Origin of the sequence: Shewanella zhuhaiensis (assembly GCF_022484835.1) — a bacterium.
Taxonomy (GTDB): Bacteria; Pseudomonadota; Gammaproteobacteria; order Enterobacterales; family Shewanellaceae; genus Shewanella; species Shewanella khirikhana.
Genome location: NZ_JAKUDL010000011.1, coordinates 1 through 89,547, shown reverse-complemented (window position 1 = coordinate 89,547; position 89,547 = coordinate 1). Strand labels below are relative to the sequence as shown.

Sequence of the window (89,547 nt, the reverse complement as noted above, 5' to 3'; positions counted from 1 at the left end):
CACAACCCGCTACGCTTAGCGCCGCTTGCCGTGTCAGTGGATGCGCATTATAGGGACCCCAAACTTTTGCGCAAGGGGTGTTTTTAAGTTTTTTTGTTTTTTTACCTCGTTTGCGGGAAAAACGACCTGACCTGCCGATTTTACGGCCTTATAATGCGAAAAAACCGTCATTTTGTGAGATTTTTATGTCAAAGGCTCTGAGATCCTATAAAGGAATGGCCCCCAAATTGGGCGCAAATGTGTATATAGATGAAGCCTGTGTGCTGGTTGGCGATATTGAGCTTGGTGATGATGCCAGCGTTTGGCCCATGGTAGCCGCCCGTGGTGATGTGAACCATATCCGTATAGGTAAAAGAAGCAGCATCCAAGACGGCACCTGTTTACACGTCACCCGGAAGACCCCTGCCAAGCCCGACGGACATCCACTGATTATTGGTGATGACGTAACCGTAGGCCACAAAGCCATGCTGCATGGCTGCACCGTGGGCAACCGGGTGTTGATTGGTATGGGCGCGATTGTTTTGGACGGTGCCCATGTGAGTGATGATGTGATTTTGGGCGCAGGCTCTTTGGTGCCCCCCGGCAAGGTATTGGAGAGTGGTTACTTATATGTGGGCAGCCCGGTGAAACAAGCCAGGCCGCTGACCGAAGCTGAACTTAAGTTCCTGCCCCAGTCAGCGCAAAACTACGTGCTGCTGAAAGATGAGTATCTGCAGGAGCAGTCTCCCGCTTAAAGCTCTATCCGGCCCCACTCATCGAAGGCATCTTCTTCGATGAGTGATTCGGCCAGCTCTTCCACTTCAAAACGCACGCTTTCAAGCAAAGCTGCTGCGTTGGTCACAGTCACTTCTTCTCCGCTCATGGCGGCGAGACTCTCAAATGGCAGGATACATTCAATACGCATGCCCTGTTGATGGGCCACCAGCATCAACTGCTGCTTTTTGCCATCGATGGAAATCGCATCGGCAAAGATAATGCTCTGATTCATTTTACACTCCTGAGATAAGACTCTGCCGCAAAGTTTGCAGCACCGGCGCAGTATTGGGTCTCACCTTGCGCCATAGATAAAAGCTTTCCGCCGCCTGCCCCACCAACATGCCCAAACCATCGATACAGTCTTTGGCCCCCAAAGAGCGGGCCCATTCATTAAACACGGTGGCGTTGGCGCCATACATCATGTCATAACACACGGTTTGATTGTCGATGGCGCTGGCATTCAGTGCAGGCAAGTCACCATTAAGACTCGCCGAGGTTGAGTTGATAATGACATCGAAGGGGCTGCGGATATTGTTACCTTCAACGACTTCGATATTGGCCTCTGGACATAATGCAGCCAATGCTTCGGCTTTGCTCAAGGTACGGTTACTGATGGTCAGCCTGGCACCGGCACGAATAAGCGGCAGCAAGGCGCCGCGTGCTGCACCACCAGCGCCCACCAGGAGCACCCGCTTAGCATTTAACTCCACACCATGTCTTATGAGGTCGGCCACCAGCCCAATGCCATCAGTATTATCACCCCGAAGTCGCCCGTCCGGCAGCTTTATCAGTGTATTGACCGCACCGGCAATGCGGGCATCATCACTGAGCTCATCACTAAGGGCAAAGGCCTGCTCTTTAAAGGGCACTGTAACGTTCGCCCCTCGGCCCCCTGTCGCCATAAAGGTTGTCACGGCTTCGCCAAAGCCATCCAGAGGCGCCAGTATCGCCTCATAACTGAGGGTCTGCCCGGTTTCTTTGGCAAACATGGCATGAATTTGCGGCGACTTACTGTGGCTGATGGGGTTGCCAAATACGGCGTATCTGTCTGTCATGGATAACAAATCGGCTATAGGGGTTGGCTTCAGTCTACCCTTGCCCTTTTGGTTACGGCAATGGCGCCGTGCAGAGGAATTTTCAGGCGCACCACAAAATACAGTGCTGATGTATACTGCCGGGCAGTTATTGCCAGACATAAACCGTATTTACTGAGTAGCAAGATGAACTGGATAAAGAAGATATTCCGCCAACAGCCTCAGGATGACAGAGATCCGAATCAGTCCAACGCTTACGACATGATAGGCGGCGACAAAACCATTCGCGCCATTGCAAAACAGTTTTACGCCCGTATGCAGCAAGGTGAAGACACCCAAAAACTGCTGGCGATGCACCCGGGGCCAATCGAGCAATCAGAACAGAAGCTGTATGAGTTCTTAAGCGGCTGGCTCGGCGGACCTCAGCTGTTTCAGCAAAAGTATGGCCATCCGGCCCTGCGGGCAAGACACATGCCCTTCGCCATTGATGAGCAAATGCGCGATCAGTGGCTGCTGTGCATGCAGCATGCGCTGGAACAGGAAGTGGCAAATGAGCAACACCGCAAGGTGATCTACCAGGCTATTGCCACCCTGGCAGACCACATGCGTAACCAATAAGCCAACATTAACGCTAATTGGTTACTATTATGAATCAATTAGCCAGCCAGTCCTGGGGCTTGAGGAAGCGCTCGTACAGCTCCGCCTCAGGGGTTCCGGCTTCAGGACTGTAAGCATACTGCCAACGAACCAGCGGCGGCATCGACATCAGAATCGATTCGGTGCGGCCACCGGTTTGCAACCCAAACAGAGTGCCACGGTCGTACACCAGATTAAATTCCACATAGCGGCCGCGACGATAAAGCAGAAAATCCCGCTCACGTTCGCCGTAAGCCGTGTCTTTACGACGCTCAACAATCGGCGCATAGGTCTTGAGGAAACCTTTACCCACCGCCTGCATGTAGTCAAAGCACTTATCAAATTCCCAATGGTTAAGATCGTCGAAGAACAGACCGCCAACACCACGGGTTTCACCACGGTGTGGCAGGAAGAAGTACTTATCGCACCACTCTTTGTACTTGGGATACACATCATCGCCGAAAGGCTCACACAGATCTTTGGCGCTTTGGTGCCACTCTTTCACGTCCGACTCAAACGGATAGTAAGGCGTTAAATCGAAACCGCCACCAAACCACCACACGGGGTCAGCACCATCTTTACGGGCAATAAAAAAGCGTACGTTGGCATGGGTAGTTGGGATATAGGGGTTTTTGGGGTGGATAACCAAGGAAACCCCCATCGCCTCAAAGCTGCGGCCAGCAAGTTCAGGCCGGTGCGCCGTAGCCGATGCAGGCATGGAGGCGCCCATCACATGGGAGAAGTTTACCCCGGCCTGCTCAAACACAGCACCATCGGTCAGCACCCGGCTGATCCCACCGCCGCCTTCGTCGCGCTGCCAGCTGTCGGTGGCAAAGCTTGCTTTACCATCCAGCCCTTCCAGGCCAGCGCAGATGTTTGCCTGCAGCTGCATTAAAAACGCTTTTACCTCATCGGCGTTGGGAAGTCCCATGCTGTGTTCCTTCTTATCCTTGTCTGAAAATATGGCCGGTTTGAATATCGATAATGGTGGATGGTTGCCCGGATTGCCCCAACTCACCCAGTACCACGGCATCGATTTTATCGCCAAGCTGAGTTTGCACTTCATCCAGCGTCAGCGCTGGCGGCTCACCTGCCAGATTGGCACTGGTGGACACCAAGGGCTTTTGGCAGGCATCACACATGGCACGCGCGCCTTCATGGGCGGTCACCCGCACGGCTATGGTATCAAAGATACCTCTGAGCATACGTGATACCCCGGCTCTGGCCGGAATCACAAAGGTGAACGGGCCGGGCCACTTGTCGAAAGCGGCCTGTAACTGACCCTCAGTCACGCGGCTTAAATCGATATAGGGTTTCAGCTGGTCGAAGCCGCTGGCAATCAGAATCAGCCCCTTTTCCCACGGGCGCTGCTTTACTGCCAACAGCTTTTCGATGGCTGCATCATTATCCGGATCGCAACCCAAACCATATACCGCCTCGGTGGGATAGGCCACCACACCGCCACTTTCGATGATGCCACTGACTTCGGAGGGATTTACCTGCAACATTAAGATCATCTCAAAGATTCATAAGTTCGCACCAATGCCACCCCAACATTTGGCAGGGCGCTCATTATAGCGACAAGGCGGACAAGCTTAAAGAAATGTGCCCCGGGTCACAGAGGCCGTTTGTATTTGCACGGCTTATTGGGGCATTCGAGACGGCTACCGCTGGCGCCTTTTCGCTGTACCAGCAGAGCAAAGCCACAATCCGGGCAAGCTTCAGCCACAGGCGGAAAGTTGACCAAAAACTTGCACTTGGGGTAGCAGGAACAGGCATAAAAGCCTTTGCCGTAGCGGTTGGTTCTGTGCTCCATCACACCGGTTTTGCATACCGGACAGGCCACAGCCTCTTCCGGCGGGGCCTGATCAGGCTTTTCGATGTGATGGCACTCAGGGTATTGGGTGCAACCGATAAAAATACCGAAACGACCTGATTTGACCGCCAGTTCATGACCACATTCAGGGCACTCTGAGCCCTCAATTACCTGAGTTTCGATGGATTCGTGCTGCACCAGCGGCCGGGTGTATTGGCAATTTGGATAGTTGTTGCAGCCAACAAAGCTGCCATGTTTGCTGTGACGCACCGACAGCTCGCTGCCGCATTCGGGGCAGAGCTCAAACTCACGCTCCAGGGCGTGCTCGTGGGCACTGAACAGGCTGTGATCTATCTTGGACATGGCGACCTCTACTGCAAACTGCCGCTATTTTAGCAATTGGCTGGCCTGGCCGAAAGCCAGCAAAGTCGAATAACCCAGCTCCATACATGAAACCAGGTAAACCTTGCCTTAGCCAGGGCGCCGGCACCGAGCGATGGTGTCCACCAGAGCACACAGAATGGTGAGAGGTGAAAACTTACAAGGGCGATGTTATATTGTATCCAAAATAGCAATAGAGACTTAACGTGAACTCCAAATCCCTCGCCCTCTGCCTGATGCTGGCCATAGCAGGCTGCGCTCAAACGCCCACATCAAACATTGCGTTGACCGATACGCTTACGCCCAGGCTTGCCAACATTGAGCATACACTGACAGCCGATGATGAACTCTACAGCAAGACCAACTTCAACCTGGCGCTGGCACTGCTGCAAAGGCCAGAAACAGACCATGAACAGCTACTCGTTTACCTGCGTGCCTACAGTTATTTCGGTGACCTGGATGTGATGGATGCCAAGCAGGCCTCACGCCTTGCCGTAATTCTGGCGCAACTGGCGCAGGCAGCCCCTGCCAACACCCAAGAACAAGTCGCCGTAGTGGGCTATCGATTCCTCGCCGATAAAAGCCGCGGCGCTGAGATTGCGCCTTTTATTGATCTGCTGGCGTCGCAGCTAAAGCAATTAGCAGCACAACCTGCATCACTCGAGCGGGACTATGCCCTGTGGGAAACCCTGAGAGCTTATGGCTTTTTACTGTTTGAAAGCCGCAAGTACCCGGATAGCAGCCTGGCCAAAACTATGCTCGCCTCAGATGCAAGCACAGTGCTGCTGAACTTTGCCGGCAGCGACGCCGCCATCAGTGGCGCGGATGACTGGCCGCGAATGAATGCCTACTGGGCACTGGCACTCTATCGTCTGGCACTGCCAGCGAGCGACGATGCTGAATCCACGCCCGCGGAGCACAAACTGGATGAAGCGGTGAAACACATTGCCGCAGCCGATGCCAAAATTCGCGGCGAAGCGGCCAAAACTGCCTATACCCTGGGTTACCACGTCAACCGCTTTGCCGGCAAAGAAGCCTGCGAGCAGGATGAACTCTGCGAGATCCCGGAGCTGACCCAGGTACTGCCCCAGCGCCATGAGTGTTCAGACAGCCTGTATATCCTGTCTCAGGATTTGACCGACGCGGAATTTGCCGAAAGCTGCACCCGACTGATTTCTCAGGAAGACAGTTTCCATGCATTGCTGCAGACCGGCCGTGTAGCGACCGCCAACGACTTCAATCAGGCGCTGCAGGTCGTCGCTTTTAAAAACTGGAGCCAATACAACGCTTACGGACAACTGCTGTTTGATATAGGTACAGACAACGGCGGCATGTATATCGAAGGCACACCCTCCAAACCCGGTAATCAGGCCAGCTTTTTCGCCTTCCGCCAATGGTGGATTGCGCCCGAATTTGCTATCTGGAACCTGAACCACGAATACGTGCATTACCTCGATGGCCGTTTTGTAAAATACGGCGGTTTTGGCCACTTCCCGGGCAAAATGGTGTGGTGGGCAGAGGGGCTGGCGGAATATGTCTCCAAAAGCAATGACAACCCAGACGCCATCAAGCTTGCGCGGGAAAAACGGGCTGAAGCGCCCAGCCTGGCGGATATCTTCGCAACCGAGTACAAGGATGGCTTGGACAGGACCTACCGCTGGAGTTATCTCGCTATCCGCTATCTGGCAGAGCAGCGTCCAGCCGCGTTGGTAGAGTTGTCGCGCCTGTTAAAGACCGACTATTTTGAAGGCTATGATGCCTTGCTAAGCCAACTGGCCAGCGAAGAGCAAAGCGGTTTTGAAACCTGGTTGGATGGGCAAATAGCCCAAGCTGAAGCCCAGCCAAAAGATGCACCAACTCTGCCCCGCAAGCTTAACCGCTATGCCTATCGCGACTACTTAACGCCAGCGCATCTTCTGCCCAAGGGTAAAACCAGCGTGCATTTCCATTTCTAAATCCGTTTTAGGTAACGCATGGCTTTGCTGAAGCAATTCACGCCAAAGGCGCAATGAAAAAAGGAGACCTAGGGTCTCCTTTCTTTTATACAGCTCTTTACGCAGCGCTTTTAGACAACTCTTTTACGGAAGAAGTCTTGGCTCAGGAATGCAATCGGCCCGGCTGCTCGTCGAACATCATGTTTTCCATTTGGTTGTAGGCCATCTCCTGCCCGGGCGCATTAAACAGCACCATCATGACCACCCATTTGAGGTCATCCAGAGTCAGGCTGGATTCATCCAGATCCATTACTCTGTCTATCACCATTTCACGGGCTTCGACGTTGAGCACTTTAATTTGTTCCAAAAACAGCAGGAAGCCACGGCATTCAACATCCAGACGTTCCAGCTCTTCCGGCGTATAGACACGGAAAGAGTGCTGTTCGTGACTGCACAGATAAGGCTGTTCACTGTCGCGCAAGTCGGCCAGATGCTCGAGCCAATTCAGCGCCTTGATAATTTCCGACTGCCGGAAACCTGCCAGAACCAATTCTTTTTTCAGCTGGTCTTCGTCCACCAGCATATCCACTTCCAGGTCATTCTGAACATAGTTCTCGAATAGGTACATGAGGATGTCAAACATGGCTAATTCCTCCTGATTCTGACGTAACCACCGGGTACTGCAGCAACCCAACCTTGTAACTCCAACTCAAGTATTTGTTCCAGCACAAGATCTATCGGTTTACCACTATGTTCCACCAACCTGTCTAAGGGTGTGGTCTCATATTCTACACTAGCCAAGAGCTCTGGGTATGGCAACTCCTGACCTATTTCAGCCTGGATATGGGGGCGTTGGGGCAACATATCAAGCTGACAACGCAACATGGCGTCTAGTTCCTCCACTATATCGGCCGCCTCACACACAAGTTTTGCCCCCTGACGCAATAAATCGTGGCAGCCCTGATGACGCTCATCGAGAATATTACCGGGCACCGCAAACACCTCACGGCCCTCCTCCATTGCCAATCGGGCACTGATCAAAGAACCACTCTTGCGGGCGGCCTCTACCACCACAGTGCCCAGCGCCATTCCGGCGACAATCCGATTGCGCTTGGGGAAATTGCCGGCAAACACACCAACATCCGGCCATAACTCGCTGACAACACAGCCCTTGGTTTGCATGTCCTGATACAGCCCCAGATGCTTTTTGGGGTACACCTGCTCGATACCTGTGCCCAGGATCCCATGGGTTACCCCGCCAACACTCAAACAGCCCTGATGACAGGCGCCATCGATACCGGCGGCGAGCCCACTGACTACAGCCAGACCGCGACTGGCAAGATCCGCCGCTAACTTGCGGGCCGTCTGCAGTCCGGTGTAACTGGCAGCCCTGCTACCCACCATGGCGACAGCCGGAACGAGCAACGCCTGCGGCTGACCTTTCACAAACAACAAGGGAGGGGGATCGGAGATATTCTTAAGGAGCGGTGGATAGCAATCGCTGTCCGGACATAAAAGATGATGAAGTTCTGAGGTTTCCTGCCACTGGAGCGCAAGGTCAACCTTACGATAATCAATAGTTAAACCGGACCGCAGAGAGGGCGGCAAAGGCAGTGAGCCACTATCGCTTTCAAGCCTTTGCCTTAACTCATCCACATCCATGTGTTCGAGTAACTGTCGGATCCGGGCAGGTCCAAGCCCGGAAACCGCACCGACAATCAGCCAGTCAACCAGCGTCTGACTGATTTACTCCCCCTTAATCGAAGGCATAGAGAGTTTGTCATCCATACGAACCGGACGGCTGTTCACCATAATCAGGCCCATACTGACTTTATCAAACACCTTGAATACCATCAGATTACCGTGATAAACGTCAGGCAGCTTGATGGCATCATCACTGCCAAACTTGGCCATCAGGTCGCCATAGGCGTTACGATCTATGGTGGGCACAGGGGTGCCATCTCCGTTGATCACCACGGTTTCACCATCACGATGAATGGCGAACACATCACCGGGCTCAACGCCATCGTTCTGACCTTTGCTGATATAGACCACATCCAGCTTACCGGCTTCACGAATTTCATCTTCAGTGCCAAGCACATAGGCATCCTGCACATCGGCAGGTTTAGGCATAAAGTAGGCCGACAGCATCGAATCTTCTTCGATAGGCAACACGCGGTAACCGGCTTTGGTTTCGCGTAAATTGGTCAGCAACTGCACCTTGGAGATCTCACCGGACTCAACTACCCGGCCACTGGCGGTTAAAATCACTTCCTGACCAAGCACCTCATCGGTGGCCTTGTCAGAGAAAGTCCGACCCGCGTTATAAGCGGCGACTTTCATGCCTTTGGGCAACTGCGCCTGCACATAAATAATGTCACTCTCGGTATGATGGCGAGAGGGGCTTTCACCACCCAGAATCAGCGGCTGCTGAGCAAACCATTCCGCGTCGACCACACGGTTTTGGCTCAAATAAGGCTGAATAAGCTCCAGACTCACAGCAGGAATGGCGCCGCCCTTGGGCATCACCCGACCTTCTGGGCTCTTACGCACCTGTGGCTTTACTACCAGCCGGGGTTGGCCGTCAATAAATACCAGAGTCAGACGATCACCGGGATAAATCAGGTGGGGGTTGGCGATTTGCGGGTTGGCATTCCACAGAGTGGGCCAACGCCAGGGGTCGTTAAGAAACTGGCCGGAGATATCCCACAGGGTGTCTCCTTTCTCTACGACATAGGTGTCCGGATGGCCTGGCTTAAGAGTCAGGGTATCAGCCAATGCAAACGAACTGGTTACCGACATTAACGCGACTAGAATTAACCGTTTCATGGGTGCATCCATGTTGTTTGGCTCGTTAGGCGAGCTTTTACTGTTATTGATTGTCGCTACGGATTAAAATTGACCCAATAGCAAAGTCAGTATAACCAACTGGCACGGATTTGACAGACTTGTTAAGAGTTTAAGTATGCCCTTACTGAAAGTATTACGCTTCCCCGATGAGAGATTGAGAACTGTTGCCCGGCCGGTAACCGAATTTACTCCTGAACTTCAGACCCAAATCGACAATATGTTCGAGACCATGTACGAAGAAAAGGGAATTGGTCTGGCGGCCACTCAGGTAGATTTTCATCAGCGTCTTATCGTGATGGATCTTCAGGATGATATTGAGCGCCCTAATGTGTTCATTAACCCTGAAATTGTGGCCAGAAGTGGCGATTTTTGTAATGAAGAAGGCTGCCTTTCGGTACCCGGCGTTTACGCCAAAGTGGATCGCGCCGAATTTGTAACCGTTAAGGCTCTGGATCGCCATGGCAAAGAATTTACCGTTGAAGCTGACGGTTTGTTCGCTATCTGTCTGCAGCACGAAATGGATCACCTTATGGGCAAGCTGTTTGTCGACTATCTGTCGCCACTCAAGCGCCAGCGTATCCGTCAAAAGCTGGAAAAAGCCGCTCGTCACGAAAAATAAGATTCAGGTAACGTTTTGAAGCCACTGAAAATCATCTTTGCCGGTACGCCGGATTTTGCAGCGCGCCATCTGCAGGCGCTGCTGGGTTCAGACCATGAGGTCATTGCCGTTTACACCCAACCCGACCGTCCCGCCGGACGGGGGCAAAAACTCACACCTAGCCCGGTGAAGTCACTGGCGCTTGAGCACCAGATCCCTGTTTATCAGCCTAAATCTCTTCGCAAAGAAGAAGCGCAGCAGGAACTGGCGGCCCTCGGTGCCGATATCATGGTGGTGGTGGCTTACGGCCTGATCCTGCCAAAGGTGGTGCTGGATACTCCGCGCCTCGGCTGCATCAACGTGCACGGCTCGATTCTGCCGCGCTGGCGCGGTGCGGCGCCCATCCAACGCGCCCTGTGGGCCGGTGACACTGAAACCGGCGTCACCATCATGCAAATGGATGTCGGCCTGGATACCGGCGATATGCTGCTCAAAACCCGTCTGCCCATCGAAGATGATGACACCTCTGCCAGCCTGTATGAAAAACTGGCAGAGCAAGGCCCTGAAGCTCTGCTGGAAGCCCTTGCCGCCCTCAGTGAAGGCCGCCTGAGCGCCGAAAAGCAGGATGAAGCCCAGGCCAACTATGCCGAGAAGCTCAGCAAGGAAGAGGCCCGCCTCGATTTTGCCAAGCCTGCCAAAAATCTGTGGCAGGAAGTACGCGCCTTTAACCCCTGGCCGGTGAGCTATTTCGAGCACCAGGGTCAGACCATCAAAGTATGGCAGACAAGTGTGCTGGCCGAATCCAGCGCCAAAACGCCCGGCACCATAGTTGCCGCCGGCAAACAAGGCATAGATATCGCGACCACCGATGGCGTGCTGCGTATTCACAAAATGCAGCTGCCCGGCAAAAAACCAATGGACGTGGCCGATATCCTCAATAGCCGCGGCGACTGGTTTACTCCCGGCACCCTGCTGGCAAGCCCTGAGGCAAGCGAGTAATGAATATCCGAGCCCTCGCCGCCAAGGCGATTTTCGATGTGCTCGAGCGCGGCGTGTCGCTCTCGGTCGCCCTGCCCGCCCAGCAGCAACTGCTGCGTGATGGTAAAGACAAGGCACTGCTGGCTGAGATTTGCTACGGTGTCATGCGCCAGCTGCCCCAGCTCGACAAACTGGTCAGTGGCTACATGCAAAAGCCCCTCAAGGGCAAACAGCGCGTTATCCACCAGCTGCTGTTGGTTGGTGTTTATCAGCTGTATTTCACCCGGGTGCCGGCCCATGCCGCCATTTCCGAAACCGCCGAAGGATGCCGCGCCCTCAAGTTTGAAAACCTGGTCAAGGTGGTCAACGGAGTACTGCGCAACATTCAGCGTCAGGTGCCGCCGCTGGATGAGTCCAACGACACCTTAAAATACAACTTCCCCGGCTGGATAATCCGCCGCCTTAAAGACGCCTACCCTGAAACCTGGGAAGACATCATTGAGGCGTCACATCAGCGCCCACCCATGTGGCTTAGAAACAATCGCCGCCACCAGAGCCGCGATGCCTATTTGCAGGCGCTTGCCGATGCAGAAATAAGTGCCGTTGCGGGTCAGGGCGAAGATGCCATCTGCCTCGAATTTGCCACCGACGTTGCCCGCCTGCCGCATTTTGCCGATGGCGCGAGTTCGGTACAGGACGGCGCAGCCCAGTGGGCCGCCAGTCTGCTGGCACCTCAAAACGGCGAGCTGGTATTGGATGCCTGCGCCGCCCCCGGCGGAAAAAGCTGCCACCTGCTGGAGCTGGCCGATATCGAGCTGGTCGCTGTGGACTTCGACGAAAAGCGTCTCGAGCGGGTGTCGCAAAACCTCGAGCGTCTCAAGCTCAATGCCAAAGTTATCCACGGCGATGCCGGCGATATCGGCAGTTGGTGGCAGGGCGACAAGTTTGACCGCATCCTGCTGGATGCGCCCTGCTCTGCAACCGGGGTGATCCGTCGCCACCCAGACATCAAATGGCTCAGACAAAACAACGACATTGCCGAGCTTGCCAAACTTCAGCAGCAAATTCTCGACAACTGCTGGCAGTGGCTCAAGCCTGGTGGCACACTGCTGTACGCAACCTGTTCCATTTTGCCTGAAGAAAACCGTGAGCAGATCAAGGCCTTCCTCGAACGCACCGCAGATGCGACCCTGGAAGCCCTGCCCAATCAGGCAAACAATAATGATATCGGCTGGCAAATCCTGCCGGGACAGGACGACATGGACGGGTTTTATTACGCCCGCCTGAAAAAAGCGCTGGTTTAGGGACTAGGCAAAACGCCATGAAAATTATCATCTTGGGCGCAGGTCAAGTCGGGGGAACCCTGGCAGAAAACCTGGTAGGCGAAAACAACGACATCACCATTGTCGACTCCGACAAAAACAAGCTGCGCAGCCTGCAGGACAAATATGACCTGCGGGTGGTGGTGGGCCACGGTGCCCACCCGGATGTACTGCGCGAGGCCGGTGCCGAAGATGCCGATATGCTGATTGCCGTGACCAACAGCGACGAGTGCAATATGTCGGCCTGTCAGATTGCCTACACCCTGTTTGGTACTCCCACCAAGATTGCCCGTATCCGCTCTGAGCAGTACCTGCACATGCAGGAGCGTCTGTTCATCGACAGCGAAACCAAAAACTCCGACAACCGTACCCGCGGCGGCTTCGTGATTGACGAACTGATTGCCCCCGAGCAGCTGGTCACCTCCTACATTCAGCGACTGGTGGAATACCCAGGCGCCCTGCAGGTGCTGGAGTTTGCCGATGGCAAGCTGAGCCTGGTGGCGGTACGCGCCTACTACGGCGGCCCACTGGTTGGCAACGCACTGGCGGCGCTGCGTGAGCACATGCCCAATATTGATACCCGGGTGGCGGCCATTTTCCGTCAGGGTCGCCCCATCATGCCCCGCGGCACCACCATTATTGAAGCCGACGACGAAGTCTTCTTCGTGGCCGACAGCCGCCACATCCGCGCCGTGATGAGTGAGATGCAAAAGCTCGACAACAGCTACCGCAACATCATGATAGCCGGCGGCGGCAACATTGGTCTGGGTCTGGCGAAAAAGCTCGAGCGCAGCCATTCGGTGAAGTTGATCGAACACAGGGCCGAGCGCGCCGAGGCGCTGTCGGAAAAACTGGAAAACACCACGGTATTCTGCGGTGATGCCTCGGATCAGGAGTTGTTGCTCGAAGAGCACATCGACCAGACCGACGTGTTTATTGCGGTGACCAACGACGATGAAGCCAACATCATGTCGGCACTGCTGGCCAAGCGCATGGGCGCCAAAAAGGTGATGGTGCTTATTCAGCGCGAAGCCTATGTGGATATCGTTCAGGAAGCCAATATCGATATCGCCATCTCGCCGCAGCAGGCCACCATTTCAGCGCTGCTGACCCACATTCGTCAGGGCGATATCTGCAACGTGTACTCACTGCGCCGCGGCGCCGCCGAGGCCATTGAAGCCATCGCCCACGGCGACCCCAGCACCTCAAAGGTGGTGGGCAAACAAATCGGCGAAATCCGTCTGCCACCCGGCACCACCATAGGTGCCATAGTGCGCAACGACGAGGTACTGATGGCCCACGACAAAACGGTGATCGAGCAAGGCGACCACGTCATCCTCTTCCTGGTAAACAAGAAGTTTATCGGCGAGGTGGAGAAACTGTTCCAACCCAGCGCCTTCTTCTTCTGATAACCCAGAAACCGAGCCAGCCATGCTGAATTTCAGGCCCCTGCTCTTTATCCTCGGCACCTTCCTGTCGATGCTGGCAGGGTTCATGCTCATCCCGCTGCTGTTCGCCCTGGTGCATGGGGATGAAACTTCCGGCGCCTTTATGATTTCGGCCATGGTGACCGGGGTGGCGGCCAGTTTCTGCATCAGCGGCGGCAAACAAAAACACATCAAGCTCAATATCCGCGACATGTTTTTGCTGACCAGCATCACCTGGTTTGTCGTCAGCCTGTTCGCGGCACTGCCCTTTACCCTCTACCACGGCATCAACTACACAGATGCCTTTTTCGAGACCATGTCCGGCATCACCACCACGGGCTCCACCGTGTTGTCGGGGCTCGACAATATGGACCGCAGTATCCTTATCTGGCGCTCGCTGTTGCAGTGGCTCGGGGGTATCGGCTTTATCGTGATGGCGGTGGCAGTGCTGCCGTTCCTCAACGTGGGTGGCATGCGGCTGTTTCGCACCGAATCGTCAGACTGGAGCGACAAGGCCACACCCCGCACTCAGGACATGGCCAAGCACCTGTTCCAAATCTACATACTGCTGACCATACTTTGCGGTGTGGGCTACCACATGGCGGGCATGGACTGGTTTGAAGCCATTAACCACGCCATGACCACCCTCTCCACCGGCGGCTATTCCACGTCCGATGAATCCATGGCGCACTTCAGCCCCGGCGCCCACTGGGTCGGCACCGCCTTTATGCTGGCGGGTGGTCTGCCGCTGCTGCTGTTTGTACAGATGATCCGTGGCCGCACCCTCAAGGTATGGAACGATGCCCAGGTGAAGGGCTTCTTAGTGTTGGTCGGTGCCGTGAGTGTGGCTCTGGCGGTATGGCTTGCACCTGTAAAAGAGCTTGCGTTTATCGATGCTCTGCGCCTGACCTGCTTTAACGTGGTGTCCGTGGTTACCACCACAGGTTATGGCCTCACCGACTACGGCGCCTGGGGTCCACTGGCCAACGTGGCCTTTTTGTTTTTGATGTTTGTCGGCGCCTGCTCAGGCTCTACATCGGGCGGGATTAAGATCTTCCGCTTTCAAATCGCCTTCGCCATCATGCGCGAGCAATTAAAGCAGCAAATCCACCCGGCGGGCATCTTCCGGGAACGCTACAACAATCGCCCTATCAGCGAAGACATCATTCGCTCCCTGGTCACCTTCATTCTGCTGTTTGTAGGCGTAACTGTCGCACTGGCGGTGTTTCTGGTGTCAGTGGGGGTCGACCCCATGTCGAGCCTGACCGGCGCCATCACGGCGGTGACCAACGTGGGGCCAGGGCTTGGGCCTGTGATTGGCCCGGCGGGTAACTTTGCCGGTCTGCCCGACAGCGCCAAATGGGCGCTGTCGCTGGGCATGTTACTTGGACGACTGGAGATCCTCACAGTGGCTGTGCTGTTCCATCCCAAGTTCTGGCAATACTGACGGCAATCGGTTTTGGAATTGCCTCGTTCAGGCTGATTCAGTCGGCTTGCGCCAACGTCAGCAAATGCTCCGCGTACTTGTCCACATCCTGCCAGTCGGTGTAGTCGATAACCGCCTTGGGGTCTGTCGGGCCGTTGGTCATCTTCATAATCAGCCGGATCATCAGGGCGTCGTACCAGGGCCAGGACGGGTAGTCCACCTTACCGGCAATGATTTTTAAATCCCGTGGCTGCCAGGGCGACAGGCTCAGAAACTTCTGCAGATACTTGTTGTTTTCCAGCACCCGTTTCTCGGGATTGCGGGCCACTACGTTGATGCAATAGAAGCTCGACGGTCTTGACGCCAGCGCGGCCTGATAGCGGTTAACCAGTTCAAACACCGACTTATGGTAACTGCCGTACAGCACACAGGCGCCCAGCGCCACCACATCGAAGCGCTGCCAGTCTGGCTCGGCGGCCAGTGCCTCGGCCACCGACATCAGGGTACACTCATGGCCCAGCGCGTTCAGCCTGGTGGCCATGGCTTCAGATATCTTGCGGGTATGGCCGCCACGGGAAAAATAAATGAGCAGGATCTGACGCTTGGCTGATTGAGACATGCTGGGCTCCGCAAACTATGGACACTTCATTGTGACAACCACGACGGCAACTGTCCTGCCTTGAGGTCACAAACGGACATCATAAATGCGCAATTGCCACCGATGTCACAGTTATGAATGGGGAAATTGCCTTGGACGCCTCAGTCAATTAGAATCATCTAATCAAATGTTCCACTCAGGTTAACGGACAGAGGTTACAGATGCCACAGACTATTGATGTAAACGCCATGGTCGGCAACGCCGAAACCGCCGCCAAATGGCTGAAGGCCATCGCCAACCCCTATCGGTTGATGATCCTCTGTCTGCTGCTGGATAACGAGCTCAGCGTCACTGAGCTCAATGAAATTGTACCCCTGAGCCAATCAGCACTGTCTCAGCACCTGGCGGTGCTTAGGGCGGAAGATTTGGTGGATACCCGTAAAAGCTCGCAGCTGGTGTACTACAAGCTCAAAAACGAGCAGGTCACCGACATCATTTCTATCCTGCACAAACGCTATTGCAGCGTGTAACGCAGGCGCTCACGGCTTGCGGGCGGCAAAGGCATCGCCAAAGCCGTCAACCTTATCCCAATCGGTAAACTCAAAGGTGCCCTTCACATCGGTGGGGCCCTTGGTGATCCACATGATGAAACGGATCATGCTGCGGTCGAACAGGCCATAGCGGGGATAATCAATCTTACCGGCAAACACTCCCAGCTGCTGTGGCTGCCACTTGGACAGCTGCAAAAACTTCTGCATATAAGGGTTGGTTTGCGGAGTATTCTTCTCGCTTTTGCGCGCCACCACATTCACGGTGAAAAAGCCGTTTATCTTGCTGGCAAGAATCTCGGCATTCGCAGCGGCAAATTCAAACAGTGCCGGTCTGTGCTTGCCATACCTGATACTCGCACCAACCAGCACCTTGTCTGCCTCTGCCAGCAGCGGCGCTGCAGTGCCAATTTCTGCCAGGGTGACAGTCTCACCCGCCGCTTCGCAGCGCGCCTTGATACGCTCGCAAATACGTAAGGTTTGGCCATCGACGGTGGAGTAAAGGATCAGGGTCTTCATTATCAGGTCTTCCAGAAGGTAGGCGTAAAGAGTACCAGCAGGGTAAAGATTTCCAGTCGGCCGAACAGCATGGCCACTACCAGCACCCACTTGGCGCCATCGCCGATACTGGCATAGTTGCTGGCCACTTCACCCAAACCCGGGCCCAGGTTGTTCAAACAGGCGGCGGTGGCACTGAAGGCGGTAATATCGTCCAGCCCCATGGCCATCAAAATCAGCATACAAATCACGAACACCAGCGCGTAGGCCGAAAAGAAGCCCCACACCGCATCCACGACCCGGTCAGGCAGCGCAGTATTACCGATACGAATGGAAAACATCGCCCGCGGATGGATAAGCCGCTTCAGCTCACGACTGCCCTGCAGCAACAGCAGCAGTACCCGGATCACCTTGATACCACCGGCGGTTGAACCGCCGCAGCCGCCGATAAAGCTCGAGAAAATAAGCAGCATCGGCAAAAACAGCGGCCACAGGTGGAAGCTCTCGGTACCAAAGCCCGCAGTGGTCGAAATCGACACCGCCTGGAACAGCGCATAGTCCAGGGTTTCTTCGGCAGAATCGTAGATGCCGGAGTGCAGCAAGGTGGCAAAACAGATAGCGGTCAGCAGCAGTTGGATCACTATCAGGATTTTGAATTCGGTATCCTTGAAATACACCTTGAGATTAATGCCACGGCGACTGAACGCGGCAAAGTGGACACTGAAGTTCACCGCCGCAATCAGCAGAAACACCACACAAATCATGTTGATCATCGGGCTGTCGAAGTAGCCCATACTGGCGTCATGGGTCGAGAAGCCGCCGATGGCGATGGTGGAAAACGAGTGGCAAATGGCATCGAACACCGACATACCGGCGGCCCAGTAGGCCAGCGCACAGGCGGTGGTCAGCAGCAGATAGATGTACCAGAGCGCCTTGGCGGTTTCGGCAATCCGCGGCGTCATCTTGCTGTCTTTTACCGGCCCCGGGATCTCGGCGCGGTACAGCTGCATGCCCCCGATGCCCAGCACCGGCAGAATGGCCACCGCCAATACGATGATCCCCATCCCCCCGAGCCACTGCAACAGATGGCGGTAGAACAGAATCGCTTTGGGCAGGCTGTCGAGCCCCACAATAACGGTTGCCCCCGTGGTGGTCAGCGCCGAGAACGACTCAAAGAAGGAGTCGGTCCAGCTCAAATCGGGGGTGGAAGAGAAGATAAACGGCAAGGCACCTATGGAGCCCAGTACGGTCCAGAACAGCACCACAATCAGGAAGCCCTCACGGGTGCGCAGCTCGGATTTGTGCTGGCGGTTGGGATACCAGAACAGAAATCCCAAAATAAGGCTCACCACAAACGCCTGAATAAAAGCAGTACCGCCACCATCTTTATAGTAGATGGCAACCAGCGCCGGTGGCAGCATGGTGATGGAAAAGAGCCCCATCAGCAGGCCGGTGATCCTTATTATTGTTCTGTATTGCATGGAGCTGCTTTTGGCATTCCCTTGTTGTGGGGCACTTTTTCGTTGTTCGAGGAATTGTCGCACAATTCCTTCGCGCTGACACTCATTCGAATTCGTCGAATTTGAGGACGATTTGTCCCTGAGTAAGCGTCGCCAGATCCCGGTTCAAATCCGCCAGATTCGCTTTGGGTAATTGCAGTTGCAGCGTGACCTTGCCGCCAAAATCCCGCTCGAGAATATCGCCGCCGTGTTTGCCCAGCAGATACTCGATATCCGCAAGCTGCCCATAGTCGCAGCAAAGACGGGAAGGATATTTAAGCTCCCGCAGCTGGGTCGGCAAATCAGGCAGTGCCTTTTTGATACCCGAGGTATAAGCCCGAACCAGACCGCCCACCCCTAGTTTGGTGCCGCCGTAATAACGCACCACCACGGCACAAACCTCTCCCAACCCTGAGCCTTGCAGGGTGGCCAGCATAGGCCGACCGGCACTGCCGGAAGGCTCGCCATCGTCGCTGGAACCTATGGCAACGCTGTTATCCGGCGCCGCCGCAACATAGGCCCAGCAGTAATGACTTGCACCCGGGTAGCGGCTTTTCACGTCAGTAAGCACTGACTTCAAATCGGTTTCACTGCTGCAATGACTCAGAACCGTGATAAAGCGGCTGGCCTTGATCTCTTCTTCAAACACCAGCTCGCCCGCCGGAATGGGGTACTTCTCTGCCACTATCAGTTAAGTCCCAGATCCCGGGTCATGTTCTCGTTGCGTTCCTGATGCACAATCACATTATCCTCAATGCGAATGCCACCGAAGGGGCGCAGGGTGTCGACCATGTCCCAATTCACCAGGGCGCTGCGGCCATCATTTTTCAGGGCCGCCTGCAAAGAGTCGATGATGTAAAAACCGGGCTCAATGGTCAGCACATGTCTTGGTGCCAGCACCCTGGTACAACGCAAAAACGGATGTTCGGCGGGCGCTGCCAGATGAGTGCCACGCTCGTCGTTGGCAAACCCGGCCACATCATGCACCTGCAGCCCCAGCATATGGCCAAGACCATGGGGAAAAAATGCCGAGGTAACGCCCTGCTCGACCAGTGCGTCCTTATCGCCGGAGGCAATGTGCATTTCCAGCATCAGGGCCGCCAATTTGTCGTGGGTCGCCAGGTGCAGCTCGGTAAAGCGCATGCCGGGGCGGATAAGCTCCACCAGTTCCCGTTGTAGCTTGTCCATGGCCTTGATTAAGTCGTCAAACGCGTTCTTTTCAAACGCATAGGTACGGGTAATGTCGGAGGCATAGCCGTGGAAAGAGGCACCGGCATCAATCAAAAACGACAGACGCTGCGCCGGATTGCTGTGCTCAAGCGCGGTGTAATGCAATATAGCGGCGTTCTGATTGAGGGCGATAATATTGCCGTAGGGCACATCGTTCTCGCCCTGACCTATGGCCGACAGATACTGCTGCTGGATCTCAAACTCACTGGCGCCTTTGTAAAAGGCTTCCCGCGCGGCATTGTGACCAATCACCGCAATGCGGTTGGCTTCACGCATACACTCAAGCTCGTAGTCGGTCTTGAAGCTGCGATGCCAGTGCAGATAGTTCATCACCCCATCGGGGTTACGGCTCTTGAAGCCAAGTACATCGGCCACGTCCAGGTGCTCGCCAATGTAGGCCCAGCCATCGAGGTTTTTCGGCAGCAGGTCGGCCACTTTTTCGGCCTTGGTCAGCAGCTTGATATCAAAATGCTCGGTCCAGAAACTCTCGGGCACATCACTCACCTTGTGCCAAAAATCCTCGGGGCGATAAAACACCAGCACCGGCTTTTCCTGACCGTTGGTGAGAATCCAGCAGTTGGGATTATCCAGCACCGGCAACCAGGCCTTGAAGTGGGGATTCACCTTGAAGGGATAGTTAATGTCATCGAGAAACTGGCGACGATACTGGCCCGAATGAATGGCCAGTCCCTGCAGCTGCTCGCGGGCCAGTACATCGGCTACCCGGCGGGTTTGTTCCTGAATATGGTTGACGTACAGCGGGGCCAAATTTTCCATCATGTTCCATCCTCTGTGCTCATTACGCCAACCGACGGAAATTTGAAAAATCATATCCCAAACACCGTCTTGGCGAACTATTCTGTTTGCTGTGCAGTGTATCACAAAGGGTAAAAATCCTCCTCGCCGCCAAACAATTAAACGATCGTTTTAATTGGGTGTTGTAATTTTTGTTTTTTGGACGCACACTGGCAAACAAATGGTCAAATGATGGCCGCTATTGCTGTGAAAAAGGAGAGTCCGTCGCCAGATGGATTCCTGACCAAAAAGGAAAGCAAGCACATGATCTACCAAAGCCCTACAATCCAGGTCGAATTGACCGGTGACAAGATTGCCCGGCTGTGTTTTAACGCACCCGGCTCGGTCAACAAGTTCGATCGTGAAACCCTCGCCGCCCTCGACGCTGCTCTTGACGCCATCAAGGCCTCCGACGCCAAAGCTGCCCTGCTGACCTCAGGCAAAGATACCTTTATCGTTGGCGCCGACATCACCGAATTCCTCGCCCTGTTTGCCGAAGAAGATGCCAAGCTGCAAGCATGGCTCGAGCAGGCCAATGTGGTGTTCAACAAGCTCGAAGACTTGCCTTTCCCCACTGCCTCAGCCATCAAGGGCTTTGCCCTGGGCGGCGGCTGCGAAACCATTCTGGCCACTGACTTCCGTGTCGCCGATACCACAGCCAAAATTGGTCTGCCCGAGACCAAACTCGGAATCATCCCTGGCTTCGGCGGCACAGTGCGCCTGCCTCGCATCATAGGTGCCGATAACGCGCTGGAATGGATCACCACCGGCAAAGATCAGCGTCCTGAAGACGCCCTGAAAGTTGGCGCCATCGACGCAGTCACAGCGCCGGATGCTCTGGAAGCCGCAGCGACCCAAATGCTGAAAGATGCCATCGATGGCAAGCTCGACTGGCAAGCGCGCCGCGCCCGTAAGCAGTCGCCGCTGACGCTGCCAAAGCTCGAAGCCATGATGTCGTTCACCACAGCCAAAGGCATGGTCTACGCCGTGGCCGGTAAGCACTACCCAGCACCAATGGCCGCCGTGAGTGTGGTTGAAAAGGCTGCCGGCATGAGCCGCGCCGACGCGCTGCAGGTTGAACATCAGGCCTTTATTCAGCTGGCTAAGACCGATGTTGCCACCGCGCTGATTGGTATCTTCCTTAACGACCAGGTTGTAAAAGGCAAAGCCAAGAAGGCAGGCAAGCTCGCCAAAAACGTGAACCAGGCTGCCGTACTCGGCGCCGGTATCATGGGTGGCGGTATTGCCTATCAGAGTGCCAGCAAGGGCACGCCGATTGTGATGAAAGACATCAACCAGGCCGCGCTGGATCTGGGTCTGAACGAAGCCGCCAAACTGCTTACCGCTCAGGTATCCCGTGGTCGCTCCACGCCCGAGAAAATGGCCAAGGTGCTGAACAACATCACCCCTGCGCTGGACTACGCCCCCATTAAAGACGCCGCCGTGGTAGTTGAAGCCGTGGTGGAAAATCCGAAAGTGAAATCCGCGGTACTGGCCGAGGTAGAAGGTCTGGTGGCTGACGATGCCATCATCGCCTCCAACACCTCTACCATCTCCATCGATTTCCTCGCCAAGAGCCTGAAGAACCCTGCGCGCTTCTGCGGCATGCACTTCTTTAATCCGGTACACAAGATGCCACTGGTGGAAGTGATCCGCGGTAAAGACACCAGCGAAGAAACCGTTGCTACTGTCGTTGCTTACGCCAGCAAGATGGGCAAAACCCCAATCGTGGTGAACGACTGCCCCGGCTTCTTTGTAAACCGCGTGCTGTTCCCCTACTTTGCCGGCTTCAACGGTCTGCTGGCCGACGGTGGCGACTTCGCGGCCATCGACAAAGTAATGGAAAAGCAATTCGGCTGGCCAATGGGCCCAGCCTACCTGCTTGACGTAGTAGGCCTGGACACCGGCCACCACGCTCAGGCAGTGATGGCCGAAGGCTTCCCTGACCGCATGGGCAAGTCCGGCAAAGACGCTATTGATGTAATGTACGAAGCCGGTCGCCTGGGCCAGAAAAATGGCAGAGGTTTCTATCAGTACAGCATCGATAAGCGCGGCAAGCCGAAGAAAGATGTGGACCCGGCTTCCTACGCCATGCTGGCCGAAGCCTTTGGTGAGCAGAAAGCCTTTGATGCCGATGAGATCATCGCCCGCACCATGATCCCCATGATCATCGAAACCGTTCGTTGTCTCGAAGAAGGCATTATCGCCAGCCCGGCCGAAGCCGATATGGGTCTGGTATATGGCCTTGGCTTCCCTCCATTCCGCGGCGGCGTGTTCCGCTATCTGGATACCATGGGCGTAGCCAACTTCGTGGCACTGGCCGATAAATATGCCCATCTGGGCGGCCTGTATCAGGTCACAGACGCCATGCGCGCCCTCGCGAGCAGCAATGGCAGCTACTATCCAAAGGCCTGATTAGGGAAGGAACATCAAAATGAAACAAGCCGTTATCGTAGATTGCATCCGTACCCCCATGGGCCGCTCCAAGGGTGGTGTATTCCGTAATGTTCGCGCCGAGACCTTGTCTGCCGAGCTGATGAAAGCCCTGCTGCTGCGCAACCCAGGCCTGGATCCAAACAGCATCGAAGACGTGATTTGGGGCTGCGTGCAGCAAACCCTGGAACAGGGCTTTAACATTGCCCGTAACGCCTCGCTGCTGGCCGGCATCCCCAAGACTGCCGGTGCCGTTACCGTTAACCGTCTGTGTGGCTCTTCCATGGAAGCCCTACATCAGGCCTCCCGTGCCATCATGACCGGCATGGGCGACACCTTTATCATCGGCGGGGTTGAGCACATGGGCCACGTGCCGATGAACCATGGTGTTGACTTCCATCCAGGTCTCGCTGCCAATGTGGCCAAGGCCTCAGGCATGATGGGTCTGACCGCCGAGATGCTGGGCAAGCTGCATGGCATCAGCCGTGAAATGCAGGACCAGTTTGCCGTGCGTTCACACCAACGCGCCCACGCCGCAACCCTCGAAGGTCGCTTCGCCAAAGAGATTTATGCCATCGAAGGCCACGACGCCAACGGCGGCCTGATCAAAGTCGATTACGACGAAGTAATCCGCCCCGAGACGTCTCTGGAGTCACTGGCCAGCCTGCGCCCCGTGTTCGACCCAGCCAACGGCACAGTAACCGCCGGTACTTCTTCTGCTCTGTCTGACGGCGCTGCCGCCATGCTGGTGATGGAAGAAGAAAAAGCCCGCGCCCTCGGTCTGCCAATCCGCGCCCGCGTGCGCTCCATGGCTGTTGCCGGTTGCGATGCCGCCATCATGGGTTATGGTCCAGTGCCTGCCACCCAAAAAGCATTGGCCCGTGCCGGTCTCAGCATACAGGACATGGATGTGATTGAGCTGAACGAAGCCTTTGCCGCTCAGTCTCTGCCTTGCGTAAAAGACCTTGGTCTGATGGACGTAATGGAAGATAAGGTGAACCTCAACGGCGGTGCTATCGCCCTGGGCCACCCGCTGGGCTGCTCCGGTGCCCGTATCTCCACCACCCTGATCAACCTGATGGAACACAAGGATGCCACCCTCGGCTTGGCGACCATGTGTATCGGTCTGGGTCAGGGCATTGCGACTGTGTTTGAGCGCGTGTAACCCGCACTTTTGCTAACAAAAAGCCGACCATTGGGTCGGCTTTTTTTATGTTTCACGTGAAACCTCGCTTTTCAGCTAACTCAGGTTTTGAAGCTGCCGCTGATGGCTTTTAAGTCCAGCGCCAACTCACTCAGCTGCACCGATGCTACTGCGGTCTGCTCCGAACTGGCGGCATTCACCGAGGCCGCGTCGCTTATCACCGCCAGACTCTGGCCTATCTCCTCCGCCGCTAGCGTTTGCTGCCCTGCCGCTGTGGCAATCTGCTCAGCGTTGGCGGCTATGGACTCAATCTCAATATGCGTATTGCGAATCGCCTCGGCGGTAGACTCGGCACTGCTGACAGTCTGCTTCAGGTGCTCGGTGCTTTGGGCCATCACGCCAACCGCGTTTTGGGTGCCTTGCTGCAATAACTCAATCATCTGCTCAATATCCTGAGTAGACTGGGCCGTTTTCTGCGCCAGCTGCCGCACTTCATCGGCTACAACCGCAAAACCTCGGCCCTGCTCACCGGCCCTCGCCGCCTCAATAGCGGCATTCAGCGCCAGCAGATTGGTCTGGTCGGCGATACCGCGAATGACTTCCAACACCTTACTGATACTCTGGCTTTGGGATTCGGCATTGCGGATAACATTGGTCGCCTCAGTTATCGCCGACGCCAGGCCATTAATGGTGCCTATGTTGCTGCGCACCTGTTGATCGGCGATTTGCGACAACCCATAGGCCGCCTGGGTTGAATCTGCGACCTGACGGGCGTTATTGGCAACCTCGGCAATAGTGGCGCTCATCTCGTGAATCGAAGCCGATACCCGCTCGATGTTGGATTGTTGCTGGAACAGGCTTTGATTGGTCTCTTCGCTGGCAACCCTTGTTTGCTCAGAGGCCGCCGAAAGCTGTGCGGTAATACCGACCATCCGCGACACAATATCGCGCAAGTTGTGCGACATGGTTTCCATGGCGAGGTAAACACCTGTCTTTTTACCCTGGCAAAAATCGATAGCCAAATCCCCTTTGGCAACCCGCTCAGATATATGCTGCATTACCGCCGGTTCCCCCCCCAAAGGACGCAAAACTGAGCGCAGGATCAGCACCGCAAATCCGAGCACCACCAACACAGAAATCCCCAAAGCTATCCACAGGCTATTTTTAATAGCCACAACAGATTCCAGCGCTTCTGCCTCATCGATTTCCACAATCATTGCCCAGCGAATTTTGCCGCTGAGATCAGGCGAAAGCGGCTTGTAGGCTGAGAGCACCTGATTGCCATTGTAATCGACGATAATTTCCATGCCTTCTGCCCCACTCAGAGCCGTTGTCGAGGCCTTGGTATTCACGCCATTAGCTTCTACGGTACCGGCGAAGCTCGCCCTTACAGAACGGCCGTGAGAGTCCAGGAAGGAGTCAGAACGCATGCGGTAGTCATTGCCCACCAGATAACTTTCGCCGGAATCACCCATACCGGCTCTTTGCATCATTAAATGGTTTATCTTATCGATGGAAAGCTGCAGTGCGGCCACGGCGACCAGCTTACCGTTAAGCCAGACAGGAGCGCCGATAAAGGCGGCAGGCTCGCCCCGACTTGGTGCATAGGGTGCGAAGTCCACCATTTCAGCCTGCTGGCTGGCTATCACCCGCTGAAACAGGCTGGCCAGATTTGATTCCTGAAACGGCCCCGACACCAAATTGGTACCATAATCAGCTTCCCTAGCTTGGGTGTAGACCAGCGTGCCCTGCGGGTCGATTACAAATACGTCGTAATAACCATATTCGGCAGCCATCTTGTCGAAGTATTCATGATGAGTGTGGGCAGTGGCTTTAAGAGACGCACCATTGCCGTAGCTCAGCATGTCCGATACTGCCGTTGATAACATGGCGAGATCGGCGCGGGTGTCATTGAAGTAATCTTCAATCTGGCTTTGTTTGAGTTGTTGAACTGCCAAAAGCTTGTTGAAGGCTTGCTCGGTCATGGCTGACTCGGCAAGACGTTGCACAACAAATCCGGTTACTAACAGCGGAACCAGACCTATCGCCAACAGCCCATACCATAAGGTTTTCTTGAAGGAGAGCATTTGCATAAGGTATTGATGATAATGGTTATTATTCCGGCGCACCCTAGCACACCGCTTGAGTCTGACAACGAATATTCTGCTATGCCTTATACAAAGTACTGCTTTGGGCTAATTTTTAGGCGGAATCCTTCGTTAAGCAGCGAAATTTTAGACATTATCCCTTAAGCCGAAATGAAAGTTTTGGAAGGTTCCAAACTGATGTTCCACGTGAAACATCCAAGCCCACATTTTATGGCTCGCTGACTTGGTGATTCAGTGACCGTGGAGTAACATTAGCGTCGACTGTTACACCCTGAGAATGAGCCAATGACTGATATTTTCACCACTGCTAACAAAGAACTGGATGCCCTCGGATTACGCTGCCCCGAGCCAGTGATGATGGTGCGTAAAACGGTGCGCCATATGGCTGATGGTGAAACCTTGCTGATCATCGCCGATGACCCGGCGACCACCCGCGATATTCCCAGCTTCTGCGAGTTTATGGATCACACCCTGGTAGCCAGTGATACTTCAGTGACTCCTTACCGCTACCTCATCAAAAAAGGGCTCTAGTCGAGCCCTGAAGATTATTATTTGAAACAGAAATGAGGTTTTCCTGATCTGCGATTTGTGAGATAACAAGCTGTTCCAACCAGCCTTGGGCATTCATTTTTTGCCCGGCGTTATCTCAATAACTATAACGATTAGGAAACCCGAATGTTCAAGACCCGTCTGCACCCCAGCATGATTGCGGTGGCTTTGGCGTTTACGCCAGCCGCTTTTGCCAATGACGAAGCCGAAACCTGGCAAGTCAATGCGCCCCAAAATGCCCCTCTCGAAAAAGTCAACGTGGATGTCAACGAAGGCACCTGGATGAACCTGAGCCTGAGCCCGGATGGCAAATACATAGTGTTCGACCTCTTAGGCGACATCTATCGCATCCCCGCCAAAGGTGGAGAGGCCGAAGTACTGGCCAGCGGCATCGCCTGGCAAATGCAGCCGGTTTATAGTCCGGATGGCAAATATATCGCGTTCACTTCAGATCAGGATGGCGGCGATAATCTGTGGGTAATGGATGCCGATGGCAAAAATGCCCGCGCCGTCACCAAAGAAACCTTCCGGCTGATCAACAGCCCGGCCTGGAGCCCTGACTCTCAATACCTTGTCGGTCGCAAACACTTTACCGCCAGCCGTAGTTTGGGAGCCGGTGAAGTCTGGCTGTACCACATCACAGGTGGCGACGGTGTGAAGCTCACCGAACGTCCAAACGATCAAAAGGACCTGGGCGAACCCGCCTACTCACCGGATGGCCGCTATATCTACTTCAGTCAGGATGCGACCCCGGGTAAAACCTTCCACTACTCCAAAGACTCAGTGAAAGGTATCTACAAGATTAAACGCTATGACACCCAAACCGGCGATATCGAAGTACTGATTGAAGGCACCGGCGGTGCCATTCGTCCAACACCAAGCCCAGATGGCAAAAAGCTGGCATTTATCCGCCGTGATGGTTTCCAGTCCACTCTCTACTTATTGGATTTAGAGTCCGGTGAGAAGCGTAAGCTTTACGGTGAACTGGACCGCGACATGCAGGAAACCTGGGCGATTCATGGTGTGTACCCCACCATGGCCTGGGATAAAGACAGTGAAGATCTGCTGTTTTGGGCCAAGGGCAAAATCCAGCGACTCAATGTTGCCAACAACAAGGTCACAGAAATACCGTTCCATGTAAAAACCCAGATGGATATACAGCCTTCGGTGCGATTCACCCAAAATCTGGATCAGGACAAGTTTGATGTGAAAATGCTGCGTATGGCGCAGGTATCACCCGACGGTAAACAGGTAGTGTATGAAGCCCTTGGCAAACTCTGGCTGAAGTCATTACCGGATGGCAAAGTCAGCCGCCTAACCAAACTTGCCGACGAAGTTGCAGAGCTGTATCCAACATGGTCCCGTGATGGCAAGCAATTGGCCTTCACCACATGGAACGACAAAGACCAGGGTACGGTTCAGGTTATCAGCCTGAGTGGTCGCAAGCTCACCAAGATTAGTGAGCACCCAGGCAAATACGTCGAGCCGGTATTTTCACCCAAGGGTGATACTCTGGTGTACCGCAAAGCCAGTGGTGGCTACATTACCCCTCCTACCTGGTCGAATGATCCAGGGCTTTATAAGGCCGACATCAAATCCAGGAAGAATACGCGCATCAGTGCCATGGGTTTCCAACCTCAGTTTGGCGCCGATAACGAGCGGGTTTACTTTATGGAAAGTGGCGAGACGCCGCAGTTTTCCTCCATCAACATGAATGGGTTCGAGAAGCGAACTCACTACACCAGCAAACATGCGACCGAGTTCCGCATTTCTCCCGATGGTGAGCAACTGGCCTTTGCCGAGCGCTTCAAGGTTTTTGTTACCCCCTTCGCCAAGCATGGTGAGACCATTGAAATTGGTCCCAAGGCCAGCAACCTGCCAGTGACGCAACTCAGTGTTCGTGCCGGTGAAAGCCTGAGCTGGAACAGCAAGAGCAACCAGCTTTATTGGACCCTTGGTCCAGAGCTGTATCAAATGCCGGTTGATGCCAGCTACGCAAAAGTCGAAGACAAAGACGCCAAGGTTGAACCTAAGATCACCCAGATCGGCTTTGAGAAGCAGGCAGATGTTCCACGTGGAACCATTGCCTTTGTTGGCGGCAAGGTGATTACCATGGAAAACGACCAGGTAATCGACAATGGTGTGGTGATAGTAACAGATAACAAAATTTCAGCTGTAGGCAGTAAAGACGCAGTAACCATTCCTGCATCGGCGGAAGTTATCGATATCAGTGGCAAGACGATTATGCCAGGCCTGTTCGATGCCCACGCCCATGGTTCTCAGGGTGAAGACGAAATTATTCCGCAGCAGAATTGGAACCTGTATGCAGGCCTGTCGCTGGGTGTAACCAGCATCCATGACCCATCAAACGACACCACCGAAATCTTTGCCGCATCTGAGCAGCAAAAGGCAGGTAAGATCGTGGGCCCAAGGATCTTCTCAACCGGTACCATTCTGTACGGTGCCAACCTGCCCGGCTACACCAGCCACATCGACTCGGTTGACGATGCCAAGTTCCACCTCGAACGCCTGAAAAAAGTTGGTGCATTCAGCGTGAAAAGCTACAACCAGCCGCGCCGTAACCAGCGCCAACAGGTGATAGCGGCTGCGCGGGAGCTGGAAATGATGGTAGTGCCCGAAGGCGGCAGCTTGCTGCAGCACAACCTCACCATGATTGCCGATGGACACACTACCATAGAGCATTCGCTGCCGGCTGGTGCCATCTACAACGACATCAAGCAGTTCTGGAGCCAAACCAAGGTTGCCTACACACCTACTCTGGTAGTGGCCTATGGAGGTATCTCCGGTGAGAACTATTGGTACGACAAGACCGAGGTATGGGCTCACCCCCGTCTGTCCAAGTACGTACCGAGCGACCTGCTGGAAGCGCGCTCCATGCGTCGCCCTACCGCACCGGACGAGCATTACAATCACTTCAATGTGGCTCGCGTAGCCAAAGAAGTGAATGATTTGGGCATAGTGCCAAACATTGGTGCCCACGGTCAGCGCGAAGGCTTGGCAGCCCATTGGGAAATGTGGATGTTCGCCCAGGGTGGCATGAGCAATATGGATGTGTTGAAAACAGCCACCATCAATCCTGCCAAAACCTTCGCCATGGATCATCAGCTGGGTTCAATCAAGGCAGGCAAACTCGCCGACCTTATCGTTATTGATGGAGACCCGCTGGCCGATATCCGAGTGACCGACAAGGTCACCCATACTATGGTCAACGGTAAGCTGTTTGACGCCGAAACCATGAACCAACTCAATGGTGACAAGCGCAAACGCCAGCCCTTCTTCTTCGAGAAAATCTGACATTAGCGCCTAAAGAAAACGTCTGAACAAAAAAGGTGTTCCACGTGGAACACCTTTTTTATTACCGGAAATCAGCCAGCAGGTTGTGGCGCCAAACATTCTTACTGAGGGTAACAATTACTGAGGGTAACAATTACTGAGGGTAACAATTACTGAGGGTAACAATTACTGAGGGTAACAATTACCGAGGGTAACAATTACTGCGGGTAACAATGGCAATCTGTGGTGTGGTCATTGACCATGCCGACCGCCTGCATAAAGGCATAGCAAATGGTGGGGCCGACAAAGTTAAAGCCGAGCTTCTTGAGCGCCTTGGACATAGCTTCCGATTCCGCCGTCTGGGCGGGCACCTCAGAGATGGACGCAAACCGATTGACCTTGGGTACACCACCAACAAAACTCCACAAAAACGCGGAGAAGTCATTCCCGGCATCTACGTAATCAAGATAGGCTCGGGCGTTGCGGATAATGGAGTTCACCTTGGCACGGTTACGGACTATACCCGGGTTTTGCAGCAGCTCTTCAACCTTGGCTTCATCAAAGCGAGCTATGATAGCGGGTTCAAAATCGGCGAAGGCGGCCTCGTAACTGGCCTGCTTTCTGAGGATAGTAATCCAGGACAATCCGGCCTGCTGACCATCGAGGCAAAGCTTGGCAAACAGCTCTTTGGCATCGTAAACCGGCCTGCCCCATACCTCATCGTGATACTGCTGGTACTGCGCATCATCGCTGACCCAAGCGCATCTCACTTTGTTATCTGCCATTCAAAGTCCCTATTTAGCCGTAAATTCGCTCAAAAATAGCCTACATAAGCACAGATCTACAAGGTATAATCGAACCCATTTTCTATTTTCAGCTGACAGCAGTAGACATGACGACGAAATACGACGTAAAGACATTCCAGGGCTTTATCTTGACCCTGCAGGATTACTGGGCTCAGCAAGGCTGTGCCATTGTCCAACCACTGGATATGGAAGTCGGTGCCGGCACCTTCCACCCTCAGACCTTCCTGCGCGCCCTCGGCCCTGAGCCAATGAGCAGCGCCTATGTGCAGCCTTCACGCCGCCCAACCGATGGTCGCTACGGTGAAAACCCGAACCGCTTGCAACACTACTACCAGTTCCAGGTCGTATTGAAGCCATCCCCTGACAACATTCAGGAACTCTACTTGGGCTCGCTGCAAGCCCTGGGCATCGACACCCAAATCCACGACATTCGCTTCGTAGAAGACAACTGGGAATCGCCAACACTGGGCGCCTGGGGTCTGGGCTGGGAAGTGTGGCTCAACGGCATGGAAGTGACTCAGTTCACCTACTTCCAGCAAGTGGGCGGTATCGAATGTAGCCCAGTGACCGGTGAAATCACCTATGGTCTGGAGCGTCTGGCGATGTACATCCAGGGCGTAGACAGCGTTTACGATCTGGTCTGGACCGATGGCCCTATGGGTCGCATCACCTATGGCGATGTGTTCCACCAGAACGAAGTAGAACAGTCTACCTATAACTTTGAGCACGCCGATGTGGACTTCCTGTTCGGCATGTTCGACCAATGCGAAAAAGCCTGTCAGCATTTGTTGTCATTGGAAACTCCTCTGCCTCTGCCCGCTTACGAGCAAGTCATGAAGGCCTCACACGCGTTCAACCTGCTGGATGCCCGTCACGCTATCTCTGTGACCGAGCGTCAGCGCTACATTCTGCGTGTGCGCACCATGGCCAAGGCAGTTGCCGAAGCCTACTACAAGGCCCGCGAAGCCCTCGGCTTCCCGATGTGCAAATAAGAGGAAGATTAAATGAAATTCGAAAACCTGCTCATCGAAATCGGTACCGAAGAGCTGCCACCGAAGGCGCTGCGCACCCTGGCCGAATCCTTTCAGGCCAACTTCAGCGAAGAGCTGACCAAGGCCGAACTGCCATTTGAATCTATCGAATGGTATGCCGCCCCACGTCGTCTGGCCCTGTACGTTAAGGGTCTGGCTACCTCTCAGGAAGACAAAGTCGTTGAAAAGCGCGGTCCTGCCGTGCAGTCCGCTTTCGATGCCGAGGGTAACCCAACCAAGGCCGCCGAAGGCTGGGCCCGTGGTAACGGTATAACCGTAGCCGAAGCCGAGCGTCTGGCCACTGACAAAGGCGAATGGCTGGTTTATCGTGCCAATGTCGCCGGTGAGCCCACTGCGGCTCTGGTGCCTGCTATGACCCAGCGCGCGCTCGACAAGCTGCCTATCCCCAAGCCAATGCGCTGGGGCAGCAACAGCACTCAGTTTATCCGCCCAGTACACACAGTTACCCTGCTGCTTGGCAGCGAACTGATTGCCGGTGAAGTGCTGGGTATCCAGTCTGACCGCGTTATCCGTGGCCACCGCTTTATGGGTGAGTCCAGCTTCAGCCTGGATCATGCCGACAACTATCTGGCCGCTCTGAAAAAGCGCGGTAAAGTTATCGCCGACTATCAGGCCCGTAAAGCCCTGATCAAGCTTGATGCCGAAAAGGCCGCTGCCGAGATTGGTGGCAACGCCGACATCGAAGAAAGCCTGCTGGAAGAAGTGGCTTCACTGGTTGAGTGGCCGGTGGTACTCACCGCCCACTTCGAAGACAAGTTCCTGGCTGTGCCTGCTGAAGCACTGGTGTACACCATGAAGGGCGACCAGAAGTACTTCCCGGTATTCTCAAACGAGGGCAAACTGCTGCCAAACTTCATCTTTGTGGCCAATATTGAGTCCAAAGATCCGTCGCAAATCATTGCCGGTAACGAGAAGGTAGTTCGTCCACGTTTGGCCGACGCCGAGTTCTTCTTCAATACCGACAAAAAACACACCCTTGCAAGCCGTCTTGCGAGCCTTGAAACCGTAGTATTCCAGAAGCAACTGGGCACCCTGAAAGACCGCGCCGAGCGCATCTCTGCACTTGCTGGCTTTATCGCGGGTCAGATTGGCGCTAGCAGCGAAGAAGCTGCCCGTGCAGGTTTGCTGTCAAAGTGCGACCTGATGACCAACATGGTGATGGAATTCACCGACACCCAGGGCACCATGGGCATGCACTATGCGCGCCTCGACGGTGAAGCCGAAGCCGTTGCTGTGGCACTGGAAGAGCAATACAAGCCCAAGTTCAGTGGCGACAGCGTGCCAAGCGCCGGTGTTTCCTGCGCCGTGGCTCTGGCCGAGAAGCTCGACACCCTGTCTGGCATCTTCGGTATCGGTCAGGCGCCAAAAGGCGCTGCAGACCCGTTCGCACTGCGCCGCGCCGCCATTGGTGTGCTGCGTATCATAGTTGAGAACAAGCTGCCGCTGGATCTGGTTGATTTGATTGCCAAAGCTGTCGAACTGCACGGCGCCAACCTCAGCAATGCCCAGGCTGCTGATGAAGTGCTTGAGTTCCTGATGGCCCGCTTCCGCGCCTGGTATCAGGACAAAGGCATCAGTACCGACGTTATCCTCGCAGTACTGGCCCGTCGTCCAACCCGCCCTGCGGATTTTGATGACCGGATCCTGGCGGTAAGCCACTTCCGCACCCTGGAGCAAGCCGCTGCACTGGCCACCGCCAACAAGCGTGTGTCCAACATTCTGGCCAAGGTAGAAGGTGAACTGCCAAACAGCATCAGTGCTGCACTGCTGAGTGAAGCCGCTGAAAAGGCACTGGCCGCCAAGCTTGCCGAAGTGACGCCAGTGATTGCCCCGCTGTTTGCTGCCGGTAACTACCAACAGGCTCTGACCGAACTGGCTGCCCTGCGCGAGAGCGTCGATCAGTTCTTCGAAGACGTGATGGTCATGGCCGACGACCAGGCGCTTCGTAACAACCGTCTGGCACTGCTTGGTAACCTGCGCGACCAGTTCCTGCACGTAGCCGACATTTCTCTGCTTCAGTAATGCTGCAGTAGCGATGCCTGTCATAAAAAAACGCGCCTCAGGGCGCGTTTTTTATTACCAGAGTTGCTGACACCCTGCTTTTGCTAAACCTCAACTTGCCAGCTGCAACAGTTTTTCGTGCAGGTCATCGAAGGTTTCTCTGTCCATGCCGATTCGCTCCAGCAAAGTAACAAGCTGAGCCTCATCAATACGCTCGGCCTGCCACAGCATGGAACATTCGCTTATATGGTTTGCAGTCCAAATGGCTTTGGGCAAAGGATCTGTGGGCATATTGTGTGGATTGGCCAGCGCCGCCAGAGAGCGGGCAAACAAAGGTGGTAGCTGCCAGCTTCTCACCAGCACAGCACTGAGCAGCAGTGACTTTGAGGTCATTACCTGACGAAACAGCCAGGACCTGGGCTGTTCACCGGCCTCAGCCTTGGTGAATGCATCAATAAGCATCTGAAATATAGCGATTTTACCAACATCATGTAGTAAGCCGAGCATAAAGGCGGTGTCCTGCTCTTCGCGGGTCAGTTCCGATGCCAGATAGGCCACCTGTAATGAGTGACGCCAGACCTCAGAGCCAAAGCGCCGGTAGTAAATTGGTTTTATTTCAATCACTTCACGCACGCGCACGCTGGTAACAAATCGTCGAAGCTGTTCGCGCCCCAGGGCCACCACGGCCTGCTGTAAACTGGTGATATCCTTGCTGCTGCGTCTGAAGGCGGGAGAATTACAGAGTTTCAGCACTTCGGCGCTGAGCACTGGGTCACGCTTGATGTACTTAAGCACCTCGTCGGTGTCTACCTCAGGATCGGCCAGTTGTTTGTCGAGCTCAATGATATCGTGCGGCAGCTTCAAAACCTTATCGGCAATCACACTGGGCTGAGCCAATGCCTGTTCGACATTGGCTATCACCTCCTTTTCGAGGTTGTTGGCTATCCCCCCAGTGTCTTTGCCCCCGGTAAACAGCAAGCTGTAGAACAGTGCGGTAACGTCCACTGTTGGGCTATGGGCCTCCTCCCTGGCCGGCTGTGCCACCACGGCCGCCGAACTGCGCACCTGCGCTCTGGCCACCGCTTCGGCGGTTTTTGCAGCCAGACCTTCACCACTTAAACTGCGTGGTCGCTCGACGATGGTGTTGTCCCTGATATTAAAGAGCTTATTAAAAAGCCGCATAAAAAACTGCCCCTGACTTAAATCGCTGAGATTGTCACGTTGCCCACAGAACCGGGCTGAAAAAACATTTGGCAGGCATCTATCAATACTAGGCGCTGAGCCCAAATTTGCCAGTTAACCCAAGGCCTTCCTGCCCAGCCATTCAAATTTGATACACACCTTAATCGCGGCTTAATAAATGGCGAAAATACCAACATTTTCGCAGCAATTCATTGACATGACAGAGGCCATTTTTTAGGGTCGAATGATACCTGTTAATCGGCAAAAACATCATGCCCAATCAGCCATTTCCGGACATTGCCTTACTGGGTGAACATCACCTGCTACTAACACTGGCAAACACCGGCTGTACCGCCTCAACACTTGCCAATCAGGCAAAGATTTGGGCGTTGGCACAGGAGTGTCGCAGCAAGGGCGGGCTGACCGATATAACCCCCGGCATGAACAATCTCACCCTGTGCCTGGAGGCCAATCAGGACCCCAATAGCTGGCAGCAATGGCTGCAGAATATTTGGCCCCGTCTGCCGGTTGAAATTCCGGATGGGCGCCTGCATCGGGTACCCGTGCGTTACGGCAATGACCATGGCCCAGACCTGGAAGCCGTGGCCCGCTTCCACCACACATCCGCCGAAGAGATTATCCGCGCCCACTGCGCTACTGAGTATCGGGTAATGTTTTTAGGGTTTCTGCCGGGTTTTGCCTATTTGTCCGGGCTGCCAAGCCAGTTGCACACACCCAGGCTGAATGTGCCACGACAACAGGTGCCCGCCGGCAGCGTAGGCATTGGCGGTGCCCAAACCGGTATCTACCCCTGTCAGGCTCCAGGCGGCTGGCAACTGATAGGTCGGACTGAATTGCCGCTATTTGATGCCAAACAGGAGCCTCCGTGCCGTTTTGCACCGGGTGACCGGATCCAGTTTGTCAGGGAGGTTTCCTGATCATGTTGGAAGTGCTGCAGGCAGGTATTCAAACCACGGTGCAGGATCTCGGCCGCAGCGGCGTTGCCCATCTGGGCCTGCCCCGCAGTGGCGCGCTGGACCGTCAGGCTCTGCTGCTCGCCAACCGGTTGCTGGGGAATCCGGATAACACTGCTGGCCTCGAGTTTGCTTTGGGTCAGTCGAGTCTTAGATTTAACCGCGATGCCTGGATTGCGCTCACCGGTGCCGACTTCGATGCCCGAATCGATGCCAAGCCGGTCTGGAGCGGCTGGCGCAGCCTGATTAAAGCCGGGCAGACACTTAGCCTGCGCGGCCCCAAGGCGGGCATGCGAGCCTATTTGTCGGTGGACGGCGGTATTCAGGTGCCCCTGTTTATGGGCTCAGCCAGCACGGATTTATCCAGCGGCCTGGGCGGCCTTGAAGGGCGAGCACTGAGGTCCGGCGACCGACTTGAGCTTGGGCCAGAACGGTCGCTGAAGCATCAGGTAGGCGCTATGCAAAGCCCCTGGGACAATCAGATAAGGGTGCTGCCAGGGCCGCAATATCCCCTGCTCGCCGAAACCTCAATACTCACAGAGTCGATGTGGCAATTACAGCCAAGCAGCAATCGTATGGGTGCCAGATTGACGGGGCCAACGCTGCGCCTGAGGGCACCGCTGGAGATGGCCTCCCAGGGCGTGTTCCCCGGGGTTATCCAACTGCCTCCATCGGGACAACCCATAGTGCTGTTAAACGATGCGCAAACCACCGGTGGTTATCCAATTGTGGCCACAGTGATTGAGGCCGATCTGTGGAAACTCGCCCAGGCTCGGCCAGGGCAATCACTGCAATTTGTGTTGGTCGACCGCGCCGAGGCGCTGGCCGCTTGCGAGCGTTGGAAACAGTATTTTTATCGCCTCGGCCGCGCCCTGGGCAGCGGAGAAGCCCATGTCTAATCTTCAGTTAAACGCCGATGTAGGCGAAGGCTATCCTTTTGATGCCGAGATTCTCGCACTGGTGGATGCCGCCAACATTGCCAGTGGTGGCCACGCCGGCGACTCAGACAGCATGCGCGCCACGGTAAAGCTTGCCGTGGCAAACGGCTGCCTGATTGGCGCCCATCCGTCATTCCCCGATAAAGCCAACTTTGGCCGCTTGCCGATGAACATGGATGCCACCGAGCTGACCACCAGCCTTATCGCCCAAATCCAGGCCCTGAAGCAGATTTGCGATGATGAAGGCGCGGTAATGTTTCACGTGAAACCCCATGGTGCTCTCTACAATCAGGCCGCTTTCGATAAAGAGTTGGCCACATGCCTTATCGAGGCGATACAGGCCGTCGACTCCGGGCTGGTATTAATGGGGTTGGCGGCGAGCCCGCTGCTGCAATGGGCCCGTGAAGCTGGCCTTAAGGTGCAGGCGGAGGCCTTTGCTGACCGCCGCTACGAGGCCGACGCTACCCTGGTGTCGCGGCAAAAACCGGGGGCCGTAATCCACAACCAAGCCGAAGCGCTGGCGCAGGTGCAGGCGTTAATGTCGGGCAAGCTCGCCAGTATCGATGGCACCCCACTCAGGCTAAGGGCCGACACCCTGTGCCTGCACGGTGACAATCCCGAGGCGTTGCAGTTTGCCCGCCGCATACGGGCATTACTGGAGGCGAGCCATGCTGAATGAGCTGCTCGCCCTCAACTACTGGCCGCTGATCGGCATACCCGTGGTGGTGCTGGGCTTCGCCTTGAGATTCAACCCCTTGCTGGTTGTTACCCTTGCGGGGCTTATTACCGGCTGGGCCGTTGGCATGGATGCCGCGACTTTGCTGGAGACCTTTGGCGAGAAGTTTCTCTCCAGCCGCCAGCTGGCGTCTTTTCTGCTGATCCTGCCGGTGATAGCCCTGCTGGAGCGGCACGGCCTCAGGGAGCGTGCCAAGGGCTGGATTGCCACCATCAAAAGCGCCACCACGGCGCGCATTTTGTCGCTCTACTTTGTGGTGCGCGAAGCCAGTGCCGCGCTGGGGCTGTTAAGCCTTGGCGGCCATGCCCAAACGGTGAGACCGCTGCTGGCCCCCATGGCCGAAGCCGCCGCCATCAATGCCTACGGGCCACTGCCCAAACCCATTCGCGACAAAATCGCTGCCCACGCCGCAGCCTGTGACAATGTGGCCATGTTCTTTGGTGAAGACATCTTTATCGCTTTCGGCGCCGTGCTGCTCATGGATGCCTTCCTCAAAGAAAATGGCATCCACGGCATCGAACCTTTGCACATAGGCCTGTGGGCAATTCCCACCGCCGTCGCGGCGCTGATTATTCATCTGTTCCGGCTCTCAAGGCTGGAAGCCGGCATTCGCCGCGATATAGCCCAATGGCAAGCGAAAGAAGACGCCAATCAGCAGGAGGCCGAAGCATGAGCCTTATCAGTATCGACGATATCTATCTGCTGATTGGGCTGGTGGTGGCCATTTTGGTGATACTGACCCTGAAAGACAAACAACATCCTAAACGGCTGACCACAGCCCTGTTTTGGGGTCTGTTTGGCAGCCTGTTCCTGTTTGGCGATCTGGCGGTAGATACCCTGGGCGCCAAACTGGCGCACCAGATTGCCGGCGCCATGGTGATTGGTATCGCCGTACTGGCGGGAATGGGCTGGGTCAGCCTAGGCAGCTATCAGGAAACCAGCCAGGCGCAGAAAGCGGCCAGCGCCGAGCGTCTGGGTAATCGCATCTTTTTGCCGGCACTGCTTATCCCCCTGCTTACGGTAGCGGCTACCCTGCTGCTTGCGGGAGTCAGCGTCGGTGATGTTCTCCTGCTCGACCCCAAACATCAAACCCTGGCGGCACTGGCGCTGGCATGCGGCATCGCCCTGCTGGTGGGCTGGCGTCTGACCGGCGACAACCCGCTCAAGGCGGTGGCCGAGTCGCGCCGGTTGGTAGACAGCATCGGCTGGGCCGCGATTCTGCCACAAATGTTGGCTATGCTTGGTGGAGTGTTTGTCGTGGCGCAAACCGGCGACAGCATCAAGGCGCTGGTCAGTTTGTTTGTAGACCCCAATAATCGCTTTGGACTGGTGGTTATTTACTGTGTGGGCATGGCGCTGTTTACCATGATCATGGGCAATGCCTTTGCCGCCTTCCCGGTGATGACCGCCGGTATCGCCCTGCCGTTTTTGATTGAGGGTCAAGGCGCCAGCCCGGCGCCCCTGATGGCCATTGGCATGTACTCGGGTTATTGTGGCACCCTGATGACGCCCATGGCGGCCAACTTCAACATAGTGCCGGCAGCGCTGCTTGATTTGGACGACAAGTATCAGGTCATTAAGGTGCAGATCCCCACGGCGCTGGCGCTGCTGACAACCAACATATTGCTGATGTATTTCATCGTTTTTGACTGAGTGAGCCCATTATGAAACCCGTGCCACTGATTTTGCTCACCGGATTTGAACCCTTTGGCGGCGAGGTAATTAACCCATCCTGGGAGGCAGTAAAAAACCTCGATGGCGAGCTAATCTGCCGCCACAGGATCAAGGCCATCAAACTGCCCTGCGTGTTTCACGATGCGCTCAGCCAGCTAACCGAGGCCATCGATTACCACCAGCCAGCGCTGGTGCTCTGTGTTGGCCAGGCTAGCGGACGCAGTGAGCTGACCCTTGAGCGTATTGGCATCAATATCGACGATGCCAGAATTGCCGATAATCGCGGCCAGCAACCCATCGATGAACCCGTGATAGCCGATGGTCCGGCGGCCTACTTTGCCACCCTGCCCATCAAGGCCATGGTGCGCGACCTGCGCGAAGCCGGGATACCTGCGGCCGTGTCCAACACCGCCGGCACCTTTGTCTGCAACCATGTGCTCTATGGCATGCTGCATCAGTTGAGCCAAACCCCTGAATGCCGCGGCGGCTTTTTGCATATTCCGCTGGCACCCGAACAAGCCTCAGGGCTGCCGGGCACGCCATCAATGGCGCTGGAAACCGTTATCCACGGCCTGCGACTGATGCTGGCCACAGCCGTAACAACAGCCACCGACATCCACGAGAGCGCCGGGCTGACCCACTGATGGCCTTCAACGATACCTTCCGTTTGAGCTGCCACGCAGTGATCACCAATGATGGAGGTAAGGTGCTACTGCTCAAAGCGAACTACGGCAACTATCAATGGGGGCTTCCAGGCGGCGCACTGGAGCCCGGCGAAACCATACATCAGGCTCTGATACGCGAATGCCTTGAAGAACTGGGGCAAGTGGTGGAAATCCAATGTCTCACTGGCGTGTATTTTCACTCGGCTTATAACTCACAGGCCTTCATCTTTCGCGCCCACTTAGCTCAGCCCAACATAGTGCTTAGCACCGAACACGACGAGTACGGCTTCTTTGAAATAGAGAGCCTCTCAACCGTGCAGCAGCGCCGCGTACGCGAATGTCTAGACTTTAATGGCCAGGTTCAAAGCGCCGCATTTTAAGCACCAGCGTGGTTACGCTCCCTTGCGATGCTGAGGTGCAATTTCTTAAATGAACGCATCGAATCATGAGTCATCCAAACATTGGTGAAATTATTCCTTCAATTAACAAGCCATTGCGAGCGGTGGCTAAATTCTGTCCAATGAAACATAAAAAAGGGAAAGCACAGCTTTCCCTTTTGACTCATTCATCCCCTGAGGCTTATGTGCCTTACAGCCGTAGCTGTTCACTGCGGGAGCGGCGCTTGCCGTCGGCACCTATCGCCCGCGCCTCGACGTTTTTCCCACTGACAGCTACGGGTGCGGTCCATGGTTGCCAGTCGCCACCATCGAGCCGATATTCCAGCCTGGTGCCCGGGTAAGGGTGATTCAGGTGTAATTGCGCCGGGGCCGCATTCACGCCCGGTTCAATTTTAATACCCGGCAGCGCGATGCGATAGAAAATACCCGCCTTCTCCAGCTTGGCGAACTCACGCTGACCAAGGGCATTGGCGAAGCCTTGCCAATCACGACTTCTTGCCTGCTGACGAGCCTTGTCAAAGTAGCTGGTTTCACGGCTGAAATGACGGCCGCTTTGATACTCAAGCTCCCAATCCGCTTTGCGCCAGGCGCGTTCGGCCAGCGCCAGCATCCGCGGGTAAACCATGTATTCCGCCATGGCATCGCTGCGGATCATCTCGCTCCATAGCTGGCCTTGCAGCCCCGCCGCCTTTTTGCCCGGCAACAAGGGCTCTTTATCATCGGCGCGATAGACCTGGCCGCGAACGTCGGTCCAGAACTCTGCATGGGCAGGCAGATTGTCCGGCATAAAGCTGAACACCTTAAAACTGTCCAGCGCCCGGGTCGCCCAGTGGTTACCGGTTTCCTCCGGGTGGCTCACATAGGGGAAGTCGAAGTAAGTAACCTGCGGGGTGGAAATCACCACCTGCCAGCCCAAATTCATCTGCCGGTGAGCGACCTGATGCCCCTCTTCTGCCAGCAGGCTCCAGGCATTGGATTGGACCTCGCGCGGCATCAGCTCGGGGCGGGTTTCTCCCATGCCATCGTTCCAGCCGGCCACCTGGATATTGCGCTTGGCCAGCATGGCGCTCACCTTCTCAATAAAGTAACCATTGAGGCTGTGGATTTGCGGCTCTTTTGCTCTTAGCGCCTGACAGGCCGGTGACTCAACCCAGGCTCCGGCAGTTTCATCGGCGCCGATATGATACAGCGACAGAGGTACGCCCTCGGCGCTGTGCATGGCCGCAATCTCATCCACCACCTTGCCAACAAAACGGTAAGTCGACTCAAGACACACATTCAAGGTGTTGTCCCTGTAGTACTGAATCGATTGGTATTGGGTGGTATCGGTAAATTCGGTCAGCAGATACTCGCTGGCCTCAGCGTCCTTTGCCGATGCCATCAGGCGCCGATAACGGGCCTCCATGGCCTGAATCGCCGCCCGTGAATGCCCCGGCATATCCAGCGAGGGAATGAGCTGGATATGGTGCGCGGTGGCCAGGCGCAGCAGGCGCCGATAATCAGCCACACTCAGGTAACCATCCACCTGTGACGAGCCGCTGATGCCACTGCCAAGCTGGGGCAGCAAACAGCGGTTTTCATCCAAATCGAAACAGCGGCGACCGCCTATTTCAGTGAGCTCCGGCAGCCCGGGGATCTCCAGCCGCCAGCCTTCATCATCGGCCAAATGCAGATGCAGTTTGTTGAGCTTGTAAGCGCCCATCTGCACTATCAAACGCTCAAGAAACGCCAGCGAGTGGAAGTTACGCGCCAAATCCACGTGCATGCCGCGAAAGGCGTAGCGCGGGCTGTCGTTAATACTTACCAATGGCAGTTTGCCTTCTGCAGGTGCAATCAAACCCGCCAGGCTTTGCAGGCCATAAAAGAGCCCGGCCTCACCGTCGCCTTCAAGGCGAATACCCGAGGCCTCGATATCGAGCCGATAGCCCTCAGGACTTACAGGCCTGGCACTATCAGCTGCCATGAGGGACACCACCAGCGGCACGCCGGTTGGCGATGGTTTAAACCCCAGCGACGCCAGCCGCGACAGCGCTGCGTCCATGGCGGCTGACATCCGGGCTGCCTCATCGGCGCTGGCGGCCTCAAGCTTGAGCCTAAAGCCGCTGGCGATGGCAATGCCTTCCCCCGAATGAGCCTTCATCTGCACCGGCATAGGGATAAGCGCAGGCGTTTGTGATGCTAAAGCCTGCTCGCCATCAAGGCTCGCCAGCCCAGCGTAATAGTCATACAACCACTCGCCGTCAGCCAGCGGGGTCTTGTCGCGTTCATCAAGCAGAAATTGGGCGGCAGAATCAAACGGCGCCAGATACGGCTGCCGCTCAAGGCCGGTTTCGGGATCATGTTGCAACTGAGTGCTGGCAATCACCTTGGCCTCACCGACCGCCAGCAATACAAAATTCGGCATAAATTCAGAGCGGGTGATTTGTGAGCCCTTGCTGTAAAAACTCACCCTGTGGCCCTGCCCAGCTTTCAGGCCGTTAAAACCGGGCCCCGGGCTTAACTGATGCAAATCACCGTTGATATGGCGAATAACAAACTCGTCGCCCTCTACCTGATACACGGGGGTGAGCTGGCTGAAGTAGATTGACCAGTCGTTTGCTGCCACCTCATTTGGCGAGGTCAATGTCACGCTGGAGAGGTAGCAGCGGCGCTGTGCAGCCGGACAGTGCTTGGCCGCACTGTCTTCGAGCCGATATTGAACACTCAGGGTGTCGGCGGATGGCGCAGCGTACACACTCACACTCAAGCATAAGCCCGCGCCCAGGCAGAAATCAGGCCACAGCCATTTCATGGTTGCTATCTCCTTTATATTGGAAAAACCAGTGGGCAGCGCCAATCAGCGCCGCATTGGCCTCGGTTGAAGCACGAATGCTCAGGCCCTCGAGGCGACTGACATCGGCGCGTTCAGCAAGCCGCTGCCACAGCGCGTCGTTAAACAGCGCAAAGGCCTGGCTGACCGAGCCACCCAGCACAATTTCAGCCGGATCGTAGGCCAGCAGTGTCTGATAAATCAGCTCAGCCAGATGCTCGCCAAAACGCTGAAACAGCACCAGCGCATCTGTGTCCCCCGCCAGCGCCCGTGCCCGCACCTGCTCACCAGGACAATGGGCAAAGCGGCGGAAAAACTGCCCCGAGCAGTAGTGTTCCATAATGCCATCGAGATAGGGAAAGCAGCCAATTTCCCCCGCAGCGCAGTGCTTGCCCGAATACAGGCGTCCATCAAACACCACACCGGCGCCCACCCCAGTGCCCAGAGTAATGCCGAGTAAATTACGCTTGTTGCCGAGCACCGACTCACCGAGGGCGAACAGGTTGGCATCGTTATTCAAACTCACCGGCAGCTGAAAACGCGCTTCGAGGTCGGCAGCCAGTGGCTTGCCAATCAGGCACGGCAGGTTCATCACCTCCAGCAAGGTACCGTTTTGCAGCGATACTGTGCCCGGCACACCAATCGCAATGCCCCGAACAGATCCATCAAGCTGCGGCTCAATGGCCTGGTTCAGAAACTGCAGCATTCCGGCATAGTCGGCCTGCTGCGGCACAGGCAATCGGGTAATGGCCGTAACCGCATCGGTTTGAGTCGCATGCTTATCGGGGTAAGCCACCCGGCCAATGGCAAGCTTGGTGCCGCCCAAATCCAAACACAGCACACTCATCACGCTTGCTCCCCGGCCGATTGACCACCAAGCAGGGTACGGTTTCGCACCAGCGGCGTGGCGCTCAGACCAACCCAGGCAATATAGCCAAGGGGCAGCAGCAACACCATCAGTCCCAGCCTCAGGCTGACAAACCACTCAGCAACCAGCCCAATCAACGGCGAAATCAGGGCGCCGCCTATGATGCCGGTACAGAGAATACCGGCAAATGCGCCGTGATCCTCCGCCCGCGAGTTGAGTGCCAGCGAGAAGATCACCGACCACAGAATAGAAATAAAGAAGCCAACCAATGGGAAACAAAGTACAGCCAGTTGGCTTCCGCCCCAGACAGCGAGCAAGAACGCAGTCGTTGCCCCCAGGGAAAACAAAATCAGTAGTTTCTGGCTGTCCACCAGCTTGAGCAGCAGCAAGCCCAGCACGCAGCCAAGGGTCATATAGAGCCAGAAGTCGCTCACCACAGAGGCGCCCACAGCCACGCTGTCGAGTCCGTGGTAGTGCTCGAGGAACACAGAAATGGCATTAGCTACCCCTTGCTCCAGCGCCACGTAAGCGACAATGGCGAAAAAGAATTTACGCACAGTGGCATCGGCAAACAGCGCCTTGTGTTTGTGCCAGCTGCCGACCCGCTCATCCTGCACCCGTACTACCCGGCTGATGGACAAAAACCAAGTCAGGCATTGCATCAGCACGGCCACCAACGCAAACAGGGCATACATCCCCAGCCAGGCCATGGTGTCGGGGTTATCGGTCACCAATTGCTGATAGATAAGCGGTGTCAGGGTGGCGGCGCCGCCGAATGCCAGCTGGGCTGCCACCGAGAAAAAAGCAAAGTGCTCCGGGCCCGCGGCCTGACGCAGCAGCGGATTAATCGCCACCTGCAGCAGGCTCATACCAGCCCCGATACAAAACAGACTGACCATGGCCACAGTAAAGCTGGGATACAAATAAAACCCGCTGGCGCCCACAAAGGCGAGGCCGAATGCCAATAACATCACCCGCTTTTCACCCTGCGCTTCCACCAGCATACCGGCAGGAATCGACATCACCCCGTAGGCGATAAAAAAGGCGAAGGGAAACAGCCCAGCCAGGCTCAGGCCAATGTTATAACTGTCAATCAGCGCAGGGAAAATTGGCCCCATGCTGTTGGTTATCAGTGAGATCACAAAAAAGGTGATCAGGGCATACAGCACTATCCATCGGTTATTCACGGTCAGCTCCTCTGTGGGATTTCAAGCTATTGTGACCGCAGGCATTCGCCACCGGTGATACCCCTGCCACCGGTATCGGTACTTTTCACGCACCCGAAACCGGCGCCGGCGCGGCAATTGCGATAGAAAAGTATCAAGCGTACAGAATCCGGTATTACCGAAAAGGCGAATGGACAGCACAATGGAGTTGGGCTTTCATAGCCATCCCCCTGCGAAAACAAAGGAGTTCAAAGGAATGAAGCCCTTATGTGAAAAAGTCATCCCGGATGAAAACAGTTCCTGGCGTTTTGGGCGTTACGATTGGCTGGAGATGGAATTCAACTGGCACTATCACCCCGAATATGAAATCTGCCTGACGCTGGGGGGCCGCGGGCTGCGCTATATGGGCGATCATATTGGTCGCTATGGCGAGTGGGATCTGGTGCTCATCGGCCCGGATATGCCCCACGCCTGGCAGTCTGAGCTCAGTGGTATCGAGCAGCGGGTGTATGTAGCGCAGCTGCCTGCCAGCTGGTTGCATCAGCAGCTGGCCGATCAGCCCGAGTTTGCCGCGCTGGCACCGCTGTTGAATCAGGCTGGCCGGGGGCTGAAATTCAGTGAAGCCAACGCCAAAGCCGCCCTGCCGCTATTTGAAGCCATGGAACAGGCCACCCCACTCAGAAGGCTGATCCTGCTGCTGGAATTGCTGCAACTTATGCTAACCGACCGCAGCGCCCACGCGCTTTCCAGTACCCTGTATGCCAATAACAGCAAGCAGGAATACGCGGTGAAAAAGCTCGACCGGGTGATTGAGTACATCTACGAAAACTACACCACTGAACTGAGCGCAGGTGAGCTGGCCAAGCTGGCCCATATGAGCACCAACCATTTTCATCGTTTCTTCAAACAGCGAACCGAAAAAACCCTCACCGAGTTCATCAATCAGCTGCGGATTGCCAAGGCCTGCAAGCTGCTGATCACCCAACACAGCCCGATTTCGGCCATCAGCGACCAATGTGGCTTCAACAACCTGTCCAACTTCAACCGGCGCTTTTTGCAGATAAAAGGTATTCAGCCCAGCCTTTTCCGCCAGCGCTTTCGCGGCAAGTCAGTGCCCATTTAACGCCGGACTGACTAACCGGCTTTGGCGGTAAAAAACTGCTGCATCAGGCACTGACTGAACGCCGATGCCGCCGCGCGCAAGTCTGCCGCCGGAGGCTGGTATGGCATGACCAGTTGGGGATTTCTGTCATCCAGCCCTGCCAGCAGCGCATACCAACTGGGCCTGAAATAGGCCAGTTTGCTATCATGCTGATGTAAAAAGGCATCCAGATCCCCGCCCGCTCGCCACACGGTGAGCAGCTCGCTGAGCAAGGGCCCTGCCGGTGTTTGGCTGGCCGTCTGCCAGAATTCACTGTCCCGGCGCCGCGCACACAGATAATGGGCCTGAATGTAGTCCACAATGCCATCCATCAGGGTTCGCCAAGCCTGATTAAAGGCCTGTTGACGGCTTGCCAGTGGCGTATCCAGCGTCTCCTGTTGCAGGTACTGCTCCAGGGTATGCTGGGTCACCATCAAGGATGTAGCTTCCAGCGGCTCCACAAATCCCTGCGCCAGGCCGATGGCAAGCACATTGCCTTGCCAGCAGCGGCTGCGCACGCCAACTTTCATCGACAAGTGTTTTACTGCTACATCGGGCGTCAGCCCCAGGCGCGCCCTGAGCCTGAAGGCCGCTTCATCGGCGCTCAAGTGAGCCGAGCTGTAGACATAGCCATTGCCGGTACGACTGGCCAGCGGAATTTGCCAAAGCCAGCCAGCTTCCAGCGCCTCGGCCCGGGTGAACGGCATGCCGGACACAGCCTCAGTGGCCACGGTCACGGCGCTGTCGCATAACAGCTTGTCTGCCAGGGATTCAAACGGCACCTGCAGCGCATCGCCAATCAGCAGCGCCGCAAAGCCGCTGGCATCGATAAAACGGCTGGCATCCAGACGCGGACCGTCGGAAAGGCTCACCCCGGCCAGTGTATCCGCATCCTGCCTGTGCACCTGCACCACCTCGGCGGCAATACGCTGCACACCAGCGCTTTCGGCCACCCGACGCAGCAGCGCCGCCAGTTTGGCAGCATCGAAGTGATAGCCGTATTCCAGTGGTGCCGGCAGCGGCTTTGCCGCGATTGGATCTACACCCGCTCTGGCAAGCCTTGCGGCAATGAAATACTCATCCGGGCCGGTCCAGGGGCCACGGCCACGACGCCTGGCGTTGGCGCCAAGGTAAAATACCTCTGCCGCCTTAAGATCCATCGGGCTTAGGAAGGGGTGAAAGTAGCGCTGCTCATCACCACCCCAGTTACCGAAATCGATGCCGGTTTTAAAGCTGGCATCGCACTCGGGCATCCACTGTGACTCCGCCAGCCCCAACGTCGCCATCAGCCGGCCAAAGTGCGGCGTAGAGCCTTCGCCAACACCTATGGTGCCAATCCGTTCCGATTCCACCAGCGCAATACGCCACTGGGGCCGCAAACGACTGCAAAGTGCCGCCGCCATCCACCCGGCGCTGCCACCGCCCACAATCAGCAAGTCGAACTGCTGCATCCTGTCCTCCAACCAAGGCCTTTTCCAAACACAAAGAGCCGATACAGGATCGGCTCTTTTCGTTGGCTCAGATTCAGAAGCGGTAAGCCGCTCCCAGGAAGTAGCGCGAACCAAACTCGATGGTGTTTTGGGTCAGACCGTAGTTCACGTCATAGGACTGAACCACTTCGTTGGTCAGGTTGACACCTTCGAGGCTGATATCGAGGTTTTCCATGGCATGCCAGATGATAGAGGCATCGACCTGCTGATAGCTGTCGTTGAGCACGTTCTGCACGCTGCCTACGCCAATGTACTCAGAGCGCCAGTTGTAGGCGACACGGGTACTGATGTAGTCGTTCTCAAAAAACACCGTGGTGTTGAAGGTGTCTTCCGACACGCCCGGCACCATTTGGGTGGTTCCATCCGGAGTCTGGGTTTCGCTGTCGACATAGGTGTAGTTGGCAATAAAACCAAAGCCATTGTCGAAGTTGTGCTGCAGCTGCAGCTCCAGACCCAGCACCTCACCATCGCCGCCACTCTGTGGCTTGGTTACCCGGCACTTGCTCCACTCAGGTTCGCTGGCACCACAGCCCTGCACGTATTCCACGGTTTGGGTGTTGAACACCATGTTGCTGATATCTTTGTAGAACAGTGCCGCAGACGCCATGGACGACTCAGTAAAGTACCACTCGATACCCAAGTCAGCCTGGTTTGCCTCGTAAGGCTTGAGGAAGGGGTTACCGCCGCTGGCCGAGCCAAAGCTGGCTTCGATGGCCAGACCCGGGTTCAGATCGCTGTAGTTAACTCTGGACATGACGCTGGATGCCGCAGCACGCAGAATAAGGTCATCATTCAGGTCATAGGCAAAGTTGATGCTTGGCAGCCAGTTGTCATAGCTGGCATCTTCCTCGAACGGAGAAATCTCGCCGCCGTTGCGGGTAAAGCCCGATGAGGTCTGGCTGGTATCCACATAACGCAGGCCCATGTTACCGCGGAAGTTTTCACCGCTGAAATCGGCCTGAACATAGAGCGCCAGCATGTCCTCAGACACGGTAAAGGTGTTGCCATAGTTAGCCACTTCCACCAGCTCGCCATTGGCATATTTGTCGCTGATAAAGGCCCACCACTTGTCGGCATCCAGATAGGCGTACGAGTTCAGGGTATGGCCGCTACTTTGGCTGTGCAGGCCGCTGAATACACCACCGCTCCAGTTGGAGAAGTTGCCGTTGGGCACAAAACCAATCACTTCAGAGGGGTTACGGTTAAAGGCAACCCGCTCGAAGTCGCTGCTGTTGTACTTCACGCCCACATCCAGCTTGTTAAAGAAGTCACCATCCAGCGGCAGGCTCAGATCCAGCTGGGCATAACGCACATCGTGGTCCTGTACTGTGGTTTCGTAGTTGGCTTCCTGGGCAAACTTAAGCTCGCTGGCATTGGTGGCATCCAGGCTGGTCAGCCACACCTGATAAGGTCCGGTGGCATCGTAGCTGAAGCCGCCATCGGTGCCGCCCTGACCATCGGGGAAGGCCGGGTCGCCAATGCGGTCGCCATCGTCTGTCGCCGGGATCCACCAGCTGGACGCGCCGCCCTGGGTGCCGCCTTCAGAAGTGGAACGGCCAATCACGCCTGATAAATCAAAGCCATCGCCACTGTACTTGCCCGACAGGTTAAGCACGTCCGATTCCATGTTCACCGCTTGGCGCACCACAGGGTTGTAAATGATGGAGGCATAGCCCGGCGCAATGGTGGCCTGGGCGGTACCGCCCTGAGCGTTGTTCACCACGTTGGATGAACCGGCGCCGCGGGCACCTATGGTGAGGAAGTTGTGGTTTACATGGGGGTTATCCAGCTCGAAGCGGAAGTAGTCCAGGCTGAACTCCAGCGCGTCAGTGGGGGCAAATTGCAGCGTCAGCTGAGCACTGCTGCGCTCACGCTCGGCCTTGTAAACCTGAGAGCCAATACCCCAGGCGCCGACGGTAGATTCCTGCCCGGTGGCTGCATCCTCGGCAAAGTACTCGTAATAGCCAGAGAGCGACTCGATCACATGGCGACCATCGACAATTTCTTCCACCGAGTAAGCGGCCAGCACACCCCAACGGGCATCTTCATCTTTCCAGCTGCCGAGGAAAGAGTAGCTGGGCTTGGTGTCATCGTAGAGGCTGCTTTGGGACGCTTCAGCCGACACCTGATAAGTATGGGCATCCAGCTCCAGCGGCTTGCGGGTTTTCAGGTTAACAGTACCACCGAGCGCGCCTTCTTCCATGGCGGCTTCCGGCGTCTTGAACACTTCAACTCCGGCGACCTGTTCGGCAGACAGCAGTTCCATATTAAAGGTACGGCTGGCTGGGCCAAGGTCATACCAAGAGGTGCTGGCAACTGTCTGACCGTTCAGCAGAATGCGGGTGTGCTCAGGGGCGGTACCGCGAATGGTTACGCCGCTTACTTCACCGTATTGGCGATCCACCGACACGCCGGATATGCGCTGCAGCGCGTCACCTATGTTCTTATCAGGGAACTTGCCGATGTCCTCTGCCGTTACTGCATCCACCACGGCATTGGCAAAGCGCTTGGTGTTCATCGACGCTTCCACCGAGCGGCGAATACCACGTACTTCAATCACTTCCACATTGGCGTTGGCTGCTTCGGCCTCCCCGGTTTCGGCTGCATGCACCTGGGTGCCCGCCAATGCCTGAGCCACACAAACGGCCAGGAGGGAGGTTTTAAATATCCGCTGATTTAACATGTCCTTGCTTCCCTGTTGTTATGGGTGTTGTTTTTTTCTTCAGGCTAACTTACAGGGATAGCCAAGCCTTGGGCGGTACTATTCATCCCGGCATTGGTATTTTTCTCTGCTATTTGACACCCGGATGACAGCGTTGTTGCGGCGAGATGGCACTCAGATAACCACATAAAAAGTGGCTGTTTTATAAGAAGTTATACGAAAGGGTTAATAAAAAAGGGAAAGCAGCTGCTTTCCCTTTTTGTTCCAAACCGAATACTTACACGTCCAGGTTGGCCACGTTGAGGGCGTTGGCCTCGATGAAGTCGCGGCGCGGTTCAACCTGATCGCCCATCAGGGTGGTGAACAGCTGGTCTGCAGCGATGGCATCTTCAATGGTTACCTGCAGCATACGGCGGCTTTCAGGATCCATGGTGGTTTCCCACAGCTGCTCTGGGTTCATCTCACCCAGACCCTTATAGCGCTGGATGTAGAGGCCGCGCTTGGACTCGCCCACCAGCCAGTCGAGGGCTTCGATAAAGCTGGTCACCGGCTTTACTTTCTCACCGCGCTGTACGTAGCCACCTTCTTCAATCAGGCCATCGAGGGCGTTGGCCAGAGCGCCAAGCTTGCGATAGTCGCTGGACTGGAAGAAGTCGTAGCTGAACAGATACTCATGGTCGATACCGTGGCGACGCAGGGTCACCTTAGGTACGTACACCTGACGCTCTGGGTCGTGTTCGGCCACGGCGTTGTATAGTACGCCGCTGCTTTCACGCTCAACCAGATCGGCCACAAAGGCATCACACCAGGCCTGTACCTTGGCCTGGTCGGCCAGCATGTCGTTGCTCAGCACTGGGTGGTAGAGCATACGATCGGTCAGCACTTCCGGATAACGTAGATCCAGACGGGCGATGATGCCTTCCACTTCGCGGTACTGATTCACCAGTTTTTCCAGTGGCTCGCCGCTCATGCCGGGAGCGCCCTGTGATGGGTGAATAGAAGCGCCGTCGAGTGCACCTGTGGTCAGGAACTCGGTCAGGGCCGGATCGTCCTTCAGGTACTGCTCGTGCTTACCCTTTTTCACCTTGTACAGTGGTGGCTGGGCGATATACACGTAGCCGCGCTCAATCAGCTCAGGCATCTGACGGAAGAAGAAGGTCAGCAGCAGGGTACGAATGTGAGAACCGTCCACGTCAGCATCCGTCATGATGATGATGTAGTGGTAGCGGGTCTTTTCCGGGTCGTACTCGTCGCGGCCGATACCACAGCCCAGGGCGGTGATAAGGGTCGCCACTTCCTGAGAAGACAGCATCTTGTCGAAACGGGCTTTTTCTACGTTAAGGATTTTACCCTTCAGTGGCAGAATCGCCTGGTTTTTACGGTTTCGGCCTTGTTTGGCAGAGCCACCGGCCGAATCACCCTCCACTATGTAGATTTCGGAGAGTCCGGGATCTTTTTCCTGACAGTCAGCCAACTTACCTGGCAGACCACCGAGGTCCAACGCGCCTTTACGGCGGGTCATTTCACGGGCCTTACGGGCCGCTTCACGGGCTCGGGCCGCGTCGATGATCTTGCCAACAATCAGCTTGGCATCACCTGGGTTTTCCAGCAGGTAATCACCGAGCTTCTCACCCATTGTCTGCTCTACCGCACTTTTTACTTCACTGGATACCAGCTTGTCTTTGGTCTGGGAGCTGAACTTGGGATCAGGCACCTTCACCGAAATAACGGCGGTCAGGCCTTCGCGGGCGTCGTCACCGGTGGCGTTGGTCTTGTTCTTCTTGTTGTAACCCTCAGCTTCCATATAGTTGTTGAGGTTACGGGTCAGCGCGCCGCGGAAACCGGCAAGGTGGGTACCACCATCACGCTGGGGAATGTTGTTGGTAAAGCAGTAGATGTTTTCCTGGAAACCATCGTTCCACTGCATGGCCACTTCCACTGTGATACCGTCTTCGCGCTCTTGGGCGAAGTGGAAGATGTCCTTGTTTACCGGGGTCTTGTTGCGGTTCAGGTACTCAACGAACGCACTGATACCACCTTCATATTTGAAGAATTCATCTTTGTTGTCGCGCTCGTCAACCAGACGAATACCCACACCTGAGTTCAGGAACGACAGCTCACGCACACGCTTGGCGAGAATATCGAAATGGAACAGGGTGTCGGAGAAGGTTTCTTCGCTTGGCCAAAAACGTACTTCGGTACCGGTTTTGGTGGCATCACCAACAACCTTGATAGGCGCATCAGGTACACCGTGGGTGTAGAACTGCTCGTGTACCTTGCCGTCACGACGAATGGTCAGTTGCAGCTTTTTGGACAGGGCGTTTACCACAGACACACCCACACCGTGCAGACCGCCTGACACCTTGTAGGAGTTGTCGTCGAACTTACCGCCGGCGTGCAGCACTGTCATGATCACCTCGGCGGCAGACACGCCTTCTTCCGGGTGAATTGCCACAGGAATACCACGGCCATCGTCTTTTACCGATACTGAGCCATCCACGTGAATGGTGATGGTGATTTCACTGCAGTGACCGGCAAGCGCCTCGTCGATAGAGTTATCGACGACTTCAAATACCATGTGATGCAGACCCGTACCATCGTCGGTGTCACCAATGTACATCCCTGGTCTTTTGCGTACTGCATCAAGGCCCTTAAGTACCTTAATACTCGACGAATCGTAAGTATTCTCTGACATATTTCTCTCTCGTCGGTTATGGAAGGGGCAAAATAAGTCCCAAAAAGCACTGCGACGGCACCACGGACTGCCCCGCCTGTGCCGCACCTTCCTTATTTAGTCTCTGTTACCCGGCCGGCCTGTACGTGAAACATCCTGTCGGGGGGCGCAGGCAAAGAATCCACAATTGCTGAAGGCTCGATGGCGGTTACAAACAGCTGAGCGCCGGTATCTATAAGCTCTTTCAGCAACAGTTGCCTGTGCTTGGCATCCAACTCGGAGGGCAGATCGTCCACCAAATAGATGCTGTGTTTATCGATTTGTTGCTTGAGCAACTTACCCTGGGCAATGCGCAGGGCACACACCAATAACTTCAATTGTCCACGGGACAGCGCGTCCTGTGCGGGCAAATTGCCAACCCGCAGTCTGAGGTCTGCCTTGTGGGGGCCGCTGACCGTATGGCCTATGGCCAAATCCCGCGAATACTGGGCCTTGAGCAGGTCGGAAAACTCCGTTTTGCTGTCCCAGCCACGGGTGAAAGAAACCCGGATATCCACATCGGGTAAAAACTCCCCGATTATACCCTTAAGCACGCCATTTAACGAGCCTACATAATGGTTTCTTATCTCTGTGACTTCAAGGGCATAGCGAACTAATTCCTGATCCCAGAACGCGATATGTTCGTAACTGGCGCCATCTCTAAGCAGCTGATTTCGCTGCTTTAAAATCCGCCTTGTATTCATCCACGCCAAATGAAACTGTTTCGAGGCATGAAAGGCGCCCCAATCGATGAACTGACGCCGGGCCGACGGGCCTTCAAACAGCAGCGAAAAGCTCTCGGGGGTGATCACCTGAATAGGCAGCGCCTCGGCGAGTTGTGACAGGCGTTTCACCTTGTCGCCATCGATTTTGACTTCGGTATCGCCACTGCGATGACGGCGCAGACCAATGCGGCTTTCCCCCTGCTGACCGGCAGCAATGGCAAACAGGGTCAGGCTGTCGGCGTCGTTCTGAATAACCCGCTGGGACAAATGGCTTCGAAACGAGCGGCCCATGCCCAAAAAGAAAATGGCTTCAAGAATACTGGTTTTGCCACTGCCGTTGTGGCCATAAATGAGATTCAGCCCGGCGCCTGGGGCAAGCTGGGCTGAATCAATATTGCGAAACGCGTCGATGGAAAGACGACTGAGGCTCATACCAACAAAGACTCGTCAGCGACGGTCTTAGAGCCTCATCGGCATAACCACGTACATGGAATCTTCTTCCACGTGGTTTTCAATCAGGGCGCTGGAATTGCTGTCGATGAGGGTGACACGCACTTCATCGGAACGCAGGCTGTTGAGTACGTCCAGCAGATAAGAAACGTTAAAGCCAATTTCCAGGGTGGTGGAGTTGTAATCCACGTCGATGATTTCTTCCGCTTCTTCCTGCTCTGGGTTATTGGCGGTGATCTTCAGCAGCCCATCTTCCAGCAGAATACGCACACCACGGAACTTCTCGTTCGACAGAATAGATGCCCGCAACAGCGCCTGTTTGAGCTGGTTACGGCTGGCAATCACGATTTTATCGCCGCCCTTTGGCAGCACCCGGCGGTAGTCAGGGAAGCGGCCATCCACCAGCTTACTGGTGAATACGGCGCTGGCGGTGGTGGCGCGAATGGCGCTCTCGCCAATGGCCAGGGTGATATCCTGATCTTCTGCATCGAGCAGACGTGACATTTCCACCACACCTTTGCGGGGCACAATCACCTGCTTCTCAGGCAGCGAGGCCTCAATCACGCGGTGGCTCAGTGCCAGGCGATGACCATCTGTGGCCACGGCACGCAGCACACTGCCTTCGGTTTCAATCAACAAACCGTTGAGGTAGTAACGCACGTCCTGGTTGGCCATGGAAAACTGAGTGGCGTCGATAAGCGACTTGAGGGTGCCCTGCTTGAGGGTAAATTCGATGTCCGGGCGGAACGCCTCGACATTGGGGTATTCTTCTGCCGGCAGAGTAGCCAGCGAGAAACGGCTGCGGCCGCAGCGCAGCAACCATTTATTTTCCTGTTGCTCAACCTTGAGCTCAGACTGCTCCGGCAGGGACTTGACGATATCCAGCAGTTTCTTGGCAGGCACAGTGGTGCGGCCTTCCTGAACATCGCCGTGCACTGTAGCTTCACCCACCAGCTCCACTTCCAGATCGGTACCGGTCATCTTAAGTGAGTGACCACTTACTTCCACCAAAAGATTCGCCAGAATAGGCAGGTTGTGGCGACGTTCCACAGCCCCGCTCACCAGTTGCAAGGGTTTTAACAGCGCGTCCCTATCGATAGAAAATTTCATTGTGTCCAAGTCCCTGTCTTTTAGGAAGATAAGGTACGAATCAGGTTGGCGTAATCTTCTTTGATATCGTGGCTCTCTTCACGGAGTTGGGCGATCTTACGACAGGCGTGCAGCACAGTCGTGTGGTCGCGACCACCAAAGGCATCGCCGATTTCCGGCAAACTTTGGTTGGTCAGCTCTTTAGAGAGGGCCATGGCCATCTGTCTTGGACGCGCCACACTGCGTGAGCGGCGCTTGGACAGCATATCAGCCATCTTGATCTTGTAGTATTCGGCCACCGTCTTCTGAATGTTGTCTATAGTGACCAATTTTTCCTGCAGAGCCAAGAGGTCGCGCAGGGCTTCGCGCACAAAATCGATGGTGATGGGTCGTCCGGTGAAATTGGCGTTGGCAATCACCCGGTTCAGGGCGCCTTCCAGCTCACGTACGTTGGAGCGCAAACGCTTGGCAATAAAGAAGGCCACTTCGTCTGGCAGATTGATGCCACTCTCCTGCGCCTTACGCATCAAAATCGCCACCCGCGTCTCAAGCTCTGGTGGCTCGATGGCAACGGTCAGGCCCCAACCAAAGCGGGACTTGAGCCTGTCTTCTACCCCGTCGATCTCTTTGGGATAGCGATCTGACGTCAGGATGATCTGATGATTGCCTTCCAGCAGCGCATTAAAGGTGTGGAAGAATTCTTCCTGAGATCGGTCTTTGTTGGCAAAGAACTGAATGTCATCGATAAAGAGCGCATCAACGCTGCGGTAGTATCGCTTGAACTCTTCTATGGCATTGTTTTGCAGCGCCTTGACCATGTCCTGGACAAAACGCTCGGAATGCATGTACACCACCTTGGCATTGGGTTTGTTTTTAATAATGCCATTGCCCACCGCGTGCAGCAGGTGAGTCTTACCCAGACCGGTGCCGCCATACAAAAACAGTGGGTTGTAAGCGCCACCCGGATTTTCGGCAACCTGCAAAGCGGCGGCCTTACCCAGTTGGTTGGACTTACCCTCAACGAAGTTGTCGAACTGATAGGTGGGGTTGATGTTGCTGCGATGATTGCTCACAGCCGGCTCGGGCTGGCTGGCAAAGGCCGCACCTGGCTTGGGCTGAGACGGGGTGGCTTTAACGGTTGCAGCAGGGGTGGCAACCTGCGGCTTGGCAGAAGGACGGCTGCCAATGTCAAAACGCAGCTTGGGGGCATCGTCGCCCATCTGCTCGGTAAAGAATTGGTTGATGGAGTTGATGTACTTATCGCGTACCCAATCCAACACGAAGCGGTTCGGTGCGTAGAGCACCAGGGTGTCCCCGTCCATTTCGGCCTGTAACGGTCTGATCCACATGCTGAATTGTTGCGCTGAAAGCTCGTCCTGCAGCCTGCCGATACACTGTTGCCAAAGTGAAACCGCCACGTATTCCGTCCCCAAAAAGATCTATCCAAAGGAGGAGTATTCTATCGGGACTCTGACCGGATCGCTATCCTTTAAATAGATTTATCAACAGGAAGATCGCCAGATCTGAATAACTTGGATCCGTCAAGATCGAATCAGATCTTTTTCTGGTCCATGTTGCACAAATCCTGCTTTCTAAAGGGATCCACCTTGATCTATAATGCGCGACCTTCGATCGGTTTTACGCAGGCTGGATCCACCAGATATTGTGTAGATGCACAGAGTTATCCACATTCTGTTGGGTTCTCTGCTAAGCGAAAGGGGAAAAATATTGGCTGTAATGTGTCGCTGGTGTGCCAGAGTTCTTGACGGATGGCGTTTAGGTGATTACAATTCGGCCTCTTTTTTGTGCCCTTGTCTCTGATTTCAGATTTACTGATACCAGCGTCAAGGAATGTTAACCAGTAAAGACGGATTGCCACCATGAGTAAACGTACTTTTCAACCTAGCAACCTGAAGCGCAAGCGTTCTCACGGCTTCCGCGCTCGCATGGCTACAGCTAACGGCCGTAAGGTACTGGCTCGCCGCCGTGCCAAAGGTCGCGCTCGTCTGTCTGCCTAATTCAGGTCGACGTCTAGGTGACTAGCTACACCTTTACGCGGGAGTTACGTTTGTTAACTCCCGCGCAATTTCAAGCTGTTTTTTCCAATCCCATCAAAGCATCTTCTGCTGAAATCACGCTACTTGCCATTCCCAACACACAGGAACATCCTCGTGTGGGTTTAACCGTACCTAAAAAACAGGTTAAACGGGCCCATGACCGTAACAGGGTCAAGCGCGTCATCCGGGAAAGTTTTAGATTGCAGCAACATGAAATCCCCTCACTGGACATAGTTGTGCTGGTACGCAAAGGGGTGATGGATTTGGATAATGCTGCCCTTCACAAGCTGGTAGACAAGCTATGGCGCAAACTCAGTCGCCGTTTCAATGGCTAGCCACCAAGCTTATTCGCGGCTATCAAGTCTTTATCAGCCCATTCCTTGGGCCTAAGTGCCGTTTTCATCCCACCTGCTCCCATTACGCCATCGAAGCCATCCAGGTTCACGGAGTTATAAAAGGCAGTTGGTTTGCAATCAAACGCATATTAAAATGTCACCCTTTACATCCGGGCGGCCAAGATCCCGTCCCTCCGAAAAAAGACAGGTGTAATAAATAAGGCTATGGAATCACAACGCAATCTATTGCTCATCGGCCTGCTGTTTGTCAGTTTTTTGATCTGGCAACAGTGGGAATCCGACAAGGCACCCAAGCCAGCCACAGAAGTCACTGCGGCGGCCCAAATCCACGATCAGGCTATCAACAGTGATGTTCCAACAGCCAATACCGGAGTACCGGCCACTGTGGCCAGTAATCAGGACCTGATCCGTGTAACCACAGATCAGCTGGATGTGCAGATTAATCCAGTGGGCGGCGACATTGTCCATGCCGCGCTGCTGACCCACAAGCTGGAGCAAAACGAAGACGATCCTTTCGTACTGCTTGAGCAGAAAAACGGTTTCACCTACATCGCCCAAAGTGGTCTGATTGGCCGTGACGGTATCGACAGCGCCGCCAGTGGCCGCGCCAAGTTCGCTGCCGCTGCCAGCGCCTACAAACTGGCCGAAGGCCAGGACACTCTGGAAGTACCGCTGACCCTGACCAACAATGAAGGCGTAACCTTCACCAAGGTATTTGTGTTCAAGCGTGGCCAGTTTGATGTGGGCGTGGATTACCGCGTTGCCAACAACTCATCAGCCCCTGTGCAGGTGCAGATGTACGGTCAGATTAAGCAAACAATCACTGCCCATGAAAGCAGCATGATGATGCCAACCTACCGCGGCGCCGCCTTCTCTACTGCCGATGTGCGTTACGAGAAGTACAGCTTCGATGACATGGGCAAGAAAGACCTGGAAGAGCCAACCCTGGGTGGCTGGGTTGCCATGCTGCAACACTACTTTGTGTCAGCATGGGTACCAGCCGCTTCTGACAAGAACACCCTGTTCTCTTCTGTCAGTGCCGGCGGTATGGCCAACATTGGCTTCAAGGGCGCGGTACATGACGTAGCCCCCGGCGCCACTGAAACCATTTCAGCCACCTTCTACGTAGGTCCAAAAGACCAGGCAGCGCTGTCTGCTCTGTCTGACACCCTGAACCTGGTAGTGGATTATGGCTTCCTGTGGTGGCTTGCTGTGCCAATCCACTGGATCCTGATGTTCTTCCAGAGCCTGGTGCACAACTGGGGTGTGGCCATTATTCTGGTCACCCTGACTGTACGTGGTCTCCTGTATCCGCTGACCAAGGCGCAATATGTGTCCATGGCCAAGATGCGTAACCTGCAGCCAAAGTTGCAGGACCTGAAAGACCGCTTCGGTGATGACCGCCAGAAGATGGGTCAGGCCATGATGGAGCTGTACAAGAAGGAAAAGGTAAACCCAATGGGCGGCTGTCTGCCAATCCTGTTGCAGATGCCAATCTTCATCGCCCTGTACTGGGTACTGCTGGAAAGCGTTGAACTGCGCCACGCGCCATTCATGCTGTGGATCCAGGATTTGTCAGTGCAGGACCCTTACTACGTACTGCCGCTGTTGATGGGCGCCTCCATGTGGATGATGCAGAAGATGCAGCCAATGGCCCCCAACATGGACCCAATGCAACAGAAGATGCTGCAGTGGATGCCGGTGATCTTCACCGTGTTCTTCCTGTGGTTCCCTGCCGGTCTGGTACTCTACTGGTTGGTGGGTAACATAGTGGCCATCATCCAGCAGAAGATTATTTATGCCCAGCTGGAGAAAAAAGGCTTAAAATAAGCCCACTTTTCAGGCTACACACTAAAAAGGCGACCTGAGGTCGCCTTTTTGTTTCCCTTTTGACTTTGAATAACAAGCGGAAAAACAGGTGACAACAGACACTATCGTGGCACAGGCCACCGCGCCCGGTCGGGGCGGCGTAGGTATCATCCGGGTATCCGGCAAACTGGCCAGCGACGTGGCCAATGCCCTGCTGGGACACCTGCCCAAACCTCGCTATGCCGATTTCTGCGACTTCAAAGCGGCCGATGGCAGCGTGATTGATCAGGGCATAGCCCTGTTCTTCAAAGGCCCCAACTCCTTTACCGGCGAAGATGTACTGGAACTGCAGGGCCATGGCGGCCAGGTAGTGATGGATATGCTTATTCGCGCCGTGCTCAAGGTCAAAGGGGTGCGCATTGCCCGTCCCGGCGAGTTCAGCGAGCAGGCGTTTATGAACGACAAGCTGGATTTGACTCAGGCCGAAGCCATTGCCGACTTGATTGATGCCACCAGCGAACAGGCTGCCAAGAGCGCCCTGCACTCGCTGCAAGGCGAGTTCTCAACTCAGGTGCATACCCTGGTGGACAAAATCACCAACCTGCGTCTGTATGTGGAAGCCGCCATCGATTTTCCCGACGAAGAGGTGGAGTTTTTGAGTGACGGCAAAATTGCCGCCGCCCTCTACGCCATTATCGACCAGCTTGATGAAGTGCAGGCCAGTGCCAAGCAAGGCAGCATTATCCGCGAAGGCATGAAAGTGGTGATTGCCGGGCGCCCCAACGCCGGTAAGTCCAGCCTACTCAACGCCCTGGCAGGGAAAGAATCAGCGATTGTGACCGACATTGCCGGCACCACCCGCGACGTTCTGCGGGAGCATATCCACCTCGACGGCATGCCGCTGCACATTATCGATACCGCCGGTCTGCGTGACACCACAGATGAAGTGGAGCGCATTGGTATTGAGCGCGCCTGGAGCGAAATAGCCAGCGCCGATCGGGTGCTGTTTATGGTGGATGGTACGGATACCGCCGCTGTTGACCCACACGAGATCTGGCCCGATTTTATCGACCGTCTGCCTCAGGCTCTGGGTGTTACCGTGGTACGCAACAAAGCCGACCTCACGGGTGAACCTTTAGAAGCCACCGAAGAGCAAGGCTACAGCGTCTACCGGATTTCGGCCAAGACCGGCCTGGGTGTGGATGCGCTCAAGCAGCACCTGAAATCGCTGATGGGTTATCAAAGTAACCTTGAAGGCGGCTTTATCGCCCGTCGTCGTCACCTTGAAGCGCTTGAGCAAGCCTCTGAGCATCTGCAACTGGGCAAGGTGCAGTTGGAAGTGTATCTGGCGGGCGAACTGCTGGCCGAAGAGCTGCGGATGGCGCAGCAGGCGCTGTCTGAAATCACCGGCGAATTTACCTCAGACGATCTGCTCGGCAAGATCTTCAGCTCCTTCTGTATCGGTAAATAAACGCCCACACCGAAAAAGCGTCAGCAACAACGCCGGCCGAACTCATGCGCCGGCGTTTTGTTTCAGCAGCTCCAACTCTTGCCTCACCGCCTCGTTACTTGCCAGCAGTTCGGCCAATTGGCGCAGATTTTGTGCCAGCGCCGCCGCTTTTTCGGGCGGAAACTTTGCCGCCAGCGACTGCTGCAACTGCGTCTGTAATCCCTGAAGCAAAGCGTCTCTATCCACCGAATCAACAGCTTGCCGTATTTGTGTCACTGTCGATGCGAGTGCCTGCAATTCGGGGAATAACTGGGCATCTTTCAATGGCTCCAGCAAATTCAGGTCTTTCAGGCTGGCACTGTCGACCTTGTCATCCAGGGTCACCAGCAGGTTATCAACCTTATCCAGGGTCTGCTCACTGCGCTCAAGAAAGGGCGAAATGGCCGAGTCCTGCACCACGCTGGTCAGCTTATCCACGGTCAGGTACAAAAGCGCGGCCACCACAATCACAGGCATCAGCATGCCGGTCACCAACCCAACCCAGAAATTATTCAAACCGGCTGTAAAATTCTTCATCGCAATTCCCTTTAGTGAAGTCGTACTGAATCGAGGAGTTTCGGCAAAACACCCTGCCTGCACCACAGTATGATGTCCCGCCATTTTCAACAAGTTGAAACGAGTTGGATACTGGCGCCAGCTCACAGATCAGGCTTTGGGCAACTTGTCGGCCAGCACATTCATCAGATGGCCAATCTTGGGCGAGAGCTGCCGATTATGGGGATACAAGCCCCAAATGCCTTCTTTGGGTTCCTGAAATGGTTTGAGCAGCACCAGCAAGCGGCCGTCACGAATCGCTTCGTCGACATAATAGCCGGGCAGCTGGGCTATCCCCATGCCTGCCAGAGCCGCCGCCAGCAGGGTGTTGCCGCTGCTGCAACTGAGGCGCCCTTTCACCTTCAGGCTGCGAAGCTTGCCCTCTTCCTGAAAACGCCAGAATGGCAGGCTGCCGAGCAAACATTGATGACGACTGAGCTCGGACAGCGAATGGGGCGCACCATGGCGGCTGATATAGTCCGGCGATGCCACCAGATACTGCACCCGCTCGGCCAGTTTGCGGGCCATCATCGACGAGTCCGGCAACACCCCGAGGCGAATAGCCAAATCAAAACCGCCCTGCACCAAATCCAGCTGTTGATTGGTCAGCTCACACTGTACTTCCACCTGCGGAAACTGCTGCATGTATTCGAGCACTATTGGCATCACGTATTGCTCGCCGTAAGTCACAGGCGCCGTCATACGGATAAGCCCTCGCGGCTCGTTTTTAAGGGACGACACCGCCCGTTCGGCTTCATCCAGACCATCGAGTACCTGGCGGCAGTGGCGGTAAAACAGTTGCCCGTCTTCGGTAAGCGACACCTTGCGGGTAGTGCGGTATAAAAGCTTGCTGCCGAGGCGCTCTTCAAGCTCGCGCACCTGACGGCTCACCTGGGCGGTACTTATGCCAAGCCGACCGGCAGCAGTGGTAAAGCTTTGCGCCTCGGCCACGGCTACAAATTCACAAACCCCTTCCCAGCGCATGATTATTTCTATCCAGTAAAAGTAATTTACCAATACAGCCGATTATCAATCATCAGCAAAGAAATACAATCAATCCCATCAAGCTTGCCGCAAAGCACTTAGCGCGGCTGTGCCATTCGGGCCAATTGCCCCAAACCGACATATCAGGGAGGAACCCCATGTCAGCATCTTTTATTAAATCCCGCGCCGCCATTGCCTGGGGCCCGGGCCAGCCGTTATCTGTTGAAGAAGTGGATGTGATGTTGCCCAAAGCTGGCGAAGTGCTGGTGCGGATTGTCGCCACCGGCGTGTGCCACACCGATGCCTTTACCCTGTCGGGCGATGATCCCGAAGGTGTGTTCCCGGCGATTTTGGGCCACGAAGGCGGCGGCATTGTGGAAATGGTCGGCGAAGGGGTGACCAGCGTGGCGGTGGGCGACCACGTGATCCCGCTGTACACCGCCGAGTGCGGCAAATGTAAGTTCTGCACCTCGGGCAAGACCAATCTGTGCTCGGCAGTGCGTGCCACCCAGGGCAAGGGCCTGATGCCAGACGGCACTACCCGCTTCTATAAGGATGGCGAGCCGATTTATCACTACATGGGCTGCTCCACCTTCAGCGAATACACAGTGCTGCCGGAAATATCCCTCGCCAAGGTCAACCCCGAAGCGCCGCTGGAAGAAGTGTGTCTGCTGGGCTGCGGTGTCACCACTGGCATGGGCGCTGTGCTGAAAACCGCCAAGGTGAAAAAAGGCGATACAGTGGCCATTTTCGGCCTTGGCGGCATTGGCTTGTCGGCGGTGATAGGCGCCACCATGGCCGGTGCCAGCCGCATCATCGGCATAGATATCAACGACAGCAAGTTTGAACTGGCCAAAAAACTTGGCGCCACCGACTGCATCAACCCCAAAGACTACGACAAGCCGATTCAGGACGTAATTGTTGAAATGACCGACGGCGGCGTGGACTTCTCATTTGAGTGCATCGGCAATGTGAATGTGATGCGAAGCGCGCTGGAGTGTTGCCACAAGGGCTGGGGAGAGTCGGTGATCATTGGCGTAGCGGGCGCAGGACAGGAAATTTCCACCCGTCCATTTCAACTGGTCACCGGCCGGGTGTGGCGCGGCAGTGCCTTTGGCGGCGTTAAAGGACGCTCCGAACTACCGGGCATTGTTGAGCAGTACCTGCGCGGTGAATTTGCCCTGAGTGACTTTATCACCCACACCATGGGGCTGGACGCCATTAACGAAGCGTTCGATCTGATGCACGAAGGCAAAAGTATCCGCAGCGTGATCCATTACGATCGCAAATGAGGAAGGAGCAGCCATGACTCTGGAACTTATCAGTGCCAATCGCAGCTTTGGCGGTTGGCATAAGCAGTACAGCCATCAATCCGCGAGCCTCAATTGCAAAATGCGCTTTGCGATTTTTCTGCCGCCCCAGGCCGAAACTCAGAGCGTGCCAGTGCTTTATTGGTTATCGGGGCTGACCTGCAGCGATGAAAACTTTATGCAGAAGGCCGGTGCCCAGCGCCTGGCCGCTACACTCGGGCTTGCGATTGTGGCCATGGACACCAGCCCGCGCGGCGACGGCGTAGCCGACGATCCCGATGGCGCCTGGGACTTTGGACTGGGCGCAGGCTTTTATCTCAATGCCACCCAAGCGCCCTGGAGCCAGCACTACCGCATGTACGATTATGTGGTGAAAGAACTGCCGAAGCTGATTGAAACCAACTTTCCGGTCAGCAACAAACGCAGCATTGCCGGTCACTCCATGGGCGGCCATGGCGCCCTGACCATAGCGCTGAAAAACCCCGGCCGCTACGCCAGCGTGTCGGCATTCAGCCCGATCTGCAATCCATGCCAAAGCCCCTGGGGTCAAAAGGCCTTTGGCAACTATTTGGGTAAAGACAGGGAAAGCTGGCGCGAATACGACAGTTGCGAGTTAATAAGCCGCAGCGCCGATCCTATCCCCATGCTGGTGGATCAGGGTGATGCCGACAGCTTTCTGGAAACAGAACTGATGCCGCAGCGGCTGATGGATGCGGCCGCCCGGGCGGATTTTCCGTTAAATCTGCGGATGCAGCCGGGCTACGATCACAGCTATTACTTCATCGCCAGCTTTATTGATGAGCACCTGGAATTCCACCACCACTGGTTGACCAGGGGATAGTAAATTCTGCCAGCAAGGGCGCATGATCCGACAATTCTGTTGCCGGAGATTGCGCCCTTTTCAGCTCAAGGCCACGGTAAAACAACCAATCGAGTGGCATTCCCAAGCCATGACGCCGTTCATCCGGCACAAAGGCAGCCGAATTTAATCCAAATGATTCAGTTAGTTGCTTAAGCTTTTCGAACCGTTCCTGGCCCCAGCTGTTAAAATCGCCGCCAAAAATAACCGGTCCCTGATGGGCGCCGACTTGGCTGAACAAGGCCGAAAGTTGCCCTTCCCAGTGGCTGAGGGAGAGATCGAAATTGATCCCGTGCAGATTAATCACCAGCAAGGTTTGGCCATTACTTAAACGGTAATAACTGCTCAAGGCGCCCTTGGGGATCCGTAAAAAGGGCTCGCTGGACAGGCTGCCGCACACCCTGATCGCAGCGGCCTTTGCTGCCGTCATCACCCCATAATCCACCTCTTGAAACCGAAAAGCCGTTAAGTTGGCGTACTCAAAACCCGCGCGGGTGATGGCAGAGTGAAAACTTTCGGTTTGCCCGGCTTCCTGCAACAGCATCAATTGCCAGTGCTTTCCAGTCGACCAAAGTGCCTCAGGCCAATATCCATCGGCCTGTTTATGGATATTCCACACCAGCACGGCGATTTGGCCGTTATTGTCTACAGCGCCACTGGCCTGTTGTTGCTCCAGACAGCTGTCGTTCGATGCTATATAAGCAGTGCCGGAGTGAGACAGCTGCGGCAACTGGCTGTTTGGGAACTTGGGCAAGTTCTGCCAGATAGTGACAACCAACACGATTAGGGCAAACAAAACGATGCGAAACAACAGCCTTTGCAAAACAGTCATATAAAGGTATCCAATCCATTGAACTTCACCAGGCTGCGTCATGCTATCACAGGCGTGTCGGGCATCAGATCCATTTCGCCGGCCGCGCCTTTGGGCTACCATGACGCCAACCCTTTTCGCATCAACGGACGTAACGATGGCAAAGATAGAAATCCTGATTGGTACCACCCTGGGCGGCAGCGAGTACGTGGCCGATGAACTGGCCGCGGTACTGAGCGACGCAGGCCACGAATGCAATACCTATTTGGATCCCTCGCTGGAAGAGCTGGATACCGGCGCCCTGTGGCTGGTGGTGTCGGCTACCCACGGCGCCGGCGATCTGCCCGATAATCTGCAGCCTTTTGCCAAGCAACTGATGCTGGCAATGCCGGATCTGAGTGGTTTGCGCTATGCCCTTTGCGCCATTGGCGATTCCAGCTACGACACCTTCTGTGAAGGCCCGGAAGCCCTTGTCGATTTATTGGACGACGCCGGTGCAAAAGCATTTGTGGATAAGATCCGGATCGATGTACAGGCCGATCCCGTGCCGGAAGAGCCAGCCATTCAGTGGTTACAATCCTGGATGACCAGTCTTTAAGATCGGCTCATAGATCTTATCCCCACTCACTCACAAGTTAGATCTTTCTTATCCACAAATCTTGTTAGTTAATAATAAATTTGTGGATAAGATATTATTTAGATCTGATCTACCGTTGCATTACTCACTACCCGATCCGCTCAAAGATCCACCCTGTGGATAAAACACCGATCTATCCCCACCTTTTCTGGCAGTAGATCGCCGACTGAACACAGGATCCGGATCGCGCTATTTATTGTATTAAAAGGCTTTTTAGGCTTAACCACAGAAAATGGCGATCCTAATAGAAGATAAATATAAGAAGATCTATATAAAGATCTTAAGATCTATAAGGCGATCCTCTTTGGATCTTTCTGATGAAAGAGATCGTTCAACTCTGGCCTCAGGAGTGTTAAAATGCCCGGCTCGACTGAGGATCCTCTTTTTCGCTTTAAGGTAGTGTCATGCAATTTCATGAACGGTTTGATGTAATAGTTGTCGGCGGTGGTCATGCCGGTACCGAAGCCGCCCTGGCGGCAGCCCGCATGGGTTGCAAGACGCTGCTGCTGACCCATAACGTGGATACGTTGGGGCAAATGTCCTGTAATCCGGCCATCGGTGGCATTGGTAAAGGCCATCTGGTGAAGGAAATCGATGCCCTTGGCGGTGCCATGGCGATCGCAACCGACTTCTCCGGGATCCAGTTCCGTACTCTCAATTCCAGCAAAGGCCCGGCTGTACGTGCTACCCGTGCTCAGGCAGACAGAGCGCTCTACAAAGCCAAGATCTTGAATATGCTGCAATTGCAGCCAAACCTGCGTATTTTCCAGCAGGCAGTAGACGATCTTGTGGTAGAGAATGGCCGTGTCGTGGGTGCCATTACCCAAATGGGTCTGGCCTTTGAAGCGCCAGCTGTTGTGCTGACGGCAGGTACCTTCCTGGGTGGCAAAATTCACATTGGTTTGGAAAACTACAGTGGTGGCCGCGCCGGCGATCAGCCTGCCATTGCCCTTGCCCATCGATTACGGGAACTGCCACTGCGCGTGGGTCGCTTAAAAACCGGCACCCCACCGCGTATTGATGCCCGTACCATTGATTTTTCGGCCATGACTGAGCAGAAAGGCGACTCGCCGCTGCCGGTGATGTCTTTTATCGGTGAAGTAAGCCAGCACCCTGAGCAGATCTCCTGTTACATCACCCACACCAACGAGCGTACCCACGACATCATTCGTGGTGGTTTGGACAGAAGCCCTATGTACTCCGGGGTGATTGAGGGTATTGGTCCCCGTTACTGCCCGTCCATTGAAGACAAAATCCATCGTTTTGCCGACAAGAACTCGCATCAGATCTTTATCGAGCCAGAAGGCCTGACGACCACAGAAATTTACCCCAACGGCATCTCTACCAGTCTGCCATTCGATGTGCAGATCGAGCTGGTGCGCTCTATCCGCGGTATGGAACAGGCTGAGATAGTTCGTCCCGGTTATGCCATCGAGTACGATTATTTCGATCCACGTGATTTGAAAAACTCTCTGGAAACCAAAGTGATAGATGGTTTGTTCTTTGCTGGACAAATCAACGGCACCACAGGTTACGAAGAAGCCGGTGCTCAGGGATTGCTGGCCGGCATGAACGCCGCGCTGCAGGTGCAGGGCAAAGAAGCCTGGGCGCCACGACGCGATCAGGCTTACCTCGGGGTATTGGTGGACGATCTGTCGACCCTGGGTACCAAAGAGCCCTACCGCATGTTCACCAGCCGCGCCGAATACCGCCTGCTGCTGCGTGAAGATAATGCCGATCTGCGCCTGACCGAAACCGGCCGTGAACTGGGCCTGGTGGACGACTTCCGCTGGCAGAAATTCAACGAGAAGCGTGAATCCATCGAGACTGAGCAGCAGCGCCTGCGCAGCCAGTGGGTGCACATGAACTCACCGCAGCTGGCTGAACTGAATGAAACCCTGAGTGCGCCGCTGTCGCGGGAAGCATCTCTGGAAGATCTGCTGCGTCGTCCGGAAATGGATTACGAGTCGCTGATGAAGATCGAAGGCTTCGGCCCGGGTCTTGCCGATCCGCTGGCCGCCGAACAGGTGCAGATCCAGGTGAAATACGCCGGTTATATCCAGCGTCAGCAGGATGAAATTGCCAAGGCCGAGCGCAACGAAAACACCCGTTTGCCTCTGGATCTGGACTACAGCGAAGTGCCGGGCCTGTCCAACGAGGTGACTGCCAAGCTCAATAACCACAAGCCGGAAACCATAGGTCAGGCGTCGCGCATTTCCGGTGTGACTCCTGCGGCCATTTCCATCTTGCTGGTTCACCTCAAAAAGCGTGGTCTGCTCAGAAAGAGCGCTTGAGTCGCTCGAAGCTGAACCAAAGGGAAGGCGCTGCCCTTCCCTTCACTTTTTCTGCCCTTCATAATAGCCCCATCAAAGGTGGCATTAACGGAGTATCATCCTGTGTTAGCCGATAAACTCAGCCGGGATCTGGCCAAAGCCGGTCTTGAAATCAGTGCCGATCAGCAAACCAAACTGCTGGCCTTTGTGGCACTGCTGGACAAGTGGAACAAGGCTTACAACCTGACGTCGGTAAGGGATCCGGGGCAGATGCTGACCCGACATATTCTCGACAGCCTGGTGGTGTCGCCCCATTTGAGTGGCGATCGTTTTATCGATGTGGGCACAGGCCCGGGCCTTCCCGGGATTCCGCTGGCCATTATCAACCCTGACAAAGAATTTGTGCTGCTCGACAGCCTCGGCAAGCGTATTCGCTTCCAAAAGCAGGTGGCACTGGAGCTTGGGCTGAAAAACATCAGTTCGGTGGAAAGCCGGGTTGAGCTGTACCAGCCGGAGCAAGGGTTTGATGGGGTACTGAGCCGCGCCTTTGCTTCTGTGGGCGACATGCTCAGCTGGTGCCATCATCTGCCTGCAGAGCATGGCAGTTTTTATGCGCTCAAAGGTCAACTCAGCGATGAAGAGATGGCCGGGATCCCACAAGGCTTCGTGTTAACAGAAACTGTCCGCCTGGACGTGCCGGGCCTGGATGAGCAGCGCCATCTGCTGAAATTGGTTAAAGCGTGAGTCTGCGCCTTGCAATTGGGCGCAACATCAAGCAACTTGTCCAAGGCACTGTGCCTGGAATGAACGACACAACGACAACAGGGTGAGATTGTGGGGAAAGTCATTGCCGTAGCCAACCAGAAAGGTGGCGTAGGAAAAACAACAACTTGCATTAACCTGGCGGCCTCTTTGGCGGCGACCAGACGCAAGGTACTGCTGATTGACCTCGATCCCCAGGGCAACGCCACTATGGGCAGCGGCGTCGATAAGTACGAAGCCGAAAACACCGCCTATGAGCTGCTCGTGGAAGAAAAGCCCTTCGATGAAGTGGTGATCCGTGACACCCAGGGCAAGTACGATCTCATTGCTGCCAACGGTGATGTGACAGCCGCCGAAATCAAGCTGATGGAATTTTTCGCCCGTGAAGTGCGGCTGCGCAATGCGCTCTCTGCCGTCAGGGACGAGTATGATTTTATCTTTATCGACTGCCCGCCTTCGCTGAACATGCTGACGGTGAATGCCATGTCGGCCGCCGACTCTGTGCTGGTGCCCATGCAGTGTGAGTACTTTGCGCTGGAAGGTCTCACCGCCCTTATCGATACCATCGGCAAGCTGGCCTCCATGGTGAATCCGGGGCTTGGCATCGAAGGAATTTTGCGTACCATGTACGATCCTCGCAACCGATTGGCCAATGACGTGTCCGATCAGCTCAAGCAGCATTTTGGCGAGAAGGTTTACCGCACTGTGATCCCCCGTAATATTCGTCTGGCCGAGGCCCCAAGTTTTGGCGCGCCCGCCATGTACTACGACAAATCCAGTGCCGGCGCCAAGGCCTACCTGGCCCTGGCGGGAGAGATTATTCGCCGGGGTGAGCAAACCCAGGCAAAGAAGCAGGCGTAAGGATTAGCAATGACTTTGAAAAAACGGGGCTTGGGTAAGGGACTGGATGCGCTGCTGAGCACCAGCCATGCCGCCAGCAAGAAACTGGAACAGGAAGCCGCGCGGGCCGACAAACAGGACGATTTGGTCCATCTGGACGTGGATTTGCTGCAGCCCGGCAAGTATCAGCCCCGTAAAGACATGTCTCCAGAGGCGCTGGAGGAGTTGGCAGAGTCCATTCGTGCTCAGGGCATCATTCAGCCCATAGTGGTGCGTAAAATCGCCGAGCAAAAGTATGAAATTATCGCAGGTGAACGCCGCTGGCGTGCGTCGCAACTGGCCAAGCTCGAAAAAGTTCCCTGTATTATCAAGCAAGTACCCGATGAATCCGCCGTGGCTATCGCCCTGATTGAAAACATTCAGCGCGAAGATTTGAATGCCATGGAAGAGGCGATTGCGCTGCAGCGCCTGCTGGAAGAATTTGAACTCACCCACCAGCAGGTGGCCGATGCTGTGGGCAAATCGCGCACTACGGTCACTAACCTGCTGCGTCTCAATAGTCTGAACGACCCCGTTAAGCGCTTGCTTGAATACGGCGATATCGACATGGGCCATGCCCGTGCATTGCTCGCCATAGAGGGTGAAGAACAGACAAATCTGGCAAGATTGGTTGCCGCTAAAGAGCTCACCGTTCGGGAAACTGAACGATTAATTAATAGAAGCTTAAATCCTCCCAAAGAAGCTGAAAAAGCTGTCAAAGATCACGATGTAAGCCGTCTCGAGCAGCAGTTGATTGAGAAGCTTGGTGCCAAGGTTTCGATAAACCATGGCAGTAAGGGCAAAGGTAAAATTGTAATTAACTACCAAAATCTTGCTGAATTAGACGGGATTCTCAGCAAAATCCGCTGATTTAATGCAGTTAACAGAGTTTCATGTAAATTTGTGACGAATGTTAATCTTTGCATTTTGAATCTTTGGTCGTAGAACCGCTGAAAAGTGGCGATTTTGCGCATCTCAAAGTTGCATTGAAGGCCCGAAAAGGTATACTTTCGCAAGCTTTTTGTACTGTGACTTTTTACGGCATTTTGTTGTCCGGTCACCGAAACAAAAAGTCCGAATGCGGAGAATGAGAATTGAGCAAGGTTTTGGCGCGTCGTGGCCGGTGGTCTGCCTATAAATTGGTGTTGATGCAGGCGGCGGTGGCCGGGGGTGCATCGGTTCTCTTCTTCGTCGTATGGGGAGCGCAATACGGTATATCGGCTTTGGCCGGTACGCTGATAGCTGTGCTCCCTAATTTTGTATTCGCAACCCTCGCTTTTTCCCATTCGGGAGCAAGTGCATCAGGGAAGGTACTGAAAACCTTCTACTGGGGGGAAGCGGTAAAGTTGCTGTTAACCATTGCGCTGTTTTCGCTGGTGTTTATCAAACTTAAGGTCGTCTTTATGCCGCTTTTTGTTTGTTATTCCCTGGCACTGCTGGTGCATTGGACAGCGCCTTTATACTTCAAGCAAAAGTAAAGTGGGATGAATCATGGCTGCAACTGGTGAAGCGTTAACACCGCAGGGCTATATCCAGCATCACCTGACCAACCTTTCCGTTGGTGAAGGATTCTGGACATGGCATATTGATTCGTTGCTCTTTTCGGTTGGTCTTGGTGTTTTGTTCCTGTGGGTTTTCCGCAGCGTTGGCAAAAAGGCAACGACTGGCGTTCCCGGCAAGCTTCAGTGCTTCGTCGAGATGATCGTTGAGTTCGTTGACAACAGCGTGAAAGAAACCTTCCACGGTCGCAATGCCCTGATCGCTCCTCTCGCTCTGACCATCTTCGTTTGGGTTTTCATGATGAACTTCATGGACATGGTGCCAGTTGACTGGCTGCCACACACTGCAGCTCTGCTGGGTGTGCCTTACCTGAAAGTGGTTCCGACGACTGACCTGAACATCACCTTCAGCCTCGCGCTGGGCGTGTTCTTGCTGATTATCTACTACAGCATCAAGGTCAAGGGAGTGTCTGGTTTTGTGAAGGAACTGACACTGCAGCCCTTTAACCACTGGGCAATGATACCCGTCAACCTCCTGCTGGAATCAGTTACCCTGATAGCCAAGCCAATCTCATTGGCTCTGCGTCTATTCGGTAACCTGTATGCGGGTGAGTTGATCTTCATCCTTATTGCGCTGATGTATGGTGCCAACTGGCTGATCGCCTCCCTGGGTGTGACCCTGCAACTGGGCTGGTTGATTTTCCACATTCTGGTTATCACGCTGCAAGCGTTTATCTTCATGATGCTGACTATTGTTTACCTCAGCATGGCTCATGAAGATCATTAAGGATTGCTGAAGAAATTTTTTAACTAAATCATCAACTAATTTAGATTTAGATACTGGAGATACAGATGGAAACTATTCTGGGCTTTACTGCAATCGCTGTTGCTCTGCTGATTGGTATGGGTGCACTGGGTACCGCTATCGGTTTCGGTCTTCTGGGCGGCAAGTTCCTGGAAGGCGCTGCTCGTCAACCAGAAATGGCTCCTATGCTGCAGGTTAAGATGTTCATCGTGGCTGGTCTGCTCGACGCCGTAACCATGATCGGTGTGGGTATTGCTCTGTACATGCTGTTCACCAACCCACTGGGCGCAATGCTGTAATAAAACCGCTTCTGTCTTAACTCATAATAGGAGGCTGTTGTGAATATCAACGCTACCCTAATCGGTCAGACGGTCGCCTTTATTATCTTCGTGTGGTTCTGCATGAAGTATGTATGGCCCCCTTTGATGAATGCCATCGAAGAGCGCCAGAAGAGGATTGCTGACGGTCTTGCCAATGCTGACCGCGCGGCAAAAGACCTGGAGCTCGCTCAGGCCAAGGCCACCGAGCAGCTCAAAGAAGCCAAAGCTACAGCCAATGAAATCATCGAGTCTGCCAATAAGCGCAAGGCTCAGATCGTTGAAGAAGCAAAAGCCGAGGCTGATGCTGAGCGTGCACGTATCATCGCTCAGGGTAAAGCTGAAATTGAAGCTGAACGCAATCGCGTGAAAGAGGAACTGCGCAAGCAGGTTGCAACTCTGGCCCTTGTGGGTGCTGAGAAGATCCTCGAGCGTTCGATTGATGCAGCCGCACACAGTGACATAGTTGAAAAGCTTGTCGCTGAAATTTGATAAGGGAGAAGGGGTATGGCTGAGTTAACCACCATTGCTCGCCCTTATGCAAAGGCAGCTTTTGATTTTGCCGTTGAAAAACAGGCCGTGGATAGCTGGGCAGAAATGCTCGGTTTTGCCGCACTGGTGACTGAAAATGAAACCATGCGCCCACTGCTTGCTGGCTCTATGGCCAGCAGCGCGCTCGCCAAACTCTTTATTGATGTTTGTGGTGAGCAGCTCAACGAGCACGGTCAAAACTTGATCAAAGTGATGGCTGAAAACGGTCGTTTGGAAGTACTGCCTGCTGTGGCTCAGCTGTTTGCTGAGTACCGTCTGGAATGGGCCAAGGAAGTTGAAGCTGAAGTGGTATCTGCCACCGAGCTTTCCGAAGCACAACAACAGCAGATTAGTGTTTCCCTTGAGAAACGTCTCGCACGCAAAGTTAAGCTGAATTGCAGCGTGGATGCCGGCCTGATCGCCGGTGTAATTATCAAGGCAGGGGACCTCGTAATCGATGGTTCCGTCAGCGGCAAACTTGCCCGTCTGTCTGATAAGCTGCAATCGTAATTGGGAGTTTGAGCATGCAACTGAATTCCACTGAAATCAGCGATCTGATTAAGCAGCGGATCGAGCAGTTCGACGTAGTCAGCGAAGCCCGTAACGAAGGTACTATCGTTGCGGTGAGCGATGGCATCATCCGCGTACACGGCCTGGCCGATGTAATGCAGGGTGAAATGATCGAACTGCCAGGTAACCGTTATGCAATCGCGTTGAACCTCGAGCGCGATTCCGTAGGTGCCGTAGTAATGGGTCCTTACGCCGATCTGGCTGAGGGCGTAAAAGTTAAAACCACTGGCCGTATTCTGGAAGTTCCAGTTGGCCGCGGCCTGCTTGGCCGTGTGGTTAACACTCTGGGTGAGCCTATCGACGGCAAAGGCCCCGTCAACAATGACGGTTTCGCGCCTGTTGAAATGATCGCTCCTGGTGTAATTGACCGTAAGTCAGTTTCCCAGCCTGTACAGACTGGTTATAAAGCCGTTGACTCCATGATCCCAATCGGTCGTGGCCAGCGTGAGCTGATCATCGGTGACCGTCAGACTGGTAAGACTGCGATGGCTATCGACGCCATCATCAACCAGCGCGATTCCGGCATCAAGTGTGTGTACGTTGCAGTAGGCCAGAAGGCTTCTACCATCGCCAACGTAGTGCGCAAGCTGGAAGAGCACGGTGCTCTGGCCAACACCATTGTAGTGGTAGCTTCTGCTTCTGAAGCCGCTGCCCTGCAGTTCCTGGCGCCATACTCTGGTTGTACCATGGGTGAATACTTCCGTGACCGCGGTGAAGATGCACTGATCGTATACGATGACCTGTCTAAGCAGGCTGTTGCTTACCGTCAGATCTCGCTGCTGCTGCGTCGTCCACCAGGACGTGAAGCTTACCCAGGTGACGTATTCTATTTGCACTCTCGTCTGCTGGAACGTGCTTCCCGCGTGAACGAAGAGTACGTTGAGAAGTTCACCGCCGGTGCTGTGACTGGTAAGACTGGTTCTTTGACCGCTCTGCCTATCATTGAAACTCAGGCTGGTGACGTATCTGCGTTCGTACCGACCAACGTAATTTCTATTACCGATGGTCAGATCTTCCTGGAAACCAACCTGTTTAACTCTGGCCTGCGTCCAGCGGTTAACCCAGGTATCTCGGTATCCCGTGTAGGTGGTGCCGCCCAGACCAAGATCATCAAGAAACTGTCCGGTGGTATCCGTACCGCGCTGGCACAGTATCGTGAGCTTGCTGCGTTCTCTCAGTTTGCATCTGACCTTGACGATGCAACTCGTGCTCAGCTGGAGCACGGTGAGCGTGTTACCGAACTGATGAAGCAGAAGCAATATGCCCCAATGAGCGTAGCCGAACAGGCCGTAGTGATCTTCGCTGCGGAAAAAGGCTTCCTGAAGGGTATTGCTCTGAAGAAGATCGGTGACTTCGAAGCCGCTCTGCTCGCATTCATGAACTCCGAGCACGCTGAGCTGATGAAGCTTATCAACGATACCGGCGACTACAATGCCGAAATCGAAGCTGAGCTGAAAGCTGGTCTCGACAAGTTCGTGGCAACCCAAACCTGGTAAAAATCGTCGAGGTGTCTTAAGGCACCTCAGGTCCAGATTGGAGAGTAGAGATGGCCGGCGCAAAAGAGATTAAAACCAAGATCGCGAGTGTGAAAAACACTCAGAAGATCACGTCCGCCATGGAAATGGTGGCAGCCAGCAAAATGCGCAGAGCGCAGGACCGCATGACTGCCAGCCGTCCATACGCGGAAAGCATGCGTAAGGTGATCGGTCACGTTGCCCAGGGTTCTCTTGAATACAAACACCCCTATTTAGAGGTGAGAGAAGCCAAGCGGGTCGGCTACATTGTTGTAGCGTCTGACCGCGGCCTTTGTGGTGGTCTGAACGTCAACCTGTTCAAAAAGGTTGTGTCAGACGTGAAAAGCTGGAAAGAGCAAGGCGTTGAGGTAGAGTTCTGCCCCATCGGTGCCCGCTCTGTACAGTTCTTCAAAGCTTTTGGCGGTCAGGTGTCAGCCCACGCCTCAGGCCTCGGTGATGCTCCAAAGCTCACTGACCTGATCGGGACTGTACGCGTGATGCTGCAGGCTTACAACGAAGGCAAACTGGATCGTCTGTATGTGGTATTCAACAAGTTTGTGAACACCATGACCCAGACGCCCGTGATCGAGCAGCTGCTGCCTTTGCCTAAATCCGATGATGATGACATTGCTCATCACTGGGACTACATCTACGAGCAGGATCCGAAAGACCTTCTGGATACTCTGCTGGTGCGTTATGTGGAGTCTCAGGTGTATCAGGGTGTTGTGGAAAACATCGCGTCTGAACAGGCCGCCCGTATGGTGGCAATGAAGGCTGCGACTGACAACGCCGGTACGCTGATCGATGACCTGCAACTGGTATACAACAAGGCCCGTCAGGCTGCGATTACGCAGGAACTGTCGGAAATTGTTTCCGGTGCCGCAGCGGTTTAAGGCTTAGGTAACGAATACAAGTTTTAGAGGATTAATCATGAGCACAGGTACTGTTGTCCAAGTAATTGGCGCGGTTGTGGACGTTGAGTTTCCACAGCAATCCGTACCTCAGGTATATGACGCTCTGAAGATCACAGGTGAAGGTACCTGTAACGGTCTGGTGCTGGAAGTTCAGCAGCAGCTCGGTGGCGGTGTGGTTCGTACCATCGCCATGGGTTCTTCTGACGGTCTGCGTCGTGGTATCGAGGTTGAAAACACTGGTTCCGCTATTGCCGTTCCTGTTGGTAAGGCCACTCTGGGCCGTATCATGAACGTGCTGGGCGAGCCTGTGGATGAAGCGGGTCCTATCGGTGAAGATGAGCGTTATGTAATTCACCGTGAAGCTCCTTCCTATGAAGAGCAGTCAAACACTACTGAACTGCTGGAAACCGGTATCAAGGTAATCGACCTGGTTTGTCCATTCGCCAAGGGTGGTAAAGTAGGTCTGTTCGGTGGTGCGGGCGTTGGTAAGACAGTTAACATGATGGAACTGATCAACAACATCGCCAAGGCACACTCTGGTTTGTCTGTATTCGCCGGTGTAGGTGAGCGTACCCGTGAAGGTAACGACTTCTACTACGAAATGCAGGAATCAGGCGTACTGGACAAGGTAGCCATGGTGTACGGTCAGATGAACGAACCACCAGGAAACCGTCTGCGTGTGGCCCTGACCGGTCTGACCATGGCCGAGAAGTTCCGTGACGAGGGTAAAGACGTACTGTTGTTCGTAGACAACATCTACCGTTACACCCTGGCCGGTACCGAAGTATCAGCACTGCTGGGTCGTATGCCATCAGCCGTAGGTTATCAGCCTACTCTGGCTGAAGAGATGGGTGTACTCCAGGAGCGTATTACTTCTACCAAGACTGGTTCTATTACCTCCGTACAGGCGGTATACGTACCAGCGGACGACTTGACCGACCCAAGCCCAGCCACCACCTTCGCCCACTTGGATGCGACCGTGGTACTGTCTCGTCAAATCGCTTCTCTGGGTATTTACCCAGCGGTTGACCCACTGGATTCCACCTCTCGTCAGCTGGATCCACTGGTAGTTGGCCAAGAGCACTATGACGTGGCTAACGGCGTTCAAAACGTTCTGCAGCGCTACAAAGAGCTGAAAGACATCATCGCGATCCTGGGTATGGACGAACTGTCAGACGACGACAAGATGACAGTATCCCGTGCCCGTAAGATTGAGCGTTTCCTGTCTCAGCCTTTCCACGTAGCGGAAGTATTTACCGGTTCTCCTGGTAAGTACGTGCCTCTGAAAGACACTATCCGTGGCTTCAAGGGCATTCTGGAAGGTGAGTTCGACCACATTCCAGAGCAAGCGTTCTACATGGTTGGCTCTGTCGACGAAGCCGTTGAGAAAGCCAACAAGAAGTAATTCGGGCCCTGCCTGAGTCTTAAATGGAGAACGCTATGGCCATGACAGTACATCTTGATATCGTAAGTGCAGAAACTCGCATTTTTTCCGGTCTGGTAGAACACCTGCAAGTGACCGGTGGCGAGGGTGAACTGGGCATCATGCCTGGCCACGCCCCTCTGCTGACTTTTATCAAACCTGGCATGGTGCGCATCGTTAAGCAGCACGGTAAAGAAGAGGTTTTCTACCTGTCCGGCGGTTTGCTGGAAGTACAAGCCAATTCTGTGTCTGTGCTGGCTGATGTGGCTTTGCGTGCCGAAGACATTGATGAGCAGGCGGCTCTGGAAGCCAAACGTCGCGCCGAGGCCCATATGGCCGAAGCCGGTGCCGATTTCAACTATGCCGCGGCAGCCATCGAGCTGGCCAAGGCCGTAGCTCAGCTGCGTGTGGTTGAAACCATCAAGAAAAACATTGCCAGATAAGGTGAATGTGTCCCAAAAAAGGCGCCCCAGGGCGCCTTTTTTATTGGGTAAAAATAGCCTGTCCTCTTCTGCACAGCGGTGAATTTTAGGCGGCCATCGGGTACACTTGCGCCAGATAAAAGATAAGGGACCTCCTATGTCACTCAATGTTGTCATTCTCGCCGCCGGAAAAGGCACCCGCATGCGCTCAGACCTGCCCAAGGTACTGCACAGCGTCGCCCACAAACCCATGGTTCAGCACGTGATAGACACGGCGCGTGAGCTCAATGCCGATAACATCAATCTGGTGTATGGCTATGGCGGCGAACTGCTGAAAGCAAAGCTGGGTGAGCAGCCGCTGAACTTTGTGTTGCAGGCCGAGCAGCTGGGTACCGGTCATGCGGTGGCGCAGGCGATTGACCACATCAATGACGAGGACACTGTGCTGGTGCTCTACGGCGATGTGCCACTGACCCGCAAAGAAACCCTCGAAGCCCTGCTGGCTGCCCGCCAACCCGATGGTGTTGCGGTGTTGACGGTGCATCTGGATAACCCCACTGGTTATGGCCGCATGGTGCGCGAAGGCGGCAAAGTCGTCGGTATCATCGAGCAAAAAGATGCCAGCCCGGAGCAGCTCAAGATTAATGAAATCAACAGCGGCATCATGGCGCTGCCGGGCAAGCGACTAAAGAACTGGCTTGGCCGCCTCGAGAACAACAACGCCCAGGGCGAGTTTTACCTCACCGACGTGATTGCCATGGCCCACGCTGATGGTGTGGCAATTGATACCGCCCATCCCGCCAATCCCATCGAGACCGAAGGCGCCAACAACCGGGTGCAGTTGGCGGCACTTGAGCGTGCCTATCAGGCCCGCCGCGCCGAAGAGCTGATGCTTGCAGGCGCCAACCTGCGCGATCCCGCCCGTATCGATATTCGCGGCGACGTGACTGTGGGCATGGATGTAATGATCGACGTGAACGTGATTTTTGAAGGCACGGTCAAGCTTGGCAATAACGTTACCATTGGTGCCGGTGCCATCCTTATCGACTGTGAGATTGCCGATAACTCCGAAATTAAGCCATACAGCATTATCGAAGGTGCCAAACTCGGCGATAGCGCCAGTGCCGGTCCATTCGCCCGTCTGCGCCCCGGCGCCGAGCTGCACAAAGATGCCCATATCGGCAACTTCGTTGAAATGAAAAAAGCTGTGCTGGGTGAAGGCTCCAAGGCCGGGCACCTGGCGTATCTGGGCGATGCCGAGATTGGTAAGGGCGTGAACATAGGCGCGGGAACCATTACCTGTAACTACGATGGCGCCAACAAGCACCTGACCGTGATTGAAGATGACGTGTTCGTCGGCAGCGATACCCAGCTGGTGGCACCTGTGGTTATCCGTAAGGGGGCCACCCTCGGCGCTGGCTCCACCATCACCCGTGAAGTGGGCGAAAACGAACTGGTGATCACCCGCGTTAAGCAGCGCCATATTCAGGGCTGGCAACGTCCGGTGAAAAAGCCAAAGTAACAGTTTTGGCTTAGTCAAAGGCGGCGCATTTGCGCCGCTTTTTCGTTTCTGAGGGACCTTTTGTGATCCCCATCACCTGCAATTGTAAATTACCGTAAAGAAAATCAAATAAGAACTATTCTCAATTATAGTGCTGCCGGTTTCGTAAGACTTTTTGACAGAGTTGGTAAAGAGGTAGGCATGTCACTCAAATTCTCCACCCTGAGCCTGGCCGTCGTGGCCGCGCTGCAATCCCCGTTGGCACTGGCCAATGAGGTATCAAATGGCAACATCGAGCGCATCGAAGTTAAAGGCCGCAGCTTCAACGAATACAAGGTTGGCGCAGCCAATGGCGCCATGCGCGGCGACATGTCGCTGCTGGAGACACCCCAGTCGGTGAGCGTGATCCCGGACTTTGTGACCGATGAGCAGTTGGCCACCAACCTGGCCGAAGTGCTGGTGAATGACTCCTCCATTACCGCTGGCAGTCAGCGCTGGAACCGTCAGGTGTTTTCATTGCGGGGTTTCGAGCTGGACTCGGGCTCAGGTTACCTCGCCAACGGTCATCAGCTGTTTGCCCATTATGTATTGCCGATTGAAATCTTAAGTCAGGTGGAAGTGCTCAAGGGGCCTTCTTCCATGCTCTATGGTCAGTCTGGCCCCGGTGGCCTGGTGAATATGGTCACCAAGAAGCCCACTTACGACAAGCTGTTCGAACTCGGTTTTGATACTGACGATTCAGGCTCGACCCGTTTCCAACTGGATGCCGGTGGCGCCATCAACGAGGCCGAAACCTTAAGATACCGTGCCGTGGGCGTGAAGCAGGATACAGAATACTGGCGCAGTTACTCGCCACTGGCGGGCGAAGCTGCTGAGCAGCAAGAGCGTGACCGCTGGCTCGGCTTCGTGGCTATCGATTATGACATCAGCGATAACCTGCTGCTGTCGCTGCGCTACGACCGCACCGAAGACAAAACCGGCATCGACGTGGGCGGCTGGCTCGATAAAAGCGGTAACCTGATTGGTGGCCGTGAGCAAATCTGGGACATGCCCTGGGCTTTTACCGATAACAGCATTACCAACCTCGGCGCTGACATTGCCTGGCAGCTGAGCGACAACTGGAACCTGAAGCTTGGCTATAACGACCAGCAGTTCAACCGTCGTCGCTTCGATTCGTTGCCAACCTATAACGAAAACGCCATGACCGAAGGCTACAAGATCAGTCCCTTTGACCGTTTCGATGATTGGAGCCATAAGACGGCTTATGTGGATCTGAACGGCCAGTTTGAGCTGGCAGGCATGGAGCATAAGTTGCTGCTGGGGGCCAACAAGCTCGATTACGGTTATGCCCAGCTGCGGGTCAAGGGGAAAAGCCAAACCGTGATGCCCGGCGCGGCTGCCGCTCGTCCGGATATCGACTATCACGACGATGACAGCTGGTACACCAGCGAATACGAGTTCTACGGTGTGTACCTGCAAGACTTGATCAGCATCAACGATCACTGGAAGGTGTTGGCCGGAGTACGTTTCGATGAGCAAAAAGAACAGAGTGGCAACGACAATGCACTGTCGCCCAAGTTTGGGGTGATTTGGCAGCCGCAACAGGATCTGAGCCTCTACGCCAACTACTCAAAAAGTTTTGTGCCTCAGGGTTCGGTAAATAATGAGAATGACCTGAGCGATAAGATGGAGCTCGATCCCGAGTTTGGTACCCAGTATGAACTCGGCGCCAAGTGGGAGCTGATGAATGGCGGCCTGCTGCTGACCGGCGCTCTGTTCGACATCGAAATCGACAACCGGGTGGTGGTGCATACCCTCGACACTCCGGTGGGCAGCGCGACCCAGCAAACCCGTCAGGACGGCGTTCAGCACCACAAGGGCTTTGAGCTGGGCGCTCAGGGTCAGGTGAGTGACAGTCTGTTCGTGACTGCTTCGATGATGTATCTGGATGCCCAGTACAAAACCGCCGATGCACTTAATGGCAAAACGCCAATCGATGCGCCCGAGTGGTCGGCTAATATCTGGAGTCGTTACGAGCTGACCGATAACTTTGCCATGAACTTCGGTGCAGTCTATGTGGGTGAGCGCTTTGCCGATACCCAAAACAGCATCAGCAAAGACGGTTACCTGCGTTTCGATATGGGTGCCGCTTACACCTTCCATATCGGTGGCAGTGAGTTCGATGTGCGTGCCAACGTGCGTAACCTGTTCGACACCGATTACCTTGATGGCGGCAATTACCAGATGGTCACCATAGGTCAGGAGCGCAACTTTAACCTGGCGTTGAACGCCCGCTTCTAAGTCGTTTTGTGTGTTTTCCAAGGCAGCCAATCGGCTGCCTTTTTCGTTGCTTAAATTTCATTCTTGGTAAATTTGTTTCGTTTCTATATAATCTATCTTTCGAATCGAAAGTTAAATTGAAAGTAACGGATGACCAAACGCAACACTCAGCAGCGCCGCCGCAGCATTATCGAACTCCTGAACGTTCAGGGGGAGGTGAATGTCGACCAGCTGGCGAGCGAGTTTGCCACCTCTGAGGTGACCATTCGCAAGGATTTGGCCGAGCTGGAAAAGGCCGGGCTGTTGTTTCGCCGTTATGGCGGCGCCGTGCCGCTGCCGCAGGAGCTGAATGCTCAGGCGGTGGCCATCTCCCCGGTGAAGCTCGCCATTGCCAAAGAGGCGGCCGGGCTTATCCGCGACCATAACCGCATCATCATTGACTATGGTAGCACCACGTTAGGGCTTATCCCCGAGCTTGCCCATCGCCGCGGACTGGTGGTGATGACCAATTCGCTGCAGCTGGCCAATGCCATTCGCGAATTGGAGCAGGAACCGACCCTGCTGATGACCGGCGGCACCTGGGATCCTCACTCTGAAAGCTTTCAGGGGCTGGTGGCCGAGCAGGTGCTGCGTTCTTACGACTTCGATCAACTGTTTATTGGTGCCGATGGCATAGACCTCAGCCGCGGCACCACCACCTTCAACGAACTCGTTGGCCTGTCACGCGTGATGGCCGAGGTGTCGCGGGAGGTGATTGTCATGCTGGAGTCCGACAAGATAGGCCGACGCATTCCCAATCTCGAACTGCCCTGGAGTCAGGTCAGCGCCGTGGTCACAGACAACAGATTGCCCAAAGAGGCAGTGGCCACTATCGAGTCTCACGGAGTGAAGGTGTATCTGGCCGACGTCCAGTAACCGTTATTTAGACCTTACGGAAAATACAAGCATGTGTGGAATCGTTGGCGCCGTGGCGCAAAGGGATGTGGCCGAAATTTTGCTCGAGGGCCTGCGTCGTCTGGAATATCGTGGTTATGACTCGGCCGGTATGGCCATCATAAACCACAGTGAAATGAACCGTACCCGCCGCGTAGGTAAGGTGCAGGAGCTGGCAGATGCACTCACCGAAGCGCCGCTTGCCGGTGGTACAGGCATTGCCCACACCCGCTGGGCCACCCACGGTGAGCCGAGCGAGCGCAATGCTCACCCGCACCAGTCCGAGGGCGATATCGCCGTGGTGCACAATGGCATTATCGAAAACCACGCCAAGCTGCGTGAGCGCTTGAAGGGCCTGGGTTATCAGTTCAATTCAGATACCGATACCGAGGTGATTTGCCACCTGGTACACCATGAACTCAAGAGTCACGATACTCTGCTTGCCGCAGTGCAGGCCACGGTTAAGCAGCTCGAAGGTGCCTACGGTACTGTGGTGATCGACCGCCGTGACGCCGAGCGCATGGTTGTGGCCCGCAGTGGCAGCCCGCTGGTGATTGGTTTTGGTCTGGGTGAAAACTTTGTGGCTTCAGATCAGTTGGCGCTACTGCCGGTAACCCGCACCTTCGCCTTCCTCGAAGAAGGGGATGTGGCCGAAGTGATGCGCCGCAGCGTGCGTATCTTCGATGTAGACGGAACTGAAGTTGAGCGCGAAGCCAAAGAGTCGGAAGTAACCCACGATGCCGGCGACAAGGGCGAGTACCGCCACTATATGCTCAAGGAAATCTATGAGCAGCCACGGGCACTGGCGCGCACCCTCGAAGGTCGCATCGCCAATATGCAGGTGCAGGACAGCGCCTTCGGCGACAAGGCCGCCGAGCTTTTGAAAGACATCAAACATGTGCAAATCATCGCCTGTGGTACCAGCTACCACGCGGGCATGACCGCCCGTTACTGGCTGGAGCAGTGGGCTGACGTGTCGTGCAACGTGGAAATCGCCTCCGAGTTTCGCTATCGCAAGTCGCACCTGTTCCCCAACAGCCTGCTGGTAACTATTTCCCAGTCCGGCGAGACCGCCGATACCCTGGCGGCGCTGCGTCTGGCGAAAGAGATGGGCTATCAGGCCACCCTGACCATCTGTAACGTGCCCGGCTCTTCGTTGGTGCGTGAATCCGACATGGCTTACATGATGAAGGCCGGCGCTGAAATCGGCGTGGCTTCGACCAAGGCCTTTACCGTGCAGCTGGCGGGTCTGTTGATGCTTACCGCCGTGATTGGTCGCAATAATGGCATGCCTGCTGAGCTGCAATCATCTTTAACCCAAAGTCTGCAATCACTGCCGGCCAAGGTTGAGCAGGCACTGGGGCTGGATGATGCCATTGCTTCGCTGGCCGAAGACTTTGCCGACAAGCACCATGCGCTGTTCCTCGGTCGTGGCGATCAGTACCCCATCGCCATGGAGGGAGCCCTCAAGCTTAAGGAAATCTCCTACATCCACGCCGAAGCTTATGCCTCCGGTGAGCTCAAGCACGGTCCGCTGGCGCTGATTGATGCCGATATGCCGGTGATTGTGGTGGCGCCCAATAACGAGCTTTTGGAAAAATTAAAGTCGAACGTGGAAGAAGTGCGCGCCCGCGGCGGTCTTATGTATGTGTTTGCCGACAAAGACGCTGAATTTGCCTCGGATGAAACCATGAAGGTGATCCCGGTGCCGCATTGTGATGAGTTTATGGCACCGCTCATCTACACCATTCCGCTGCAGCTGCTGTCGTACCACGTGGCCCTGATCAAGGGTACCGACGTCGACCAGCCACGCAACCTGGCAAAGTCAGTGACTGTCGAATAACCAAGCTGTATGTCGAGTATTGCCTCCCCTCGGGGAGGCTTTTTTGTTTATTTCGGGGTACAGTTTTCAATGGCTAGCTTTGCCAGTGCAGGTTTATCGGCAGCATCTGCTAGCGCAATTAGTTTATTTTGTTGCTCCAGACACTGGGTCTGATTTGCATAAATCGCTGATAATTTCACAGCTTCCGTTAAATGTTGGGAGGCAACACCGGTCGAAAACACTTTACCCACGTTTAAACTGGCTTTGTCTTTCTCACCGCCACCTTCTGAACTAAAACTGCCGTATGTCGACATGGCATCTGTACGAGGCGTTTGCAGTAGGCTCACCATATCAATGAAGTCTTTCTCGGATTGGGCTAACTGTGCTTGCTTTAAGATGACATCTTTTTCGGCGTTTTGGGTAGCGGGATCCGCTATTCCTTTGGATGATGCCAAAGAATCTCTTTTATTAACTGCTTGTGTAAGGTCTTGTTTGCTTTTAAGCAAGTTGTCAAATTTGGCTTTTGAGCCAGGAACTTGTTCCAGCGTTCGCATTATTGTTTGCTTGCCGTAAGTCGCTTCCAATTTATCAATTGTTGTTTGCCCTTCTTTTGAAACAGCCACTGGTACGTAGGCAGCGTCCACAGATTTAACGCCTAGATTGATTGATACGCCTTGTGCATCGTTGGCATTGGCGCTTACATCCACACCGACAATGACTTTTGATGAGTACACCAAGGGAGCCTGTTGCAATGGCGTGCAGGCCGATACTAGCGTTACAGCTGTCAGAGTTATCAGGGCAGGTCTAATTATCATTTTGAGTCCCTCCATGGGATGCGATACAGATGTTATCTAACGATTGTTGATGCCGTTGCAGCAAAGACAGGAGCAATTCCAATTGCTCCGGATCTTCAAGCCACAGCACTACATGGCACTTGGCGTCTATGGGAACTGAGGCAAGTTGTTCACTTACCCATCCCAAGGTGGTGCCAGTGGGTGTCGAGATAAATCCCAGTCCTTTAGTCTCCACCAATGCGATAGCTCCGATATTGGGAGTCACATTGATGATGGGGAAGCCAAAATAGCGCTCAACACTGACAGTGTTGTCGTCGTAAATCTTGATAGATGTGCAGGCGCTCAGCAGCACCAGCGATACTGATGCTGTTATATACCTGAGGGAAATAGAAAGCGTGCGCGCCAAACCAACCTCCATGTTATTCACACGGAGCTGTCGCTTGTTTCGATTGCAAAGTTCAAATCCATTTCTTTGCAAATTTGAAACATTGGGCTGTGTGAATGTTTTTCACTCAATTTTTAGTTGTATTAGAGATGAATTAACATTCAACTTAAGATTGATAAGCTGTTGGTGATAATAAGTTTAGTTGATTCGATATGGCATTGATCTGACTTACGCCTCAATCAAAAGTACGGACTTTTTTGCTTCAATCCGCTTCCATACCTTTTCGTGGAAGTAAAACACCACTGTGTTGATGGTGGGTTCAATCAGGGCCACAGCGCCGCCAACGACAACGCTGCCGGTGAGCAGATAGGTGATGCTGAAGGCCACACCAAAGTGCAGCATGGCAAAGGTCATGGTCTTTAACATAGTGGTTTCCCCCATAGATGAATTAACTTAAATGATAATGGTTATCACTTGCAAGTAAAGTTAAATTGTTCAATTGGGGTAAACGAGCGGGTCGATTAAAACAAAAGACGCAGCGTGGGGCTGCGTCTTGGATGGGATGCTCGGCTGATATCAATAGTGCCAGGGGAACTTGCTGTAATCCTGATCGCGTTTTTCCAGGAAGGCATCGCGACCCTCCTTGGCCTCATCGGTGCCGTAGGCCAGGCGTGTTGCTTCACCGGCAAACAGCTGCTGGCCGACCAAGCCGTCATCGGGCAGGTTAAAGCCATATTTAAGCATGCGCATGGCGGTGGGCGATTTGGAGTTAATCTCTTTGGCCCAGCGCAGTGCTTCCACTTCAAGCTCGGCATGGGGAATACTGCGATTGACCATACCCATGGCTACCGCTTCATCGGCACTGTAGTTAAAGCCGAGGAAAAAGATTTCCCGCGCCCGCTTTTGCCCCACCATCTTGGCCAGATAAGCACTGCCGTAGCCGGAGTCGAAGCTGGCCACATCCGGATCCGTTTGTTTGAATACGGCATGTTCTTTGGAGGCTAAAGTGAGATCGCACACCACATGCAAACTGTGGCCGCCGCCCACAGCCCAGCCCGGCACCACGGCAATGACCACTTTTGGCATAAAGCGGATAAGCCGCTGCACTTCGAGAATGTGCAGTCTGCCCATGCGCGCCACATCGGCACTGCCAGGCTCTGCGCCTTCGTACTTGTAGCCATCTTTGCCGCGAATACGCTGATCGCCACCGGAGGAAAACGAATATTGGCCTTTGGCGGACGGGCCATTCCCGGTGAGCAGTACGCAGCCTACGTCTGACCATTGGCGGGCATGGTCCAGGGCGGTGTAAAGCTCATCCACGGTTTTGGGGCGGAAGGCATTCAGGCAGTCGGGACGGTTGAAGGCGATACGTACCGTGCCCTGATCTTTGGCTCTGTGGTAGGTAATGTCTTCGAATGCAAAACCGGGTACTTCTGTCCAGAGATCTGGATCAAAATTATCAGAAACTTTTTGGGTCATGACTGAGCCTGCCTGTGTTCACATTAGTTGCCACAGGCTAGGCTCAAGTCAGTTTTGGGTCAATGCTTTAAGGAAAAAGCTATGGGATGGGCGACAAAAATTATCAGAGGTTGTCGCAAATAAACTGCAGGTTTTCTTTATCAAAAACCGGGTGAGTGGCATTGGCGCTGCCGCAGTATTCGGTTTTGAAATCGATCACACTGTTTTTATCGGTCAGCACAGCATCAAATTCTGAAAGCTCGGTAGAGGACAGGCGCTCGCCTATCTCAGCCTTGAGTTTCTGCAATCTGCCGTCAACTCTGATGATCTGGGTACCGGTCAAAGAATCGAGCTTTCGCTCGATTTTTTTCAGCACCGCCTGGGTTTCGGCGATAGGCTCATCAAGCTTGTCGGTTTCGGTATACAGGTAATACAAGCCACCTGCGAGGGCTGCCAGGATAATCCATCCTCTCATCTTTTGGTCCAATCGAGTGAATGTGCACTATAAATATGGCTATAATAAGCCACTTTTCGAGCAATATTAAAGCAGTAATAAAGGCTGTCAGATGAACGCAGATTCGAATAACAAGGACTACTCGAAAGCCGAGCGGATCAAAATCCACCAACCGGATGCCGGTAAGGCGGACCGATTCAACCCGCGAAACCGTATATATGTCCGCGCTGTGGATGGTTTGTGGAGTAAACTGCGCCGCCGCATGGGATGGGTGGCTATGTTGTTCTTCCTTATCTTGCCCTGGCTCCCATGGGGTGATAGGCAAGCCGTATGGTTCAACCTGGCCGAACAGAAATTTCATATTTTCGGTTTGACCATCTGGCCTCAGGATCTGACGTTGCTGGCGGCGCTGTTTATGATTGCCGCCTTTGGTCTGTTCTTTGTGACCACCTATCTTGGGCGGGTCTGGTGTGGCTATACCTGCCCACAAACCGTCTGGACCTTTATCTTCATCTGGTTTGAAGAAAAACTCGAAGGCCCGCGCAACAAGCGGATCAAGATGGACCAGATGCCATGGAACTTCGATAAGACCTGGCGCAAAACCGCCAAGCATGCCAGCTGGCTGCTGATATCCTTCCTGACAGCCACTACCTTTGTTTCCTATTTTGTGCCAACCCGCGAGCTCTATCTCGACGTGCTGACACTCAATGCCAGCGGTGGCGTGTACTTCTGGGTCATCTTCTTTACCTTCGCCACTTACGGCAATGCAGGTTGGATGCGGGAAATCATGTGTATCCACATGTGCCCTTACGCCCGCTTCCAGGCAGCCATGTTCGACAAGAACACCTTTATTGTGGGTTATGACGCGACCCGTGGCGAAACCCGTGGTCCACGTTCACGTAAAGCTGACCCGAAAGAAATGGGACTGGGCGACTGTATCGACTGTGACCTCTGTGTGCAGGTGTGCCCAACAGGTATCGATATCCGCAACGGCATGCAGTACGAGTGCATTAACTGTGGCGCCTGTATCGATGCCTGCGATCAGACCATGGATCGTATGGGTTACGCCAAAGGCCTTATCAGTTACACCACTGAAAACAAACTTGAGGGTAAGCAGGAAAAAGTCATGCGACCCAAGCTGGTGGGCTACGGTGTGGTGCTCACAGCCATGGTGCTGGTATTCGTTGGCCTGGTAGCGACCATCTCGCCACTGCGTATTGATGTTATCCGCGACCGTAACGCGCTTTATCGTCAGGATAGTCGTGGTCTGATTGAAAACACCTTTACCCTGAAGATCCTTAACAAGACGGAAGTGAGTCACGTTTATCGTCTGTCGGTAGAAGGCCTGCCAAACTACCGCTGGATTGGCGAGCAGACTGTGTCGGTCAACGCCGGTGAAGTGCTCACCCTGCCTGTCAGTGTGGCAGTGGACCCGGTCGAGTTGAAACGGCCCATTACCAAAATCAATATCCGGGTAGTGGCTGAAGACGTTCCTGAAGTCGAAGCCGTGCAGGAAACCCGTTTCTTCGGGCCTTAATCAGGTTTGCGCCAAGGTGCCAACAGGCACCAGGGCATGACACCAACACACAAAAAAGGGGCTTAATGCCCCTTTTTTGTGCTTTTAGCTCGCAAAATAAACGAACGCGATAAAAACCGAAGTTTTCTTCAAAAAAGCCCTTGCGCAAAAGTTTGGGGTCCCTATAATGCGCATCCACTGACACGGCAAGCGGCGCTAAGCGTAGCGGGTTGTG

The 89,547-nt window shown here is 54.7% G+C and carries 82 protein-coding genes; 49 read left to right on the top strand and 33 right to left on the bottom strand.

Annotated elements, in window-relative coordinates:
• Nucleotides 1–185 precede the first annotated feature (185 nt).
• On the top strand, nucleotides 186–734 hold the full coding sequence (locus MJ923_RS19790) for a gamma carbonic anhydrase family protein (RefSeq protein ID WP_240592562.1): 549 nt from the start codon (nucleotides 186–188) through the stop codon (nucleotides 732–734).
• Here the strand turns inward: MJ923_RS19790 and MJ923_RS19785 are convergent.
• Entirely contained in the window at nucleotides 731–988 is a 258-nt protein-coding gene (locus MJ923_RS19785) for a DUF1488 family protein (RefSeq protein WP_240592561.1), read from the bottom strand. The two genes, MJ923_RS19790 and MJ923_RS19785, sit on opposite strands and share 4 nt — an antisense overlap.
• A gap of 1 nt (nucleotide 989) precedes the next feature.
• Nucleotides 990–1,811 carry a shikimate dehydrogenase gene (gene aroE / locus MJ923_RS19780; protein WP_240592560.1) on the bottom strand — a complete coding sequence of 274 codons (822 nt, stop codon included), beginning with the start codon at nucleotides 1,809–1,811 and terminating at the stop codon, nucleotides 990–992.
• Nucleotides 1,812–1,976: 165 nt separating this feature from the next.
• Between aroE and MJ923_RS19775 the strand changes: the two genes are divergently transcribed.
• A complete protein-coding gene (locus MJ923_RS19775; RefSeq protein WP_126168903.1) occupies nucleotides 1,977–2,408 on the top strand; it encodes a group II truncated hemoglobin in 432 nt (143 codons plus the stop codon).
• A 34-nt stretch (nucleotides 2,409–2,442) separates the two neighbouring features.
• Here the strand turns inward: MJ923_RS19775 and hemF are convergent, their stop codons facing one another.
• The 3 genes from hemF to MJ923_RS19760 all read right to left on the bottom strand — a co-directional run bounded on the left by hemF (nucleotide 2,443) and on the right by MJ923_RS19760 (nucleotide 4,605).
• Entirely contained in the window at nucleotides 2,443–3,357 is a 915-nt protein-coding gene (gene hemF / locus MJ923_RS19770) for an oxygen-dependent coproporphyrinogen oxidase (protein ID WP_240592559.1), read from the bottom strand.
• Nucleotides 3,358–3,370: 13 nt separating this feature from the next.
• Nucleotides 3,371–3,934 (bottom strand): L-threonylcarbamoyladenylate synthase type 1 TsaC, encoded by a 564-nt coding sequence (tsaC, locus tag MJ923_RS19765; RefSeq protein ID WP_240592565.1) that lies wholly within the window; start codon nucleotides 3,932–3,934, stop codon nucleotides 3,371–3,373.
• Nucleotides 3,935–4,041: 107 nt separating this feature from the next.
• Complete coding sequence (locus MJ923_RS19760; protein ID WP_240592558.1) at nucleotides 4,042–4,605, bottom strand: DNA topoisomerase family protein; 564 nt, start codon at nucleotides 4,603–4,605, stop codon at nucleotides 4,042–4,044.
• A 224-nt stretch (nucleotides 4,606–4,829) separates the two neighbouring features.
• On the opposite strand from MJ923_RS19760, the gene MJ923_RS19755 reads away from it, so the two are divergent.
• Nucleotides 4,830–6,578, top strand: a complete 1,749-nt coding sequence (locus MJ923_RS19755) for a collagenase (RefSeq protein ID WP_240592557.1) — start codon at nucleotides 4,830–4,832, stop codon at nucleotides 6,576–6,578.
• 142 nt (nucleotides 6,579–6,720) lie between these two features.
• Here MJ923_RS19755 and MJ923_RS19750 read toward each other — a convergent pair whose 3' ends face one another.
• The 3 genes from MJ923_RS19750 to MJ923_RS19740 form a co-directional block, all read right to left on the bottom strand.
• On the bottom strand, nucleotides 6,721–7,200 hold the full coding sequence (locus MJ923_RS19750) for a DUF494 family protein (RefSeq protein ID WP_126168899.1): 480 nt from the start codon (nucleotides 7,198–7,200) through the stop codon (nucleotides 6,721–6,723).
• Nucleotides 7,201–7,202: 2 nt separating this feature from the next.
• Nucleotides 7,203–8,219 (bottom strand): DNA-processing protein DprA, encoded by a 1,017-nt coding sequence (gene dprA / locus MJ923_RS19745; protein ID WP_240592556.1) that lies wholly within the window; start codon nucleotides 8,217–8,219, stop codon nucleotides 7,203–7,205.
• An 84-nt stretch (nucleotides 8,220–8,303) separates the two neighbouring features.
• Nucleotides 8,304–9,398 (bottom strand): LysM peptidoglycan-binding domain-containing protein, encoded by a 1,095-nt coding sequence (locus tag MJ923_RS19740; RefSeq protein ID WP_240592555.1) that lies wholly within the window; start codon nucleotides 9,396–9,398, stop codon nucleotides 8,304–8,306.
• A gap of 124 nt (nucleotides 9,399–9,522) precedes the next feature.
• Here MJ923_RS19740 and def point away from each other — a divergent pair, with 124 nt between their 5' ends.
• The 5 genes from def to MJ923_RS19715 are packed head-to-tail and all read left to right on the top strand — an operon-like array spanning nucleotide 9,523 to nucleotide 15,179.
• Complete coding sequence (gene def / locus MJ923_RS19735; protein ID WP_240592554.1) at nucleotides 9,523–10,026, top strand: peptide deformylase; 504 nt, start codon at nucleotides 9,523–9,525, stop codon at nucleotides 10,024–10,026.
• Nucleotides 10,027–10,041: 15 nt separating this feature from the next.
• Complete coding sequence (gene fmt / locus MJ923_RS19730) at nucleotides 10,042–11,004, top strand: methionyl-tRNA formyltransferase (RefSeq protein ID WP_240592553.1); 963 nt, start codon at nucleotides 10,042–10,044, stop codon at nucleotides 11,002–11,004.
• Nucleotides 11,004–12,287, top strand: a complete 1,284-nt coding sequence (rsmB, locus tag MJ923_RS19725) for a 16S rRNA (cytosine(967)-C(5))-methyltransferase RsmB (protein ID WP_240592552.1) — start codon at nucleotides 11,004–11,006, stop codon at nucleotides 12,285–12,287. Before fmt ends, rsmB begins: the two co-directional genes overlap by 1 nt.
• Nucleotides 12,288–12,304: 17 nt before the next feature.
• Nucleotides 12,305–13,714, top strand: a complete 1,410-nt coding sequence (trkA, locus tag MJ923_RS19720; protein WP_126168893.1) for a Trk system potassium transporter TrkA — start codon at nucleotides 12,305–12,307, stop codon at nucleotides 13,712–13,714.
• Nucleotides 13,715–13,736: 22 nt separating this feature from the next.
• Nucleotides 13,737–15,179, top strand: a complete 1,443-nt coding sequence (locus tag MJ923_RS19715) for a TrkH family potassium uptake protein (protein WP_240592551.1) — start codon at nucleotides 13,737–13,739, stop codon at nucleotides 15,177–15,179.
• A gap of 37 nt (nucleotides 15,180–15,216) precedes the next feature.
• Here the strand turns inward: MJ923_RS19715 and hemG (MJ923_RS19710) are convergent, their stop codons facing one another.
• Nucleotides 15,217–15,777 (bottom strand): menaquinone-dependent protoporphyrinogen IX dehydrogenase, encoded by a 561-nt coding sequence (gene hemG / locus MJ923_RS19710; protein WP_240592550.1) that lies wholly within the window; start codon nucleotides 15,775–15,777, stop codon nucleotides 15,217–15,219.
• 200 nt (nucleotides 15,778–15,977) lie between these two features.
• Between hemG (MJ923_RS19710) and MJ923_RS19705 the strand changes: the two genes are divergently transcribed.
• A complete protein-coding gene (locus MJ923_RS19705) occupies nucleotides 15,978–16,286 on the top strand; it encodes an ArsR/SmtB family transcription factor (protein WP_126168890.1) in 309 nt (102 codons plus the stop codon).
• Between the two features lie 9 nt (nucleotides 16,287–16,295).
• Here MJ923_RS19705 and hemG (MJ923_RS19700) read toward each other — a convergent pair whose 3' ends face one another.
• From hemG (MJ923_RS19700) to pepQ, 4 genes are all read right to left on the bottom strand, one after another.
• Nucleotides 16,296–16,823, bottom strand: a complete 528-nt coding sequence (gene hemG, locus MJ923_RS19700) for a menaquinone-dependent protoporphyrinogen IX dehydrogenase (RefSeq protein ID WP_240592549.1) — start codon at nucleotides 16,821–16,823, stop codon at nucleotides 16,296–16,298.
• Nucleotides 16,824–16,825: 2 nt separating this feature from the next.
• On the bottom strand, nucleotides 16,826–18,283 hold the full coding sequence (locus MJ923_RS19695) for a TrkH family potassium uptake protein (RefSeq protein ID WP_126168888.1): 1,458 nt from the start codon (nucleotides 18,281–18,283) through the stop codon (nucleotides 16,826–16,828).
• Nucleotides 18,284–18,365: 82 nt separating this feature from the next.
• Nucleotides 18,366–18,986 carry a YigZ family protein gene (locus MJ923_RS19690; RefSeq protein WP_240592548.1) on the bottom strand — a complete coding sequence of 207 codons (621 nt, stop codon included), beginning with the start codon at nucleotides 18,984–18,986 and terminating at the stop codon, nucleotides 18,366–18,368.
• A 2-nt stretch (nucleotides 18,987–18,988) separates the two neighbouring features.
• On the bottom strand, nucleotides 18,989–20,308 hold the full coding sequence (gene pepQ / locus MJ923_RS19685) for a Xaa-Pro dipeptidase (RefSeq protein WP_240592564.1): 1,320 nt from the start codon (nucleotides 20,306–20,308) through the stop codon (nucleotides 18,989–18,991).
• A 282-nt stretch (nucleotides 20,309–20,590) separates the two neighbouring features.
• Between pepQ and fadB the strand changes: the two genes are divergently transcribed.
• Nucleotides 20,591–22,741: a fatty acid oxidation complex subunit alpha FadB gene (gene fadB / locus MJ923_RS19680; RefSeq protein ID WP_240592547.1), complete on the top strand. Its 2,151-nt coding sequence runs from the start codon at nucleotides 20,591–20,593 to the stop codon at nucleotides 22,739–22,741.
• A 19-nt stretch (nucleotides 22,742–22,760) separates the two neighbouring features.
• Nucleotides 22,761–23,924, top strand: coding sequence for an acetyl-CoA C-acyltransferase FadA (gene fadA / locus MJ923_RS19675; RefSeq protein WP_240592546.1), 1,164 nt, complete (start codon nucleotides 22,761–22,763; stop codon nucleotides 23,922–23,924).
• 80 nt (nucleotides 23,925–24,004) lie between these two features.
• On the opposite strand, the gene MJ923_RS19670 is transcribed toward fadA, so the two are convergent.
• Nucleotides 24,005–25,912: a methyl-accepting chemotaxis protein gene (locus MJ923_RS19670; RefSeq protein ID WP_240592545.1), complete on the bottom strand. Its 1,908-nt coding sequence runs from the start codon at nucleotides 25,910–25,912 to the stop codon at nucleotides 24,005–24,007.
• A gap of 384 nt (nucleotides 25,913–26,296) precedes the next feature.
• Here MJ923_RS19670 and tusA point away from each other — a divergent pair, with 384 nt between their 5' ends.
• Complete coding sequence (tusA, locus tag MJ923_RS19665; RefSeq protein ID WP_240592544.1) at nucleotides 26,297–26,542, top strand: sulfurtransferase TusA; 246 nt, start codon at nucleotides 26,297–26,299, stop codon at nucleotides 26,540–26,542.
• A gap of 144 nt (nucleotides 26,543–26,686) precedes the next feature.
• Nucleotides 26,687–29,875, top strand: coding sequence for an amidohydrolase family protein (locus MJ923_RS19660; RefSeq protein WP_240592543.1), 3,189 nt, complete (start codon nucleotides 26,687–26,689; stop codon nucleotides 29,873–29,875).
• Nucleotides 29,876–30,072: 197 nt separating this feature from the next.
• Here MJ923_RS19660 and MJ923_RS19655 read toward each other — a convergent pair whose 3' ends face one another.
• Nucleotides 30,073–30,639, bottom strand: coding sequence for a DNA-3-methyladenine glycosylase I (locus MJ923_RS19655; RefSeq protein WP_240592542.1), 567 nt, complete (start codon nucleotides 30,637–30,639; stop codon nucleotides 30,073–30,075).
• Nucleotides 30,640–30,746: 107 nt separating this feature from the next.
• Here MJ923_RS19655 and glyQ point away from each other — a divergent pair, with 107 nt between their 5' ends.
• Together glyQ and glyS are read left to right on the top strand one after the other, a co-directional pair.
• Complete coding sequence (gene glyQ, locus MJ923_RS19650; protein WP_126168880.1) at nucleotides 30,747–31,652, top strand: glycine--tRNA ligase subunit alpha; 906 nt, start codon at nucleotides 30,747–30,749, stop codon at nucleotides 31,650–31,652.
• A 12-nt stretch (nucleotides 31,653–31,664) separates the two neighbouring features.
• A complete protein-coding gene (glyS, locus tag MJ923_RS19645; RefSeq protein ID WP_240592541.1) occupies nucleotides 31,665–33,734 on the top strand; it encodes a glycine--tRNA ligase subunit beta in 2,070 nt (689 codons plus the stop codon).
• A 90-nt stretch (nucleotides 33,735–33,824) separates the two neighbouring features.
• Here the strand turns inward: glyS and MJ923_RS19640 are convergent, their stop codons facing one another.
• A complete protein-coding gene (locus tag MJ923_RS19640) occupies nucleotides 33,825–34,895 on the bottom strand; it encodes an HDOD domain-containing protein (protein WP_240592540.1) in 1,071 nt (356 codons plus the stop codon).
• 272 nt (nucleotides 34,896–35,167) lie between these two features.
• On the opposite strand from MJ923_RS19640, the gene pxpB reads away from it, so the two are divergent.
• Genes pxpB through MJ923_RS19605 form a run of 7 tightly spaced genes read left to right on the top strand, consistent with a single transcriptional unit; the run spans nucleotide 35,168 to nucleotide 40,262 of the window.
• On the top strand, nucleotides 35,168–35,833 hold the full coding sequence (gene pxpB, locus MJ923_RS19635; RefSeq protein WP_240592539.1) for a 5-oxoprolinase subunit PxpB: 666 nt from the start codon (nucleotides 35,168–35,170) through the stop codon (nucleotides 35,831–35,833).
• A gap of 2 nt (nucleotides 35,834–35,835) precedes the next feature.
• Nucleotides 35,836–36,768: a 5-oxoprolinase subunit C family protein gene (locus tag MJ923_RS19630; RefSeq protein WP_240592538.1), complete on the top strand. Its 933-nt coding sequence runs from the start codon at nucleotides 35,836–35,838 to the stop codon at nucleotides 36,766–36,768.
• Nucleotides 36,761–37,486: a 5-oxoprolinase subunit PxpA gene (pxpA, locus tag MJ923_RS19625; RefSeq protein WP_240592537.1), complete on the top strand. Its 726-nt coding sequence runs from the start codon at nucleotides 36,761–36,763 to the stop codon at nucleotides 37,484–37,486. The genes MJ923_RS19630 and pxpA overlap by 8 nt, the downstream gene beginning before the upstream one ends.
• Nucleotides 37,476–38,216 (top strand): DUF969 domain-containing protein, encoded by a 741-nt coding sequence (locus tag MJ923_RS19620; RefSeq protein ID WP_126168874.1) that lies wholly within the window; start codon nucleotides 37,476–37,478, stop codon nucleotides 38,214–38,216. Before pxpA ends, MJ923_RS19620 begins: the two co-directional genes overlap by 11 nt.
• A complete protein-coding gene (locus MJ923_RS19615; protein ID WP_240592536.1) occupies nucleotides 38,213–39,196 on the top strand; it encodes a DUF979 domain-containing protein in 984 nt (327 codons plus the stop codon). Before MJ923_RS19620 ends, MJ923_RS19615 begins: the two co-directional genes overlap by 4 nt.
• A gap of 11 nt (nucleotides 39,197–39,207) precedes the next feature.
• Nucleotides 39,208–39,861 (top strand): pyroglutamyl-peptidase I, encoded by a 654-nt coding sequence (gene pcp, locus MJ923_RS19610; protein ID WP_240592535.1) that lies wholly within the window; start codon nucleotides 39,208–39,210, stop codon nucleotides 39,859–39,861.
• Nucleotides 39,861–40,262, top strand: a complete 402-nt coding sequence (locus MJ923_RS19605; RefSeq protein WP_240592534.1) for an NUDIX hydrolase — start codon at nucleotides 39,861–39,863, stop codon at nucleotides 40,260–40,262. The genes pcp and MJ923_RS19605 overlap by 1 nt, the downstream gene beginning before the upstream one ends.
• A gap of 208 nt (nucleotides 40,263–40,470) precedes the next feature.
• Here the strand turns inward: MJ923_RS19605 and MJ923_RS19600 are convergent, their stop codons facing one another.
• From MJ923_RS19600 to MJ923_RS19590, 3 genes are read right to left on the bottom strand one after another with little or no spacing between them, the layout of a single operon-like run.
• A complete protein-coding gene (locus tag MJ923_RS19600; RefSeq protein WP_240592533.1) occupies nucleotides 40,471–43,071 on the bottom strand; it encodes a family 20 glycosylhydrolase in 2,601 nt (866 codons plus the stop codon).
• Nucleotides 43,052–43,936: an ROK family protein gene (locus MJ923_RS19595; RefSeq protein WP_240592532.1), complete on the bottom strand. Its 885-nt coding sequence runs from the start codon at nucleotides 43,934–43,936 to the stop codon at nucleotides 43,052–43,054. Before MJ923_RS19595 ends, MJ923_RS19600 begins: the two co-directional genes overlap by 20 nt.
• Entirely contained in the window at nucleotides 43,936–45,144 is a 1,209-nt protein-coding gene (locus tag MJ923_RS19590; protein ID WP_240592531.1) for an MFS transporter, read from the bottom strand. Before MJ923_RS19590 ends, MJ923_RS19595 begins: the two co-directional genes overlap by 1 nt.
• A gap of 235 nt (nucleotides 45,145–45,379) precedes the next feature.
• Here MJ923_RS19590 and MJ923_RS19585 point away from each other — a divergent pair, with 235 nt between their 5' ends.
• Complete coding sequence (locus tag MJ923_RS19585) at nucleotides 45,380–46,246, top strand: helix-turn-helix domain-containing protein (protein ID WP_126168868.1); 867 nt, start codon at nucleotides 45,380–45,382, stop codon at nucleotides 46,244–46,246.
• Nucleotides 46,247–46,257: 11 nt separating this feature from the next.
• Here MJ923_RS19585 and MJ923_RS19580 read toward each other — a convergent pair whose 3' ends face one another.
• From MJ923_RS19580 to dnaA, 6 genes are all read right to left on the bottom strand, one after another.
• Nucleotides 46,258–47,715, bottom strand: a complete 1,458-nt coding sequence (locus MJ923_RS19580; RefSeq protein WP_240592530.1) for a tryptophan halogenase family protein — start codon at nucleotides 47,713–47,715, stop codon at nucleotides 46,258–46,260.
• Between the two features lie 73 nt (nucleotides 47,716–47,788).
• Nucleotides 47,789–50,437 (bottom strand): TonB-dependent receptor, encoded by a 2,649-nt coding sequence (locus MJ923_RS19575; RefSeq protein ID WP_240592529.1) that lies wholly within the window; start codon nucleotides 50,435–50,437, stop codon nucleotides 47,789–47,791.
• Between the two features lie 256 nt (nucleotides 50,438–50,693).
• The gene (gene gyrB / locus MJ923_RS19570) at nucleotides 50,694–53,111 is read right to left on the bottom strand and encodes a DNA topoisomerase (ATP-hydrolyzing) subunit B (RefSeq protein WP_240592528.1); all 2,418 of its coding nucleotides are present in this window, start codon (nucleotides 53,109–53,111) and stop codon (nucleotides 50,694–50,696) included.
• A gap of 92 nt (nucleotides 53,112–53,203) precedes the next feature.
• On the bottom strand, nucleotides 53,204–54,286 hold the full coding sequence (gene recF, locus MJ923_RS19565; RefSeq protein ID WP_240592527.1) for a DNA replication/repair protein RecF: 1,083 nt from the start codon (nucleotides 54,284–54,286) through the stop codon (nucleotides 53,204–53,206).
• A gap of 27 nt (nucleotides 54,287–54,313) precedes the next feature.
• The gene (gene dnaN, locus MJ923_RS19560) at nucleotides 54,314–55,414 is read right to left on the bottom strand and encodes a DNA polymerase III subunit beta (RefSeq protein ID WP_126168863.1); all 1,101 of its coding nucleotides are present in this window, start codon (nucleotides 55,412–55,414) and stop codon (nucleotides 54,314–54,316) included.
• 20 nt (nucleotides 55,415–55,434) lie between these two features.
• A complete protein-coding gene (gene dnaA, locus MJ923_RS19555) occupies nucleotides 55,435–56,811 on the bottom strand; it encodes a chromosomal replication initiator protein DnaA (protein ID WP_126168862.1) in 1,377 nt (458 codons plus the stop codon).
• A 462-nt stretch (nucleotides 56,812–57,273) separates the two neighbouring features.
• Here dnaA and rpmH point away from each other — a divergent pair, with 462 nt between their 5' ends.
• From rpmH to mnmE, 5 genes are all read left to right on the top strand, one after another.
• A complete protein-coding gene (gene rpmH, locus MJ923_RS19550; protein WP_011758135.1) occupies nucleotides 57,274–57,411 on the top strand; it encodes a 50S ribosomal protein L34 in 138 nt (45 codons plus the stop codon).
• Nucleotides 57,412–57,428: 17 nt separating this feature from the next.
• Nucleotides 57,429–57,785 carry a ribonuclease P protein component gene (gene rnpA, locus MJ923_RS19545; protein ID WP_126168861.1) on the top strand — a complete coding sequence of 119 codons (357 nt, stop codon included), beginning with the start codon at nucleotides 57,429–57,431 and terminating at the stop codon, nucleotides 57,783–57,785.
• Nucleotides 57,752–58,006 carry a membrane protein insertion efficiency factor YidD gene (yidD, locus tag MJ923_RS19540; protein ID WP_240592526.1) on the top strand — a complete coding sequence of 85 codons (255 nt, stop codon included), beginning with the start codon at nucleotides 57,752–57,754 and terminating at the stop codon, nucleotides 58,004–58,006. The genes rnpA and yidD overlap by 34 nt, the downstream gene beginning before the upstream one ends.
• Nucleotides 58,007–58,010: 4 nt before the next feature.
• The gene (gene yidC, locus MJ923_RS19535; RefSeq protein ID WP_240592525.1) at nucleotides 58,011–59,636 is read left to right on the top strand and encodes a membrane protein insertase YidC; all 1,626 of its coding nucleotides are present in this window, start codon (nucleotides 58,011–58,013) and stop codon (nucleotides 59,634–59,636) included.
• A gap of 88 nt (nucleotides 59,637–59,724) precedes the next feature.
• Nucleotides 59,725–61,086, top strand: coding sequence for a tRNA uridine-5-carboxymethylaminomethyl(34) synthesis GTPase MnmE (mnmE, locus tag MJ923_RS19530; RefSeq protein ID WP_240592524.1), 1,362 nt, complete (start codon nucleotides 59,725–59,727; stop codon nucleotides 61,084–61,086).
• 42 nt (nucleotides 61,087–61,128) lie between these two features.
• On the opposite strand, the gene MJ923_RS19525 is transcribed toward mnmE, so the two are convergent.
• Together MJ923_RS19525 and MJ923_RS19520 are read right to left on the bottom strand one after the other, a co-directional pair.
• Nucleotides 61,129–61,641 carry a hypothetical protein gene (locus tag MJ923_RS19525; protein WP_240592523.1) on the bottom strand — a complete coding sequence of 171 codons (513 nt, stop codon included), beginning with the start codon at nucleotides 61,639–61,641 and terminating at the stop codon, nucleotides 61,129–61,131.
• A 129-nt stretch (nucleotides 61,642–61,770) separates the two neighbouring features.
• Nucleotides 61,771–62,646: a LysR substrate-binding domain-containing protein gene (locus tag MJ923_RS19520; protein WP_240592563.1), complete on the bottom strand. Its 876-nt coding sequence runs from the start codon at nucleotides 62,644–62,646 to the stop codon at nucleotides 61,771–61,773.
• A 155-nt stretch (nucleotides 62,647–62,801) separates the two neighbouring features.
• Between MJ923_RS19520 and MJ923_RS19515 the strand changes: the two genes are divergently transcribed.
• Together MJ923_RS19515 and fghA are read left to right on the top strand one after the other, a co-directional pair.
• A complete protein-coding gene (locus MJ923_RS19515) occupies nucleotides 62,802–63,935 on the top strand; it encodes an S-(hydroxymethyl)glutathione dehydrogenase/class III alcohol dehydrogenase (protein WP_011758127.1) in 1,134 nt (377 codons plus the stop codon).
• Nucleotides 63,936–63,948: 13 nt separating this feature from the next.
• On the top strand, nucleotides 63,949–64,794 hold the full coding sequence (gene fghA / locus MJ923_RS19510; RefSeq protein WP_240592522.1) for an S-formylglutathione hydrolase: 846 nt from the start codon (nucleotides 63,949–63,951) through the stop codon (nucleotides 64,792–64,794).
• Here fghA and MJ923_RS19505 read toward each other — a convergent pair.
• Nucleotides 64,745–65,812 carry an endonuclease/exonuclease/phosphatase family protein gene (locus MJ923_RS19505; protein WP_240592521.1) on the bottom strand — a complete coding sequence of 356 codons (1,068 nt, stop codon included), beginning with the start codon at nucleotides 65,810–65,812 and terminating at the stop codon, nucleotides 64,745–64,747. The two genes, fghA and MJ923_RS19505, sit on opposite strands and share 50 nt — an antisense overlap.
• On the opposite strand from MJ923_RS19505, the gene mioC reads away from it, so the two are divergent.
• The 18 genes from mioC to glmS all read left to right on the top strand — a co-directional run bounded on the left by mioC (nucleotide 65,781) and on the right by glmS (nucleotide 84,726).
• The gene (gene mioC, locus MJ923_RS19500; protein ID WP_240592520.1) at nucleotides 65,781–66,221 is read left to right on the top strand and encodes an FMN-binding protein MioC; all 441 of its coding nucleotides are present in this window, start codon (nucleotides 65,781–65,783) and stop codon (nucleotides 66,219–66,221) included. The two genes, MJ923_RS19505 and mioC, sit on opposite strands and share 32 nt — an antisense overlap.
• A 443-nt stretch (nucleotides 66,222–66,664) precedes the next feature.
• Nucleotides 66,665–68,554: a tRNA uridine-5-carboxymethylaminomethyl(34) synthesis enzyme MnmG gene (gene mnmG, locus MJ923_RS19495; RefSeq protein WP_240592519.1), complete on the top strand. Its 1,890-nt coding sequence runs from the start codon at nucleotides 66,665–66,667 to the stop codon at nucleotides 68,552–68,554.
• A gap of 102 nt (nucleotides 68,555–68,656) precedes the next feature.
• Complete coding sequence (rsmG, locus tag MJ923_RS19490) at nucleotides 68,657–69,277, top strand: 16S rRNA (guanine(527)-N(7))-methyltransferase RsmG (protein ID WP_240592518.1); 621 nt, start codon at nucleotides 68,657–68,659, stop codon at nucleotides 69,275–69,277.
• A 90-nt stretch (nucleotides 69,278–69,367) separates the two neighbouring features.
• Nucleotides 69,368–70,156: a ParA family protein gene (locus MJ923_RS19485; RefSeq protein ID WP_126168849.1), complete on the top strand. Its 789-nt coding sequence runs from the start codon at nucleotides 69,368–69,370 to the stop codon at nucleotides 70,154–70,156.
• A gap of 9 nt (nucleotides 70,157–70,165) precedes the next feature.
• Entirely contained in the window at nucleotides 70,166–71,044 is an 879-nt protein-coding gene (locus MJ923_RS19480) for a ParB/RepB/Spo0J family partition protein (RefSeq protein ID WP_240592517.1), read from the top strand.
• A gap of 224 nt (nucleotides 71,045–71,268) precedes the next feature.
• On the top strand, nucleotides 71,269–71,652 hold the full coding sequence (locus MJ923_RS19475) for an ATP synthase subunit I (RefSeq protein ID WP_126168847.1): 384 nt from the start codon (nucleotides 71,269–71,271) through the stop codon (nucleotides 71,650–71,652).
• A gap of 13 nt (nucleotides 71,653–71,665) precedes the next feature.
• Nucleotides 71,666–72,460, top strand: a complete 795-nt coding sequence (gene atpB, locus MJ923_RS19470; protein ID WP_126168846.1) for a F0F1 ATP synthase subunit A — start codon at nucleotides 71,666–71,668, stop codon at nucleotides 72,458–72,460.
• Between the two features lie 65 nt (nucleotides 72,461–72,525).
• Entirely contained in the window at nucleotides 72,526–72,777 is a 252-nt protein-coding gene (gene atpE, locus MJ923_RS19465; RefSeq protein ID WP_011761755.1) for a F0F1 ATP synthase subunit C, read from the top strand.
• Between the two features lie 39 nt (nucleotides 72,778–72,816).
• A complete protein-coding gene (gene atpF / locus MJ923_RS19460; RefSeq protein WP_126168845.1) occupies nucleotides 72,817–73,287 on the top strand; it encodes a F0F1 ATP synthase subunit B in 471 nt (156 codons plus the stop codon).
• Nucleotides 73,288–73,302: 15 nt separating this feature from the next.
• Nucleotides 73,303–73,836 carry a F0F1 ATP synthase subunit delta gene (gene atpH / locus MJ923_RS19455; protein ID WP_240592516.1) on the top strand — a complete coding sequence of 178 codons (534 nt, stop codon included), beginning with the start codon at nucleotides 73,303–73,305 and terminating at the stop codon, nucleotides 73,834–73,836.
• Between the two features lie 14 nt (nucleotides 73,837–73,850).
• Complete coding sequence (gene atpA, locus MJ923_RS19450; protein WP_126168843.1) at nucleotides 73,851–75,392, top strand: F0F1 ATP synthase subunit alpha; 1,542 nt, start codon at nucleotides 73,851–73,853, stop codon at nucleotides 75,390–75,392.
• A 50-nt stretch (nucleotides 75,393–75,442) separates the two neighbouring features.
• Complete coding sequence (atpG, locus tag MJ923_RS19445) at nucleotides 75,443–76,303, top strand: F0F1 ATP synthase subunit gamma (protein ID WP_240592515.1); 861 nt, start codon at nucleotides 75,443–75,445, stop codon at nucleotides 76,301–76,303.
• A 37-nt stretch (nucleotides 76,304–76,340) separates the two neighbouring features.
• Nucleotides 76,341–77,729: a F0F1 ATP synthase subunit beta gene (gene atpD, locus MJ923_RS19440; RefSeq protein WP_126168841.1), complete on the top strand. Its 1,389-nt coding sequence runs from the start codon at nucleotides 76,341–76,343 to the stop codon at nucleotides 77,727–77,729.
• Nucleotides 77,730–77,764: 35 nt separating this feature from the next.
• Nucleotides 77,765–78,190, top strand: coding sequence for a F0F1 ATP synthase subunit epsilon (locus MJ923_RS19435; RefSeq protein WP_126168840.1), 426 nt, complete (start codon nucleotides 77,765–77,767; stop codon nucleotides 78,188–78,190).
• A gap of 136 nt (nucleotides 78,191–78,326) precedes the next feature.
• Entirely contained in the window at nucleotides 78,327–79,691 is a 1,365-nt protein-coding gene (gene glmU, locus MJ923_RS19430) for a bifunctional UDP-N-acetylglucosamine diphosphorylase/glucosamine-1-phosphate N-acetyltransferase GlmU (RefSeq protein ID WP_240592514.1), read from the top strand.
• Between the two features lie 180 nt (nucleotides 79,692–79,871).
• Nucleotides 79,872–81,971 carry a TonB-dependent siderophore receptor gene (locus MJ923_RS19425; RefSeq protein ID WP_240592513.1) on the top strand — a complete coding sequence of 700 codons (2,100 nt, stop codon included), beginning with the start codon at nucleotides 79,872–79,874 and terminating at the stop codon, nucleotides 81,969–81,971.
• Nucleotides 81,972–82,100: 129 nt separating this feature from the next.
• Nucleotides 82,101–82,865, top strand: coding sequence for a DeoR/GlpR family DNA-binding transcription regulator (locus MJ923_RS19420; RefSeq protein ID WP_240592512.1), 765 nt, complete (start codon nucleotides 82,101–82,103; stop codon nucleotides 82,863–82,865).
• A gap of 31 nt (nucleotides 82,866–82,896) precedes the next feature.
• A complete protein-coding gene (glmS, locus tag MJ923_RS19415) occupies nucleotides 82,897–84,726 on the top strand; it encodes a glutamine--fructose-6-phosphate transaminase (isomerizing) (RefSeq protein WP_240592511.1) in 1,830 nt (609 codons plus the stop codon).
• Nucleotides 84,727–84,773: 47 nt separating this feature from the next.
• Here the strand turns inward: glmS and MJ923_RS19410 are convergent, their stop codons facing one another.
• The 5 genes from MJ923_RS19410 to MJ923_RS19390 all read right to left on the bottom strand — a co-directional run bounded on the left by MJ923_RS19410 (nucleotide 84,774) and on the right by MJ923_RS19390 (nucleotide 87,817).
• Nucleotides 84,774–85,439, bottom strand: coding sequence for a hypothetical protein (locus tag MJ923_RS19410; RefSeq protein WP_240592510.1), 666 nt, complete (start codon nucleotides 85,437–85,439; stop codon nucleotides 84,774–84,776).
• A 70-nt stretch (nucleotides 85,440–85,509) separates the two neighbouring features.
• Nucleotides 85,510–85,917: a hypothetical protein gene (locus MJ923_RS19405; RefSeq protein WP_240592509.1), complete on the bottom strand. Its 408-nt coding sequence runs from the start codon at nucleotides 85,915–85,917 to the stop codon at nucleotides 85,510–85,512.
• Nucleotides 85,918–86,112: 195 nt separating this feature from the next.
• The gene (locus MJ923_RS19400) at nucleotides 86,113–86,310 is read right to left on the bottom strand and encodes a DUF2061 domain-containing protein (RefSeq protein WP_126168833.1); all 198 of its coding nucleotides are present in this window, start codon (nucleotides 86,308–86,310) and stop codon (nucleotides 86,113–86,115) included.
• Between the two features lie 150 nt (nucleotides 86,311–86,460).
• Nucleotides 86,461–87,363: a 1,4-dihydroxy-2-naphthoyl-CoA synthase gene (locus MJ923_RS19395; protein ID WP_240592508.1), complete on the bottom strand. Its 903-nt coding sequence runs from the start codon at nucleotides 87,361–87,363 to the stop codon at nucleotides 86,461–86,463.
• 103 nt (nucleotides 87,364–87,466) lie between these two features.
• A complete protein-coding gene (locus MJ923_RS19390; RefSeq protein WP_240592507.1) occupies nucleotides 87,467–87,817 on the bottom strand; it encodes a hypothetical protein in 351 nt (116 codons plus the stop codon).
• Nucleotides 87,818–87,908: 91 nt separating this feature from the next.
• Between MJ923_RS19390 and ccoG the strand changes: the two genes are divergently transcribed.
• Nucleotides 87,909–89,333, top strand: a complete 1,425-nt coding sequence (ccoG, locus tag MJ923_RS19385; RefSeq protein ID WP_240592506.1) for a cytochrome c oxidase accessory protein CcoG — start codon at nucleotides 87,909–87,911, stop codon at nucleotides 89,331–89,333.
• Nucleotides 89,334–89,547: the final 214 nt, after the last annotated feature.

Excerpts from the sequence above, each read along its gene's own strand:
- pxpB (WP_240592539.1), top strand. The coding sequence starts at position 35,168 with ATGCCCAATCAGCCATTTCCGGACATTGCCTTACTGGGTGAACATCAC.
- atpD (WP_126168841.1), top strand. The coding sequence starts at position 76,341 with ATGAGCACAGGTACTGTTGTCCAAGTAATTGGCGCGGTTGTGGACGTT.
- MJ923_RS19575 (WP_240592529.1), bottom strand. The coding sequence starts at position 50,437 with ATGTTAAATCAGCGGATATTTAAAACCTCCCTCCTGGCCGTTTGTGTG.
- MJ923_RS19715 (WP_240592551.1), top strand. The coding sequence starts at position 13,737 with ATGCTGAATTTCAGGCCCCTGCTCTTTATCCTCGGCACCTTCCTGTCG.
- trkA (WP_126168893.1), top strand. The coding sequence starts at position 12,305 with ATGAAAATTATCATCTTGGGCGCAGGTCAAGTCGGGGGAACCCTGGCA.
- yidC (WP_240592525.1), top strand. The coding sequence starts at position 58,011 with ATGGAATCACAACGCAATCTATTGCTCATCGGCCTGCTGTTTGTCAGT.
- MJ923_RS19585 (WP_126168868.1), top strand. The coding sequence starts at position 45,380 with ATGAAGCCCTTATGTGAAAAAGTCATCCCGGATGAAAACAGTTCCTGG.
- glmU (WP_240592514.1), top strand. The coding sequence starts at position 78,327 with ATGTCACTCAATGTTGTCATTCTCGCCGCCGGAAAAGGCACCCGCATG.
- def (WP_240592554.1), top strand. The coding sequence starts at position 9,523 with ATGCCCTTACTGAAAGTATTACGCTTCCCCGATGAGAGATTGAGAACT.
- rsmB (WP_240592552.1), top strand. The coding sequence starts at position 11,004 with ATGAATATCCGAGCCCTCGCCGCCAAGGCGATTTTCGATGTGCTCGAG.
- MJ923_RS19775 (WP_126168903.1), top strand. The coding sequence starts at position 1,977 with ATGAACTGGATAAAGAAGATATTCCGCCAACAGCCTCAGGATGACAGA.
- hemF (WP_240592559.1), bottom strand. The coding sequence starts at position 3,357 with ATGGGACTTCCCAACGCCGATGAGGTAAAAGCGTTTTTAATGCAGCTG.
- MJ923_RS19620 (WP_126168874.1), top strand. The coding sequence starts at position 37,476 with ATGCTGAATGAGCTGCTCGCCCTCAACTACTGGCCGCTGATCGGCATA.
- MJ923_RS19480 (WP_240592517.1), top strand. The coding sequence starts at position 70,166 with ATGACTTTGAAAAAACGGGGCTTGGGTAAGGGACTGGATGCGCTGCTG.
- atpE (WP_011761755.1), top strand. The coding sequence starts at position 72,526 with ATGGAAACTATTCTGGGCTTTACTGCAATCGCTGTTGCTCTGCTGATT.
- fghA (WP_240592522.1), top strand. The coding sequence starts at position 63,949 with ATGACTCTGGAACTTATCAGTGCCAATCGCAGCTTTGGCGGTTGGCAT.
- gyrB (WP_240592528.1), bottom strand. The coding sequence starts at position 53,111 with ATGTCAGAGAATACTTACGATTCGTCGAGTATTAAGGTACTTAAGGGC.
- aroE (WP_240592560.1), bottom strand. The coding sequence starts at position 1,811 with ATGACAGACAGATACGCCGTATTTGGCAACCCCATCAGCCACAGTAAG.
- MJ923_RS19790 (WP_240592562.1), top strand. The coding sequence starts at position 186 with ATGTCAAAGGCTCTGAGATCCTATAAAGGAATGGCCCCCAAATTGGGC.
- MJ923_RS19515 (WP_011758127.1), top strand. The coding sequence starts at position 62,802 with ATGTCAGCATCTTTTATTAAATCCCGCGCCGCCATTGCCTGGGGCCCG.
- glyQ (WP_126168880.1), top strand. The coding sequence starts at position 30,747 with ATGACGACGAAATACGACGTAAAGACATTCCAGGGCTTTATCTTGACC.
- MJ923_RS19435 (WP_126168840.1), top strand. The coding sequence starts at position 77,765 with ATGGCCATGACAGTACATCTTGATATCGTAAGTGCAGAAACTCGCATT.
- MJ923_RS19405 (WP_240592509.1), bottom strand. The coding sequence starts at position 85,917 with ATGGAGGTTGGTTTGGCGCGCACGCTTTCTATTTCCCTCAGGTATATA.
- ccoG (WP_240592506.1), top strand. The coding sequence starts at position 87,909 with ATGAACGCAGATTCGAATAACAAGGACTACTCGAAAGCCGAGCGGATC.
- atpH (WP_240592516.1), top strand. The coding sequence starts at position 73,303 with ATGGCTGAGTTAACCACCATTGCTCGCCCTTATGCAAAGGCAGCTTTT.
- pcp (WP_240592535.1), top strand. The coding sequence starts at position 39,208 with ATGAAACCCGTGCCACTGATTTTGCTCACCGGATTTGAACCCTTTGGC.
- glyS (WP_240592541.1), top strand. The coding sequence starts at position 31,665 with ATGAAATTCGAAAACCTGCTCATCGAAATCGGTACCGAAGAGCTGCCA.
- fadB (WP_240592547.1), top strand. The coding sequence starts at position 20,591 with ATGATCTACCAAAGCCCTACAATCCAGGTCGAATTGACCGGTGACAAG.
- MJ923_RS19580 (WP_240592530.1), bottom strand. The coding sequence starts at position 47,715 with ATGCAGCAGTTCGACTTGCTGATTGTGGGCGGTGGCAGCGCCGGGTGG.
- MJ923_RS19760 (WP_240592558.1), bottom strand. The coding sequence starts at position 4,605 with ATGTCCAAGATAGATCACAGCCTGTTCAGTGCCCACGAGCACGCCCTG.
- MJ923_RS19660 (WP_240592543.1), top strand. The coding sequence starts at position 26,687 with ATGTTCAAGACCCGTCTGCACCCCAGCATGATTGCGGTGGCTTTGGCG.
- pxpA (WP_240592537.1), top strand. The coding sequence starts at position 36,761 with ATGTCTAATCTTCAGTTAAACGCCGATGTAGGCGAAGGCTATCCTTTT.
- atpG (WP_240592515.1), top strand. The coding sequence starts at position 75,443 with ATGGCCGGCGCAAAAGAGATTAAAACCAAGATCGCGAGTGTGAAAAAC.
- MJ923_RS19615 (WP_240592536.1), top strand. The coding sequence starts at position 38,213 with ATGAGCCTTATCAGTATCGACGATATCTATCTGCTGATTGGGCTGGTG.
- tsaC (WP_240592565.1), bottom strand. The coding sequence starts at position 3,934 with ATGTTGCAGGTAAATCCCTCCGAAGTCAGTGGCATCATCGAAAGTGGC.
- MJ923_RS19750 (WP_126168899.1), bottom strand. The coding sequence starts at position 7,200 with ATGTTTGACATCCTCATGTACCTATTCGAGAACTATGTTCAGAATGAC.
- MJ923_RS19630 (WP_240592538.1), top strand. The coding sequence starts at position 35,836 with ATGTTGGAAGTGCTGCAGGCAGGTATTCAAACCACGGTGCAGGATCTC.
- fadA (WP_240592546.1), top strand. The coding sequence starts at position 22,761 with ATGAAACAAGCCGTTATCGTAGATTGCATCCGTACCCCCATGGGCCGC.
- rpmH (WP_011758135.1), top strand. The coding sequence starts at position 57,274 with ATGAGTAAACGTACTTTTCAACCTAGCAACCTGAAGCGCAAGCGTTCT.
- MJ923_RS19425 (WP_240592513.1), top strand. The coding sequence starts at position 79,872 with ATGTCACTCAAATTCTCCACCCTGAGCCTGGCCGTCGTGGCCGCGCTG.
- hemG (WP_240592550.1), bottom strand. The coding sequence starts at position 15,777 with ATGTCTCAATCAGCCAAGCGTCAGATCCTGCTCATTTATTTTTCCCGT.
- atpA (WP_126168843.1), top strand. The coding sequence starts at position 73,851 with ATGCAACTGAATTCCACTGAAATCAGCGATCTGATTAAGCAGCGGATC.
- MJ923_RS19525 (WP_240592523.1), bottom strand. The coding sequence starts at position 61,641 with ATGAAGAATTTTACAGCCGGTTTGAATAATTTCTGGGTTGGGTTGGTG.
- hemG (WP_240592549.1), bottom strand. The coding sequence starts at position 16,823 with ATGAAGACCCTGATCCTTTACTCCACCGTCGATGGCCAAACCTTACGT.
- MJ923_RS19400 (WP_126168833.1), bottom strand. The coding sequence starts at position 86,310 with ATGTTAAAGACCATGACCTTTGCCATGCTGCACTTTGGTGTGGCCTTC.
- MJ923_RS19740 (WP_240592555.1), bottom strand. The coding sequence starts at position 9,398 with ATGGATGCACCCATGAAACGGTTAATTCTAGTCGCGTTAATGTCGGTA.
- MJ923_RS19785 (WP_240592561.1), bottom strand. The coding sequence starts at position 988 with ATGAATCAGAGCATTATCTTTGCCGATGCGATTTCCATCGATGGCAAA.
- MJ923_RS19600 (WP_240592533.1), bottom strand. The coding sequence starts at position 43,071 with ATGAAATGGCTGTGGCCTGATTTCTGCCTGGGCGCGGGCTTATGCTTG.
- atpB (WP_126168846.1), top strand. The coding sequence starts at position 71,666 with ATGGCTGCAACTGGTGAAGCGTTAACACCGCAGGGCTATATCCAGCAT.
- recF (WP_240592527.1), bottom strand. The coding sequence starts at position 54,286 with ATGAGCCTCAGTCGTCTTTCCATCGACGCGTTTCGCAATATTGATTCA.
- pepQ (WP_240592564.1), bottom strand. The coding sequence starts at position 20,308 with ATGGAAAATTTGGCCCCGCTGTACGTCAACCATATTCAGGAACAAACC.
- MJ923_RS19605 (WP_240592534.1), top strand. The coding sequence starts at position 39,861 with ATGGCCTTCAACGATACCTTCCGTTTGAGCTGCCACGCAGTGATCACC.
- mnmG (WP_240592519.1), top strand. The coding sequence starts at position 66,665 with ATGCAATTTCATGAACGGTTTGATGTAATAGTTGTCGGCGGTGGTCAT.
- dprA (WP_240592556.1), bottom strand. The coding sequence starts at position 8,219 with ATGGATGTGGATGAGTTAAGGCAAAGGCTTGAAAGCGATAGTGGCTCA.
- glmS (WP_240592511.1), top strand. The coding sequence starts at position 82,897 with ATGTGTGGAATCGTTGGCGCCGTGGCGCAAAGGGATGTGGCCGAAATT.
- yidD (WP_240592526.1), top strand. The coding sequence starts at position 57,752 with ATGGCGCAAACTCAGTCGCCGTTTCAATGGCTAGCCACCAAGCTTATT.
- MJ923_RS19390 (WP_240592507.1), bottom strand. The coding sequence starts at position 87,817 with ATGAGAGGATGGATTATCCTGGCAGCCCTCGCAGGTGGCTTGTATTAC.
- MJ923_RS19695 (WP_126168888.1), bottom strand. The coding sequence starts at position 18,283 with ATGCAATACAGAACAATAATAAGGATCACCGGCCTGCTGATGGGGCTC.
- MJ923_RS19705 (WP_126168890.1), top strand. The coding sequence starts at position 15,978 with ATGCCACAGACTATTGATGTAAACGCCATGGTCGGCAACGCCGAAACC.
- dnaN (WP_126168863.1), bottom strand. The coding sequence starts at position 55,414 with ATGAAATTTTCTATCGATAGGGACGCGCTGTTAAAACCCTTGCAACTG.
- tusA (WP_240592544.1), top strand. The coding sequence starts at position 26,297 with ATGACTGATATTTTCACCACTGCTAACAAAGAACTGGATGCCCTCGGA.
- MJ923_RS19640 (WP_240592540.1), bottom strand. The coding sequence starts at position 34,895 with ATGCGGCTTTTTAATAAGCTCTTTAATATCAGGGACAACACCATCGTC.
- MJ923_RS19420 (WP_240592512.1), top strand. The coding sequence starts at position 82,101 with ATGACCAAACGCAACACTCAGCAGCGCCGCCGCAGCATTATCGAACTC.
- MJ923_RS19655 (WP_240592542.1), bottom strand. The coding sequence starts at position 30,639 with ATGGCAGATAACAAAGTGAGATGCGCTTGGGTCAGCGATGATGCGCAG.
- MJ923_RS19595 (WP_240592532.1), bottom strand. The coding sequence starts at position 43,936 with ATGAGTGTGCTGTGTTTGGATTTGGGCGGCACCAAGCTTGCCATTGGC.
- mioC (WP_240592520.1), top strand. The coding sequence starts at position 65,781 with ATGGCAAAGATAGAAATCCTGATTGGTACCACCCTGGGCGGCAGCGAG.
- MJ923_RS19395 (WP_240592508.1), bottom strand. The coding sequence starts at position 87,363 with ATGACCCAAAAAGTTTCTGATAATTTTGATCCAGATCTCTGGACAGAA.